This window comes from Dactylosporangium sp. NBC_01737 (genome assembly GCF_035963215.1).
GTDB lineage: Bacteria > Actinomycetota > Actinomycetes > Mycobacteriales > Micromonosporaceae > Dactylosporangium.
In genome coordinates, this window is record NZ_CP109153.1 from 4,339,004 (window position 1) to 4,452,061 (window position 113,058).

At 73.0% G+C, this 113,058-nt stretch carries 106 protein-coding genes, 2 tRNA genes and 5 pseudogenes (1 of these 113 running past the window's edge); 56 read left to right on the forward strand and 57 right to left on the reverse strand.

The window, feature by feature from the left end; genetic code table 11:
* Positions 1-161 precede the first annotated feature (161 nt).
* Both OHA72_RS19720 and OHA72_RS19725 read left to right on the forward strand, forming a co-directional pair.
* Entirely contained in the window at positions 162-1,001 is an 840-nt protein-coding gene (locus tag OHA72_RS19720) for a helix-turn-helix domain-containing protein (RefSeq protein WP_327009259.1), read from the forward strand.
* A gap of 66 nt (positions 1,002-1,067) precedes the next feature.
* The gene (locus OHA72_RS19725) at positions 1,068-1,649 is read left to right on the forward strand and encodes a dihydrofolate reductase family protein (protein WP_327009260.1); all 582 of its coding nucleotides are present in this window, start codon (positions 1,068-1,070) and stop codon (positions 1,647-1,649) included.
* A 72-nt stretch (positions 1,650-1,721) separates the two neighbouring features.
* On the opposite strand, the pseudogene OHA72_RS19730 reads toward OHA72_RS19725, so the two are convergent.
* Positions 1,722-1,826 (reverse strand): annotated as a pseudogene (locus tag OHA72_RS19730) (helix-turn-helix domain-containing protein); the annotation flags it as partial.
* 379 nt (positions 1,827-2,205) lie between these two features.
* Here OHA72_RS19730 and OHA72_RS19735 point away from each other — a divergent pair.
* On the forward strand, positions 2,206-2,652 hold the full coding sequence (locus OHA72_RS19735; RefSeq protein WP_327009261.1) for a hypothetical protein: 447 nt from the start codon (positions 2,206-2,208) through the stop codon (positions 2,650-2,652).
* Positions 2,653-2,738: 86 nt separating this feature from the next.
* The gene (locus OHA72_RS19740; protein ID WP_442788729.1) at positions 2,739-2,978 is read left to right on the forward strand and encodes an immunity protein Imm33 domain-containing protein; all 240 of its coding nucleotides are present in this window, start codon (positions 2,739-2,741) and stop codon (positions 2,976-2,978) included.
* Positions 2,979-2,981: 3 nt separating this feature from the next.
* On the opposite strand, the gene OHA72_RS19745 is transcribed toward OHA72_RS19740, so the two are convergent.
* The gene (locus tag OHA72_RS19745) at positions 2,982-3,557 is read right to left on the reverse strand and encodes a TetR/AcrR family transcriptional regulator (RefSeq protein WP_327009263.1); all 576 of its coding nucleotides are present in this window, start codon (positions 3,555-3,557) and stop codon (positions 2,982-2,984) included.
* Positions 3,554-3,874 carry a DMT family transporter gene (locus tag OHA72_RS19750; protein WP_327009264.1) on the reverse strand — a complete coding sequence of 107 codons (321 nt, stop codon included), beginning with the start codon at positions 3,872-3,874 and terminating at the stop codon, positions 3,554-3,556. Before OHA72_RS19750 ends, OHA72_RS19745 begins: the two co-directional genes overlap by 4 nt.
* Before the next feature lie 415 nt (positions 3,875-4,289).
* On the opposite strand from OHA72_RS19750, the gene OHA72_RS19755 reads away from it, so the two are divergent.
* From OHA72_RS19755 to OHA72_RS64710, 3 genes and pseudogenes are all read left to right on the forward strand, one after another.
* The gene (locus OHA72_RS19755) at positions 4,290-4,928 is read left to right on the forward strand and encodes a hypothetical protein (RefSeq protein WP_327009265.1); all 639 of its coding nucleotides are present in this window, start codon (positions 4,290-4,292) and stop codon (positions 4,926-4,928) included.
* A complete protein-coding gene (locus tag OHA72_RS19760; RefSeq protein ID WP_327009266.1) occupies positions 4,928-5,749 on the forward strand; it encodes a PP2C family protein-serine/threonine phosphatase in 822 nt (273 codons plus the stop codon). The genes OHA72_RS19755 and OHA72_RS19760 overlap by 1 nt, the downstream gene beginning before the upstream one ends.
* Positions 5,750-5,814: 65 nt before the next feature.
* Positions 5,815-6,708: pseudogene (locus OHA72_RS64710) on the forward strand (Hsp70 family protein); the annotation flags it as partial.
* Between the two features lie 221 nt (positions 6,709-6,929).
* On the opposite strand, the pseudogene OHA72_RS64715 reads toward OHA72_RS64710, so the two are convergent.
* From OHA72_RS64715 to OHA72_RS19775, 3 genes and pseudogenes are all read right to left on the reverse strand, one after another.
* A pseudogene (locus tag OHA72_RS64715) lies at positions 6,930-7,457 on the reverse strand (hypothetical protein); the annotation flags it as partial.
* 206 nt (positions 7,458-7,663) lie between these two features.
* On the reverse strand, positions 7,664-8,077 hold the full coding sequence (locus OHA72_RS19770; protein ID WP_327009268.1) for a GntR family transcriptional regulator: 414 nt from the start codon (positions 8,075-8,077) through the stop codon (positions 7,664-7,666).
* A 40-nt stretch (positions 8,078-8,117) separates the two neighbouring features.
* A complete protein-coding gene (locus OHA72_RS19775) occupies positions 8,118-8,726 on the reverse strand; it encodes a TetR/AcrR family transcriptional regulator (protein WP_327009269.1) in 609 nt (202 codons plus the stop codon).
* 85 nt (positions 8,727-8,811) lie between these two features.
* Between OHA72_RS19775 and OHA72_RS19780 the strand changes: the two genes are divergently transcribed.
* Both OHA72_RS19780 and OHA72_RS19785 read left to right on the forward strand, forming a co-directional pair.
* A complete protein-coding gene (locus tag OHA72_RS19780; protein ID WP_327009270.1) occupies positions 8,812-9,546 on the forward strand; it encodes a FadR/GntR family transcriptional regulator in 735 nt (244 codons plus the stop codon).
* A 28-nt stretch (positions 9,547-9,574) separates the two neighbouring features.
* Positions 9,575-10,195, forward strand: a complete 621-nt coding sequence (locus tag OHA72_RS19785) for a (2Fe-2S)-binding protein (RefSeq protein WP_327009271.1) — start codon at positions 9,575-9,577, stop codon at positions 10,193-10,195.
* Between the two features lie 149 nt (positions 10,196-10,344).
* Here the strand turns inward: OHA72_RS19785 and OHA72_RS19790 are convergent, their stop codons facing one another.
* The 5 genes from OHA72_RS19790 to OHA72_RS19810 all read right to left on the reverse strand — a co-directional run bounded on the left by OHA72_RS19790 (position 10,345) and on the right by OHA72_RS19810 (position 13,907).
* Positions 10,345-11,064, reverse strand: coding sequence for a zf-HC2 domain-containing protein (locus OHA72_RS19790; protein WP_327009272.1), 720 nt, complete (start codon positions 11,062-11,064; stop codon positions 10,345-10,347).
* 85 nt (positions 11,065-11,149) lie between these two features.
* Positions 11,150-11,659 carry a sigma-70 family RNA polymerase sigma factor gene (locus OHA72_RS19795; protein WP_327009273.1) on the reverse strand — a complete coding sequence of 170 codons (510 nt, stop codon included), beginning with the start codon at positions 11,657-11,659 and terminating at the stop codon, positions 11,150-11,152.
* 89 nt (positions 11,660-11,748) lie between these two features.
* Complete coding sequence (locus OHA72_RS19800) at positions 11,749-12,462, reverse strand: YcnI family protein (protein WP_327009274.1); 714 nt, start codon at positions 12,460-12,462, stop codon at positions 11,749-11,751.
* Positions 12,463-12,549: 87 nt separating this feature from the next.
* Entirely contained in the window at positions 12,550-13,026 is a 477-nt protein-coding gene (locus OHA72_RS19805; protein ID WP_327009275.1) for a vitamin K epoxide reductase family protein, read from the reverse strand.
* 11 nt (positions 13,027-13,037) lie between these two features.
* Positions 13,038-13,907 carry a DUF929 family protein gene (locus OHA72_RS19810; protein WP_327009276.1) on the reverse strand — a complete coding sequence of 290 codons (870 nt, stop codon included), beginning with the start codon at positions 13,905-13,907 and terminating at the stop codon, positions 13,038-13,040.
* A 305-nt stretch (positions 13,908-14,212) separates the two neighbouring features.
* On the opposite strand from OHA72_RS19810, the gene OHA72_RS19815 reads away from it, so the two are divergent.
* From OHA72_RS19815 to OHA72_RS19830, 4 genes are all read left to right on the forward strand, one after another.
* Positions 14,213-15,001 carry a cyclase family protein gene (locus tag OHA72_RS19815; RefSeq protein WP_327009277.1) on the forward strand — a complete coding sequence of 263 codons (789 nt, stop codon included), beginning with the start codon at positions 14,213-14,215 and terminating at the stop codon, positions 14,999-15,001.
* 38 nt (positions 15,002-15,039) lie between these two features.
* Entirely contained in the window at positions 15,040-15,570 is a 531-nt protein-coding gene (locus tag OHA72_RS19820) for a M15 family metallopeptidase (protein ID WP_327009278.1), read from the forward strand.
* Positions 15,571-15,598: 28 nt separating this feature from the next.
* A complete protein-coding gene (locus tag OHA72_RS19825; protein WP_327009279.1) occupies positions 15,599-16,051 on the forward strand; it encodes a hypothetical protein in 453 nt (150 codons plus the stop codon).
* Positions 16,052-16,129: 78 nt separating this feature from the next.
* Positions 16,130-16,882, forward strand: coding sequence for a ComEA family DNA-binding protein (locus OHA72_RS19830; RefSeq protein ID WP_327009280.1), 753 nt, complete (start codon positions 16,130-16,132; stop codon positions 16,880-16,882).
* Here OHA72_RS19830 and OHA72_RS19835 read toward each other — a convergent pair.
* From OHA72_RS19835 to OHA72_RS19850, 4 genes and pseudogenes are all read right to left on the reverse strand, one after another.
* Entirely contained in the window at positions 16,879-17,523 is a 645-nt protein-coding gene (locus OHA72_RS19835; RefSeq protein WP_327009281.1) for a LutC/YkgG family protein, read from the reverse strand. The genes OHA72_RS19830 and OHA72_RS19835 overlap by 4 nt on opposite strands.
* Before the next feature lie 160 nt (positions 17,524-17,683).
* Positions 17,684-19,137, reverse strand: a pseudogene (locus OHA72_RS19840) (LutB/LldF family L-lactate oxidation iron-sulfur protein); the annotation flags it as partial.
* The gene (locus OHA72_RS19845) at positions 19,134-19,886 is read right to left on the reverse strand and encodes a (Fe-S)-binding protein (protein WP_327009282.1); all 753 of its coding nucleotides are present in this window, start codon (positions 19,884-19,886) and stop codon (positions 19,134-19,136) included. The gene OHA72_RS19845 and the pseudogene OHA72_RS19840, both read right to left, overlap by 4 nt.
* A gap of 3 nt (positions 19,887-19,889) precedes the next feature.
* Positions 19,890-20,909, reverse strand: a complete 1,020-nt coding sequence (locus OHA72_RS19850; protein WP_327009283.1) for a LacI family DNA-binding transcriptional regulator — start codon at positions 20,907-20,909, stop codon at positions 19,890-19,892.
* 164 nt (positions 20,910-21,073) lie between these two features.
* Between OHA72_RS19850 and OHA72_RS19855 the strand changes: the two genes are divergently transcribed.
* The 8 genes from OHA72_RS19855 to OHA72_RS19890 all read left to right on the forward strand — a co-directional run bounded on the left by OHA72_RS19855 (position 21,074) and on the right by OHA72_RS19890 (position 30,664).
* Positions 21,074-22,561, forward strand: a complete 1,488-nt coding sequence (locus tag OHA72_RS19855) for a sugar ABC transporter ATP-binding protein (RefSeq protein WP_327009284.1) — start codon at positions 21,074-21,076, stop codon at positions 22,559-22,561.
* A complete protein-coding gene (locus OHA72_RS19860; protein ID WP_327009285.1) occupies positions 22,558-23,595 on the forward strand; it encodes an ABC transporter permease in 1,038 nt (345 codons plus the stop codon). The genes OHA72_RS19855 and OHA72_RS19860 overlap by 4 nt, the downstream gene beginning before the upstream one ends.
* Positions 23,588-24,625, forward strand: a complete 1,038-nt coding sequence (locus tag OHA72_RS19865) for an ABC transporter permease (protein WP_327009286.1) — start codon at positions 23,588-23,590, stop codon at positions 24,623-24,625. Before OHA72_RS19860 ends, OHA72_RS19865 begins: the two co-directional genes overlap by 8 nt.
* A gap of 66 nt (positions 24,626-24,691) precedes the next feature.
* Positions 24,692-25,741 (forward strand): rhamnose ABC transporter substrate-binding protein, encoded by a 1,050-nt coding sequence (rhaS, locus tag OHA72_RS19870; RefSeq protein ID WP_327009287.1) that lies wholly within the window; start codon positions 24,692-24,694, stop codon positions 25,739-25,741.
* A gap of 24 nt (positions 25,742-25,765) precedes the next feature.
* A complete protein-coding gene (locus OHA72_RS19875; RefSeq protein ID WP_327009288.1) occupies positions 25,766-26,089 on the forward strand; it encodes an L-rhamnose mutarotase in 324 nt (107 codons plus the stop codon).
* Positions 26,086-27,264 (forward strand): L-rhamnose isomerase, encoded by a 1,179-nt coding sequence (gene rhaI, locus OHA72_RS19880; RefSeq protein WP_327009289.1) that lies wholly within the window; start codon positions 26,086-26,088, stop codon positions 27,262-27,264. Before OHA72_RS19875 ends, rhaI begins: the two co-directional genes overlap by 4 nt.
* Entirely contained in the window at positions 27,261-29,246 is a 1,986-nt protein-coding gene (locus OHA72_RS19885; protein WP_327009290.1) for a bifunctional aldolase/short-chain dehydrogenase, read from the forward strand. Before rhaI ends, OHA72_RS19885 begins: the two co-directional genes overlap by 4 nt.
* Entirely contained in the window at positions 29,243-30,664 is a 1,422-nt protein-coding gene (locus tag OHA72_RS19890; RefSeq protein WP_327009291.1) for a rhamnulokinase, read from the forward strand. Before OHA72_RS19885 ends, OHA72_RS19890 begins: the two co-directional genes overlap by 4 nt.
* Positions 30,665-30,668: 4 nt before the next feature.
* On the opposite strand, the gene OHA72_RS19895 is transcribed toward OHA72_RS19890, so the two are convergent.
* The 4 genes from OHA72_RS19895 to OHA72_RS19910 all read right to left on the reverse strand — a co-directional run bounded on the left by OHA72_RS19895 (position 30,669) and on the right by OHA72_RS19910 (position 36,397).
* Positions 30,669-31,316 (reverse strand): 4'-phosphopantetheinyl transferase family protein, encoded by a 648-nt coding sequence (locus tag OHA72_RS19895; protein WP_327009292.1) that lies wholly within the window; start codon positions 31,314-31,316, stop codon positions 30,669-30,671.
* A 1,235-nt stretch (positions 31,317-32,551) separates the two neighbouring features.
* Complete coding sequence (locus tag OHA72_RS19900; RefSeq protein ID WP_327009293.1) at positions 32,552-33,586, reverse strand: hypothetical protein; 1,035 nt, start codon at positions 33,584-33,586, stop codon at positions 32,552-32,554.
* A gap of 79 nt (positions 33,587-33,665) precedes the next feature.
* Entirely contained in the window at positions 33,666-35,075 is a 1,410-nt protein-coding gene (locus tag OHA72_RS19905; RefSeq protein WP_327009294.1) for an FAD-dependent oxidoreductase, read from the reverse strand.
* 209 nt (positions 35,076-35,284) lie between these two features.
* Entirely contained in the window at positions 35,285-36,397 is a 1,113-nt protein-coding gene (locus OHA72_RS19910; RefSeq protein ID WP_327009295.1) for a polysaccharide pyruvyl transferase family protein, read from the reverse strand.
* A gap of 84 nt (positions 36,398-36,481) precedes the next feature.
* Between OHA72_RS19910 and OHA72_RS19915 the strand changes: the two genes are divergently transcribed.
* The 5 genes from OHA72_RS19915 (at position 36,482) to OHA72_RS19935 (ending at position 42,892) form a co-directional block, all read left to right on the forward strand.
* Positions 36,482-37,498 (forward strand): potassium channel family protein, encoded by a 1,017-nt coding sequence (locus tag OHA72_RS19915; RefSeq protein WP_327009296.1) that lies wholly within the window; start codon positions 36,482-36,484, stop codon positions 37,496-37,498.
* Between the two features lie 7 nt (positions 37,499-37,505).
* The gene (locus OHA72_RS19920; RefSeq protein WP_327009297.1) at positions 37,506-38,108 is read left to right on the forward strand and encodes a hypothetical protein; all 603 of its coding nucleotides are present in this window, start codon (positions 37,506-37,508) and stop codon (positions 38,106-38,108) included.
* Between the two features lie 72 nt (positions 38,109-38,180).
* Positions 38,181-38,744, forward strand: coding sequence for a sigma-70 family RNA polymerase sigma factor (locus tag OHA72_RS19925; protein WP_327009298.1), 564 nt, complete (start codon positions 38,181-38,183; stop codon positions 38,742-38,744).
* A gap of 50 nt (positions 38,745-38,794) precedes the next feature.
* The gene (locus OHA72_RS19930; protein WP_327009299.1) at positions 38,795-39,895 is read left to right on the forward strand and encodes a hypothetical protein; all 1,101 of its coding nucleotides are present in this window, start codon (positions 38,795-38,797) and stop codon (positions 39,893-39,895) included.
* 90 nt (positions 39,896-39,985) lie between these two features.
* Positions 39,986-42,892: an RICIN domain-containing protein gene (locus OHA72_RS19935; RefSeq protein ID WP_327009300.1), complete on the forward strand. Its 2,907-nt coding sequence runs from the start codon at positions 39,986-39,988 to the stop codon at positions 42,890-42,892.
* Here the strand turns inward: OHA72_RS19935 and OHA72_RS19940 are convergent.
* The gene (locus OHA72_RS19940) at positions 42,889-43,776 is read right to left on the reverse strand and encodes a pirin family protein (RefSeq protein WP_327009301.1); all 888 of its coding nucleotides are present in this window, start codon (positions 43,774-43,776) and stop codon (positions 42,889-42,891) included. The genes OHA72_RS19935 and OHA72_RS19940 overlap by 4 nt on opposite strands.
* Before the next feature lie 80 nt (positions 43,777-43,856).
* Between OHA72_RS19940 and OHA72_RS19945 the strand changes: the two genes are divergently transcribed.
* Positions 43,857-44,411: a hypothetical protein gene (locus OHA72_RS19945; protein WP_327009302.1), complete on the forward strand. Its 555-nt coding sequence runs from the start codon at positions 43,857-43,859 to the stop codon at positions 44,409-44,411.
* Between the two features lies 1 nt (position 44,412).
* On the opposite strand, the gene OHA72_RS19950 is transcribed toward OHA72_RS19945, so the two are convergent.
* On the reverse strand, positions 44,413-45,432 hold the full coding sequence (locus OHA72_RS19950; RefSeq protein ID WP_327009303.1) for an ROK family protein: 1,020 nt from the start codon (positions 45,430-45,432) through the stop codon (positions 44,413-44,415).
* A gap of 90 nt (positions 45,433-45,522) precedes the next feature.
* On the opposite strand from OHA72_RS19950, the gene OHA72_RS19955 reads away from it, so the two are divergent.
* Genes OHA72_RS19955 through OHA72_RS19975 form a run of 5 tightly spaced genes read left to right on the forward strand, consistent with a single transcriptional unit; the run spans position 45,523 to position 52,301 of the window.
* Complete coding sequence (locus tag OHA72_RS19955; RefSeq protein ID WP_327009304.1) at positions 45,523-46,836, forward strand: hypothetical protein; 1,314 nt, start codon at positions 45,523-45,525, stop codon at positions 46,834-46,836.
* 42 nt (positions 46,837-46,878) lie between these two features.
* On the forward strand, positions 46,879-49,245 hold the full coding sequence (locus OHA72_RS19960; protein WP_327009305.1) for a hypothetical protein: 2,367 nt from the start codon (positions 46,879-46,881) through the stop codon (positions 49,243-49,245).
* Between the two features lies 1 nt (position 49,246).
* Positions 49,247-50,362, forward strand: a complete 1,116-nt coding sequence (locus tag OHA72_RS19965; protein ID WP_327009306.1) for a DegT/DnrJ/EryC1/StrS family aminotransferase — start codon at positions 49,247-49,249, stop codon at positions 50,360-50,362.
* A 2-nt stretch (positions 50,363-50,364) separates the two neighbouring features.
* Positions 50,365-51,330 (forward strand): glycosyltransferase family 2 protein, encoded by a 966-nt coding sequence (locus OHA72_RS19970; RefSeq protein WP_327009307.1) that lies wholly within the window; start codon positions 50,365-50,367, stop codon positions 51,328-51,330.
* Positions 51,330-52,301, forward strand: coding sequence for a WxcM-like domain-containing protein (locus OHA72_RS19975; protein ID WP_327009308.1), 972 nt, complete (start codon positions 51,330-51,332; stop codon positions 52,299-52,301). The genes OHA72_RS19970 and OHA72_RS19975 overlap by 1 nt, the downstream gene beginning before the upstream one ends.
* Here OHA72_RS19975 and OHA72_RS19980 read toward each other — a convergent pair.
* Both OHA72_RS19980 and OHA72_RS19985 read right to left on the reverse strand, forming a co-directional pair.
* Complete coding sequence (locus OHA72_RS19980; RefSeq protein ID WP_327009309.1) at positions 52,269-52,910, reverse strand: response regulator transcription factor; 642 nt, start codon at positions 52,908-52,910, stop codon at positions 52,269-52,271. The genes OHA72_RS19975 and OHA72_RS19980 overlap by 33 nt on opposite strands.
* On the reverse strand, positions 52,874-54,700 hold the full coding sequence (locus tag OHA72_RS19985) for a histidine kinase (protein ID WP_327009310.1): 1,827 nt from the start codon (positions 54,698-54,700) through the stop codon (positions 52,874-52,876). The genes OHA72_RS19980 and OHA72_RS19985 overlap by 37 nt, the downstream gene beginning before the upstream one ends.
* Before the next feature lie 161 nt (positions 54,701-54,861).
* Here OHA72_RS19985 and alr point away from each other — a divergent pair, with 161 nt between their 5' ends.
* A complete protein-coding gene (gene alr / locus OHA72_RS19990; protein ID WP_327009311.1) occupies positions 54,862-55,986 on the forward strand; it encodes an alanine racemase in 1,125 nt (374 codons plus the stop codon).
* 11 nt (positions 55,987-55,997) lie between these two features.
* Positions 55,998-57,068, forward strand: coding sequence for a D-alanine--D-alanine ligase family protein (locus OHA72_RS19995; RefSeq protein WP_327009312.1), 1,071 nt, complete (start codon positions 55,998-56,000; stop codon positions 57,066-57,068).
* A gap of 124 nt (positions 57,069-57,192) precedes the next feature.
* Here the strand turns inward: OHA72_RS19995 and OHA72_RS20000 are convergent, their stop codons facing one another.
* Complete coding sequence (locus OHA72_RS20000; protein ID WP_327009313.1) at positions 57,193-59,214, reverse strand: FAD-dependent oxidoreductase; 2,022 nt, start codon at positions 59,212-59,214, stop codon at positions 57,193-57,195.
* 91 nt (positions 59,215-59,305) lie between these two features.
* Between OHA72_RS20000 and OHA72_RS20005 the strand changes: the two genes are divergently transcribed.
* Positions 59,306-60,136: a phosphoribosylaminoimidazolesuccinocarboxamide synthase gene (locus tag OHA72_RS20005; RefSeq protein ID WP_327009314.1), complete on the forward strand. Its 831-nt coding sequence runs from the start codon at positions 59,306-59,308 to the stop codon at positions 60,134-60,136.
* Between the two features lie 267 nt (positions 60,137-60,403).
* Here OHA72_RS20005 and OHA72_RS20010 read toward each other — a convergent pair whose 3' ends face one another.
* Together OHA72_RS20010 and OHA72_RS20015 are read right to left on the reverse strand one after the other, a co-directional pair.
* Positions 60,404-61,318, reverse strand: coding sequence for a proteasome assembly chaperone family protein (locus tag OHA72_RS20010; RefSeq protein ID WP_327009315.1), 915 nt, complete (start codon positions 61,316-61,318; stop codon positions 60,404-60,406).
* A 75-nt stretch (positions 61,319-61,393) separates the two neighbouring features.
* On the reverse strand, positions 61,394-62,008 hold the full coding sequence (locus OHA72_RS20015) for a TetR/AcrR family transcriptional regulator (RefSeq protein ID WP_327009316.1): 615 nt from the start codon (positions 62,006-62,008) through the stop codon (positions 61,394-61,396).
* A gap of 84 nt (positions 62,009-62,092) precedes the next feature.
* Between OHA72_RS20015 and OHA72_RS20020 the strand changes: the two genes are divergently transcribed.
* Positions 62,093-63,037, forward strand: a complete 945-nt coding sequence (locus OHA72_RS20020) for an SDR family oxidoreductase (protein WP_327009317.1) — start codon at positions 62,093-62,095, stop codon at positions 63,035-63,037.
* 373 nt (positions 63,038-63,410) lie between these two features.
* Here OHA72_RS20020 and OHA72_RS20025 read toward each other — a convergent pair whose 3' ends face one another.
* The 16 genes and pseudogenes from OHA72_RS20025 to OHA72_RS20105 form a co-directional block, all read right to left on the reverse strand.
* Positions 63,411-64,070 (reverse strand): response regulator, encoded by a 660-nt coding sequence (locus OHA72_RS20025; protein ID WP_327009318.1) that lies wholly within the window; start codon positions 64,068-64,070, stop codon positions 63,411-63,413.
* On the reverse strand, positions 64,058-65,359 hold the full coding sequence (locus tag OHA72_RS20030) for a histidine kinase (protein WP_327009319.1): 1,302 nt from the start codon (positions 65,357-65,359) through the stop codon (positions 64,058-64,060). Before OHA72_RS20030 ends, OHA72_RS20025 begins: the two co-directional genes overlap by 13 nt.
* Positions 65,356-66,036, reverse strand: a complete 681-nt coding sequence (locus OHA72_RS20035; RefSeq protein WP_327009320.1) for a YqeB family protein — start codon at positions 66,034-66,036, stop codon at positions 65,356-65,358. Before OHA72_RS20035 ends, OHA72_RS20030 begins: the two co-directional genes overlap by 4 nt.
* A gap of 65 nt (positions 66,037-66,101) precedes the next feature.
* Positions 66,102-67,358: a vWA domain-containing protein gene (locus OHA72_RS20040; protein WP_327009321.1), complete on the reverse strand. Its 1,257-nt coding sequence runs from the start codon at positions 67,356-67,358 to the stop codon at positions 66,102-66,104.
* Positions 67,355-68,541 (reverse strand): annotated as a pseudogene (locus tag OHA72_RS20050) (AAA family ATPase). Before OHA72_RS20050 ends, OHA72_RS20040 begins: the two are co-directional and overlap by 4 nt.
* Before the next feature lie 51 nt (positions 68,542-68,592).
* On the reverse strand, positions 68,593-68,961 hold the full coding sequence (locus tag OHA72_RS20055; protein ID WP_327009324.1) for an ankyrin repeat domain-containing protein: 369 nt from the start codon (positions 68,959-68,961) through the stop codon (positions 68,593-68,595).
* A 2,518-nt stretch (positions 68,962-71,479) separates the two neighbouring features.
* Positions 71,480-72,838 carry an ankyrin repeat domain-containing protein gene (locus tag OHA72_RS20060; protein WP_327009325.1) on the reverse strand — a complete coding sequence of 453 codons (1,359 nt, stop codon included), beginning with the start codon at positions 72,836-72,838 and terminating at the stop codon, positions 71,480-71,482.
* Positions 72,839-72,942: 104 nt separating this feature from the next.
* A complete protein-coding gene (locus OHA72_RS20065; protein WP_327009326.1) occupies positions 72,943-74,601 on the reverse strand; it encodes an ankyrin repeat domain-containing protein in 1,659 nt (552 codons plus the stop codon).
* Positions 74,598-75,728, reverse strand: a complete 1,131-nt coding sequence (locus OHA72_RS20070; protein WP_327009327.1) for a leucine-rich repeat domain-containing protein — start codon at positions 75,726-75,728, stop codon at positions 74,598-74,600. Before OHA72_RS20070 ends, OHA72_RS20065 begins: the two co-directional genes overlap by 4 nt.
* Complete coding sequence (locus OHA72_RS20075) at positions 75,722-77,017, reverse strand: SDR family NAD(P)-dependent oxidoreductase (protein WP_327009328.1); 1,296 nt, start codon at positions 77,015-77,017, stop codon at positions 75,722-75,724. The genes OHA72_RS20070 and OHA72_RS20075 overlap by 7 nt, the downstream gene beginning before the upstream one ends.
* A 43-nt stretch (positions 77,018-77,060) precedes the next feature.
* Positions 77,061-77,136 (reverse strand) — tRNA-Gly (locus OHA72_RS20080).
* 40 nt (positions 77,137-77,176) lie between these two features.
* Positions 77,177-77,249 (reverse strand) — tRNA-Ala (locus tag OHA72_RS20085).
* A complete protein-coding gene (locus OHA72_RS20090) occupies positions 77,240-77,647 on the reverse strand; it encodes a VOC family protein (RefSeq protein WP_327009329.1) in 408 nt (135 codons plus the stop codon). The genes OHA72_RS20085 and OHA72_RS20090 overlap by 10 nt, the downstream gene beginning before the upstream one ends.
* Positions 77,648-77,697: 50 nt before the next feature.
* On the reverse strand, positions 77,698-78,144 hold the full coding sequence (locus OHA72_RS20095; protein WP_327009330.1) for a hypothetical protein: 447 nt from the start codon (positions 78,142-78,144) through the stop codon (positions 77,698-77,700).
* 22 nt (positions 78,145-78,166) lie between these two features.
* Positions 78,167-78,742 (reverse strand): RNA polymerase sigma factor, encoded by a 576-nt coding sequence (locus OHA72_RS20100; RefSeq protein ID WP_327009331.1) that lies wholly within the window; start codon positions 78,740-78,742, stop codon positions 78,167-78,169.
* 131 nt (positions 78,743-78,873) lie between these two features.
* Positions 78,874-80,061, reverse strand: coding sequence for a S8 family peptidase (locus OHA72_RS20105; protein ID WP_327009332.1), 1,188 nt, complete (start codon positions 80,059-80,061; stop codon positions 78,874-78,876).
* Between the two features lie 119 nt (positions 80,062-80,180).
* On the opposite strand from OHA72_RS20105, the gene OHA72_RS20110 reads away from it, so the two are divergent.
* From OHA72_RS20110 to OHA72_RS20135, 6 genes are all read left to right on the forward strand, one after another.
* A complete protein-coding gene (locus tag OHA72_RS20110) occupies positions 80,181-82,871 on the forward strand; it encodes an FHA domain-containing protein (protein WP_327009333.1) in 2,691 nt (896 codons plus the stop codon).
* Between the two features lie 90 nt (positions 82,872-82,961).
* On the forward strand, positions 82,962-83,729 hold the full coding sequence (locus OHA72_RS20115; RefSeq protein ID WP_327009334.1) for a dienelactone hydrolase family protein: 768 nt from the start codon (positions 82,962-82,964) through the stop codon (positions 83,727-83,729).
* A gap of 44 nt (positions 83,730-83,773) precedes the next feature.
* Positions 83,774-84,052: a DUF6295 family protein gene (locus tag OHA72_RS20120; protein WP_327009335.1), complete on the forward strand. Its 279-nt coding sequence runs from the start codon at positions 83,774-83,776 to the stop codon at positions 84,050-84,052.
* Between the two features lie 39 nt (positions 84,053-84,091).
* The gene (locus OHA72_RS20125) at positions 84,092-85,987 is read left to right on the forward strand and encodes an AMP-binding protein (protein WP_327009336.1); all 1,896 of its coding nucleotides are present in this window, start codon (positions 84,092-84,094) and stop codon (positions 85,985-85,987) included.
* Between the two features lie 87 nt (positions 85,988-86,074).
* Positions 86,075-86,650, forward strand: a complete 576-nt coding sequence (locus tag OHA72_RS20130) for an ATP-dependent Clp protease proteolytic subunit (RefSeq protein WP_327009337.1) — start codon at positions 86,075-86,077, stop codon at positions 86,648-86,650.
* A gap of 22 nt (positions 86,651-86,672) precedes the next feature.
* The gene (locus tag OHA72_RS20135) at positions 86,673-87,914 is read left to right on the forward strand and encodes a serine hydrolase domain-containing protein (RefSeq protein WP_327009338.1); all 1,242 of its coding nucleotides are present in this window, start codon (positions 86,673-86,675) and stop codon (positions 87,912-87,914) included.
* Positions 87,915-87,921: 7 nt separating this feature from the next.
* On the opposite strand, the gene OHA72_RS20140 is transcribed toward OHA72_RS20135, so the two are convergent.
* Positions 87,922-88,641, reverse strand: a complete 720-nt coding sequence (locus OHA72_RS20140; RefSeq protein ID WP_327009339.1) for a DUF4097 family beta strand repeat-containing protein — start codon at positions 88,639-88,641, stop codon at positions 87,922-87,924.
* A gap of 79 nt (positions 88,642-88,720) precedes the next feature.
* On the opposite strand from OHA72_RS20140, the gene OHA72_RS20145 reads away from it, so the two are divergent.
* From OHA72_RS20145 to OHA72_RS20155, 3 genes are all read left to right on the forward strand, one after another.
* A complete protein-coding gene (locus OHA72_RS20145) occupies positions 88,721-89,275 on the forward strand; it encodes an O-methyltransferase (RefSeq protein WP_327009340.1) in 555 nt (184 codons plus the stop codon).
* 63 nt (positions 89,276-89,338) lie between these two features.
* Positions 89,339-89,839, forward strand: a complete 501-nt coding sequence (locus tag OHA72_RS20150) for a hemerythrin domain-containing protein (RefSeq protein WP_327009341.1) — start codon at positions 89,339-89,341, stop codon at positions 89,837-89,839.
* A gap of 90 nt (positions 89,840-89,929) precedes the next feature.
* Positions 89,930-90,382, forward strand: coding sequence for an STAS domain-containing protein (locus OHA72_RS20155; RefSeq protein WP_327009342.1), 453 nt, complete (start codon positions 89,930-89,932; stop codon positions 90,380-90,382).
* On the opposite strand, the gene OHA72_RS20160 is transcribed toward OHA72_RS20155, so the two are convergent.
* Entirely contained in the window at positions 90,327-90,995 is a 669-nt protein-coding gene (locus OHA72_RS20160; protein ID WP_327009343.1) for a pentapeptide repeat-containing protein, read from the reverse strand. The two genes, OHA72_RS20155 and OHA72_RS20160, sit on opposite strands and share 56 nt — an antisense overlap.
* Positions 90,996-91,069: 74 nt before the next feature.
* On the opposite strand from OHA72_RS20160, the gene OHA72_RS20165 reads away from it, so the two are divergent.
* The 4 genes from OHA72_RS20165 (at position 91,070) to OHA72_RS20180 (ending at position 94,467) form a co-directional block, all read left to right on the forward strand.
* The gene (locus tag OHA72_RS20165) at positions 91,070-91,729 is read left to right on the forward strand and encodes a TetR/AcrR family transcriptional regulator (protein ID WP_327009344.1); all 660 of its coding nucleotides are present in this window, start codon (positions 91,070-91,072) and stop codon (positions 91,727-91,729) included.
* A 106-nt stretch (positions 91,730-91,835) separates the two neighbouring features.
* The gene (locus tag OHA72_RS20170) at positions 91,836-92,693 is read left to right on the forward strand and encodes a CAP domain-containing protein (protein ID WP_327009345.1); all 858 of its coding nucleotides are present in this window, start codon (positions 91,836-91,838) and stop codon (positions 92,691-92,693) included.
* Between the two features lie 215 nt (positions 92,694-92,908).
* Positions 92,909-93,775, forward strand: a complete 867-nt coding sequence (locus OHA72_RS20175; protein ID WP_327009346.1) for a DUF4397 domain-containing protein — start codon at positions 92,909-92,911, stop codon at positions 93,773-93,775.
* A 35-nt stretch (positions 93,776-93,810) separates the two neighbouring features.
* Positions 93,811-94,467, forward strand: a complete 657-nt coding sequence (locus OHA72_RS20180; protein WP_327009347.1) for a class F sortase — start codon at positions 93,811-93,813, stop codon at positions 94,465-94,467.
* A gap of 221 nt (positions 94,468-94,688) precedes the next feature.
* Here the strand turns inward: OHA72_RS20180 and OHA72_RS20185 are convergent, their stop codons facing one another.
* Entirely contained in the window at positions 94,689-94,871 is a 183-nt protein-coding gene (locus OHA72_RS20185) for a hypothetical protein (RefSeq protein WP_327009348.1), read from the reverse strand.
* 33 nt (positions 94,872-94,904) lie between these two features.
* Complete coding sequence (locus OHA72_RS20190; RefSeq protein ID WP_327009349.1) at positions 94,905-95,834, reverse strand: AurF N-oxygenase family protein; 930 nt, start codon at positions 95,832-95,834, stop codon at positions 94,905-94,907.
* 46 nt (positions 95,835-95,880) lie between these two features.
* Between OHA72_RS20190 and OHA72_RS20195 the strand changes: the two genes are divergently transcribed.
* Positions 95,881-96,168 (forward strand): DUF4873 domain-containing protein, encoded by a 288-nt coding sequence (locus tag OHA72_RS20195; RefSeq protein ID WP_327009350.1) that lies wholly within the window; start codon positions 95,881-95,883, stop codon positions 96,166-96,168.
* Positions 96,169-96,295: 127 nt separating this feature from the next.
* On the opposite strand, the gene OHA72_RS20200 is transcribed toward OHA72_RS20195, so the two are convergent.
* Positions 96,296-96,727 (reverse strand): SsgA family sporulation/cell division regulator, encoded by a 432-nt coding sequence (locus OHA72_RS20200; RefSeq protein ID WP_033356715.1) that lies wholly within the window; start codon positions 96,725-96,727, stop codon positions 96,296-96,298.
* 458 nt (positions 96,728-97,185) lie between these two features.
* Here OHA72_RS20200 and OHA72_RS20205 point away from each other — a divergent pair, with 458 nt between their 5' ends.
* Positions 97,186-97,458, forward strand: coding sequence for a TIGR02611 family protein (locus OHA72_RS20205; RefSeq protein ID WP_327009351.1), 273 nt, complete (start codon positions 97,186-97,188; stop codon positions 97,456-97,458).
* A gap of 304 nt (positions 97,459-97,762) precedes the next feature.
* Positions 97,763-98,119: a histone-like nucleoid-structuring protein Lsr2 gene (locus OHA72_RS20210; RefSeq protein WP_203852988.1), complete on the forward strand. Its 357-nt coding sequence runs from the start codon at positions 97,763-97,765 to the stop codon at positions 98,117-98,119.
* 126 nt (positions 98,120-98,245) lie between these two features.
* On the opposite strand, the gene OHA72_RS20215 is transcribed toward OHA72_RS20210, so the two are convergent.
* From OHA72_RS20215 to OHA72_RS20255, 9 genes are all read right to left on the reverse strand, one after another.
* Complete coding sequence (locus OHA72_RS20215; RefSeq protein ID WP_327009352.1) at positions 98,246-99,274, reverse strand: LacI family DNA-binding transcriptional regulator; 1,029 nt, start codon at positions 99,272-99,274, stop codon at positions 98,246-98,248.
* A gap of 191 nt (positions 99,275-99,465) precedes the next feature.
* Positions 99,466-100,296 (reverse strand): carbohydrate ABC transporter permease, encoded by an 831-nt coding sequence (locus tag OHA72_RS20220; RefSeq protein ID WP_327009353.1) that lies wholly within the window; start codon positions 100,294-100,296, stop codon positions 99,466-99,468.
* Complete coding sequence (locus tag OHA72_RS20225) at positions 100,286-101,149, reverse strand: carbohydrate ABC transporter permease (RefSeq protein WP_327009354.1); 864 nt, start codon at positions 101,147-101,149, stop codon at positions 100,286-100,288. The genes OHA72_RS20220 and OHA72_RS20225 overlap by 11 nt, the downstream gene beginning before the upstream one ends.
* 17 nt (positions 101,150-101,166) lie before the next feature.
* On the reverse strand, positions 101,167-102,447 hold the full coding sequence (locus tag OHA72_RS20230) for an ABC transporter substrate-binding protein (RefSeq protein ID WP_327009355.1): 1,281 nt from the start codon (positions 102,445-102,447) through the stop codon (positions 101,167-101,169).
* Between the two features lie 29 nt (positions 102,448-102,476).
* Positions 102,477-104,096 (reverse strand): FAD-dependent oxidoreductase, encoded by a 1,620-nt coding sequence (locus tag OHA72_RS20235; protein WP_327009356.1) that lies wholly within the window; start codon positions 104,094-104,096, stop codon positions 102,477-102,479.
* Positions 104,093-105,100, reverse strand: a complete 1,008-nt coding sequence (locus OHA72_RS20240) for a LacI family DNA-binding transcriptional regulator (protein WP_327009357.1) — start codon at positions 105,098-105,100, stop codon at positions 104,093-104,095. Before OHA72_RS20240 ends, OHA72_RS20235 begins: the two co-directional genes overlap by 4 nt.
* Before the next feature lie 163 nt (positions 105,101-105,263).
* A complete protein-coding gene (locus tag OHA72_RS20245; protein ID WP_327009358.1) occupies positions 105,264-107,447 on the reverse strand; it encodes a xanthine dehydrogenase family protein molybdopterin-binding subunit in 2,184 nt (727 codons plus the stop codon).
* Positions 107,444-108,457 carry an FAD binding domain-containing protein gene (locus tag OHA72_RS20250; RefSeq protein ID WP_327009359.1) on the reverse strand — a complete coding sequence of 338 codons (1,014 nt, stop codon included), beginning with the start codon at positions 108,455-108,457 and terminating at the stop codon, positions 107,444-107,446. Before OHA72_RS20250 ends, OHA72_RS20245 begins: the two co-directional genes overlap by 4 nt.
* On the reverse strand, positions 108,454-108,963 hold the full coding sequence (locus tag OHA72_RS20255) for a (2Fe-2S)-binding protein (RefSeq protein ID WP_327011617.1): 510 nt from the start codon (positions 108,961-108,963) through the stop codon (positions 108,454-108,456). Before OHA72_RS20255 ends, OHA72_RS20250 begins: the two co-directional genes overlap by 4 nt.
* Positions 108,964-109,079: 116 nt before the next feature.
* Here OHA72_RS20255 and OHA72_RS20260 point away from each other — a divergent pair, with 116 nt between their 5' ends.
* Positions 109,080-109,754, forward strand: a complete 675-nt coding sequence (locus OHA72_RS20260) for a class I SAM-dependent methyltransferase (protein ID WP_327009360.1) — start codon at positions 109,080-109,082, stop codon at positions 109,752-109,754.
* 59 nt (positions 109,755-109,813) lie between these two features.
* Positions 109,814-110,776, forward strand: a complete 963-nt coding sequence (locus OHA72_RS20265) for a zinc-binding dehydrogenase (RefSeq protein WP_327009361.1) — start codon at positions 109,814-109,816, stop codon at positions 110,774-110,776.
* 5 nt (positions 110,777-110,781) lie between these two features.
* On the opposite strand, the gene OHA72_RS20270 is transcribed toward OHA72_RS20265, so the two are convergent.
* Positions 110,782-111,234: a rhodanese-like domain-containing protein gene (locus tag OHA72_RS20270; protein ID WP_327009362.1), complete on the reverse strand. Its 453-nt coding sequence runs from the start codon at positions 111,232-111,234 to the stop codon at positions 110,782-110,784.
* A 71-nt stretch (positions 111,235-111,305) separates the two neighbouring features.
* Between OHA72_RS20270 and OHA72_RS20275 the strand changes: the two genes are divergently transcribed.
* Entirely contained in the window at positions 111,306-112,301 is a 996-nt protein-coding gene (locus tag OHA72_RS20275) for a helix-turn-helix domain-containing protein (protein WP_327009363.1), read from the forward strand.
* Between the two features lie 47 nt (positions 112,302-112,348).
* Positions 112,349-113,058, forward strand: the 5' portion of a protein-coding gene (locus OHA72_RS20280; RefSeq protein WP_327009364.1) for an ABC transporter permease. It continues 85 nt past the right edge of the window; 710 of the gene's 795 nt are visible here — the first part of the coding sequence; it begins with the start codon at positions 112,349-112,351; the stop codon falls past the right edge of the window.

The window sequence follows — 113,058 nt, forward strand, 5'->3', positions numbered from 1 at the left end:
TTGGTTTCATGCTGCGGGACCTGTCTCACGCAGCAGGCGGATCCCACGCACGTGTCCGCGGACGGGCGCTCGTCCGGGATCGGTGCCGGCTCGGTGCCGGCGGCGGCGCGGCTGGGCCATCCCGGCGTGCGATGCCGGCGGGCGTCGGCGATGCTGTGGGCGTGGAGTACGTGTCCAGAGTGCCGCGACCGCCGCTGGACGGGCTGATCGACGACCTCTACTACCTGGAGGGCGCGCCGCCGTACGCCCGGCTGACGCTGCCGCCCGCGCCGTCGGCGTTGCTCATCGTCAACCTCGGGGCACCGTTCCGCATCCGCGGCAGCACCGACATCGAGACAGCCGAGTACGCCGACGGCTGCGTGGTCACCATGCCCACCCGCGCGTGGGAGTTCGGCTACCCATTGCCGACCCGGTCCGTCGGCGCGCACGTCAAACCGTGGGGGCTGGCGCCGTTCCTGCCGATGCCCGCGGCCGAGCTGTGTGACCGGCCGGTGACGGTGGAGCAGGTTTGGGGGCGGGTCGCCGTTGCCGAGTTGCGGGACCGGCTGGCCACGGCGGACGGACCGCACGAGATGCTGACGCTGCTCGAGGAGGAGCTGATGCGGCGGTTGTGCGAGACCGCCGGCCTGGGGCTGGTCCGCCATACGAGCAGCGTCATCGCGGCGACCAGCGGGGCGGTGGCGATCGGCGACCTGAGCGTGGCAGCCGGTGTCAGCAGCACGCATCTGGCACAGCGGTTCAAGGAGCTCATCGGCGTCACGCCCAAACGGCTGGCCCGCACCCACCGCTTCACCGCCACCGTGTTCGCGATCGACCCCGCCGGACCGGTCGACTGGGGCGAGCTCGCCGGTGGCGCGGGCTACTTCGACCAGGCCCACTTCGGCCACGAGTTCCGGGCGTTCACCGGGCTCACGCCGACCCGGTACGTCGAAGTCCGGCGGCAGTTCCTGCGCGAACATCCCGGTCACGCGATCGAGGGCTGGCCGCTGCCGGCCGATTGATTTCTTACAAGAGCGGCAGCTCACGACCCGCTAACTTGGGGGCATCCCGAAGCAGAGGAGAGCCCCGTGGGCAAGGTGGTCATGTACAGCACGGTGTCGGTGGACGGCTTCGTCGCGGACGAGAACGACCAGCCCGGACCGCTGTTCGACTGGTTGTCCAGCGGTGACGTCCCGTTGGACGACAGCGGCGTCTTGAAGGTGTCGCAGACGTCCTACGACTACACCCGGCCGTACTGGGACGCGATCGGGGTGACGATCGCCGGCCGGCACGTCTTCGACATGACGGACGGCTGGGACGGCAAGCCTCCGAGCGGGATCGACCACGTGGTCGTCGTGACGCACCGGCCGGCCCCCGAGGGCTGGGACCCCGGGGCGCCGTTCCACTTCGTCGCCGGCGTCGAGGCAGCCGTGGCCAAGGCGCAGGAGCTTGCGGGTGACCGCATCGTCGAGGTCGCCGCCGGCGACGTCGGTGGCCAGGTGCTTGCCGCGGGCCTGGTCGACGAGGTGCGCATGGACGTCGTACCCGTCGTGTTCGGGTCCGGCAAGCGCTTCTTCGGGTCTGTCCACGCGCAGCACCTGCTGGAGGATCCTGACGTGGTGCTTCAGGGCAACCGGGTGCTTCACCTGCGCTATCGGGTGCGCCGTTGACCGATCTGAGCGGGCACGCGAACAAGTCCACTGCGAACGGGGACGGCTGGATCTGTTCGCCAGCCCGTCCAAGCCTTCCCCCCGGTACCAACCGATCCAGCGATGCACCGCCTGCCGCGACACCCCGAACCGCTCGGCCACTTCGCTCAGCGGCAATCCGGCATCGACTTTCGGCACGGCGCGGTACCGCTGTTTCTGTCATGGTCAACTCCACCAGCACTCGGCGGAGTGTCACCCATGTCCTGATACCGATGGATCAGCGTCACGCGATGCGTGACAGCTCCGGCTAGGAAGATCTTGTCGGTCAGAGTAGCGGGGGCGTTGGAACTCGTGATGTTCCTGTTGGCCGAAGGCCGTCCTGGGCATGGCGGTCCTGGCTCGGGCCTAGCATGTGCGGGTGCCCGGTCGTTGGTCCGTTCCGCGCGCGGTCAACCGTGTCCATCGTGATGTCCTGGTCCCGCTTGGGTTCGACCGGCGGGGAAGCGTGTGTACGCGGTCGGACAACGGTCTGCTTCGGGAGATCTGGTTCTACTCGCCTCGCTGGGGCAGTCCAGAAATGAAGGGGATCCAGGTCTTCCTGATCGTCCGGATCGTCGGACTTCCGGATCCGGTGAGCGAGTTTCGGCGGGATGCGTTGTGGACGCACCTGGAGCCCGTGCGCGGCCTGTCGGAGTATCCGCGGCCTGTCGCCACCGATCCACCTCCGGCAGAGCTGATCGAAGATGTTGCTGGTCCAGGGGTGGACTTCCTCTGCCACGCGGCGGATCTGCTGGGCTTTGTCGCCATGGCCCGCGAGGTTCACGAACAGTCGGCCACCTGGGGGCCGTTCAAGCATGTGTACCCGCAGGGCACCGCGCCATTGCAGGCGGCTGCGTTTGCAGCGGCGTTGGCGGGCGATAGCGCACTGTGTGAGCAGATGGCGGCGGCAGTGCTGGCGGAGGAGCAGGACCGTCGGGAGGTACGTGACTTCAAGGCGGAGCTAGCACAAGTTCGGCCCGGCTAGCGCTGCTACCACGAGGTCCGGGTGGCAGCAGCGCGGGCGTTGGCGTTGCGCAGTCGAGGGGGCGGGATCTGCTGCCCCTGAACGCGATCCGGCATCCGGCGGTCGGGCGGACCAACGGGTGGTACGTGTGGCGGGGCGGGCCGATCCCGCGGGAGCAGGACGACTTCTTCGCGCCGAGCCACATCGAGCACATCCTGGACACCGCGCCCGAGCTGGTGCCGTATCTCGCGTTGCCGCCGGGCCGGGTGTCGTGCTCGCCCCGGGCTACGAGGACGTGTGGTTCGACGAGTCCTTCCTCGAGCAGTGAACGCTACGAGCAGCAGTGAACGCTACGAGGTGTGTGCCGGGATCTGCAGCAGGGCGGTGACGGCGGCCTTCAGGTGGTCGCGGTCGAGGGGGTCGCCGGTGACGAGGGACTGCACCATGGCGCCGTCGAGCAGGGTGGCGATCGCGCGGGCGGCCGGTGCCCCCGTGCGCGGGGTCAGCATCGCGTGCACCGTGTCGAGCCAGGTCCGGGCGAGGGGCCGAAGCAGCGGGTCGCGGGCGGCGGCGAGGTACACCTCGTACTCCAGCAGCGCCCGCTCGCGGTCGGCGAGATACTCCTCGACCAGCCCCGTCAGGACCGCGGGCAGGTCGGCGGCGCCGGCGATCGCGGTCTGCCAGCTGTCCAGCTGGGTGCGCAGGTCCGCCATGGCGAGCTCCATGCCGCCCGTGACCAGGTCGGCGAGGGTGGGGAAGTAGTAGGTCGTCGCGCCGAGGGGGACGCCGGCGCGGGCGGCGACCGCGCGGTGGGTGGTGCGGCCGACGCCGACCTCGGCGATGACCTCGCGGGCGGCGGCGGACAGGGCACGGCGGCGGCCCTCAGGATCCCGGCGGGCCGGCGGGCGGGCGGGCGGAGGGGTCAATGCGCACCGCCGAGGTTGAGCACGACGACGCCGGCGATGACCAGGGCGATGCCGGCGACCTTCGACACGCTGAGGGGCTCGCCGAGGAACAGCGCGGCGATGGCGACGATGGCGGCGGTGCCGATGCCGGACCACATCGCGTACGCCACGCCGATCGGCACGCTCTTCACGGCCTGGGAGAGGAGGACGAACGCGACGCCGTAGCCGAGCAGGACGCCGAGCGTGGGCCAGAGGCGGGTGAAGCCCTCCGACGACTTGAGCAGGCTGGTCGCGACCACCTCCGCCGCGATGGCGAGGAGCAGGAACACATAGGCCATAGTACAAACGTACATGTACGATCGTACTAAAGGGAGCGCGGCACCGTCAGGGTGATCAGGACGACGCACGCGGGGCAGCGCCAGACCGATCGGCCGGGACCGCGCGAACTCCAGGCTTTCCGCGGGCATGGCAGTCTACGAGGGTCGTACGCCCTCGGTGGTAGTCTCATCGGGCCGTTCTTCCGGTGCGATCCGGTGCCGGCCGGCGCCGCTCGCACCCTCGGCGGGCATCGACACGCCAGCCGGCGCACCTGGCAGACCGGGCCGACGCATCCAAAGGTGCTGACGTCTCGCGAAGCGCATGACTTTCGCGTCCCGGCCGCCGATCATGCAAGGGGTCGGCGCAGCGGCCCGCCCGATCGGGCTGCGACACGGCACGGCGAAGCGAGCATCTGAAGGAGGAGCGTTTCCGGCAATGGCCGACACCACGTTGTGCACGTTCGCGGAGCTCGAGTTCCTGCTCCGCTCCGCCGCCGGCCCGCACGGCGAGCGCACCGCCGGGATGGACGCCGTCCGGCGCCGGCTCGGCCTGCAACCGGAGACGGCCACCGACGTCGTCACCGCCGCCGGGGTCGCGTCGCTGCTCGCCCGGGGCCTGTGCACCGACGAGGGCGGCAACGTCGTGCCGGGCACCCTCGTGCTCGGCGCCGTCGCCGCGCTGTCGACCCTGCACACCACGACCGAGGCGGCCGGCTCCGCCGGTGACCGCACCCTGGCGATGTTCCTGTTCAGCGGCACCGCGGGGCGTCTGGCCGCGTATCCGGGCCCGTTCGGGCTCTACGGCGTCGAGGCCCTCGACGCGGCCGAGCCCCTGGCGGCGCCCCTCGCCCGGTTCGTCGACCGCTGCACCGCCGGCGACGGCGAGGCCGCCGTCGTGATCAGGTCCGGCGCCGGTGACGGACCCGAGACGGGGCTCGCGATTGCCCGGGCCGCCGACGGCACCTGGCTGGTGTCGGACGGGCAGTCGGCCACGCCGGGACTGCCGGCCGACCGGGACGACGTCGTCGCCGCTCTGGTCGAGCGCTTCGGCGCCCCCGTCGCGGCGGGTGCGTGATGGCGAGGGTCCGGGCGGGCGCCGCCAGCGACATCGGCCGGGTCCGCCGGCGCAACGAGGACAGCGCGCTCGTCGCCGACGGGGTCTTCGCCGTCGCCGACGGCATGGGCGGGCACGCCGCCGGTGACATTGCCAGCGACCTGGCCGTGCGGGCCCTGCGGCGGCTCGCCGACCGGCCCGACCGCACACCGCAGGACGTCCACGAGGAGATCGCCCGCGCCAACGGCGACATCCTGGCCTCCGCGGTCGAGCACCCGGTCCGCACCGGCATGGGCACCACCCTCACCGGCATCAGCCTCGTGCTCGACGGCGGCGCCGAGCGGTGGGCGGTGTTCAACGTCGGCGACTCCCGGGTGTACCGGTTCGCCGGTGGCGTCCTCACCCAGCTCACCGTCGATCACACCGCCCCGGAGAGCGTCACCCGCCGCCGTGGCGTGATCACCCGGGCGCTCGGCACCCGGCCCGCCCCGGACGCGGACCTGTGGGTCCTGCCGCCGGTGCCGGGGGAGCGGTTCGTCATCTGCTCCGACGGGCTGTCCCTGGAGCTCACCGACGAGGAGATCGCCGCCGTCCTGCGGGGCGAGCCGGCCGCGCAGGCCGCCGCGGAGCTGCTCGTGCGGCGGGCCGTGCTCGCCGGCGGGCGCGACAACGTCACCGCCGTCGTCGTGGACCACCTTACCACCGCCGGCACCGACACCGGCTCCTTCACCCGCGGCGCCCACGCCGCACCCGAGGACGAGGACACCGACCCCGGCATCGTCGACCACCGGGGCTACCAGGGCGTCGACACCGACCCGCTCGGCATCCCCACCGGCCCGTGACCGCCGCCCCCGGACGGCATCGGCCGGGGGCGCCGCGACGGCGGGCGACCTGACACCATCGTGCGATGCACCTCGGCATCGACTTCGGTACATCCAGCACGTCCGCGGTCCTCACCGGCGACGGCGGGGCGGTCACGCCGCTGCTGTTCGACGGCTCGCCGCTGCTGCCGTCGGCGGTCCACCTCGACGTCACCGCCGGTGTCCTCGCGGTCGGTGGCGACGCCGTGCGCGGCGGGGCCCTCGACCCGGAGCGCTACGAGCCCCACCCGAAGCTGCGTGCCGCCGACGCCACCGTCACGCTCGGCGGCACCGGCGTGCCCGTCGTGCACCTGTTCGCCGCGGTCCTGTGGGCCGTGCACGCCGAGGCGCTGCGGGTCACCGGCGGGGTCGCGCCCCTGGAGGTCGCGCTGACCCATCCCGGGTCGTGGGGCGCCCATCACCGCGGCGCGCTGCTGACCGCCGCGTCCATGGCCGGGCTGCCGGCCGCCAGGCTGGTGCCCTCACCGGTCGCGGTCGCCCGCACGCTGCTGGAGCGGCTGCGGGTGCCGTGCACCGCCGGGCAGTGCCTCGTCGTGTACGAACTGGGCGCCGGCACCTTCGAGGTCACCGTCCTGCGCCCCGCCGCCGGTGGCCCGCAGATCGTGGCCACCGCCGGGCTGGAGGGCACGGGCGGGCTCGACGTCGACGCGGCGATCGCGGCCCACCTCCTGGCCGTCACGCCCGGCGGCCCGATCGGCACCCGGCAGCGGCGGGTGCTGCTGGAGCAGGCCCGGCTGGCGAAGGAGCTGCTGTGCGTGGGGACGGCCACCGTCGTGCCCGTCGACGGCCGGGGCGAGGTGACGCTGACCCCCGACGACCTGGACCGGATCGCGACACCGCTGGTGCGCCCCACCGCGGAGCTGACGCTGCGCACCATGCGCGCGGGCGGCGTCGGTTCGTCGTCGGTCGCCGGGGTGTACCTGGCCGGCGGCGGCACCCGGATGCCGCTCGTCGCGACGCTCCTGCACCGTGTCGCCGGTGTCCTGCCGGTCGCCGTGGACCGCCCGGAGCTCGCCGCCGTCGAGGGCAGCGTCGCGGTCCTGACGGCGGCGCACCAACCCGCGGCGCCGCCACGGCCACGCACCGCGCCGGACCAGCCGTCGGCGCCGGACAGGGCAGCGCCGGACAGGGCAGCGCCGGACAGGGCAGCGCCGGACAGGGTAGCGCCGGACAGGGTAGCGCCGGACAGGAGGGCGGCCGGCCGGGCGGTGCGGGACGCGGCCGACGGGGACGGCGGGCCGCTGTGGAGCTGGCTGCCGGCGTCCGCCGGGCTGGTGCCGGGCGGGGCGTGGCGGGACGCGCCGTTCCACCCGCTGCAGCTCGGGCTGCCGTCCGGCAACGGCTGGACGATCCGGGCGCGGTTCATCGAACCCGACCAGACCGTGTTCCTCGGCCGGGGCGGCGGACCGCTGCTGTTCCACACCGTCGACGGGCTCGCCGCGTACCTGCTGCGCGACGGCGACCACGAGCTCGCCGCCCTCGACGGCTGGGACCAGGTCCGGGACCGGTTCGTGTCGCTCGTGCGCGACCCCGGCGACGAGGACCAGATCGACCTGGACCTGGTGCAGTACAACCTGGGCTTCCCGCCGCAGCGGTGGATGCCGGACCTGATCATCGCCGCCCGGGACGTCGCCGTCGAGCTGGCCGAGGCGTTCGACCTGCGCGACATCGGCCAGCTCCTCGCCGGGGGCGGCCTGCTCGACGAGGTCGACGAGCTGCTGCGCGACGCCGAGCGGACCCTCGTCGGCCGGTCCGCACGCCGCCGCCTGGACGCTCTGGACGCCGACGCGGTCCGCTGGACCTGGCACGCGATCGTCACCCGCCTCGACGGGATCGCCGCCTGGGCCGACTGAGCCACGGTCCCAGGCGACGGTCTCAGCTCCAGCGCAGGCCGAACCGGTCGGCGGGGTGCAGCTGCTCCCCGTCGCCGATGCGCACCACCAGGACCGGCACGCCCTCGGCGAGGTCGAAGCGCTCCCGCTCCCGCGGGGTCGGCATCCGCGCCGACACGACACCGCCGGGCGGGAGGGCGAGGACCTCGCCGGGGCCGCTCAGGGGGTGCCGGGTCGGCCGGGCCGCGACCGGGCCGACCCGGATCGACTTGTCGGGGGCGAGGAACAGCAGCCCCTCCCGGCGCAGCACGGCGATGCCCTTCAACGCCGTGTCGCGGCCGACATCGTGCTCGTGGGCGAGCGCGCCGGCGCTGGGCACCGTGGCCCCGGGCGGCAGCGTCCCGGCCATGATCTGGGCCCGGAGGGCGTCGGCGACCCGCTCGTAGCGTGGCGGCATCCGAGCACTGTAGCCACTAGGCCACAGGAGACGTCAAGGGTCAGACAGTGGCCGCGCCCAGGGCGCGAAACGCGAAGTCGGCGACCTGCTCGGCGGCCCGCACCGCCGAGTCGGCGCCGTCCGCCGGGCGCTGCGCCATCCGCTCCTGGAACGCCGCGGACAGCGCCGCCGTGATCGTCCGGGCGTCGGCGTCCGGGTCGGCCCACGGCAGCGTCCCGTCGGCGCGGCCCCGCTCCAGGATCGCCGCGATCGCCGCGTGGTGCGCGGCGGTCATCCGGGCCCGCTCCATGGCATAGCCGGCGGTGCTCATCAGCTCGCCGCACGACATCACCAGGACCCGCCGGCGGCGGTGGTTGTCAGCGGTCAGCGACAGGAACCCGAAGATCCACGCCCGCAGCGCCTCCGGCGGGGTCGGCGCGGCGTCGGCGGCCGCCGTCAGCTCGGCGTGGACCCGGTCGCTGTCGCGGCGGAACATCGCCAGCAGCAGCGCGTCCTTGGAGTCGAAGTGGCGGTAGAACGCCCTCGTGGAAAGGCCTGCGGCGTTGAGGACGCCGGTGACGGACAGGCCGCCGCCATTGGTGTCGACCAGGCAGCGGTATGCGGCCTCGATGATCCGCGAACGCTCGCCGGTGTCTGCGGTCACGGACATCAGCCCATGCTATCGCCTGCAACGGCGACGCAATCCGATCGCCGTATCATCCACGTTCGTCACATCGACCTATAGAGGAGCGTCCATGACGGAGACGGTGGAGCCCATCGGTCGCCCGGTCCGCACACCGAAGACGGCCGAGCTGATCGCCACCGACCTCCGCAACCGGATCGTGCGGGCCGAGCTGCGCCCCGGCGACGCCCTGCCGTCCGAGACGCTGCTGATGGCGCAGTTCGGGGTGTCCCGGCCGACGCTGCGGGAGGCGTTCCGGATCCTGGAGACCGAGTCGCTCATCGCGGTGCGCCGCGGCGTGCGGGGCGGCGCGCACGTGCTCGCGCCGGACCGCGCCGTCGCGTCGCGGTACGTGGGGCTGCTCCTGCAGATCCGCGGCACCACCATCGACGACGTGCACCAGGCGCGGGCGGTCCTGGAGGCGGCGTGCGCGGCCAGGCTGGCCCGGACCCGCACCCGGCAGGACCTGCTGGACCTGCGGGCGTGCGTCGATGACCTGCGGACCGCGGCGGACGCGGCGCTGTGGGCCCGGCACGCGGCCCGCTTCCACGACCTGGTGCTGCAGCGCTGCGGCAACCGGACCCTCGCCGTGCAGTGCGGCGTCCTGCAGGACATCGTGGCCACCCACACCGGTCGCGGGCCGGCCGGGGCCGCCCATGACGGCCGGCTGCTGCGCTCGTACGCGCGGCTCACCGACCTGGTGGAGGCCAAGGACGCCGACGGCGCGGAGCGGCACTGGCGCACGCACCTGGAGTTGCCCATCCGTGGGGCGCAGCGCTCCAAGGCGATCGTCGACTTGTTCCGCTGAGCCGGTGCACCGGGAATAGGCTGCGGCGGTGAATCCGTACTTCGTCTGGGAGGACCACGCACCGGACGCCGGGTGGCGCCCGTTCACGGACCTCCTCGACCCCGCCGTGGTCGCGGAGCGGGTCGCGGTGGCCCGGGACACCCTCGTCACGATGTTCGGGCTCGACCCGGCCACGGTGCCGGTGCGGGTGGTGGCGTCGGTGACGTTCCTCGGCGTCGCGTCGCGGCTCCTCGCGCCGCCGCTGATCACGCCGCGGTACCCGGCGCCGGAGCAGCTGTACTGGAGGCCGGTCCCCGGCGGGCCGTGGCCCATGGCGTGCGACGCGCCGGCGGCCGGCGGGCGCAGCACCGCCGCCCTCCACGAGCGGGTCCTGCTGGGACTGGTCGCGCCGCTGCTCGCCGTGTTCCAGGACGGGTTCCGGCTCTCCCCGAAGGTGCTGTGGGGCAACGTCAGCTCGGCCCTCGCCGGCGCCGCCGGCCAGCTCGACGACCCCGCCGCCTGGGCGACGGTCGCCGAGCTGCTCGACGTCGCGCCCCTGGCCGGCACGGCGGACCTGCACGGTCGGGCGCTGCGCCGCCGCAACTGCTGCCTGTACTACCGGATCCCCGGCGGCGGCACCTGCGGCGACTGCGTCCTCAGGCGATCTTGATGACGTGCCGGACGCCCTGGACGACCTCCCCGGTGGCCTGACCCGGCGCGGTGTCCTTGACCCGGCGGCGGCCAGCTGACCGCGCGCTGGTCGACGCAGGCGGACGTCGTCGCGGTGTCCTTGTCGAACATCCGTTCGTCGCCGGAGGCTCAGGCCTGCGCGGCCGTCCCCAGCAGGTGGCCGTCGTGGTCGGAGACGGTGACCTTGTCGACGTTCGGCAGCTGGATCGAGCTGGCCCCGGTCACCCGGGCCGAGGCGGACGTGGTCCGCCCCCAGCACGCCGCCTGCTCCTCCTGGCCGCCCCGCCCGACCACACGCAGCACGAACGGCCCCTCACCGGGCAGGCCGCTCACCTCCAGGGCCACCGACACCCCCCACTGCCGAGGGGTCAGCGTCGCCCGGCCCGACAGCGCGCTGCCCGCGGCGGCGACGAACTGCACGACCGTGCCGGCCGGGGCGCTCCCGCTGGGTTGCACCGTCTGCTGGGTCGGGCGCGGGGAGGCCTGCTGTACTGCGGCGGAGCGCGACCACACGACGGACCCGGCGACGAGCAGGGCGATGATCGCGGCGGCCGCCCCGGCGAGGATCCGGGTGCGGCGGCGGGACCGCGGCGCCGAACGCCTGGTCCGGCGCAGCAGCGCGTCCAGGCCCTCCCGGGTCGGCGCCTCAAGGGCCTCCACGGGACCGCGGGCGGGGCCGGCGGGCAGCCGCTGCAGCAGCTCCGGCACCGGCGAGAACCGGTCGACCTCGGCCCGGCAGGCGGTGCAGTCGCTCAGGTGCGCGTCGACCCGGAACCGGTCGGCCTCGTCCAGCCCGCCCAGGACGTACCCCCCGAGCAGCGGGCGCACCGCGTCATGTTCGACGGTCATGCCGTCACCTGCGCTTCGCTCCGGCGCCGCCCCGGCCTCAACCTGCAACGCTGATGAGCGGCCCCTTCGCTCCGCTGCGGGCCGCTCATCGCAGCACCCCCATCTCCTCGAACACCGCGCGCAGGGCCCGGACCGCGTAGTAGGCGCGGGACTTGACCGTGCCCTCCGGCACCGACAACCGGCGGGCGGTGTCGGCGACGGTACGCCCGTCGTAGTACACGGACTCCACGACCTGCCGGTGCTCCACCGACAACCGGTCCAGGGCGGCGCGGACCAGCCAGCCCTCGACCAGGTCGTCGACGTTGTCGGCGTCGGCGACCGCGGCGATCGCGTCCGGGTCGTCGACGAGCCGCGGCCGGCGCTGATCGGCCCGCCACGCGTTGCTGACCACGTTGCGCGCGATCGTCAGCAGGTACGAACGGGTGGTGTCACGGCTGACGTCGATCCGCCCGATGTGCTTCCAGGCCCGCAGCAGCGTCTCCTGGACGAGGTCCTCAGCGCGGTGCCGGTCACGTTCATACCGCGAGACGAAGCCGAGCAGCACACCGTAATGCTCGGTGTACAGCGCGGTCATCAACTCCTCGTCCCTGGTCAACCGGGTCTCCTCGTCTGGTCCGGCGTGCGGATCCTGCTGAGGTCTACACCACCAGACGGTTGCGGGTTCAACAACCGGGGACGGGGAGTTCAGGCGGCGGTACGCGCTCCCGCGCGGCGATAGGCGAGGACGCCGACAACCAGGCCGGCCAGCCCGAGGACGAGACCCGCGGCGCCGAGCCCGACGGCGGTGCCGTCACCCCCGTCGTCCTCGGCCTCGACCGCGGGCCCGCCCATGGCGGCGGCCGGCGGGGCGGACGGGTCGGCCTTCTTGGCGAGCTTCAGCACCGGGGCGGGGTGCTCCGCCTCCGCGCCGGCGGCGGGCTCGTCGATCCAGCGGACGATCTCACCGGTGGAGTACGTCTGCAGGGCCTTGAACACGATCTGGTCGGTGACCGGCAGCGGGCCGAGCGACACGTCGAACTCCTGGAACTGGTGCGGCTTGATCGCCGCGTCCGCCGCCGCCGTCCAGGTGATCTTCAGCACGGCGTCGGTGATCTCGCCGTCGGCGGTCTTGATCGGCGTGGCGAGCTTGCCGCTCTCGGCGACCGCGGTCCAGCCCTGGACGGGCTTGAGCGACACGGAGGCGATCGGCTTGTCGGCCGGCAGCGCGATCTCGACCTTGGTGGTGGAGGCGTCGTCGCGCTCGTTGGGCACCCGGAACGTCACCTTCGTGTAGCCGCCCTGCGTGGCGGTGTTCGGGTTGACGGTGACGTGGGCGGAGGCGGCGGCGGGGAAGGCGAGTGCAGCGGCGGCGGCCGCGGCGACGGCGACACCCGCGCGGACCACATGGGTCAGGCGCATGATGCGGGCTGTCCTCTCGGAGACTGGAAACTGGCACGGTCTGCGAGGTAGTCGCCGCGGCCCGCCGGAAAGTTCCCGGCCGTCCGCTCAGGTCAGGTCGGCCGGGTCCGCGTAGGCCGTGCCCAGGGCGGTGACCGCGAACAGGCCGACCGCCAGCACGTGCACGCCGGTGCACCACAGGCAGATCGCGTCGAGGGTGAACAGCTCGGCGTAGACCAGCCAGGCGACGAACAGCACCCCGACGCCCGCGAACGCGAGCCGACCCAGCCGGACCTCCGGGCGCGGCGAGCGCCACAGCAGCGACAGGCCCGTCATGACCGCGAAGTACAGCAGGCCCAGGACCGCGACCGGCACGCCGAAGAGCTTGGACTGCTCGCTGGTGGTGACCTTCAGGCAGTTCAACGCCCCGGTGTCCGGGCAGGCGAGGGTCGTCGAGGACGAGTAGTGCTCGATCGTCAGGTACACCGACACGGCCAGGCCGAGGACGGACAGCACCAGCGACACGGGCGGCACCCACCGCTGCACCAGCGGATCGGTCACCGGGCGGGCGACGGTCTCGGTCATCTGTCTCCTCCTCAGACCTTGCCCTGGAAGGCGGTCACAGCGGGCGTCGTGCAGACGTTCGCCGGTTTGCCTGCGGTGAGCTTGCACAGCACGGCGGTGATCGCGTTGGCGTTGCCGTTCACCGCCTTGGCGACGGGGCTGCCAGGGTCGGACAGTGCCGTCGCGACCTGCTGTGCGGTCATGCCGGCCAGCAGCTGCGGGCTGAAGGACGCCCCACCGGCGATGGCCTGGTTGGCGAAGTCGATGAACGGGATCGACCCGGCGGACTTCGCGTCGACGTACGGCGGGGCGTTGAACTTCTGCACCAGCTGCGCCTGCTGTGGCGTGAGCTGGTCCAGCGGCGTGTAGGAGCCGCCCTTGCGGGTGCGGCTGCTGGTCTCCACGCCCTGGAAGGTGAGCACGTCGCTGGTGTACGTGCTGCCGTGGAACGACACCGTCGGGGTGTTCGGATACACGTCGTCCGACGCCGACGCGGTGATCGTCAGGCCGCTGAACGTCCCGAAGCGCGACAGCGCCACCACCACCGGCCAGCGTTGCGCGGCGCAGAACGGGCAGTACTCGGCGCCGACATACAGCACCAGGGGCTTGCCGCCGTCGGTGAGCACCTGCTGGCCGGTGACCGGCTGCGGCAGGACCTCGGCGGAGCCGGTGCCGACCTGGTCGAGGACCGCCGGCGGCACCGACGTCAGGGTCGTGACGATCGCGGCGGCGGCGTCGCCGGTCGGGAACGGTGAGGCCTGCTCGCCACCGCCGCCCTCGCCCGCCCCGCCGAGCTTCGCCACGATCATGACGGCGAACACGACCAGGACCGCGGCGATCGCCGCATTCGCCCGGCGCATCCGGCCATGCCTGGCGGTCGCCCGCTCCTGGATCATCCGCATCCGTCGCGCATATTCGCGCGAGTCCCGCTGGCGCTTCGACACGCGCAACCCCCACTCGTCTGCCTGGTTAGTCGTACGGGAGCACCCACAGGTTCCCTGCGTCGCCGACTTTAGGCTGGAGGGTGGCCGTCGCCCTGGGTCGAAGGTCCCGCCACGCCGGGTACACCGGCAGATCTTGCGCGGGCCGGTGTCCCGGTGCAATGTGGCATGTCGGCACTTCGAGCACCGACCCAGAGCACGGACGCGAGGGGCGAACGCACATCATGCAGCGACGACACCTACTGACAGCGGCAGCGAGCGGTGCCGTGGCCGGCGCCGCGGGCCTGGCCGGCAGCGCGGCGGCCGCCGAGAGCGGGGGAGGCGGAGCGTTGAAGCCAGGCAAGACCCGGCTGATCAGCCTGTCCCACGTCAACGACCCGGCCAGGACCAACATCTACCCCGGCGACCCGGCCTTCGAGCTGGAGACCATCGCCACGATCGAAGAGGACGGCTACTACCTGCAGTTCGTCCGCGAGGGCGAGGCGACCGGCACCCACTGGGGCGCGCCCGGCCACTTCAACGCCGGCGAGCCCCTGGCCGACGACCTCGACCCCAACGACCTGTTCCTGCCCGCGGTCAAGATCGACGTGCGGGACAAGTGCGCCCGCAACGCCGACTACGCGCTGACCATCGACGACGTCAAGCAGTGGGAGCGCCGGCACGGCCGGATCCCGGACGAGTCGATGATCATCATGTGGACCGGCTGGGAGTACAAGTGGGGCACTGACGCCTTCCCGAACCTCGACGCCGACGGGGTCCTGCACCAGCCGGGCTTCGCGCCGCAGACGGTCCAGTGGTTCATCGACACCGGCCGGATCGGGCGCAACGGCGGCACCGGCATCGACACGTTCGGGCCCGACCTCGGCACCGACCCGGAGTTCCTGGCGTCGCTGCTGGTCTACCAGCGGCACCGGATCAGCCTGGAGATCCTCGCCAACCTCGCGAAGTTCCCGACGACCGGCGCGTCGATCCTGTGCGGCGGCTTCATCAACGCCAAGGGCTCCGGCTCCACGGCGCTCATCTACGGGGTGATCCCGCCCGGCGTGCACGTCTGAGCCAACTGCCTCAAGTCGCGGCTCCGGGTGCCGATGCGGTGCGTGTGGAAGGCATCACCGGCATCGCCACCCGGATGGCAGAGATCCGCTACCAGCTCGCCGCGTTCCGCCCGCCGGCCGCCGCGCCGGTCGAGGGCGCCGCGTTCGCCGGGGCGCTGAGCGCGGCCTCCGCGGCGACCGAGGCCACGCTCAAGGCCCGCTATGACAACGGGCGCATCCCGGCCGACGCCCTGACGCAGATCGGCTCGACCGGTCACCGCCTCGCCGCGCCGGCCGCGACCGCCATGGAGGGCCTGCTGCGCGCGGCGGGCCGCGACGGCGTCACGATCGGCATCACCGACTCGTACCGCAGCTACGACGAGCAGGTCGACCTCGCCCGCCGCAAGGGCCTCTACGCCCAGGGCGGCCTCGCCGCCGCGCCCGGCACCAGCGACCACGGCTGGGGCCTCGCCGTCGACCTCGACCTCGACGCGAAGGCGCAGGCGTGGATGCGGGCCAACGCGGGACGCTTCGGGTTCACCGAGAACACCCCGCGCGAGCCGTGGCACTGGAAGTTCACTGCCGGCTGAGCGGGACCCGGCCCGCTACGCTGCCGGGATGGTGCTGTCGTTGCTGCTCACCGCACACCTCGGCCTGGCCGCGATGTGGTGCGGGTCGATGGGGTACAGCCTCCTCGTCGTCCAGCCGAAGGTCGCCCGGTTCGGGTTCGACGACGAGCGCCTCGAGGAGTTCCTGACGCTGCTCGCCCAGGGCAACCGGTGGAAGGTCGTGCCGATCGTCGCGGCGCTCCTGGCGACCGGCGCCGGCGTCGCGGCCCTCACCGGTGGCGGCCCGCGGCTGGCGTTCCTCGGGGTGGTCCTGCTGTACTGCGCCGCCGCCGCCGTGTTCGCCGACGTGTCCTGGCGGCACTGGCCGGCGCGGGTGTTCGCGCTGCCCGAGGAGCGCCCGGCGCTGCGCCGCGGCCTGCGGCTGCGGGCGTGGACGATGCTGGTGCTCGTCGGCGCCGCGTTCGCCACCGCACTGCTGACCACGACGTTCACCGGGCAGTGACGACGCGGCGACGCTGCTAGGGTTCCCGGGCGACCCGCATCGACGCCTTGCCCCAGCCGCCGGCCACAGGAGGACCTGATGTATCCCGCACCCGCCCGCCCGGGGTTCGGCTGGAAGCTGCTGCAGAGCTGGTGGGTCCTCATCTCGATCCTCGGGTTCGGCTGCTTCAGCGGCGCCGGGCTCGTCCTGGTCGGCCTGCGCGCCCGCAAGCCGGTCTGGTGGGGCTGCGGCGTCGGGTACCTCCTGATCGACACCGGCCTCATCGTCGCGTTCGACAAGGTGTCCGACCCGACCGACACCTCCAGCGGCGGCGGCTTCGCCGTGCTGTGGCTGCTGGTGTGGATCGTGTGCATCGTGCACTCGTTCGTGCTCAACGTGTACTGGCTGCGCTGGCAGGAGCAGCGCCTCGCGGCGGCGGCGCCGGTGTCCGGCTACCCGCAGCAGGCGGCGTTCGGCTCACCCGTCGCGTTCGGCTCACCGGTCGGCCCGGCGTCCGCCGTGCCGTACTCGAGCGTGCCGTACGCGGCACAGGGCACCCCGCCGCACGGGTTCGCGCCGCCGCAGCAGGTCCCGTCGACGTCGAGCACGCCGTGGCCGGCCGCGACGCCGTGGACGCCGAGCGGGCCGGTCGACGTCAACACCGCCGACGCCGCGATGCTCAGCACCCTCGACGATTTCGACGCCGGCCGGGTCGCCTACGTGCTGTCCGAGCGGCAGCGCCGCGGCGGCTTCACCAGCCTCGCCGAGTTCGCCGCGACCGCGCAGCTGGCGCCGCACCAGTTCGAGCGGATCCAGCACCGGCTGACGCTGTCGCTGCCGCGCCGGTACTAGGGCGCGTCCCGCACCAGCAGGACCACCAGGGTGCGCGGGCCGTGGACGCCCTCGACGCGGTCGAGCTCGATGTCGCTGGTCGCCGACGGCCCGCTGATCAGCGTCAGGGGGCGGGTCGGGGTCAGCGCGGCGAGCAGATCCGGCACGGAGCGCACGACCTGGCCGGCGCGCACCACGCAGAAGTGCCGGTCCGGCACCAGCGTGATCGCCCGGCGGCCCTGGTCGGGGCCGCCGTCCAGGGCGATCGTGCCGGTCTCCGCGCACGCGGCCGCGCACGCCGTGACCACCCCCGCGAAGCCGTCGAGGTCGCGGGGGCCGAGCGTGCCGTCGTCGGTGACGACACCGTCGCCGGCGTCGGGGAGCCAGTCGCCGGGGAGCCCGTCCGGGACGATCAGGCGGCCGCCGGGCGGCATGGTGGCGTCCAGCGCGGCCCGCAGGTCGGCGGGCAGGTCCGCGGCGGTCGTGGTGATGACGGTCGCCTTGTAGTCGACGAGGCGGTCGACCAGCAGCTCCAGGAGCTCGGCGGCGCCGGTCGGGACGGCGCCGGAGCGACGGTAGTCGCGTGGCACCTCCGGCGCGACCGGGCCGGGTCCGAGCGCGGCACGGATCCGGGCCAGGACCGCCTCCCGGGCGTCGCTCATCGGTCCTCCCCAGCGGTGGCCGGACCGGCGGCGGCAGGACCAGTGGTGGCAGGGCCGGTGGTGGCCGGACCGGTGGTGGCAGGGCCGGTGGTGGCCGGACCGGTGGTGGCAGGGCCGGTGGTGGCAGGGCCGGCGGGGGCGCGGGCGGCGGCGGGGCGGGGCGGGTGCGCCACCACTCGCGGAACGTCTGCCCCGGGGGCGCGGCAGGTCGCGGCTCGCCGTCCACGCCGACAGCGGCGGCGGCAGCGTGGTGATCCGGTCGTCGCGCCGGCCGAGGACCCGCCCGAGCCGCATCAGCCGCTCCGCGCGGCGGAACCTCCCCGGTTTCGCCATCACCCACGCCATCGCGGCCATCGCGACCGCCTCCGCGGACGGCACGACCCGCTCGGAGCGCTCCTCGACGTGCCGGGCCCGCAGGTGGACGAGCATCGCAGGGATGTCGATCCGCACGGGGCACGCGTCGAAGCACGCGCCGCAGAGGCTGGACGCGTACGGCAGCGACGCGTTGTCCTCGACCCCGGTGAGCTGGGGGCTGAGCACGGCGCCGATCGGGCCCGGGTACACGGAGCCGTAGGCGTGCCCGCCGGTGCGCTCGTAGACGGGGCAGACGTTGAGGCAGGCGCTGCACCGGATGCAGTGCAGCGCGGCGCGGCCCAGCTCGTCGGAGAGCACGGCGGTGCGGCCGTTGTCGACGAGGACGAGGTGGAAGTCCTGCGGGCCGTCGCCGGGGGTGACGCCGGTCCACAGCGACGTGTACGGGTTCATCCGCTCGCCGGTCGAGGAGCGCGGCAGCAGCTGCAGGAACACCTCGAGATCGGTCCAGGACGGCACGACCTTCTCGATGCCCATCACGGTGATCAGGGTCTGCGGCAGGGTCAGGCACATCCGGCCGTTGCCCTCGGACTCGACCACGGCGAGGGTGCCGGTCTCGGCGACGGCGAAGTTGGCGCCGGACACCGCGACCCGGGCGGTCAGGAACTTCTCCCGCAGGTATGCCCGGGCGGCCATGGCCAGGTCGCGCGGCTCGTCCGACAGGCCGGCCGTGCCGGGCATGGTGCGGCGGAAGATGTCGCGGATCTCGGTGCGGTTGCGGTGGATCGCGGGGACCAGGATGTGCGAGGGCTTGTCGTCGCCGAGCTGCACGATGAGCTCCGCGAGGTCGGTCTCCCACGCGGTGACGCCGCCCTCGGCGAGGGCCTCGTTGAGCCCGATCTCCTGGGTCGCCATCGACTTGACCTTCACGACCTCGTCGGCGCCGGCGGCCCGGACCAGGCCGAGCACGACCGCGTTGGCCTCGGTCGCGTCGCGGGCCCAGTGCACGGTGCCGCCCCGGGCGGTGACCTGCTCCTCCAGCTGGATCAGCAGCTCCGGCAGGCGGGCCATGGTCGCGGCCTTGACCGCCTCACCGGCCAGCCGCAGCTCCTCCCAGTCGGGCAGCTCGGCGACCACGGCGGCGCGCTTGCCGCGGATGGTGCGGGTGGCGTGGCCGAGGTTGCGCCGCAGCTGGCCGTTGCCGAGCGCCGTGCGGGCCGCGTCCGGGAAGGACTCCTCGCCGCGCAGGGCTCCGACGCCGCGTGGTGCGTACACCGGCATGCCCAGAAACGTCTCGCTCATGTCGCCGCCAGGATCTCGGCGAGGTGCACGGGGCGCACGTCGGTGCCGTTCTCGGCGCCACTGGACACGCTGGACAGGCGGGACAGGCCGCCGCCCATGTGCATCAGGCAGGACGAGTCGCCGGCCGACACCACGTCGGCGCCGGTCGACAGGACGTTGCGGAGCTTGTCGCTGAGCATCGCCGCGGACGTGTCGGCGTTCTTCAACGCGAATGTGCCGCCGAAGCCGCAGCACTGGTCGGCCTCGGGCAGCTCGACCAGGTCGATGCCGCGCACCGCCCGCAGCAGCCGCAGCGGCCGGTCGGCGACCCGCAGCATGCGCAGCGAATGGCAGGTCGGGTGGTAGGTGACGCGGTGCGGGTAGTGCGCGCCGACGTCGGTGAGGCCCAGGACGTCGACGAGGAACTCCGACAGCTCGTAGGTGCGCTCGCCGAGCTCCTCGGCCCGGTGCGACAGGGCGACCCGCCCGGCACGGCGGGCGACGGCGGCGTGCTGGTGGCGGATCGAGCCGACGCACGACCCGGACGGCGCGACGATCGCCTCATACCCGGTGAACGTGTCGACCTGGTGCTCGACGAGTTTCACGGCCGCGCGCTGATAGCCGGTGTTGATGTGCATCTGGCCGCAGCAGGTCTGGGCCTCGGGGAAGACCACCTCGTGCCCGAGCCGCTCCAGCAGCTCGACCGTGGCCCGGCCGACCTGCGGGAACATGGCATCGGCGAGGCAGGTCACGAACAGTGCAACACGCATCGATCACCGCCCTTTCCGAGAGGGCCGGCGGGTGCGGGGCCGGCCACTCGACTCGCGGACGATCAGCTCCGGCTGGAACACCACATGGCGGTGCTCATGGCGGCCGTCGTCCTCGATCTCCTCGAGCAGCAGGGCCGTGGCGGTGCGACCGAGCTGTTCCCGAGGCTGTCGGACGGAGGATAGCGGCACCGCGGCCGCGGCGGCGAACTCGATGTCGTCGTATCCCACGATCGCCACGTCCTGGGGCACGCGGATGCCACGCTGGGTGAGTCCTTGCAGCACGCCGAGTGCGACGAGGTCGTTGGCGCAGAAGACGGCGGTGGCGTCGATCTCGGCAGCGGCGGCCCGGCCGGCCGCGACGGTCAGGTTGGGGGTGGTGACCACCGACAGCTCCGCCCTGCCCTCGACGGCCTCGGCGATGCCGGCGTGCCGGTCGCGGACCTGGGTGATGCTGGCGGGCCCGCCGACGAACGTGATCCGCTGGTGGCCCTGCTCCAGGAGGTGCTCGCCGGCGAGGCGCCCGCCGAGCAGGTCGTCGACGGCGACCGAGCAGCGGCTGTGCCGCCCCGAGCCGCGGTCGACGAGCACCACCGGGGTGCCGCGCTGGATGAGCAGCTCCAGGCGCGAGTTCGGCGACTCGTCGACGGGCGTGATGAGCACGCCGCGGACCCGCTGCTCCTCGAGCAGGTCGAGGTGACGGTGCTCCCGGCCGGCGTCCTCGCCGCTGTTGCAGACCACGACCATGACGCCGTGCTCCTCGGCGGCGGCCTCCGCGCCGCGGACCACGTCGGTGAAGAACGGGTTGGTCACGTCGAGCACGACGAGGGCGATCTGCCGGCTGTGCCCGGCCCGCAGCTGCCGCGCCGAGTCGTTGCGCACGTAACCCAGCTCGGTGATGGCGTCCAGGACCCGCTGCCGGGTCGACGAGGCGACCAGCTCGGGCCGGTTGAGCACATTGCTGACGGTGCCGATGGAGACGCCCGCACGGCGGGCCACCTCCTTGATGCCGGTCGTGTTGGACATCGATCTCCCGAGATGTTCTGAAACGTGTCAACCCGAAGGCGGCCGGATCACATGTATCAAACCGGTAACGCGATGGAAACCCTTGACGCCGTCGCGGGTTCCCTTCTACCGTCACTGTAGTCACTGCATGAAACGTTTCACAAGAGCTGTTCAGGGAGGGTCGGTTGCTGGTTCTCGAAGGCGTCAGCAAGTCGTTCGGCGCCGTCGCCGCGCTGCGTGACGTGCGCCTGGAGCTGCGCGGCGGCGAGGCGCACGCCCTCGTCGGCGAGAACGGCGCCGGCAAGTCGACCCTGGTGAAGATCCTCGCCGGGGCGCACGCCCCGGACGCCGGGACGATCACCCTGGACGGGCAGCCGCTGCGGCTCGGCGGCCCCGCCGACGCCCGCGACGCCGGCATCGCCGTCATCTACCAGGAGCCGACGCTGTTCCCGGACCTCACCGTCGCGGAGAACATCTTCATCGGCCGCCAGCCGCTGCGCTCGATGCGCCGCGTCGACACCGCCGCGATGCGGGCGCGGGCCGCCGAGCTCTTCGACCGCCTCGGCGTGCACATCGACCCGGACCGGCCGGCCCGCGGCCTGTCGATCGCCGACCAGCAGCTGGTCGAGATCGCCAAGGCGCTGTCGTTCGACGCCCGGATACTGGTCATGGACGAGCCGACCGCCGCGCTGTCCGGCGTCGAGGTCGAGCGGCTCTTCGCCGTGGCCCGCGCGCTGCGCGACGGCGGCGCCGCGGTGCTGTTCATCTCCCACCGCTTCGACGAGGTCTTCGCCCTCTGTCAGCGCATCACGGTCATGCGCGACGGGCGCTGGGTGTCCACCGACGCCGCCGACGCGCTCACCGTCGAGCAGGTCGTGCGGCGCATGGTGGGCCGCGAGGTCTCCTCGATGTATCCGCAGCGCAGCGCCAGCCCCGGCGCGGCCCGGCTCGAGGTCGACGGCCTGACCCGCGCGGGCGCCTTCACCGATGTCAGCTTCACCGTCCACGGCGGCGAGATCGTCGCCCTCGCGGGGCTGGTCGGCGCCGGGCGCTCCGAGGTCATCCGTGCCGTCTTCGGCGTGGACCGCTACGACGCCGGCGAGGTCCGCGTCGACGGCAGACCCCTCGCCAAGGGCAGCGCGGCCGCGGCGATCGCCGCCGGCCTCGCGCTGGTGCCCGAGGACCGCCGCCAGCAGGGCCTGGTCATGGAGCTCTCGGTGGAGCGCAACGCCACGCTGCCACGGCGCTGGTCGCTGAGCCGCCTCGGGCTGCTCTTCGGCCCGTCGGAGCGCCGCGACGCGCGCACCTGGACCGAGCGGCTGCAGGTGAAGGCGGCCCGCCTCAGCGACCCCGTCGCGACCCTGTCCGGCGGCAACCAGCAGAAGGTCGTCCTGGCCAAGTGGCTGTCGACGTCGCCCCGGGTGCTCATCGTCGACGAGCCCACCCGCGGCATCGACGTCGGCACCAAGGCCGAGGTGCACCGGCTGCTGAGCAGCCTCGCCGACGACGGCGTCGCCGTGCTCATGGTCTCCAGCGAGCTGCCCGAGGTCCTCGGCATGGCGGACCGGGTCCTCGTCATGCACGAAGGGCGGCTCGCCGCCGACATCCCCCGCACCCGAGCCGACGAGGAGTCCGTGATGCTGGCCGCAACCGGGCAGGCGGTCGCGAAGTGACCGCCGTCGACACGGCGCCGGCCGCCCCGCCCCGCGCCGGGGCCGGCGCGAAGCTGACCCACCGGGTGTTCCTGGTGCGGGAGCTGGGCATCCTGGTCGCCCTGGTGCTGCTCATCGGCGGCACCGCGATCAGCAACCCGCGGTTCCTGTCCGCGCAGAGCGTCAAGGACCTGCTGCTCGGCTCCACCATCCTGGCGATCCTCGCCACCGGCCAGGCGATCGTGGTCATCACCCGCAACGTCGACCTGTCCGTCGGCTCGGTGCTCGGCCTGTCGGCGTTCGCGACCGGCACCCTGTTCCTGGACCACCCCGGGATCCCGATCCCGGCGGTGGTCGTGGCCGGCGCGGCACTCGGGGCGGTGTGCGGTGCGGTCAACGGTGCCCTGATCGCCGCGGCCCGGGTGCCGGCGCTGGTCGTCACGCTCGGCACGCTGTACGTCTTCCGCGGCATCGACTACCGCTGGGCGACCGGCAAGCAGATCAACGCCGCCGACATCCCGCACGGGTTCCTGCGCATGGGCACCGCCACCGTCCTCGGCGTGCCGGTGCTGACCCTGTTCGCGCTCGTCGTGGTGGTCTGCGCCGGGTACTACCTGCGCTCCTACCGCAGCGGCCGTGAGCTGTACGCGATCGGCTCCGACCCGGCCGCCGCCCGGCTGTCCGGCATCCAGGTCGGCCGGCGGGTCTTCGCCGCGTTCGTCGCCAGCGGCGCCCTCGCCGGGCTGGCGGGCGTGCTGTACGTCGCCCGGTTCGGCACCCTGGACGCCAACGCCGGCCTCGGCCAGGAGCTCAACGTCGTCGCCGCGGTCGTCGTCGGCGGGGTCGCCATCTTCGGCGGCAGCGGCTCGGTCTACGGCGCCGCCCTCGGCGCGGTGCTGCTCACCACGATCGCCAGCGCGCTGCCGGTGCTCGGCATCAACCCTTTCTGGCAGCGGGCCGCCATCGGCGCGCTGATCCTGGCCGCGATCGGCCTGGACCGGATCCTGTCGCTGCGGGTCGCACGCAGCCTGCAGCAAGGAGGCGGCAATGGTTGAGCTGAGCACCGCACAACAGACGGTGCCGGTCGCCCCGAAGCGGCGGATCCTGCCCGCGGTCGGGTCCTGGGACGTCGTCGTGCTCCTCGCGCTGGTCCTCGTCGCCGTGATCGGCGCGGCGAGCATCGACGGCGTCGCCAGCCCCCGGTTCTGGCGGTTCGTGACCCTGGAGGTCGTGCCGATCGCGGTCATCGCCCTGCCGATGACCCTGGTCGTCATCACCGGCGAGATCGACCTGTCCGTCGCCAGCACCCTCGGTCTCACCTGCGCCGTCATGGGCGACCTGTGGGCGCACGGGGTCACGTCGCTGCCGCTGCTCATCGCGCTGTGCCTGCTGCTCGGCGCCGTCCTCGGCGCGGTCAACGGCCTGTTCATCACGGTGTTCGGGCTGCCGTCCCTGGCCGTCACCATCGGCACCCTGGCGTTGTACCGGGGCCTGGCCTACGTGGTGCTCGGCGACAAGGCCGTCGCCGACTACCCGGTCTCCTGGACCGACGCCGCGATCAGCCCCATCCCCGGCCTCACCATCCCGTGGGTGATCATCGTCGTCGCGGTCCTCGCGGTGCTCTTCGGCGTGGTGCTGCACGCCACCCCCGTCGGCCGCGGGCTGTACGCCATGGGCAACAACGCCGAGGCCGCCAGGTTCGCCGGGATCGCGGTCGCCCGCACCAAGTTCTGGCTCTTCGTCGCCACCGGCATGATGGCGTCCCTCGCCGGGGTCTTCTGGACGTTCCGCTTCGCCAGCGCCCGTGCCGACAACGGCACCGGCCTGGAGCTCGCGGTCGTCGCCGCGGTCCTGCTCGGCGGCGTCTCCATCTTCGGCGGGCGCGGCGGCATGATCGGCGTCATCGGCGCGGTCCTGCTGCTCAGCACGCTGCGCAACGCGTTGCAGCTGGCGTACGTGCCGGCCAACACGCTCACCATCATCACCGGCTCACTGCTCATCGCCTCGGTCGTCGGACCGAACGTCGTCGGCATGGCGCGCGAGCGCCTGCGCCGGCGGCGCACCACCGAACAGCGCACCACCTGACTGGATTCCGCCCCGTCCGTGCCCACACCCCATCCTGTGCGTCCCCCGCTGAAAGGATTCAATCCCATGAGAGCTGGCAAGCTCATCGCGGTCGCGGTAGCCGCCGCGCTCGCGTTCAGCACCACCGCCTGCGCCGAGGACTCCGACCCCGGCACCGGTGACAACGGCACCGCCACCTCCGACAGCATCAAGAGCGGCCTGAAGGTCGCGTTCCTGCCCAAGCAGGTCAACAACCCGTACTTCGACACCTCCGACAACAAGGGCGGCAAGGTCGCCGTCGAGGAGTTCAAGGGCGTCTACAGCGAGACCGGCCCGTCCGAGGCGAGCCCGTCGGCGCAGGTCAGCTACATCAACACCCTGTCGCAGCAGGGCACCAACGTGATCGCGGTGTCCGCCAACGACAAGGACGCCATCTGCGGCGCCCTCAACGAGGCCCGCAAGGCCGGCGCGAAGGTCGTCACGTACGACTCCGACACCAAGCCGGAGTGCCGCGACCTGTTCATCAACCAGGCGACCTCCGAGGGCATCGCGAAGGTCCAGATCAAGCTCATCTCCGAGGCCATCGGCGCCGAGGGAGGCGAGATCGCGATCCTGTCGGCGACGGCGAACGCCACGAACCAGAACGCCTGGATCGAGATGATGAAGACCGAGCTGGCGAAGCCGGAGTACAGCAAGCTCAAGCTCGTCGACACCGTCTACGGCGACGACGACGACCAGAAGTCCTTCCAGGAGGCGCAGGGGCTGCTCGCCAAGCACCCCAACCTGAAGGGCATCATCTCGCCGACCACCGTCGGTGTCGCCGCCGCCGGCCGGTACCTGTCCGGCTCCACCTACAAGGGCAAGGTCCAGCTCACCGGCCTCGGCACCCCGAACCAGATGAAGGCCTACGTCAAGGACGGCACGGTCAAGGCGTTCGCGCTGTGGAACCCGGCCGACCTGGGCTACCTGGCCGCCTACGCGGGCGCCTCGCTCGCCTCCGGCGTCATCAAGGGCAAGGAAGGCGACAAGTTCAAGGCCGGCAAGCTCGGCGAGTTCACCGTCGGCAAGGACGGCACCATCCTGCTCGGCGACCCGTTCACGTTCAACGCGACCAACGTCGACCAGTTCAACTTCTGATTGCCGTTTCTCAGGGGGTACGGCGTGCGCCGGGTTTGCTTCACCCTTCAGGTCAAGCCTGACCGGCTGGACGAATACCGGCGCCGCCACGCCCACGTCTGGCCCGACATGCTCGCCGCGCTGCGCGACGCGGGCTGGCACGACTACTCGCTCTTCCTGCGTGACGACGGCCTGCTCGTCGGCTACCTCCTCACCGAGGACTTCGCCGCCGCGCAGGCCGCCATGGACGCCACCGACGTCGACCGGCGCTGGCAGGCGGAGATGGCGCAGTTCTTCATCAACGGTCGGCACTTCGTCGTCCTCGACGAGGTGTTCAACCTCGAACACCAGCTTGGAGCGTTGCAATGACTGAGCTCGCCCCGGAGACGCGCACGCGTGTCGCGGCACGACTGCGCGACCAGCGGATCGAGACGGCGTCCTGGGCATACGGCAACTCGGGCACCCGGTTCAAGGTGTTCCCGCAGGAGGGCGTGCCCCGGGACCCGTATGAGAAGCTCGCCGACGCGGCGACCGTGCACCGGTTCACCGGCGTCGCGCCGACCGTGGCGCTGCACATCCCGTGGGACCTCGTCGAGGACTACACCGACCTGGCCCGGCACGCGAAGGACCTCGGCGTCGCGCTCGGCACCATCAACAGCAACGTGTTCCAGGACAACGACTACAAGCTCGGCAGTGTCACCAACCCGGACCCCGGCATCCGCCGCAAGGCGATCGGGCACCTCCTGGAGTGCGTCGACGTGATGGACCGCACCGGCTCGCGGGACCTGAAGCTGTGGTTCTCCGACGGCACCAACTACCCCGGCCAGGACGACGTGCGCACCCGGCAGGACCGCCTCGCCGTGGCTCTCGCCGAGACCTACGACCGGCTCGGCCCCGACCAGCGGATGCTGCTGGAGTACAAGCTGTTCGAGCCGGCCTTCTACATGACCGACGTGCCCGACTGGGGCACCGCGTACGCCCACTGCGTGACCCTGGGGGAGCGGGCCCAGGTCGTCATCGACACCGGCCACCACGCGCCCGGCACCAACATCGAGTTCATCGTCGCGGTCCTGCTGCGCGCCGGGAAGCTCGGCGGCTTCGACTTCAACTCCCGCTTCTACGCCGACGACGACCTCATGGTCGGCGCCGCCGACCCGTTCCAGCTGTTCCGGATCCTGCACGAGATCGTGCTCGCCGACGCACTCACCAGTAAGGGCATCGCTTTCATGCTCGACCAGTGCCACAACCTCGAACCGAAGATCCAGGCGGTCATCCGCTCGGTGCTCAACGTGCAGGAGGCGACGGCGAAGGCGCTGCTCGTCGACCACGCCGCATTGAAGGCCGCGCAGGACGCAGGCGACGTCCTCGGCGCGAACGAGGTCCTCATGGACGCCTACAACACCGACGTGCGGCCGCTGCTGCGCTCCGTGCGGGAGGACATGGGCATCGACCCCGACCCGATCGGCGCCTACAAGCGGTCCGGCTACCTGGAGAAGGTCCGCGCCGAGCGCGTCGGCGGCACGCAGGCGGGGTGGGGCGCGTGAACGAGCTCATCGAACGGTCCCGGCGGCTCGGCGCCGACCCCCGCAACACCAACTACGCCGGCGGCAACACCTCCGCGGTGGGCACCGCGGTCGACCCCGTCACCGGCGGCGACGTGGAACTGCTGTGGGTCAAGGGCTCCGGCGGTGACCTCGGCACCCTCACCGAGGCCGGGCTCGCGGTGCTGCGCCTGGACCGGCTCCGCGCGCTCGTCGACGTCTACCCGGGCGTCGAACGCGAGGACGAGATGGTCGCCGCGTTCGACTACTGCCTGCACGGCCGCGGCGGCGCCGCACCGTCGATCGACACCGCGATGCACGGTCTCGTCGCCGCACCGCACGTCGACCACCTGCACCCCGACGCCGGCATCGCCATCGCCACCGCGGCCGACGGCCCGGCGCTGACGAAGGAGTGCTTCGGCGACCGGGTCCTGTGGGTGCCGTGGCGGCGCCCCGGCTTCCAGCTCGGCCTGGACATCGCCGCCGTGCACCGGGCCAACCCGCAGGCGATCGGCGTCATCCTCGGCGGGCACGGCATCACCGCGTGGGGCGCCACCTCCGCCGAGTGCGAGGCCAACTCCCTGGAGATCATCCGCACCGCGACGGAGTTCCTCGCCGCACGCGGGCGTCCCGAGCCGTTCGGCGCCGTCGTACACCCGCCGCTGCCGACGCACGAGCGACTGTTGCGGGCCGCGGCGCTGATGCCGGTGCTGCGTGGGCTCGCATCCACCGACCGGCCGCAGGTGGGACACTTCACGGACTCCCCGGAGGTCCTCGACTTCGTGTCGCGCGCCGCGCTGGAGGAGCTCGCGTCCCGGGGGACCTCATGCCCGGACCACTTCCTGCGCACCAAGGTCCGGCCGCTCGTGCTGTCCCCGGCGGACGTCGCCGGGCAGTTCGCCGCCTACCGCTCGGACTACGCGGCCTACTACCAGCGCCACGCCACCCCCGACTCGCCGGCGATGCGCGGCGCGGACCCCGCGATCGTGCTCGTCCCCGGCGTCGGCATGTTCAGCTTCGGCGCCGACAAGCAGACCGCCCGCGTCGCGGGGGAGTTCTACGTCAATGCGATCAACGTCATGCGCGGCGCCGAGTCCGTGTCCACCTACGCGCCGATCTCCGAGTCGGAGAAGTTCCGGATCGAGTACTGGGCCCTGGAGGAGGCGAAACTCGCCCGCCGACCGGCGCCCCGCCCGCTGGCGTCGCGGGTCGCGTTCGTGACGGGCGGCGGCTCCGGGATCGGGCGGGCCATCGCGCTGCGGCTGGCCGCGGAGGGCGCCTGCGTCGTCATCGCCGACCGGTCCGCTGACTCGGCCGCTTTGGTTGCGGCGGAGATCGGCTCCTCGGACGTCGCCGTTGCCGTCACCGCCGACGTCACCTCTGAAGAAGCGATCAAGGCGGCGTTCGACGCGGCCGTTCTGGCGTTCGGCGGGGTGGACCTGGTGGTCAACAACGCCGGCCTGTCCATCTCGAAACCGCTGCTGGACACCACCGCCGCCGACTGGGACCTGCAGCACGACGTCATGGCCCGCGGCTCGTTCCTCGTCGCCCGCGAGGCCGCCCGCGTCATGATCGACCAGGGCATGGGCGGCGACATCGTGTACATCGCCAGCAAGAACGCGGTCTTCGCCGGCCCCAACAACGTCGCGTACGGCGCGACCAAGGCCGACCAGGCGCACCAGGTCCGGCTCCTCGCCGCCGAGCTCGGCGGCCACGGCATCCGGGTCAACGGCGTCAACCCCGACGGCGTCGTGCGCGGCTCCGGCATCTTCGCCTCCGGCTGGGGCGCGCAACGCGCCGCCGTCTACGGCGTGCCGGAGTCCGAACTCGGCGCGTTCTACGCCCAGCGCACGCTGTTGAAGCGCGAGGTGCTGCCGTCACACGTGGCGGACGCCGTCTTCGCCCTCGTCGGCGGCGAACTGTCGCTCACCACCGGCCTGCACGTCCCCGTCGACGCGGGCGTGGCCGCGGCCTTCCTGCGATGACCGGCCGCTTCGCCGCCGTGGACCTCGGCGCGTCGTCGGGCCGGGTGATGGTCGGCGACGTCGCCGACGGCCGGGTCCGGCTCGCCGAGGTCGCGCGCTTCGCCAACCACCCCGTCCGCGTCCAGGGCACCCTGCACTGGGACATCCTCGCCCTGTACCAGGGAATCCTCGACGGCCTGCGAGCCGCCGGGCGCGACGGCGCCGTCGACTCCGTCGGCGTCGACTCGTGGGCCGTCGACTACGGCCTGCTCGACGGCGACAACCGGCTCCTCGGCAACCCCGTGCACTACCGCGACGCCCGCACCGCCTCGGTGGTGTCCCCGGTCCCGGCCGCCGCCCTGTACGCGGCGACCGGGATCGCGACCCAGCCGTTCAACACCGTCTACCAGCTGCTCGCGGCGGCCGGCACCGCGCAGCTCGCCGCCGCCCGCACGCTGCTGCTCATCCCGGACCTCATCACGTACTGGCTGAGCGGCACCACCGGCGCCGAACGCACCAACGCCTCCACGACCGGCCTGCTCACCGCCGGCGGTGCCGGCTGGGACCTGCCCCTCGTCGCGCGCCTGGGCATCCACGCGTCGCTGCTGCCGCCGCTGCGCGACCCGGGCAGCGTCGCCGGCCCCCTGCTCCCCGACGTCGTCGCCACCACCGGACTCACCCCCGACACCCTGGTCACCTCGGTCGCCTCCCACGACACCGCCTCCGCCGTCGCCGGCATCCCGGCACGGACCAGGGACTTCGCGTACATCTCCTGCGGCACCTGGTCCCTCGTCGGCGTCGAACTCCCGTCCCCGGTCGTCACCACCGACAGCTACGAGGCCGGCTTCACCAACGAGATCGGCGTCGACGGCACCGTGCGCTACCTGCGCAACGTCATGGGCCTGTGGCTGCTGCAGGAGTGCATGCGCGACTGGGGGTCCTCCTCGCTGCCCGCGCTGCTCGCCGGCGCCGCCGCCGCACCGGCGCTGCGCAGCGTCGTGGACGCCACCGACCCGCGCTTCCTCGCACCGGGCGACATGCCCGCCCGCATCGGCGCCGCGCTGCGCGAGACGGGCCAGCCGGTGCCCGCCGACCCGGCCGCGATGACCCGCTGCATCCTGGACAGCCTCGCCCTGGCGTACCGGCGGGCCGTCCACGACGCCCAGCGCCTCACCGGCCGGCACGTCGACGTCGTGCACCTCGTCGGCGGCGGCGCCCAGAACGCCCTGCTCTGCCAGCTCACCGCCGACGCCTGCGAACTGCCCGTCGAGGCCGGCCCGGTCGAGGCCGGCGCCCTCGGCAACGTCCTGGTCCAGGCCCGCGCCCTCGGTCTCGTCGCCCCCGACCTGCCGTCGATGCGCGCCCTGATCCACGCGTCCCGCACGTATCAGCCCCGCCCCGGCTCCGGTCCCGACTGGGCCGCCGCGGACCGGCGCTAGCGCGTCACCTCTGGACGTATCCCGCGGTGCGGATCAGGTCCGCCTCGGCGACGAACCGCCCCCGGAACACCTTCGGCGCGCCCGGCGACTCGTCGAGCTTCTCCTGCAGGATCGCGGCCTCGAACGTCCCCGCCGCCACGTCGATGGTCAGCCTGGCATCGTGGAAGTCGAGCCACGTCCCCATGATCGGCGACCACATCTTGTACACCGTCTCCTTGGCGCTGAAGTGCACCGCCGACCACCACGGCTCCTCCGGCCGCTGCGCACACCAGGCGATCTCCTCCGGCAGGCAGATCGCCGGCACGATGTTCGCCGGCAGCACGGTGCGCCGCTCCGCGTCGATCCCGACGGCCCGCAGGTCCGTCACCGCCCCGACGGCAACCGCGCAATACCCCTTGGTGTGCGTGATGCTCCCGACCGTCCCCGCCGGCCAGACCGGCGCCCGGCTCGGCGCCGACAGCACCGGCTCACCGTGGATCCCGACCTTCTCCAACGCCCGCCGCGCACACACGCGCCCCGCGGTGAACTCGCGCCGCCGCCCCTCAACCGCCCGCGGCGACAGGTGCACGGCCTCATCGGGCAGCAACGCCCCGGTCCAGTCCTCGTCGGCCGCAACCTCGACCACGACGAACTCGGGCAACAGGTCACGCACGAGCCGGAACTCTACCGCACCCCACCCCCTGCACCCCGCCCACAATCGACCCCCGCAAATCCCCACCTCCCCGAACAACCACACCCGCCGTCGTTATCCCTGCACTTCGACGACCCCCAGCCCTCGTGAAGTTCCGTGATCACCAAAGTGGCCGAGGTGGATGACTGGACCGGAAAGGCCCTGCGCGCGGACGGCCGTTGGGCGACTTCGATCACGGGTGGCCAGATCGAATCTGGGCGAACGGGTTGAGCGTCGAGACGGCGCTTGCCCGTCTCCGTGATCGCGGAACCCTTGACGGCGCCCCAGCCCTCGTGAAGTTCCGTGATCACGAGAGGTGTCCGGTGTCGATGCATGGACCGGGAAGGCCATGCGTGCACGCCAGGGCCCCTGCACTGCGATGGCGCACGCCTGTCTGCCAATGTCCGGCTTGGGCTCTTTGCTGGGTTGCCCCGCCCTGGTGGTGGACCTTGCGGTCGATCGAAGTCGCGGAATGGTCGCGTGGGCGGCCACCGGATGACTTCGATCACGGGCGGCAAGATCGAACGTGGGTGAACGGGCCGAGTTCTGGGATGGCGCATGCCCGTCTCCGTGATCGCGGAACCTCGGTGGCGCCTCGGCCCAGCGAGTTCCGTGATCACGAGTGGCCAGCGTTGATGACTGGGCCGTCTGTCGATGTCCAGGGTTGCCCGGCCCTGGGAAGGGATCTTGCGGCTGATCGAAGTCGCCCGGCGGCCGTCCACGCGACCAGCCCCCGACTTCGATCAATGCGGCAAGACTGCATCTGGGTGAACGGGGTTGAATCCTGGGACGGCGCATGCCCAAGAGTGACCCAGGTCGATGACTAGACCGGGTGGTACCACGCGCGGGACGGCGATCTTCGACCCCGGCCGGTGATCGAAGGACGGCCGTGGTCGTCCGAACGGTCATTCCGGTCCTTCGATCATGCGCGCGGATGAGTGGATCTCGGCGCGGGCGAAGCCGGCGCTGCGATATGGGCGATGTGTTCGTGTCTTTGAACCAGCGACGGTGTTGCAGCACCGAATGATGCGCCCGACGGCGCTGGACCATGTGAGCGCGGACCTGGCTTGGCATCACCCAGGCACGGCACGGGCGGCGACCCCGCTACCCGTTCGCGCCGCCGAAGGCTGCGCGGAACCACCAAGGCCGCAGCCGTGCTGGATTTTCTATTACGGGCATGACGAACCCGGACGCAAGGCAACCAGCGCACCGGCGGATCAGTCCAGCGAAGCCGGCCGGTGAGCAGGCAGGGCACCGAGGACAGCGCCCGCCAGGCTGGTCAGGACGATGACCCCGGCCCAGAGCTCCTCCGACCACGCCACCCCCAGCGACGCCTGCACGCCGATCAGATGTGTGGTCCAGATGAGCAGCGGCGTCAGGGCGCCGACCGCGACCGGGACCCGCTGCGGGCGCCGGACGGCGACCCACTGCACGGCCACGTCGGCGATGGCGGCGCCGGCGAGCGGCCACAACTGGGAGGCGAGGTTCTCGAAGTCGTTGAAGACGCCGTTGGGGACCGAGGCCGCGGCGACCACGAGCGTGAGCAGGCCGGCCGGGACGCGGCCGAGGCGGGTCCAGACGAACAGGGTCGCGGCGACCACGAGCGTGGTGAAGGTCAGGTACTGCGCGATCCCGAACGCCTGGCCGTTGCCGTAGCCGTCGAAGGCGGCCGGCGCGTCGATGAACGGCGACAGGTAGTCGAGGAAGAACGCGGCGATGCCGACCGCGCTCAGCATGCACAGCAGGACCGGCAGGTCACCGCCGAAGGAGGCAGGACGCCGCGTGGTGGCGCGGCGGGCCGCGGCGGCGCGGACCGGGGTGCTGATCATCAGCATGCCGGAGGTCAGCAGCAGCAGGTGCGGGGGGCTGAGGAGAGCCTCGATGCCGACCTCGATGCCGAGCAGGGTGTGCCAGGTCATGTCGATGGCGCCGCCGACGGCGAAGAGGATCGCGCCGAGCAGGCCGGGGCCGTAGCCGGCGGGGACCCAGTCGCGGACGGGGCCGTCGGGGCGGCCGCGCCACAGGCGCGCCGGGACGAGGGCGAGGGCCAGTGCCGCGTAGCCGCTGTAGAGCACGCCGTGCCACGGGGTGAAGAACGTCTCCAGCTCGGGCACGTGCGAGTGCGCCCAGCCGTCCAGGTACAGCCCGGAGGTGAGCCAGAGGGTGGCGAGCGCGACGACCAGGTCCCGCCGCGGAGTGGACACCGGACGGCCGGGGTCGAACGTCACGTGCGAAGCGGTGGTGGTCGCCATGGATCGATCCTGACGTATCGACGGGTCGGAGGCGACCCCGTTGGATGGAAATGCACGCAGCGTACGAAGAGGGACACGTTCAGTCGGGGAGGCTCGCGCCCTGGGCGCGCAGGACCCGCTGGACGTGCGCCACGGGGATCTCGCGCGGCGGCTTGCCGGCGCGGGACGCGAGGGCCGCGCACACGCCCGCGGCCTGGCCGGTGGCCATCGAGATCGGCATGATGCGGTAGGAGCTGTGCGCCACGTGGTCGCCGGAGATGCAGCGCCCCGCGACCAGCAGCCGGTCCACGTCGCGGGGCAGCAGCGTCCGCAGCGGGATGTCGTACGAGGTGCCCTGCGGCAGGCGGCGCAGGATCGTACCGGGACCGTTCGGGTTGTGGATGTCGACCGGATATGCGCCGCGCGCCACCACGTCGGGGAACTTCCGCGCGTCGAGGACGTCCTGGCCGGTGAGCTGGTAGTCGCCGAGGACCCGGCGGGTCTCCCGGACGCCGACCTGCACGCCGCTCTGGATGACGTACGAGGACTCGAAGCCCGGCACCCGGGTCTTCAGGAACCGGGAGATGCTGGCCAGCTGGCGGTGCATCGTCAGCTCCGCCCGGGTCAGGTCCCACACGCTGACGCCGAGGCCGCCGAAGCGGGTCGAGTTCACCGACACCTCGCGGTCGTGCGGCGTGGCGAAGAACAGGATGTCCTCCCGCGGCAGGTCCAGCTCACCCGCGTCACGGGCGGCCCGGATCAGGTCCCACAGGCCGTGCACGCCCTTCCACTGGTCGGGGTGCTCGCGGACGTAGCCGGCGAAACCCTCGCGGTCCAGGTTGCCGATGCGGAACATCAGCGTCATCGGCTGGGTCAGCCCGTCCTCGGGGCGGCCGACCTCGTACGGCGCGCCCGCCGATGCCGCCAGGTCGCCGTCGCCGGTGCAGTCCACGACGACGTCGGCGTCGATCACGACGGGGCCGGACTTCGTCTCGAACACCACACGGGAGGAGTCCGGCAGCGTGATGAGGTCGGAGGCGAACGCGTGCAGCAGCAGCTTCACGCCGGAGCCGCCGAGCATGTCGTACGTGACGAGCTTGAACACCTCAGGGTCGAACGGCACCGTGTAACCGGTCTCCTTCGCCGGCGTGATCGCCCCGCCGGCGCGGACCAGGCGGTCCAGCAGCATCCACAGCACCCCGGCGACGACCGGCTCGCCCTCGCCGTGGTCGGTGGGCAGCAGCCGGCTGTCGTCGCCGCCGACGGCCTGCTTGATCTCGTTGTGGAAGCTCATGAGCGGCATGACGAGGGCCGCGGTGGCGTTGCCGCCGAGGAACCCGTACCGCTCGACCAGCACCACGTCGGCGCCGGCGGCGGCGGCGCCCATCGCCGCACCGAACCCGGCCGGGCCGCCGCCGACGACCAGGACCTCGGTGTGCCCCCCGTACTCGGCGGTTCTCGGCGGCAGGTGTACCCGTTGCGCGCCGTCGGGTCTGTCCAATGCGCTCACGCCGTCACCTCCGCTTCGCTCCGGCGCCGGCCTGAGCCAACACTGCGCCCCTGGTTCGCGGCTCCTCCGCTGCGCTGCGGACCGCTCACGCCGTCACCTCCGCTTCGCTCCGGCGCCGGCCTGAGCCAACACTGCGCCCCTGGTTCGCGGCTCCTCCGCTGCGCTGCGGACCGCTCACGCCGGCTCCTCCGCTGCGCTCCGGACCGCGCTCATGCGGCCACCTTCGTCCGCTCCAGCTGCGCGCCGAGGCGGCGTCCGGTCTCCGTGGCCCGCTGCTTGAGGGCCGCGACCCGCGACGCGGTCTCCTCCAGACGCTGCGGCCGCTCGTCCCACAGCCGGTCGACCTGGGCCAGCAGCGGCCCCGCCGCCTCCCGGACCACGCCGCGCGGCACCGGCGCGCCGATGCGCTGCGCGAAGTCGAAGACCTTCCCGGCGTACGGCAGCGCCAGCAATGGCACCCCGGCGAGCGCGGCGAACATCAGGAAGTGCAGCCGCATGCCGACGGCCAGGTCCAGGTGCTTCATCAGGTCCAGGATCTGCCCTGGCCGGTATTCGCCGTGCAGGACCCGGCAGTGCTCCGCGGCCGTCATCCGGGACAGGACGGCGTGGGCGTGACGGATGTCGGAGCGTTCCATGGGTACGAACAGCAGCGCCGCGTCGAGGCGGTGCACGATGAAGTCGCCGACGTGGGCGAGCAGCTGGTGGTACCCGTCGGCGTCGAGGTGCTGCGCGGCGCGGCCCGGCTCGCGGACGCTCATGCCGACGACCCGCCGGTCGGGCGGCAGTGAGTCACGCAGCAAACCGGCGTCGAACTCCTCCGGGGTCAGCAGCAGCGCCGGGTCGGCGGTGACGGAGACCCGGCAGGTCACCCCCGCCTCCTCGAGCGCGACCTTGGACTCCTCGTCGCGGACGGTCACCTCGACGGCCTGGGCCAGGACGTCACGCGCCATCGCGCAGTCGGTCTCCTCCGTCAGCGGGCCGGCGCCCAGCGCGTAGGTGAACACGGGCACCTGATGCTGCTGCGCGGTGCGCACCACGCGGAGATACCGGCGCGCCTCCGTGTCGTACAGGATGCCGCCCCCGCCGAGCACCAGCAGGTCCAGGCGCTGCAGCTCCGCCGCGGTGCGGTCCCGGCTGACCCCCTCCCACGGCGCGACCTCGACGTCCGGGTGCGCCGCGGCCGTGTGCCCGGGCTCGCGCGAGAACACCAGGACGTCGACGTCCGGCCGGCGGGCCCGCAGGTCGGCGAGGATGCTCGTAAGGATCGCCTCGTCACCAAGATTGCAGCCGCCGTACGAGCCGAGCACGCCCACTCTTGTCATGGGCGCCCGCTACCCAGCGGGCGTCGTGTCATACCTGGCCCGTATGGTGGGTTTCGACTATTCAGCAATCCGTGGGCGGGGCACGTGATCCAGTTTCCGGCTGTGCGGCGTGGCCCGCTGCGGGCGATCAGCGCGCGGCTGGGTTTCGCGGTCCTGCTCGTCTCCGTGATCGTCGCCGTCATCTTCGTCGACCGGGACGGCTACCGGGACGTCAACGACGACGGGCTCACCCTCCTCGACTGCTTCTACTATGCGGTTGTCACCCTGTCGACGACCGGTTACGGCGACATCACGCCGGTGTCGGATTCGGCCCGCCTCGCCAACATCCTGATCATCACCCCGGCCCGCGTGCTGTTCCTGATCATCCTGGTCGGCACCACCCTGGAAGTCCTGACCGAGCAGTACCGCACCAACCTCAGGTTGCAGCGGTGGAGGAAGCGCGTGAAGAACCACGTCATCGTCTGCGGCTACGGCACCAAGGGCCGGGCGGCCGTCAGCACCCTGCTGGAGAACGGGCTGGACAAGTCCCAGGTGGTCGTGGTGGAGAGCAGCTCCGCCGCCGTGCGCCAGGCCCAGTCCGACGGCCTCGTCGTCGTCGAGGGCTCCGCGACCCGCTCGACCGTGCTCAAGGAGGCCCGGGTCGAGGACGCCAAGGCGATCATCATCGCGACCGACAGCGACGACGCGTCGGTCCTGGTCACGCTCACCGTGCGGCAGCTGACCGCCGGCAAGGTCTCCATCATCGCCGCGGCCCGCGAGGCGGAGAACGCGCCGCTGCTGCGCCAGTCCGGCGCCCACCACGTGATCGTCTCCTCCGCCACCGCCGGCCGGCTGCTGGGCCTGTCGACCACCGCGCCGCCGCTCATCGAAGTCGTCGAGGACCTGCTCACCCCCGGCCAGGGCATGGCCCTCGCGATGCGCTCGGCCCGCCGCGACGAGGTCGGCTCGGCGCCGCGGGAGCTGACGGAGCTGGTCATCGCCCTGTTCCGGCGCGGCAAGGTCCTGGCCCTCACCGACCCCGAGGGCACCACGATCCAGACCGGCGACATGGTCGTCTACGTCCGCGACGACCGACCGCAGGCCGCCCCGGCGATGCCGTGAGCAGGCCGTGAGACGGTTCGCCGTCATCGCGCTGGTACTCCTGGCGGCGGTGCTGGGCCAGGCTTCGCCCGCGGCCGCGCACGGTGGTGCCTCGGTCACGATCCACTCCGACGGCCGCGGCTCGGTGTGGATCACCGCGCAGTGGCAGGACGGCCACCCGATCAACGAGCCGACCCCGGTGACGCTGACCGCCACGCCGGCGGAACCGGCCGCGGGCTCCCCGATCGCGGGGTCGAAGCTGACGCAGACCGGGGACGAGCGCGGCACGCAGACGTGGAGCGGCGTGCTGCCGCCCGGCTCGTGGCGCGTCGCGATCGACCTCGGCGCCCCCGTCGAGGGCCACTGCCAGGCGCTCGTCCCGTCCGCGCCCGGCGGCACCGGCGCGGCAGGCACGACCGGCGGCGCCAGTGGTGCGGCCGGCAGCCCGCAGCCGGTCGAGGTCGCGTGCCTGATCCCGGCGACGGGCGCGACCGGCCCGGCCGGGGACGCGCCGGGAGCGGCGGGCAGCCTCGCGCCGCTCTGGGTCACCCTCGGGGCCCTGCTCGTCGCAGGCCTGATCGTCGCCGAGGTGGTGCGCCGCCGGCGCCACGGCGGGCCGCCGCAGACGTAGACGGTGGTCACTGTGTGGGACGTCTGGCGAGGCGCCCGCCCGGTTCGCAGGAACGGGCGCTACGCTTCCCGCGTGACTGGTGAGGCCGGCGGGGGAGCAGCGGACCCGACCCGTGACCCTGCCACGGTCGCGCTGCTGGCGGCGCGTGACGGTGACCGGGCCGCGGCCGCGGTGTTCGTCCGGGCGACGCAGCCCGAGGTGTGGCGGTTCGTCGCCGCGCTCGTCGGCCCGCACCACGCCGACGACGTGACCCAGGACACCTATCTGCGGGCGTTCCGGGCGCTGCCGGAGTTCGCCGGCCGCTCGTCCGGGCGGACCTGGGTCCTCGCGATCGCCCGGCGCGCCTGCGCCGACCACGTCCGCGCGGCGGTGCGCGGGCGGCGGCTCGAGGCGCGGGTCGCCGCGGAGCCCGAGGAGCTCGCCGGCGCCGACCACGCGGGCCTGCACGCCGCCGCCGACCTGGTCGCGGCGCTGCCGGCGGAGCGGCGGGTCGCGTTCGTGCTGACCCAGGTGCTGGGCCTGTCGTATGCGGAGGCCGCCGAGATCGAGGACGTCCCCGTCGGCACGATCCGCTCCCGGGTCGCCCGCGCCCGTGCCGACCTCGTCGCCGCGATCGCCGCCGCCAGAGCCGGATGACCCGCACGCGACCACCCACCGCGGTTCCGCCGCGGGTCCCGCCCCAGGTCTTGCTGCGGTTCCTGCCGCGGTTCCTGCCGCGCAGAGCGCTGCGCGTGGCGCTGCTCGGGATGCTGCTCGGGGTGCTCGCCGCGCTCGGGTACGTCACCCCGGCCGCGGCGCACGGCGCCGACGCGCCCGCCGCCGTCGACTACGTGGTGCGCGTCGACTCGGTGTCGGTGCCCGGCGTCGCCGTCCGCGCCGTGGAGGGCGGTGCCCGCCTCGAACTGCGCAGCACCACCGACCGGACCGTCGTCGTGCTCGGCCTGCAGGGTGAGCCGTTCCTGCGGATCGGCCCGGACGGCGTCGCCGGGAACCACCGCTCCCCGACGTGGGCCGCCAGCCGCTCCGTGACGGGCCGGGCCGACCGGACCGCCGGGCAGGCGGGCGAGCCGGACTGGCGGCGGATGTCCACGCAGCGCACCGTCCGCTGGCACGACGAACGCGCCCGGGAGCTGCCCGCCCGCGCCTGGAGCGTCCCCCTCGAAATGGACGGCACCACACCCGGGATCATCCGCGGCACCGTGCGCCGCGCCGACCCGCCGCAGACCGGCTGGTGGTGGTCGGGCGCCCTCCTGGCGGCGGTCGCGATCGGCGCCCTCGCCCTGGCGAGCCCCGTCCCCAGCCGCAGCCCCTGCCGCAGCCCCGGCCCTGGCCCCGGCCGCGACGTCGGCCGCTGGGCCCTGGCGGCGATCGCCGTTGTTGCGGGCGGGGTGACCGTCGCCTGGATCGTGGCGGGCGCCGACCTGGCCACGTCGCCGGCGGAGAGCCTTGCCACCCAGCTCCTCGCCAGGCTGTGGCCACTGCTCACCGGCGTGGGCGTCCTTGCCGCCGCCGTCCTGCAGGTGCTGCGTCGCCCGGTGGCGGACATCGTCACGGCCATCGCCGGGGCGTGCCTGGCGGTGATGACGGGCTTCGCCGACGCGGCCGTGTTCAGCAACGGCAGCCTCGCCGGCCCCGGCTGGTCCCGGTGGGCGGTCGCGACCGCCCTCGCCGGCGGCCTCGGCCTCCTCGCGGCCGGCGGCATCCGCTGGTACCGCGCCGCGCCGACCACCGCGCCGACCACCGCGCCGGCCGATGCCGTGGACCACACACTCGCGCAGGATAAGTGAACAAAATCCAACGGGTTCTTTCATAAAAGCGCGCTTCTGCGCATAATCGGGCATCGATGTTCCCCGCCAGGAGCAAAGGAGTCCGGTCTCATGGACCGCAGAACGTTCGTCGCGAGCGGTGTCGCCCTCACCAGCGGCGCGATCGCCCTGTCCACCGCCGTCGCCAGCCCCGCGGGCGCCGCCGTCCGCACCGCGAAGACCGTCACGCCGGGCGCCAGGGGCGGTCACTACCAGCCGAACCTCGCCCCGCTGAAGGCCACCGCGTTCCTGAAACTCCCGCCGGGCGCGGTCCAGCCCCGGGGCTGGCTTCGCACACAGCTCAACATCGAGGCCGACGGGCTCTGCGGCCGGATGCCCGAGGTGTCCGACTACCTGCAGCTGAACAACTGCGGCTGGGTCGACAAGACCAAGGGTGCCTGGGAGGAGCTGCCGTACTGGCTGCGCGGCTTCGGCGACCTCGGCTACGTCACCGGCAACGCCCGGATCCTGACCCTGGCCCGCCAGTGGATCGATGGCATCATCAACAACCAGGGCACCGACGGCTTCTTCGGGCCGAACGCCCTGCGCACGAGCCTGGAGGGCGGCCCGGACTTCTGGCCGCACATGCCGCTGCTGGACGCGATCCGCTCACACGCCGAGTACAACGAGCGCAACGGCACTCCTGACGCCAGGGTCGTGCCGTTCATGCGCAGGTACTTCCAGTTCCAGAACGCGCAGCCCGCCGCCGTGTTCAACCGCAGCTGGGCGGCGCTGCGCTGGGGCGACAACATCGACAGCGTGTACTGGCTGTTCAACCGCACCGGCGAGGCCTGGCTCCTGGACCTGGTGCGGAAGATCCACGCGGGGTCCGCGGACTACACCAACGGCATCCCGAACTGGCACAACGTGAACCTCGCCCAGGGCTTCCGGGAGCCGGCGCAGTTCGGCCTGCTCGACCCGGACCCGAAGTTCCCCGCCGCCACCTACCGCGACTACGACACCGTCATGGGCCTCTACGGCAACTTCCCCGGCGGCGGCTTCGCCGGCGACGAGAACTGCCGCCCCGGCTACACCGACCCGCGGCAGGGCTTCGAGACCTGCGGCATCGTCGAGTTCATGCACAGCCACCAGCTCCTGGCGCGGATGACCGGCGACTCGATCTGGCTGGACCGCTGCGAGGACCTCGCCTTCAACCTGCTGCCCGCCTCGCTCGACCCGGCGCAGCAGGGCATCCACTACATCACCTGCGCCAACAGCATCGGCCTGAGCAACGCCACGCTCACCCAGGGTCAGTTCCAGAACGGCTTCCCGATGCTCGCGTACATGCTGGGCATCCACAACTACCGCTGCTGCCCGCACAACTACGGCATGGGCTGGCCGTACTACGCGCAGGAGCTGTGGTTCGCGACCTGGGACAAGGGCCTGTGCGCGGCGATGTACGGCAACTCGCAGGTGACGGCGAAGGTCGGCGCCGGCGCCACCACGGTCACCGTCACCGAGGACACGGACTACCCGTTCAGCGACACGATCACGCTGACCATGGGCACCCCGGGTGCCGTGGCGTTCCCCCTGTACCTGCGGATCCCCAAGTGGAGCACCGGGGCGGTCGTGCGGGTCAACGGCACCGTCGTCACGGGCACCGTGGAGGCCGGCTCGTTCGTGATCGTCGACCAGACCTGGAACAACGGCGACAAGGTCACCGTCACGCTGCCGATGCGCACCACCGTGCGGACCTGGGCGAAGAACGGCAACGCGATCAGCGTCGACAACGGGCCGCTGACGTTCTCGCTGTCGATCGCGGAGCGCTGGCAGCGCATCGGCGGCACCGACGCGTGGCCGACGAACGAGGTGTACGCCAACTCGCCGTGGAACTACGGCCTGCTCATCGACCCGGCCAACCCGCAGGCGACGGTGACCCGCAAACCGGGCGCCCTGGCGGCGAACCCGTTCACCCGCGACGGCGCCCCGGTCTCGCTGAGCGTCACCGCCCGGAAGATCCCCAACTGGCAGGCCGACGCCGAGGGGGTCGTGCGGACGCTGCAGCAGAGCCCGGCCCGCTCCACCCAGCCCGACGAGACCGTGCAGCTGCTGCCGATGGGCGCGCAGCGGGTCAGAATCACCACGTTCCCGCGGGTCAGCGACGGCGCCGACGCCGTCGACTGGGTCATCCCTGCGACCGCGTCGGCGTCGCACTGCTGGAGCGGCGACTCGGTCGCGGCGATCAACGACGGCAAGGTGCCCAGCAGCTCCGCCGACCAGACGATCCCGCGGATGACGTTCTGGGACCACCTCGGCACCAGCGAATGGGTGCAGCTGACCTACCCCAGCGCGATCACCACCGGCGCGGTGTCGGTCTACTGGTTCGACGACACCGGCACCGGGCAGTGCCGCACCCCGCAGTCGTGGCAGGTCCAGTACCGCAACGCCAGCGGCGCGTGGGTGCCGGTCAGCGGGGCGTCGGCGGCCGGCACCGCCACGAACACCTTCAACCGGGTCACGTTCACGGCCGTGAGCACCACCGCGCTGCGCCTGGCGATCCAGCTCAAGGCCGGCGTCTCGGCCGGGATCCTGGAGTGGCGGGTCGAGGGCACGACCACCCCGGTCGCCTGGAAACGGATCCAGAACAGGAACAGCCTCAAGGTCCTCGGCGTCGACGGGATGTCCACCGCCAACAGCGCCAACGTCGTGCAGTACGACGACAACGGCACCGCCGATCACAACTGGCGCCTCGTGGACGCCGGCGGTGGCTGGTACAAGATCCAGAACCAGAACAGCGGCAAGATGCTGGCGGTGCAGAACATGTCGACGGCCAACTCGGCGCTCGTCCAGCAGTTCGACGACAACGGCTCCGCCGATCACCTGTGGCGCCTCGTCGACAACGGCGACGGCTGGTACCGCATCCAGGTGCAGCACAGCATGAAGGTGCTCGGCGTGTCCGGCATGTCGACGGCGAACTCCGCGCAGGTCGTGCAGTACGACGACAACGGCACCGCCGACCACCTGTGGCGGCTGCTCTAACGAAATCGAGGCCGGGGCAGCAGCCTGGTGGTGGGAAGGGCGGGGGCCGGCAACGGCTCCTGCCCGCCCGGCACCACGGCGAACCGGGACGACCCGGCCTCCCACTCGTCGCGCGCCGCCACGATCTCCTCGTGGGAGCGCGCGACGAAGTTCCACCACATGACCAGGTCCTCGTCGAGGGGTACCCCACCGATCAGGAACAGCCGGGCGGAGCCTTCGAAGCGCAGTGACGCGCGGCCCTCGGGCAGGTGCAGCAGCGAGCCGGGCGGCACGTCGAGCCCGTCGACCCGCGCGGCGCCGTCGGTGACCACCACGCCGTGCTCGAAAGCCGGATCGATCGCGATGTCCGCCGGTGTACGGGCGTCGACGGCCAGTTCGGCGCCGACGAGCGCGCTGTGCATCACGGCCGGCGACGTCACCCCGCCCAGCGACCCGACCGCGACGGTCATCCGGACCCCGGGGACCTCGGCCCGGGGCAGGTCCGCGAGGTGCTCGAACCGCGGCTCCTGCCACCGGGCGGCGTCCGGCAGCGCCACCCACAGCTGCAGCCCGTGCAGCAGCGGCGGCTTCTCGCCGGGGGAGTCCTCGGAGTGCGCGATCCCGCGCCCCGACGTCATGATGTTGAGCTGGCCGGGGCGGATCAGCTCGTCGGAGCCGAGGCTGTCGCGGTGCCGGATCTCCCCGTCGAACAGCCAGCTGACCGTCTGCAGCCCGATGTGCGGGTGCGGCGGGACCCGCATCCCCGGCTTGCCGGTGACCTCCTCGGGCCCGAAGTGGTCGAGGAAGCACCACGCGCCGACGGTCCGCCGGACCTTGTTCGGCAGCGTCCGGCGCACCACCGAGTAGCGGCCCAGCGGCACGTCCCGGCCTTCGAGGAGTTCCATCGTCCGATTCTCCCTCGGCTTCTCCCTCTGTGGCCCGGCGGCAACCAGCGGCGGGTAATTTGTCCGATATGATGGCATTGGTGGTGGCGGCGCTCGCGATGCTCGTCGCCGGTGCCGCCGCGTTCCTCGGGTTCCAGGCGCTGCGCGGCGTCCAGCGCGCCGCGGCCGCCGCCGCCGGTCTGCTCGCCGCGTATCAGCTCGCCGAGTCCCGCGCCGACGCCGAACGGGTCTGCGCGTGGGCGGTCAGCGAACGCGAGACGTTCGAGAAGATCATCACCCGGGGCGTGGTCGGCGCCGCCGTCCGCAACGCCGGGCAGACCCCCGTCTACGACCTGGAGATCGTGTTCCGGGACCCGCCGGCCGCGTGGACCGCGATCCGCCGGGTCCGCATCGTGCCGCCGTCGGAGCAGCCCGAGGTGTACGCGGGCTTCGACGAGGAGAACACCGACGGGCCGGTGGAGCGGGGCCGGATCAACGAGGACGGCACGATCCGGCTCGCCCCGTCCGCCGACATGCACGTCGAGGTGCGCTTCACCGACAGCCGCGGGCGCCGCTGGCAGCGCGACGACCACGGCATCCTCGCCCAGGTCGGCGAGAACGTGGCCCGCGCCCCGGCGCCGGTCGAGCAGGCGTGAGCTACAGGCTGTCGGCGGCCGCGATCGCGGCGCCCCGGGCGCCTGCCATGTCGCGGTCCGGGACCAGGGCGAACGTGGCGACCGCCGCCTGCTCCTCGCGCAGCAGCGTGTGCTCGCGCACCTTGGCCAGGAACCACTCGCGGAAGTGCGGCGCCGCCTCGACGACCCCGCCGCCGACGAAGTAGCAGTCGGGGTCGGTGAAGTTCGCCGAGATCGTGAACAGCCGGCCCAGGCCCATCGCCTGCTGCTCGAAGATCCGCAATGCCAGCTCGTCGCCCTGCTCGGCGAAGGACCGGACCTGCTTCGCCGCGGCCCGGATCGTGTCGGCGTGGTGCAGCGGGTGGTCCGGGAACCGGGTCAGCCAGTACGGCAGCAGGTTGCGCACGATGCCGGTGAGGGAGCTGACGCTCTCCACGTCGCCGAGGAAGCCGCAGCCGCACGACGGCAGCGGCTGCCCCTCCTCCAGCAGGCCGTGCATCGGGATGTGGACGTGGCCGAGCTCCCCGGCCATCCCGGCGGCACCCTTGATGACCTTGCCCTGCTCGATGACGCCGCCGCCGAGGCCGGTGCCGACGATCGCGGAGATCGAGGAGCGCCCGGCCGCGTCGGCGCCGAAGTGGACGTGGTGGGCGTACAGGGCGGCGGCGTTGCCGTCGTTGTTGTAGACGACGGGCAGGCCCAGGCGCTGCTCGAGGGCGCCGCGGAAGTCGAAACCCCACCAGGCCGGCTGGGAGAAGTTCGTCGAACCCTTCGAGGAGATGACCCCGTCGGCGCTGGCCGGGCCAGGGGTGTCCAGGCCGACGGCGGCGACCCGCTCCCGGTCGATCTTGGTCACGGCGAGGATGTTGTCGAACGCGCCGGCGAGGGCCTCGACCGCGATCGCCGGCCCCTCCAGGACCCGGCTGGGCACCTCGACGAGGCCGTCGACGAGGAACGCCCCGTCGTGGGAGAGCACCGTGGCGTTGTTGGCGGTGCCGCCGTTGTCCAGGCCGACCACGACCCGGTCCTGCGCGATCCCCATCGGTCCTGCTCCTCGGTGACGACGAAGGTGAGCGGCGAACACGGTACCGCACGGCGTACCCGGTCGGCCTCCGCGATCGTTAGGAACCTCATGGCGGTGCGGGAGCGGCAGCGGCACCGGACCACCTGGTGGGCGGGGCTCGGCCCGCCGGCGGCACTGTTCGCGGCCACCGTCGCGCAGGGACCCTCCGGCGGGTTCGTCTACGACGCCGCCCGCTACTTCAACGGCTCCCTGGCGCTGTTCACGCACGCCGACGCGGCCCGCGAGGGCGACCTGGACTTCCGCGGCGCGCTGACGCCGGTCGTCTACGCGCCCGCCGCCCTCGCCGAGCACCTGGTCACCGGCGCCGGCCGGTACGGGGTCCTGGTGCAGAACGCGCTGCTCGTCGCGGTCATCGGGGCGGTGCTGCTGCCCGGCGTCGCCGGTCGCCGCGGCCCGGCCGCCGTGTGGCTGTGCGCCGCATTGACGTGGCTCGCCGCGGCGAGGTTCGCCCCGTACCCGCTGATGGACCTGCCCGCCGTCGCCGGGTTCCTGGCCGCCGCCCGGCTGGCGCTGGGCGAGCGGACCCGCTGGGCGCTGCTGACCGCGGGCGTCGCGGCGGGCGTGACGCTCAACCTGCGGCCCGCGTACCTGCTGCCGCTCGCCGCGCTCGGCGGCCTCGTGGCCGTGACCCGGCGGTGGCCGGCGATCTGGTTCGCGGCGGGGGTCGTGGCCGGGTCGCTGCCGCAGCTGGCGCTCAACCTGGCGCGCGGCCACCCGCCGGGCCTGACACCACCCGGCACGGCGGGGCTCGCCGGGTTCCAGGCCGGGTACGCCTCCTACGTGGTGCGCTACGACACCGTCACCACCGGCGGGCCGCCGCAGCAGTTCTACTGCGACCCGTCGATGGCCACGGCGGTCGCCGGGCACCCGGTCGAGTCCACCGGCGGCCTGGCCGGGGCCCTCGCCGGCAACCTGCCGGGCTCGGCGCTGTTCCTCCTCGACAAGGTCGCCGCCGCGCTCGCCTGGTCGTTCTCGACCCCGTACAGCACGGCCGCGACCGCCGAACGGTACGAGCTCGCCGTCCCGGTCGTGCTCATCGTCGCCGCCGGGATCGGCGGGTTGTGCCGCACGCCCGGCGCGCGCGCCCCGGCCGTGCTCGCCGCCGGCGTCTGCGGCTCGCTGATGACGTCGGCCACCGAGACCCGCTTCGCGCTGCCCCTCGTCCTGCTCGCCGTCGCCGGCTGCGCGCTGCTCACCCCGCCTGCGTGGCTGCCGTCGCTGACGTGGCGGCGGGTGCCGCTGCTGTTCACCGCGGCGGTGCTGGCAGCCGCCGCCGTGCTGTTCGCCGCCGCGTCGGCGGGCGTCGCGCATCCGCTGCCGCCGGGCCCGGCGACCGCGGCCGCCTGTGCCGCGAACGGGTGATCCGGCGCGACCCACCCGGCATCCGCCGCGTTGGGCGGTGCAGTGAGCACGACACTGGACGCGACACGTGACCCCGCCGCAGGTCCGGGCGAGCCACCGGTGACCACCGGCCGCCGCCGGGAACGCGGCGTCGCACCCGCACCCCTGGTGCCGCTCGCCGCAGGGCTCACCGGGATCGCGTTCACGCTGCGCTTCTACGGGGTGTCGCTGCCCACGACCCTCGCGTTCGCCGGCTGGCTCACCGCCGGGGTCGTGCTGCCGGGGCTGCTGCTGTGGCGCACGCTGCGGGGCCGCTCCGGCTGGCTCGTCGCCGACGTCGTCGCCGGCGCGGCCGTGGGCTACGTCGTGGAGGTCCTCGCGTACGTCGCCGCCCGCGCCGCCGGCGTCCCGCTGCTGGTGCTCGCCTGGCCCGCCGCGATGATCGGCGCGTGCCTGGTCGTGCCGCGGCTGCGCAAGGCCTGGCGGGGACCGGCGGACCCGGCCCGCACCCCCGCGCTGTGGGCCTGGTCGATGCTGCTGGTCGTCGGCGTGCTCGTCCTGCGCAGCGTCCGCATGTTCCGCTCGCACGGCCTCGGCTGGCCCGTCACCGGCCCGTCGGACGCCGACACCCCGTTCCACCTCGCGCTGATCGCCGAGGCGCGGCAGCACATGCCGATGCAGGCGCCCTGGGTGTCCGGCGAACCGCTCGTCTACCACTGGTTCGTCTACCCGGAGATGGCCGCGACCAGCTGGGTCACCGGCATCGACCCGCTGACGCTGCTGGTCAGGCTCACGCCCCTGCCGATGCTCGCCGGGACGCTGCTGCTCGTCGCGGTCCTCGCCCGGCGCCTCACCGGCGGCTGGTGGACCGGCCCCGCCGCCGCCGCCGTGACGCTGCTCGTCCTCGCCCCCGACCCGTACGGCTGGCCGCACTACGACGGCTGGTTCGGCTTCGGCGCGTACGAGGACGGCTCCATGTTCCGGATGGTCGCCTGGACCAGCCCGACCCAGACGTTCGGCGCCCTGCTGTTCGCCGCCGTCGTCCTGGTGCTGCTCACCACGTTCGACGGCCACGTGTCCAAGGGCACCTGGGTGCTGCTGACGCTGCTGCTCGCCGGGCTGGCCGGGGCGAAGTCGCCGTACCTGCCGCTGCTCACCGGAGCCCTCGTCCTCATGGTGCTCGTCCGGCTCGCCGCCCGCCGCGGCCTGCACCGCCCGGCGCTGCTCGCGGCCGCGCTCACCGCCGCGTGCGCCGCCGCCGCGCAGGTCGTCCTCTACGACGGCGGCGCCAACCAGGGCCTCGTCGTGCGCCCCCTCGCCACCATGGACGGGTTCGTCACCGTCGCCGCCACGTGGACCGGGTACACCGGTGCGGGCACCCCCGCCGGGCACGCCCGGGTCGCCGCCGGGCTCACCGTGCTGTGCTGGCTGTTCATGTGGGCCGGGGTCCTCGCCCTCGGCCGGTCGGCGCTGGAACCGCCGGTGCTGCTGCTCCTCGCGATCGGCGCCGGCGGGATGGCCGGGGTGCTGCTGTTCGGCCACCCCGGCGGGTCGCAGTCGTACCTGATCGTGTCGGCCCGGCCGTACCTCGCCCTCGCGTCGGTGGCCGGGCTGGCCGCCGTGGCGGGCGCCATGACCCGGGCCCGCGGCGGCGTCCTCGCCCTCGCCGCGACCGCCGGTGCCACCGCGGTGCTGCTGCTGCGGCGGCACGACACCGTCCAGCCGGCGGGGCCGGGGCTCGGGTGGGAGCTGGCCCGGCCGTACCTCGTCCTCGCGGGACTGACGGCCCTTGTCGCCGTGGCGGGACTGGTCCGCCGCGACCGGCGCGCCGTCGCGGTGGTCGTCGCGCTGTGCGCCGGGTTCGGCTGCCGGCCGCCTACGACCAGACCGCCGTCGTCGTCACCGACACCGCCGCCGGCGGCTGGCGCGCCGTGCCCGTCACCGACCAGGTCGCCCTCGACGGCCGGACCAGCGCCATCGACCGCGACACCTGGACCGCCGGGCGCTGGCTGCGGGCGCACACCGCACCCGGTGACCTCCTGGCCACCAACGCGCACTGCTTCGGGGCCCGCCCCGCCGGCGCCGGTGACAGCGCCGGTGACAAGGGGCCGTGCGACAACCGGCGCTTCGCGCTCGCCGCCGCCAGCGGCCGCCGGGTCCTCGTGGAGGGCTGGGGCTTCACCAACACCACCTACGAACGCGCCGCCGCCGACGGGGTCCCGCCGTGGTTCGCCGACTTCTGGGACCCCGACCGGCTCGCCGCGAACGACGCCGCGTTCACCGACCCGAACCTGTCGACGGTCGGCGTGCTGCGCGAGCGGTACCACGTCCGCTGGCTCGTCGCCGACCCCACCGCCGGCCCGGTCGGTGACCTCGGGACCGTCGCGGTGCCGCGGTTCACCGCCGGTCCGCTCACCGTCTATGAGGTGACATGAACGATCTCGTGGCGCTGCACGCCCCGCTGTCCGACGCGTTGACGGCGGCCGTGCGGCGGGTCGTGGACAGCGGCTGGTACATCCTCGGCCCGGAGGTCGCCGCCTTCGAGGAGGCGTTCGCCGCGTACTGCGGCGCCGGCTACCGTGCCGCCGGGCCCGGCGGGCTGCACGCCGTCGGCGTCGGCAACGGCACCGACGCGATCGAGCTGGCCCTGGCCGGCGTCGGCGCGGGCCGCGGCAGCCGGATCGCCCTGGCCGCGAACGCGGGCGGCTACGGCACCACCGCCGTGCTCGCCCTCGGCGCGGAACCCGTCCACGTCGACGTCGACGAGGACACCGCCACCCTCGACCCGGCGCTGCTGGAGCGTGCCGGCCGCGAGACGGGGTTCGACGCGGTCCTCGTCACGCACCTGTACGGCCGGCTCGCCGACATGCCGGCGCTGCGCGCCGTCGCGGACGCCCACGGGGCGAAGGTGGTCGAGGACTGCGCGCAGGCGCACGGCGCCGCCCACGGTGGCCGGCGCGCGGGCGCGTGGGGCGACGCGGCGGCGTTCAGCTTCTACCCGACGAAGAACCTCGGCGCGCTCGGCGACGCCGGCGCCGTCGTCACCGCCGACCCGGACGTCGCCGAGCGGGTCCGGCGGCTGCGGCAGTACGGCTGGGACCGCAAGTACCACCAGGTCGACGGCCCGGCCCGCAACAGCCGCATGGACGAGCTGCAGGCCGCCGTGCTGGGCGTGAAACTGCCGCACCTGGACGCGTGGAACGCCCGCCGGGTCGCGGTCGCCGCCCGCTACGCCGCCACGATCCGGCACCCGAAGCTGACCCTGCCCGACGTCACCGCACCGTCGCACGCCGGGCACCTGTACGTGCTGCGCACCACCGACCGCGACGCCCTGTCGGCGCACCTGCGCGCCCACGGCGTCCCGCACGACGTGCACTACCCGGTGCCCGACCACCGCCAGCCGGTGCACGGCGACCGGTTCGCCTGCCTCGACCTGCCGGTCACCGAACGGTGGTGCGCCGAGGCGCTGAGCCTGCCGTGCCACCCCGGGCTGGACCCCGCCGAGGTGGACAGGATCGCCGCCGTCCTCAACGTGTTCGGAGCCTGAGCGTGTTCTCCCTGATCGTCCCCGTGTACCGCAACGAGGCGTCGATCCCCGACCTGCTCGACGCGATCGACGAGCTGCACGACGCCCTCGACGGGCGCCTGGAGGCGGTGTTCGTCGTCGACGGCAGCCCCGACCGGTCCGCGGACCTGCTGCAGGCGCTGCTGCCGGCGCGGCGGTTCCCCGCGCGGCTGGTGCTGCTGTCACGCAACTTCGGCTCGTTCGCTGCGATCCGCGTCGGCCTGCAGCACGCCACCGGCGAGCACTTCGCCGTCATGGCCGCCGACCTGCAGGAGCCGCCGGAGCTGGCCCTGGAGTTCTTCCGTACCCTCGCCGCCGACGAGTACGACGTGGTCGTCGGCACCCGCGAGGGCCGCGCCGACCCGCTCGGCAGCCGGCTGGCCGCCGGGGTGTTCTGGGGCGTGTACCGCCGCCTCGTGGTGCGGGACATGCCGTCGGGCGGCGTCGACATCTTCGGCTGCAACCGGGCGTTCCGTGACTGCCTCCTGGAGTGCGGGGAGGCCAACACGTCCCTCGTCGCGCTGCTGTTCTGGCTCGGGTTCCGCCGCAAACAGGTCGCGTACACGCGCCGGGCCAGGGTCCACGGCGGCTCCGGCTGGACGCTGCGCAAGAAGGTCACGTACCTGATGGACAGCGTCTTCGCGTTCACCGACCTGCCGGTGCGGGTGCTGATGACGTTCGGGCTCACCGGGCTGCTCGTGTCGGCGACGCTCGGCGTGGCCGTGCTGTCCGCGCGCCTCGCCGGGCTGTTCGACGTGCCCGGCTACGCCGCGACGATCCTGGTCGTGCTGTTCTTCGGCGGCATCAACGCCCTCGGCCTCGGCGTCGTCGGCTCCTACGCGTGGCGCGGCTACGAGAACACCAAACGCCGCCCTCTCGCCGTCGCCGCGCGGGAACTGACGTACGCGGGCAGCCACAAGGTGACCGTCCTGCAGGGAAGGCAGCGCTGATGTCGTACTTCACCCACCCGAACGCCCTGTGCGAGAGCACCGCTGTCGGCGCGGGGACCCGGATCTGGGCGTTCGCACACGTGCTGCCCGGCGCCCGCATCGGCGCCGACTGCAACGTCTGCGACGGGGTGTTCGTCGAGAACGACGTCGTCGTCGGCGACCGGGTCACGGTCAAGTGCGGGGTGCAGCTGTGGGACGGCGTGACCCTGGAGGACGACGTGTTCGTCGGGCCCAACGTCACGTTCACCAACGACCGGATGCCGCGCAGCCGCCAGTACCCGCAGGCGTTCGCCCGCACGACCGTCGCGGCCGGGGCGTCCATCGGCGCGAACGCCACGATCCTGCCCGGCGTCACCGTCGGCCGGCACGCCATGGTCGGTGCGGGCGCCGTCGTGACCCGCTCGGTGCCGCCGTACGCCATCGTCGTGGGCAACCCGGCGCGGCTCACCGGCTACGTCGACGCCGCCCAGCCGGTCCCCGCGCAGCACGGTCCACATGAGACACCGCTGGGGGAGCGGGTCAACGCCACCTTGGTCCGCGGGGTCACGGTGCACCGGCTCGACTACGTGCGGGACCTGCGCGGCGACCTGTCCGTCGGGGAGTTCGAGCGGGACATCCCGTTTCCGGTCCGGCGCTACTTCATCGTCTTCGACGTGCCGGACGAGAAGGTCCGCGGCCAGCACGCGCACCGCGAATGCCACCAGTTCCTGATCTGCGTCAAGGGCCGCTGCAGCGTGGTCGCCGACGACGGCGTGTCCCGGCAGGAGTTCCTCCTGGACAGTCCCGCGACCGGGCTGTACCTGCCGCCGATGACGTGGGCGACGCAGTACCGCTACTCACCCGACGCGACCCTGCTGGTCTTCGCGTCGCACTACTACGACGCCGCCGACTACATCCGCGACCACGCCGAGTTCGTGTCGGCCGCTTCGGGCGCCGCCTCAGGTGCCTTGCAGGTGCGCCAGCACGGCTAGGACCCGCCGGTTGTCGTCATCGGACACGGGCAGGTCGAGCTTGCCGAAGATGCTGGCGATGTGCTTGCCGACGGCGCTGTCGCTGAGGAACAACTGCTTGCCGATCGCGGCGTTGGAACGGCCCTCCGCCATCAGCGTCAGCACCTCCCGCTCCCGCGGCGTCAGCGTGCCCGTCGTCGCCGACGGTTTCGCGACGAGCTTCGCGATGACCGTCGGGTCCATCACGGTGCCGCCGCCGGCGACCCGGCGGACCGCGTCGACGAACTGGTCGGCGTTGAACACCCGGTCCTTCAGCAGGTACCCGACGGCGCCGGTGCCGTCGGCGAGCAGCTCCCGCGCGTACAGCTGCTCGACGTGCTGCGACAGCACCAGGACCGGCAGGCCCGGCACCTCCCGCCGGGCCGCCAGGGCCGCCTGCAGACCCTCGTCGGTGAAGCTCGGCGGCAGCCGCACGTCGACGACCGCGACGTCCGGGCGGTGCTCGAGCAGCGCCGCGAGCAGCGCCGGCCCGGTGTCGACGGCGGCGACGACCTCGAAGCCGTGGCTGCGCAGCAGCAGGACCATGCCGTCCCTCAGGAGGTAGAGGTCTTCGGCGAGGACAACACGCACGGCAGCTCCAGCGTCGCGACGGTCGGCCCGCCCGGCGGGCTGCTCAGGGTCAGGGTCCCGTCGAAGGTACCCAACCGCCGTTCGATGCCGCGCAGGCCGGTGCCCCGCGACGGGTCGGCGCCGCCGCGGCCGTCATCGTAGACCGTGACCCGCAGCAGCCCGTTCTCATGGCGCAGGTCGATCGTCACCTTCCCGGCGCCGCCGTGCCTCGTCGCGTTCGCGATCAGCTCGCTGACCGCGAAGTAGGCGGCCGACTCGACCGGCGCCGGTGGCCTGCCGGCCAGCCGCCCGGTGACGGTGACGTCGGCGGTGACGTCGTCGAGGTCCAGGGCGAGCGCGCGGATCGCGTCGGCCAGGCCCCGCTCGGACAGCACCGGCGGGTGGATGCCGCGGACCAGGTCCCGCAGCTCCCGCAGGGCCGCCTCCGCGGTCTCCTTCGTCTGCGCGACGAGCTTGCGCGCCGCGGCCGGGTCGGTGTCCATGAGCCGTTCGATCGCGCCGAGGGTCAGGCCGACCGCGATCAGCCTCGCCTGCGCGCCGTCGTGCAGGTCCCGTTCGATCCGGCGGACCTCCGCGGCCTGCGCGTCGACCGCGTCGGCGCGGCTGCGGGTGAGCTGCTCCACCCGCAGCCGCAGCGCCGCCTCCCGGGTCGGGCGCAGCAGCAGCGACGTCCACCAGGCGTGCGCGATGAGCTGTGACCTGGCCAGGAGGAGACCGGCCGCGACGAGCGCGACGCCGAGGACCAGGCCGGCGGTGCGGTTGCCGGCGGCGGCGCCGTACCAGGCGGACCAGTCGGCACCGAACGCCGTCGTCCACACCCACGGCAGGACCAGCCCGAACGCGCCGTAGACGGCGGCGGCGACCGGCGGACCGAGCAGCGCGACCGTGACGACCGGATCGGCGGCCAGCCACACCAGGTCCCGCCACGACGCGACGTCGTGCCAGGTCCACAGCCAGCGGGCGTTGAACGTGGCCCACGCCTCGGTCTTGTACAGGGTGTTGCGGACCTGCAGCAGCCCGTCGGGACGCCGCTGCGGCACCAGCTCGGGGGTGTACGGCCGCTCGATCCGCGCCCCGGCCCATCCGGCGGCGTGCCGGCGCAGGTCGGCCAGCCAGCGGTAGTGCATCACGGCGAGCGGGATGAGGAAGACGAGGCCGAGCCCGAAGCCGAGGCTGAAGCAGGCCATGCTGAACGCCAGCAGCAGCACCTCCAGGGGTGCGCAGCACAGCAGCAGCGCCGCCCGTCCCCAGTCCAGCAGCACCCGCTGGGTGCGCTCGCCGCGCCGCTGCCGGCGGGCCGCCCGCGCCGGGTCCATCGGGGCGAGCATCCACGCCGACCAGCTGGCGACGAGCCGGACCGTCCACGGCGCCACGACCAGCCCGACCGGCACCAACGCGAGTACGACGACGGGGAACCACAGCTGCCACGTCAGGTCCCGTTTCGTCGCCGGGTCCTTCATCACCCAGTCGAGCCGGTGGAAGAACGCGGGGAAGCGCGGCGACTTGTAGAGGGTGGTGTCGTGGCGGTACAGGCCGTCCGCGTCCGGCTGCGGCGGCGCCGGCGGCGGCTGGTACGGCTCCGGCACCGCCCGGCCCGTCCACGCTGCGAACATCGCCCGCCACCGGTTCGTCAGCCGCCGCCCGTGCTGGATCGGCGGCGGGATCAGGAAGACCAGGCCCAGCAGGACGCCGGGACCCATCATCACCACGGTCAGCGCGAACTGCACGAGCACGACGACGGCGACGCCCAGCAGGACGGCGCTTCGCTGTACACCCCTCAACCAGGTCATGCGTCCAAGTCTCTTGTCACGGTGCGGCCCGCACATCGGCCCTGACCGCCGTCTGGGGGTGCACCTAACCCCACCCCCCCGGCTCCCGGCCCATTGTGCCGTTAGCCGACACGGCTGTGACACACCGTGACCACTATGATCGGCGGACAAGGGGGTGGCTCATGGGGGCAGTGGCAGAGGCGGTCGTCGATCTCGATGCCGTGGCGCACAACACCCGGCTCCTGGCGGATCTCGCGGCGCCCGGCGCGGCGACCCTTGCCGTCGTCAAGGCCAACGGGTTCGGTCACGGAGTGTTACCGGTTGCGCGCACCGTCCTGGCCAGCGGGGCCACCTGGCTCGGCGTCACCTCGATCGCCGAGGCGCGGCAGGTGCGCGACGGGGGGATCGACGCGCCGATGCTCGCCTGGCTGTACGGCACCGACGACGACTTCGCGTGGGCGGTGCGCCACGACGTCGACCTGTCCGTGTCGACGCCGGAGCACCTCGACGCGATGCCGCCGGGCGCCGCCGTGCACCTCAAGGTCGACACCGGGCTGACCCGCAACGGCGTCGCCTGGGCCGACTGGCCGGACCTCGTGCGCCGGGCCGCCGACCTGGAGCGGCGCGGCACGCTGCGGGTCCGCGGGATCTGGTCGCACCTCGCGTCCGCGGACGACCCCGGCAACCCGTCGGTGGCGCTGCAGCTGGAACGCTTCGAGGAGGCCCTCGCCGTGGCCGGCAAGGCGGGGCTGTCGCCGCAGGTGCGGCACCTGGCCAACTCCGCCGGGATCGTCGACGTGCCCGCCGCCCACTACGACCTGGTCCGGGCCGGGCTCGCGCTCTACGGCGTCGAGCCGATCGACGGGGTCGTCGCCGGGCTGCGGCGGGCGATGACGCTGCGCGCCCGCGCTGTCAACGTCAAACGCGTCCCGCCCGGGACCGGCGTGTCCTACCTGCACCAGTACGTGACGGACCGTGACACCACCATGGTCCTGGTCCCCGCCGGATACGCCGACGGGGTGCCCCGCCTGCTGAGCAACCGGGGCGCGGTCGCGATCGGCGGGGTGCGCTGCCCGATCGCCGGGCGCGTCGCCATGGACCAGTTCGTCGTCGACGCCGGTGACCTGACCGTGGCGCTCGGTGACGAGATCGTGCTGTTCGGACCGGGCGACGGCGCCGAGCCGACCGTGGAAGAGTGGGCGGCCTGGGCGCAGACCAACCCGCACGAGATCCTGACGGGCATCGGCGCCCGGGTACCGCGAACGTACGTGAGCGCGTCGGAACCCGGTCGCGTCGGCACACAGTAAGGAGCAACCGCATGACTGGACGTCGCATCCGCGTCGCCGTCGTCTTCGGAGGGCGTAGCGGCGAGCACGAGGTCTCGTGCAAGTCGGCGCTGAGCATCGTGCGGTTCCTCGACCGCGGCCGCTACGACGTCGTGCCGGTGCGCATCACGCCCAGCGGCACCTGGGTCTTCGGCCGCGACGCCGAGTCGCCCGAGGCCCTGGACCTCGAAGGGCTCCTCGCCCTGACGAAGGAGACCGAGGCTCCCGCACTCGCCAGCCTCGCCGACGCGATCGGCACGATGCGCGAGTGCGACGTGGTGTTCCCCGCCATCCACGGCCCCTACGGCGAGGACGGCACGATCCAGTCGGTCCTGGAGATGGTCCGCCTGCCGTATGTCGGCAGCGGCGTGTTCGCCAGCGCCGCCGGCATGGACAAGGAGTTCACCAAGCGGATCCTCGTCGCCGACGGCCTGCCCGTCGCCGACGGCGTCGTCCTGCGCGGCGGCACCGGCACCGTGACACCGCAGGAGCGTGACCGGCTCGGCCTGCCCGTGTTCGTGAAGCCGTCCCGGGCCGGCTCCAGCCTCGGCGTGTCCAAGGTCGACGACTGGGCCGAGCTCGACGACGCCCTCGCCGAGGCCCGCGACAGCGACGCGAAGGTCCTCGTCGAGGAGATGGTGCACGGCCGCGAGGTCGACCTCGGCGTCCTGGAGCACCCCGACGGCTCGCTGCAGGTCGGCCCGCCACTGGAGATCAGCTTCCCGGACAAGCACGAGTTCTTCGACTACGAGGCGAAGTACCTCGACCCGACGACCATCTTCGACATCCCGGCGAAGCTGGAACCGGCGATCATCGAGCGGCTGCAGGATCTCGCGGTGCGCACGTTCCGCGCCCTGGAGTGCCGGGGCCTGCTGCGGGTCGACTTCTTCCTGCGCTTCGGCACCGAGCCCGTCATCAACGAGGTCAACACCTTCCCCGGGTTCACCGCCGTGTCGCAGTATCCGCAGATGTTCCGGGTGGCGGGGCTGGACTATCCGGCGCTGCTGGACGTGCTGATCGCGACCGCCCTGGCCCGCCGCCCGAATCCCGCGCTCGGCGCCTGATCGCCGGTTCGGGCCCGTTTCCGGTTTGGGCCCGCTCCGGGCTTTTTGAGCGCCGGTTTGGGCCCGCTCCGGTTTGGGGCCCGCTCCGGGGCCTTTTGAGTGCCGGTTCGGGCCTGCTCCCGGTTCAGGCGCGCACGAACCTTGCGGCGTCGGCGATCACGTAGCCGTCGGTCTGCTCGGTGCGGATCAGCACGCTGCCGGCGCTGCCGGCGGTGAACTGGAACGTGCCGAGCGGCACCCACTGCCCGCCGGAGGAGCGCTGGTCCACGCTGTGCGTGCTCAGCCCGCCCGCGTGCACGACGTCGACCGGCACGTTGCTGGCGCGGTTGGCGTGCGCCGTCCACCGCAGCTGCACCGTCCACGTACCCGCGGCGGGCAGCGCCGGGGTGTACCGCAGCCGGTTCACCCCCTTGGCGGTGTTGCCGTCGTGCTCGTAGTCGCTGCCGTAGTAGCCGCCGATCGACGTGCTCGACAGCCACGTCCCGGCCCGCGTCACCCCGCTCCCCGCGCGGCTGTCAAGAACGATTTCCGAATTGCCCGAAATGTCAATTCGCTGGCCGAGGGTGCGCAGCTGCGCCTGCAGCGTGGCGACGTTCACCTGCTGCACCGGCACAGTGTTGCCGATCGCGAGCCGGGCCGCGACCGCCGCCGACTGGCCCAGCACCATGAACACCGGCTCCATCCGGATCGACCCGTACGCGATGTGGCTCGCCGACAGGCACACCGGCACGAGCAGGTTCGCGCACTGCGCCTCGACCGGGACGATCGAGCGGTAGCTGACCTGGTACGGGCCGGGCACGCCGACCTGCACGTCACCCTCGTTCTTCGCCACGCCCCCGACGACGAGCCGCTGGCAGTTGTGCGAGTCCATCGTGTAGCTGGCCAGGCCGACGGAGTCCGCGACCGTCGCGGCGCCGCGGCAGTTGTGCTCCGTCATCACGTACGCCGACACCATCCGCCGGGCCTCCCGCACGTACAGCATCGGCGGCCAGTGACCGGTCGCGGTGAACTCGTCCGGGGCGAGCCCCCAGGCTGCGGTGGCGGAGCGGATCGCGGCGGGCACCCTGGCGTCGTTGCTCAGGAACCACATGAGCCCCTGCTGGTACGTGCGGTGCTCGGCGACGATCGTGTCGCGCGCCGCGAACGACGCGGCCGGGTAGGCGGCGTTCATGCCGATGTCGTCGGTGGAGAACGCGCCGTCGTTGTTCGAGTCGGTCTTGCCGCCGCCGACGCTCACGGCGTTGAAGAACGGCCCGGTGTAGCCGGCCTCGATGTAGCGCAGCAGCAGCGCGTACCTGCCCGCGTCGTAGCCGGCCGGCTGGGGGAACGGGACCCGGTCGGCGGCCTTGGTCAGGCACATGCGGAAGTTGTACGCCTGGATCCTGCCGTCCGCGGTGCCGTTCGGCGCGAGGACCGCGGCGGAGACGCCGGGCAGCAGCCCGCTCGCCGGGTTCCCGGGCGTCACGTACGGGTCGACCGGCCTCGTGAACTGGTGCTTGTCGCGCAGCTGGACGCCGTTGATGCTCTCGCCGTAGGTGGTGTTGCCCTCGCGGCCCACGGTGCTGGCCACCCCGGCCTTGTCGAGGAGGTCGCCTTCGTAGCTGGCGTCCACGTACATCAGCCCCCGGTACACCTGACCGTCCTCCGTGGACAGTTCCGTGATCCGGTTGCCGGCCTTGGTGACCGTGGCGAGCCGCCGTCCCGTGTGGACGGTCACCCCGGCCTCGGCGAGCAGGTCGGCGAAGACCGCGGCGGCGACGTGCGGCTCGAACGTGAACCGGGCCGGCGACGTGGCGGTGACCGGGGTGCCGTTGTACTTGCCGTAGACGCGCCGGTAGAACTCGTGCGACAGGCCGCCGATCGCGGCCGTGTTCCCGGTGTCGGTCGCGCCGAGCCCGGCGGTGGTCATCCCGCCGACGTGGGTGCCCGGCTCCACGACGACCGCGGAGCCACCGGAGCGGCGGAACTGGATCGCGGCCGCGAGCCCGCCGGGCGTTGCCCCGTACACCACCAGATCGACGCTGACCACAGGACCTGCCGCGGTGACGGCCTGCGCGCGGGCGCCGGGGGACAGGATGACCGCGCCTGTGCCGAGGAGGGTTGCCTGGAGTCCGGTGCGGATGAGCTGACGGCGGGTGTGCGGCATGCTGCTGGCTCCCTTGCCTGTGCCGATGGTGGCTGCACGGGGTCGCCGCACCCCTGAGATTGAAGGGAGTCTAAACGTTAGGCTGGCGGGCGTGAAGCTGCTGCATTCGGGCAAGGTCCGCGACGTCTACCTCGACGGCGACGACCTGATCCTCGTCGCGTCGGACCGCATCTCCGTCTACGACGTGGTGCTGCCCACCCCGATCCCGGACAAGGGCGCGGTCCTCACCCGGTTGTCGCTGTGGTGGTTCGAGCAGCTCGCCGACCTGGTGCCCAACCACGTCCTGTCCGCCACGGACGTGCCCGCCGAGTTCGCCGGCCGCGCCATCCGCTGCCGTCGCCTCGACATGGTGCAGGTCGAGTGCATCGCCCGGGGATACCTCACCGGCCTGGGCCTGACCGAGTATCGCCGCGACGGCGCCGTCAGCGGCATCACCCTCCCGCCGGGCCTGGTCGAGGCCGACCGCCTGGACGAGCCGATCTTCACCCCGACGACGAAGGCCGCCGTCGGCGAGCACGACGAGTTCGTCACGTTCGACGACGTCGTCGCCCAGGTCGGCAAGGAACTCGCCGAGGAGCTGCGGGATCTGACGCTGCGCGTCTACGCCCGCGGCCGGGACATCGCCGCGGAGCGGGGCATCATCGTCGCGGACACCAAGCTCGAGTTCGGCCGCACCCCGGACGGCACGCTGGTCCTCGCCGACGAGGTGCTCACCCCGGACTCGTCACGCTTCTGGCCCCTGGACGAGTGGGAGCCGGGCCGCACCCAGCACTCCTTCGACAAGCAGTCCGTGCGGGACTGGTCGAGCGGCACCGGCTGGGACCGGACCGCGCCGGGCCCCGAGATCCCGTCCGACGTCGTGGAGCGCACCCGGTCGCGCTACGTCGAGGTCTACGAACGCCTGACGGGCCAGCCGTTCTGACCCCCACCGGTCCGGCCTCGCCGTTCTGACCCCCACCGGTCCGGTCTCGCCGGTCGGGCCTTGCCGGTCGGGCCTCGCCGGTCCGACCGGTCTGACCTCGCCGTTCTGACCACGCCGGTCCTACCGGTCTGGCCACAGGGGTCTGACGATGCCCGCGACCGTTCTCACGTCCTGGACCATGCCGGCCGACCGTTCCCACGCCACGGTACCGCGGGCCAGCAAATTGATCTCCGGGCTCATCACGCTTCGTGATGGTGCCTGTGTCGCCTACGGGTTCTCGTCGTTGCGGGTCTGCTCGGCGAGGAACCGCTCCAGCTCCGCGCCGATCTCGTCGGCCGTCGGCAGCGGCGCCGGCGAGTCGGCCAGGAGGTTGTTGCCCTGCCTGCCGCGGGTGTAGGCATCGTACTGCTCCTCCAGAGCCCGCACCAACGCCGCCGCCTCGTCGGCCTGGGCGATCTGCACGTCGATCTCGGCCCGCACCGACTCCGCGGCCGCGTGCAGCTCCTCCGTCGGCAGCTGCAGCCCGGTCGCCTCCGACACGCAGCCGAGCAGCTTCTCCGCCGCCGACGGGAACTCCGCCTGCGCCACGTAGTGCGGCACGTGCACGGCGAAGCCGAACGCGTCGCGGTCCTGCTGGCCGATCCGGAACTCCAGGAGGTTGCCGACGCTGCCCGGCACCTGGACGCGCTGCAGCCACGGCTCGAACCCGGCGATCAGGTCACGGCTCGTGCCGTGCGCGGTCACCCCGGTCGGCCTGGTGTGCGGCACCGCCATCGGGATCGCGGTCAGCCCGACCGTCGCCCGCACGTCGAACCGCTCGATCAGCTCGATGACCGCCGCCGTGAACCGCTCCCACTGCAGGTCCGGCTCCGGCCCGTCCAGCAGCAGGAACTCGGTGCCGGTCGCGTCGCGCAGGACCCGCAGCAGCAGTCGTGGCTGCTCGTAGTGCTCCCAGTGGTCCTCGACGAACAGCATCGCCGGGCGCCGGCTGCGGTAGTCGTAGAGCTGGTCGAGGTCGAACGTCGCCAGGGTGCGCGGTGAGCCGACCGTCAGCAGGTGCTCGCGTGCGAGGCGGCTCGCGTTGCCGGCGTCGACGAAGCCCGTCAGCGCATGCACGAGCACCGGCCGGTCGACGGCCGGCAGGTCCTCGGTGAGCGTGTAGAGCTCGCTGGGGTTGAGCACCGGAACGCAGCCTCCTTGTGGGTCGTGGGTCTGGTCGGGTTGCCCTTTGTCGCTGCAACCCGGCGACCGCCACGATCATTCCATCCCTGCGGACCAGGGATTCGTGAGGATCGCGTAGACCAGTTCGTCGACGGCGGTGGCCAGGGAGGTGAACGACGCCCCCGCGCCGGTGTACGGGTCGGAGACCTGCAGCATCATCTCGTGCACCCCTCCCACCAGGGCGATCGCCAGCAGCTGCGACAGCTTCGGGATGGCCGGGTCCGCGGCGCGGGCCGCATCGACCACCTCCACCAGCGTATCCGCGAACCGGCGCTGCATCTGCTGGCGCAGCCGGTACGCCTTCGGGCCGGCCGCCTGGATCTCCACCAGCAGCGTGCGGGTCACCGCGGGCATGCTCTCCAGGGCGTTGAGGTAGGCGGTCACCCCATCGTTGATCATGCTCTTCCAGGTGCCGCCGCCGGTCGCGGCGCTCTTCACGACGGCGAGCAGGTAGACGCACCCCTGCTCGTACAACGCCATGAGGCACGCCTCCTTGTCGGTGAAGTGCTCGTAGAACGTGCGCTTCGACACCCGCGCGTGCATGACCACGTCGGCGATGGTGGTCGCCGCGTAGCCCTTGTCGGCGATCGCCGCCGCCAGTCCGCCGGTGAGCGCCTCCCGGACCTCCTCGGCGGTTCTCGTGCTCGTCATGCGCGTGCCTTGGCCTTTCGCCAGAATGTCCGTGGGTGTTAGTTTGCCTGGTACTGAACGGTACCGCCGACGGGAGGCCTCACGGTGCAGCAGAGCTTGTCCGGCCAGGTGGTGCTCGTCACCGGAGCCGCGCGGGGCATCGGGGAACACACCGCCCGCCTCGCCGCGGCCCGCGGCGCCAAGGTCGTCCTCACCGGCCTCGAACCCGAACGCCTCGCCGCCCTCGCGGCCGAGCTCGATTCGGTCTTCTTCTCGTGCGACGTCACCGACCAGACCAGTCTCGCAGCCGCCGTCGAGGGCGCCGTCGCCGCCCACGGCCGTATCGACGCGGTCGTCGCCAACGCGGGCGTGGCCAGCCGCGGCACCGTGGCCACCGGCGACGTCGAGGCCCTCGTGCGCACCGTCGAGGTCAACCTGATCGGCGTCATGCGCACCGCCGCCGCCGTCATGCCGCACCTCATCGCGTCGCGCGGCTACCTGCTCATCGTCGCGTCCGCGGCGTCGTTCGCCGCGCTGCCCGGCATGGCGCCGTACTGCGCCTCGAAGGCCGGCGTCGAACACTTCGGCAACGCCCTGCGCCTGGAGGTCGCCCACCACGGTGTCCGCGTCGGCACCGCCCACCCGTCGTGGATCGACACCGATCTCGTCCGCGACGCGCAGGACGACATGCCCACCTTCCGCGAGACGCTGCGCAAGCTGCCACCCCCGCTGGGCTCGACGACGTCGGTGCAGCGCTGCGCGGCCGCGTTCGTCGACGCCCTCGCCCGCCGGCGCCGCAAGGTCTTCGTGCCGCGCACGGTCGCCGTCGTGTACTGGCTGCGCACGATGGTCAACAGCCGCCTGGCCGAACGCGTGATCGAACGGCAGGCACGCACCAGCGTCCCCGCCATGGAGGAGCAGGTCCGCTCCCTGCGGCGCGGCTTCGGCGCCCACACCGCCCCCGCCCTGCCCGCCCCCGCGCCCGCATCTTCAGCCGCACTCGCCGAGCAGGCGACCCCCGGCTTCATCGCCGACCGCTACCACCGCTAACCGCCGGCTCCCGGCCGCGCAGGCGTGCGAATCGGGTGCGTGGGCCGGGCGTGCGGGCCGGGCGTGCGGGCCGGGCGTGCGGGCCGGGCGTGCGGGCCGAGTGCGTGGGCTGGGCGTGCGGGCCGAGTGCGTGGGCCGGGCGTGCGGCTGTGTGCGAGTCGGCTGCGTGGGCCGACGTGCGCGAGCTGTGTGCGAGTCGGGCGTGCGGGCTGGGCATGCGGCCGAGTGCGTGGGTGGGCCTGCGTGCGGCTGTGGGTGTGGGCCGGGTGCCTGGGCTGGGCGTGCGAGTCGGGTGCGTGGCCGGGGGTGCGGCTGTGTGCGGGCCGGGTGCGTGGGCTGGGCGTGCGGGCTGGATGTGTGGGCGGGGTGCGGATCAGCCGTTGCGGCTCTCGTGGACGAGGATCGCGACCTGGACGCGGTTGGCGCAGCCGAGCTTGGCGAGGATGCGGGACACGTAGGTCTTCACGGTCGCCACGCTCATCAGCAGCGCGGCGCTGATGTCGGCGTTGGAGCGGCCCTCGGCGACGGCCTCGGCGACCTTCAGCTCGGCCGGGGTGAGCGACTCCAGTGCCCGCCCGGCCGCGGCCCGGCGGGCGGCGGTGTCGTCGCGGACCACGTGCTCGACGAGGCGCCGCACCACCGACGGCGACAGCATCTGCTCGCCGGCCGCGACCCTGCGGACCGCGTCGAGGATGGCGAGGGGCGGGGTGTCCTTGAGCAGGAAGCCGTGCGCCCCGAGGCGCAACGCCCGCAGCACGTGCTCATCGGTGTCGAACGTGGTCAGCACGACCACGGCCCCCGGCAGCCCTTCGGCCCGCAGCGCTTCGAGGGCGGCGAGCCCGTCCATCCGCGGCATCCGGATGTCCATCAGCACCACGTCGGGCCGGTTGGCACGCACGACCCGGACCGCCTCTGCGCCGTCCCCGGCCTCACCGACCAGCTCCAGGTCGGCGTTGCCGCCGAGGACCATGGCCAGTCCCGCCCGGACCAGCGCATCGTCGTCGACGACCACGACCCGGATCACGCCCGCCACGGCAACCACGCCTCCAGGTGAAAGCCGACCTCGCCGGGCTGCGCCGGCTGAGCGGGCTGAATGGACTGCGCCGGATGAGCGGACTGAGCCGGCTGAGCGGACTGAGCCGGATGAGCGGGCTGCGCCGGCTGGGGGCGCGGCTCGGCGTGGCGGGGGCCGTGTTGCAGGCGGCCGCCGGCCAGGGTGACGCGCTCGGCGAGGCCGACCAGGCCCGACCGGGAGCCGGGCAGCGCGGGGCGCACCGGCACGGCCGGCAGGGGGTTGCGCAGCCACACGTGCAACTCGCCGCTGCTGGTCCGGTCGAGGCGGACCGCGACCTCGGCGCCGGGGGCGTGCTTCCGCGCGTTGGTCAGGCCCTCCTGCACGAGGCGGAACGCGGTCCGGTTGACCGCGGCCGGCAGCGTCTCCGGGGCGGCGTCGCCGTCGACGGTGAGCCGGTTGTCGAGGTGGACCGGGGTGCCGGCGCGGCGGACCTCCTCGATCAGGTCGTCGAGGTCGGCGAGGTCCTGCCGGGGGCGCAGCTCGTCGTCGTCGCTGGTGCGCAGGACACCGAGGATCTCGCGCAGCTCCTCCATCGCCTGGTGCGCGCTGGCCCGGATGGTGCCGCCGGTCTCCGCGACCTGCTCGCGGGTCAGGTCGCGGCGGATCTCCAGCGCGCCGGCGTGCAGGCTGATGAGGGAGATCCGGTGCGCGAGGACGTCGTGCATCTCGCGGGCGATCCGCTCCCGCTCCAGGCCGCGCAGCAGGTCGGCGCGCTGGGCGGCCTCGGCCTCGGCGCGCACCGCCCGCACCCGCAGCGACGCGATCAGCTCCCGCCTGGCGCGGACCGTCACGCCCCACGCGACGACGATCGCGAGGATCGCGACGGCCGCGGTGCTGGCGCCGACGACCTGCAGGTCCGGGTCCGGATATCGCAGCGTGAGCGGGATCGGCACCAGGAAGTGCGCGACGGCGACGGCGAGCGCCACCCGGAACGGCCGGTGCACCGCCACGGTGAACACCGCGATCGCGGTGGCCCCGCCGACGAAGTCGGTCAGCGCCGCCGGGATCAGCAGCAGCAGCGCCACCTGCACCGGCCACCGTCGCCGCCAGAACAGCAGCACCAGCGCCGGCAGGGTCACGGCGGTCGACAGCAGCAGCCGCTGGTCGCTGAGCGTGCCGTTGTCCAGGCCCGAGCTCGCCGCGACCACCATCGTCATCGCCGAGATCACGAACACGCTGACGTCGACCAGGACGTTGCGCGTCCGGCGGCCCGGCACCGCGCCGGCGGTCGCGTCGGCGGCGCTCACGAGCGCACCAGGGGGCGCCAGTGCTGCGTGGTGCCGTCGTCGCGGACCGTGTAGCCCAGCTTCTGCACCTCGTCGCGCAGCTCCGCGGCGTCGGTGACGCTCTTGTTGGTCAGGGCGACCGCCCGTGCGGCGAGGACCGCGTTGACGGAGCCCGGCAGGTCCGGCAGGTCCGGCACCCAGCGGCGGAACAGCGCCGCATACGGGTCGTCCTTCTGCCACGGATAGCCGTGTGCCTGGAACGCGGCGGCCACGCGCGTCCCGCCGGCGCCCTCCAGGCGCTCCCGCACCACCTGGCGCGACTCCCGGTCGAGCACCACCAGGTGCCGCCCGTCGACGAACACGGCCGAGACCTCACCGCGCGGCACCGTGCGGGCGGTGTCACCGAGCCGCAGCCGCAACTCGGCGTCCGCGACGGTCACCCGCAGCGTCTCGTGCACGGCGACGAACGCGAAGACCAGGCCGAGCAGCAACCCCGCACCGATCAGCGCGGCCCGGCCGAACCCGGAGTCCAGGGCTGCGACGAGCCGCAGCGGCCCGCCGAACGGCACCCACGGCAGGCTCAGCAGCCACCGCGCCAGCACCGGCAGCACCCACCCCACGGCGAGGCCGGCCACCGGGAACCCGGCCCAGATCAGCCACCGGTCGCTGCGGGACAGCCCCAGCTCGTGTTCTGCCATACGCATCACGGTAGGCAGCCGGGCGGTCCCCGGACAGTCTCCGAAAGTCGTCGCGTCCATCGCGCTCAGCCGCCCGCCGTGCCGGCGGCCGGGCTGCCGGTCGGGGTGATGTGCACCGACTCGACCCACGCGGGCGGCAGCGGCGGGTTTGCGCCGATCAGCCCGGCGATCAGCCGGCAGGCGGTCGGCTCGTCCGGCCACGGGGTGCCGCCGTCGGTGAGGACGACCACGATCTGCGGCCGGTCCGGCGAGCGCAGCGCCGCGGCGATCCCGACCCGCATGTCGGTGCCGCCGCCACCGCCGAGCTCGACCTGCTCCGTCTTCACCACGCGGGTCACGGCGTGCACGTCGGCGTCGCAGGCCACGACGGTCACCCGGTTGCCGCGGATGCCGACGGTCCGCAGCACGCCGGTCACCTCGCTCAACGCCGCGGCCAGGTCGTCGGTGCCCATCGAGCCGGACGTGTCGACGACGATCGCGACCCGCGGCAGCGGGCGGCGCAGGCTCGGCAGCACCACGCCGCGCATGGCGCCGGTGCGCCGGCCGGGCCGCGCATACGTGTAGTCGACCGCGCCGCTGGCCCATGCGACCGCCTGGCGCAGCGCGCCGGTCAGCAGCCGCCGCCAGTCGACGACCGGCTCGGCGATCTCGTCGGCCCAGCGCTGCCAGCCGCCGGGCACCGTGCCCCGGGACCGCACGTGCGCGCGGATCGCGTCGGCGGTCTGCCGGCGGATCGCGACCGCCTCGACGTCGCGGACACCGGGCCCGGTGCCGATCGCGTCGTCGAGCTCGCCGCGGACGGGGATGCCGTGCGCGCCCGACCCGCACTGCACCAGGTGCTCGTGCGTGTGCGGGATGCCGGCCAGATACTCCTCGAACAGCCGCCCCTCCGGCAGCCCGAACGTCGAGGGCTCCACCCGCGACGCCGGCAGCGCCAGCCGGTCGGCGACCAGGTCGTCGTTGATCTCGCAGTCCTGGGCGAGGTTGACCCGCAGGTGGTCGGCGCGGTCCGCGGCGGGCAGCCGGTCCGCGCGGCCGTGGTGGTCGCGCAGCAGGTGCGCCACCTCGTGCACCCACACCCCGGCGAGCTCCTCGACGCTGTGCCCGTCGATGAACTCGGGCGACACATACAGCCGCCACCGCCGGTCGACACCCATCGTCGCCAGGTGCCGGCTCGGCACGACCGACAGCGCATACAGCGCCGTGGCCAGATACGGCCGCAGCATCGCCGCCTTGTAGCGCGCAGCGAGCAGCTTCGTGCGGTCCAGCGCCCGCGCCGCGGGCACGAGCGCGGGCGCGCCGGGCACGGGCGTGGGAGTCATCGCAGGGCGCCGGACAGGCTCAGGATGTCGATGAAGGCGTCGATCGTCGCCGGCACCGGCCACGCCGCCTGGCGCATCGCGGCGAGGTCGGCGGCGGCGCGGGCCGCCACGTCGGGCACCCCCGCGTCGACGGCCTTGCCCAGCACCGTCCAGCCGGCCTCCCACCGCTCGCGGGTCGTGTTGCTCTGCACGGCGGACACGACCGCCGTCAGGAACGCCAGCTGCCGGTCGCCGCGGGTGGGCAACTGGAACGCGTCAGGGTTGGCCAGGACCCGGTTCGGGTCCGGCAGGTCGAGCTCGTCGAGGTAGTTGACCAGCTCCAGCCCGGCGCCGTCGCCGATCGCGCCGATCAGCGCCGTGGACAGCGCGGCCCGCGACGTGTCGCTGGCCATGCCGAACGTGAGCAGCCGCAGCGCCATCTCCCAGGTGCGCGGCGACGGCCACGCCCCGCCGCGGGCCTCGGCGTCGGCGGGCAGGTGATGGGCCAGGCCCGGCCGCGCGGTGAGGAACCCCGACAGCGTGCCCCGCGCCCGGGCGAGCGCCGAGGCCCCGCGCTTCGGGTCGACGGGGGGATGTCGGCGGTCGGCCAGGTGCCGGCGAGGCCGCGGGCCACGACCGCCGGGTCGTGCGTCCAGTGCAGGTGGACGAACCGGTTCGCCAGGGGCGGGCTGAGGTGCCAGCCGTCGGCGGCGCTCGCGGGCGGGTTGGCCGCGGCGACGACCCGCACCGCGGGCGGCAGCTCGAGGCTGCCGACGCGCCGCTCCAGGACGACCCGCAGCAGCGCCGCCTGCACGGCCGGCGGTGCCGAGGACAGCTCGTCGAAGAAGATCAGCCCATAGCCGCGCTTCGCGAGCCGCACCGCCCAGTCGGGCGGCGCCATCGGCACACCCTGCGTGGCCGGGTCGTCGCCGACGACGGGCAGCCCGGCGAAGTCCGACGGCTCGTGGATGCTGGCGATGACCGTCTCCATCGGCACCTCGAGGCGGTCGGACAGCTGCTGCAGCGCGGAGGACTTGCCGATGCCGGGCTCGCCCCACAGCAGCACCGGCAGGTTGGCGGAGACGGCGAGTGCCAGCGCCTCCAGCTGCGTGTTGTCGCGGCGCTCCACACGGGTCGAACGGGTCGCGGCGAGCAGCTCGTCGGCCGCCGCGAGCAGGCTGAGCGCCGTGGGTTCTGCTGTCATGCGCGACACGGTAGCCGCCGGGTACGACATTTCCCGACCGTATTCCCACGCTCACAGTTCGACCAGGAACCACAGCTGCGAAAGGCGTCCCGCGGCACGTGCCAGGTCGGCCCAGCCCGCGCCGCTGAACGTGACAGCGCTCACGTCCGCGCCCATCGTGACGAGTGCCCGCACCGTCGTGACCGTCCCGCCGTTGGCGACCGCGTACAGCAGCGGCGTCAGACCCTCACGGTCCCGCGCCTCAAGGTCCAGCCCCGCGGCGAGCAGGTCCAGCAGCAGCGTCTCGACCCCGTCGTCCCGCAGATAGGCCAGGAAATGCAGCATCGTGCGCCGCGCGGGATCGCGGAGGTGCGGGTCGCCGCCGGCCGCCAGCCACGCCGCCAGCGCCGGGGTGTCGCCGTGCCGCGCCAGCCGCACCACCGTGTCCCGCCGCAGCCGCAGCGCCTTCGGCAGCGAGGCCAGGGGTCGTACCAGCCGAGATCACCCGGATCCGCGAACCGCCACGCACCGTCGTCGCGGCGGACCCGCACCGGTCCCGTCCCCGGCGACGGCGCGGGCGGCATCGTGGCAAGGCCGGGGAACAGCGCCGCGCCGACGAGCGGGTGCAGCGCCGAGGCCGGCAGCATCCCGAGCCGCACCAGGTCGGCGTCGACGGGCCGCTCGACCAGCGGCGCCGGCAGCCGCGGCAGCGCACCGGCCGCGGACGTGGCAGCGGACGTGGCAGCGGACGTGGCGTCCCCGCGCACCGTGCCCGCCGAGACCACGGTGGTGTACGCCCCGTCCACGTGATCCAGCAGCGCCTCCGGCGCGCCCACGACCCGCAGCGCCGCCCGCAGCCCGGTCAGGTCCAGCCGCCACACCCTGCGGGCGGATCCCCGGGACCGCAGGTCCGCCCGGCGCCCCAGCAGCGCGCTCAGGTCGAACCCGGCGAGCCGCCACGCCCCGATCCAGTCCCCGGCGTCCTGCAGCGTGATGACGTGCTCGGCGAGCCCCCACCGCTCCGGCGGCAGCCGCGACCCGTCGGCGTCCAGGAACGGCACCCGCGAGACCGCCCCGCCGCACCGCTCGCCGAGCGCGGCCGTGTGCCTGCTGTCCCAGTGTTCGCGGGTGTACAGCAGGCACCCCCGCCACGAGTCGGGCGGCACCGCGCCGTAGCGCAGGGCCAGCCGTTCGGGCTCACGCCGCACCACGAACAGCGCCCGGTCGCCGTACTCGTCGAGGACCGTGACGGGCAGCGCCGGGTCGAGGTGCCAGCGCAGGAGGTCCGGTACCAGATGCCGCAGGTCGTCCTCGACCCGCGCCGCGACCGCGCCGCCGTCGCCACGGGCGATCGCCGACGGATCCAGCTCGACGTCGACGTGCGCCGCCGCGCAGGCACCCCGCCAGTCCCCGGCGCGCCGCCGCGCCGTGGCCGCGGTGATCATCCACGCGGGCACCCCGAGCCGCCGCGTCCACCGCGCCGCCGCGAGCTCACGCCGCCACATCACGCAACCCCGGGCGTGGCCGCCTGCAGTGCCGCGAGCACGGACGGTTGCGCGTCGTGGTCCCGGGCGTGCTGCAGCGGTGTCCGTCCATTGTGGTCGGTGGCGGCCGGGTCGAGCCCGGCGGCGAGCAGCCGCGGCAGCAGCGCCGCCGACGGCAACCAGGTCAGCATGTGCAGCAGGGTACGTCCGTCGCCGTCGCGCAGGTGCGGGTCCAGACCCGCGTCGAGCCAGGCGGCGATCCCCGGCTCGTCGCCGAACCGCGCCTGCAGCACGACCAGCGAGCGCCGCGCCCGCAGCGCCTTCGGCAGCCGGCCCGCCGGCCGCCGCCGCCCCGTCGGCCGCCGCGACGCGGGGTGCGCCAGGCGTGCCGGACGGCGAAGCAGCCGTGCGGGCGCCGCCGAGCGCCAGGAGGGTCTCCTCGCGCCGGAACTCCTCGGCCGTGTGCGGGAAGCCGGTGTGCCACGCGCCCATGCAGCGCACCCGCACCGGCGCGGCGTCCGGGACCGGCACGGGCGGGCACGCGCGGCCGGCGTACCCGGGGAACATCGCCGCCGCGACCGCCGGGTGCAGGTCGCCGACCGCGACGGCCCCGGCGCGCACCAGGTCGGCGTCGACGGGCCGGTCCCGCTCCGGCGCCGACAGCACCGGCAGCCACCGGTCGGAGGCCCACACCTGCTCGACCCGCAGCGTCGCGGCGTCGACGCGCACCTGGCGGTTCCCGGTCAGCGGGACCACGGCCGCCGGCTGCCCGGCCCGCGCTGCGGCGGCCCGGACCGTGGCGGGCAGCGCGGCGAGGTCGACCGGCTGCGAGGCGAGCGCCGCCAGATAGGCGCCGCGCAGGTGCGGGTACTGCGGGTTCAGGGACGTGAGCAGCGGCTCCAGGTCGAACCCGGCGAGCCGCCACGCCGCCAGGGCCTCGTCGGGTCCCTGCTCCTGGAGGGTGACGAGCCGCTCGGCGACGCCGAACGCGGACGGCGGCAGCGGCACGCCGGCCGGGGTCAGGAACGGCGCACCGGCGGGCGCGAGCCGCCCGGCGGCCCGGGCGTCCCACCGGGACCCGGGCAGCCAGGGCGGCGTGTCCTCGGCGACGTGCAGCACCGGGCGCTGGTGGTGCGGGGCGGCCCGGGTCGTGACGAGCAGCGCGTGCCGCTCGTACCGGCGCAGCGTCAGCGTCCCGCCGAGGAACGTGCCGCCCCGGTCCAGGTCGCGCGGCAGGTGCCAGCGCAGCAGGTCCGGCGCCAGGTGCCGCAGGTCGTCCTCGACCGCCCGGGCGACGGCCGCACCGGCGTCGCGGGCGACCCGGCGCAGGCCGAACCCGACCTCGACGTCCGCCGCGGCGCACGCACCGGCCCAGTCGCCGGCGAGCCGCGCCCGCGTCGCCCGTTCGATCATCCAGCCGGGCACGGCGTACCGCCGGATCCGCTGCCAGGCGGCGACCTGCGCCCGGCCCGTCCTCACCTGAGGTCCTCCGGGTCGGCGCCCAGGTCCAGCAGCGCCCGGATCGCCTGCGGGGTGCCGCCCATCGTGACGGCGTGCCGCAGCGGGCTCAGCCCGAGCCGGTCACGGGCCCGGGGGTCGAGCCCGGCGTGGCGCAGCCGCGCCACCACCGGCCCCGGCTCCGGCAGCCACGCGAGCAGGTGCAGCAGGGTCCGGCCGAGATGGTCGCGCAGGTGCGGGTCGAGCCCGGCGTCGAGCCACGCGGCGATCGCCGGCCCGTCGCCGTTGACCGCGTGCAGGATGACCTGCTGGCGGCGCAGCCGCAGCGCCTTCGGTGTCCACGTGTCGGGGTCGTGCCATCCGGCCCGTGCCGCGAAGCACCCGCGCAGCGGCGCACCGCCGAGCGCCCGCAGCGCCAGCTCGCGGCGCATCTCCTCCGCCGTGTGGTGCCCGTCGCCGAGCACGTGCCACACGCCCTGGCAGCGGACCCGCACCGGCGTCACGTCGGGGACCGGGTCCGGCGGCCCGTCGAAGAGCCCGGCCAGCCCGGGGAAGAGCGCGTCACCGACCAGCGGGTGCAGCTCCTCCAGGGGCAGCAGCCCGTGCCGGACGAGGTCGAAGTCCACCGGCCGCTCACCGCGGACCGCGGGCACCTCGGGCGGCGGGATCGGCGCGCTGACGTACTGGACCCGCAGGTCCGCCCCGACCGTCAGCGGGAGGCTGACATGGGCGCCGAGCGGGACCCGGACCGGCCCGCCGCGCTCCTGCACGGCGGCGCGCACCTGGGCGAGGTCGTGCCGGGCGTCGCGCAGGTACGCCGTGATCCAGTGCCCCGCACCGATCATCGTCCGCAGCGGCTCGACGTCGAAGCCGGCCAGGGTCCACGCGGCGGCCCAGTCGCCGGCGTCCTGCGCCGCGATCACCCGCTCCGGGCCGGTCCACGACGCCTCGGGCAGGCGGTCACCGGTCGCGGTGAAGAACGGCAGGTGCCCGTCATAGCCGCCGCACCGGGTCAGCAGTCCGCCGGTGTACCGGGTGTCCCACCGCTCCCGGGCGTGCTCCATGCGGTGCCGGCCCGGGTGCGCCGCGCCGTCCGGTTCGCTCAGCACGAGTTCGAGCCGCTGGCTGGGTGTGCGCGGATGCCGGGGGCGGACGGTGAGCTCCAGCCGCCCGTACACCGCCAGCGGCACGGCGACCGGCAGCAGCGTCGTGGCGGGCAGGTCCCGGAACAGGTGCCAGCGCAGCAGGTCCGGGGCGAGGTGCCGCAGGTCGTCCTCGACCGCCTCGGCGACGGCGGCGCCGTGCTCGCGCCGGATCAGGACCGGGTCGAGGGCCACGTCGACGCCCGCCGCGTAGCAGGCGCCGCCGCCAGTCACCGGCGAGCCGCGCCGCCGTGGCCCGCTCGATCATCCAGCGCGGCACGGCGAGCCGCCGCACCCGGCGCCACACGCGCAGCTCGCGGCTCACCGGCACGGCCGCGTCACTCCCGCTGTGCTTGCAGGAACTCGAGCTCCGGCCGGCCGAAGCGGTCCAGGGTGTCGGCGAGGGAGACGCCGTTGTCGTCGACGGGCTCGGGGTCGGCGCCGGCGTCCAGCAGGGCACGGACCAGCTGCGCGGAGCCGGTGTCGTACACCGCCGTCTGCAGCGGGGTCATGCCGCGCCGGTCCCGGGCGTCGAGGTCCAGGCCGGCGGCGACGAGCCGGTGGAGCAGCGCCAGGTCACCGGGCCCGGCCATCAGCCCGCTGATGTGGTGCAGCAGCGTGCGGCCGTGCGGGTCGCGGGCGTGCGGGTCGACGCCGGCGTCCAGCAGCTCCAGGACACCGGGCAGGTCGCCGTGCTGGGCCCGCAGCATCAGGTCGCGGCGCAGCTCGTGCAGGGCGCGGGGGAGCGTCGAACCCGGTTCGCGCCAGGCCCGTTCGGCGGCGACACAGCCGTACACCTGACCGCCGAGTGCCAGCAGTGCCTGTTCGCGGCGGCGTTCCTCGTCGTCGTGCGGGATGTCGAAGCGTCCGCCGGTCATCCGCACGTGATGCCACGCACCGTCACGGCACCGCAACCGGGTGCCGCCGGCGGGTGCCGCCGATGCCGCTGTCACCGCCGGCGCGACCGGTGGCACGAGCGGCTCGGCCTCGGGGAAGAACGCCGCGTGCACGAGCGGGTGCAGCGACGGTACGGCCAGCACGCCGGCGCGGATCAGCTCGCCGTCGATCGGCCGCTCGTAGGACTCCGGGTCGAGGTGCCAGTCGGCGTTGCGGTCCCGGTAGCCGGTCTCCAGCCACTCGCCGGTCAGCTGCGGGCCCTCGAACCCGGTCAGCCTGACCAGGTGGCTCCAGCCGAACGGGATGCCGACCTGCCCGGTGCCGGTCCGATGGGCGCTGTCGCGGGCGGCGCCGACGACCGTTGCGTGGTCGGCGAGGAAGCCCTGCCAGTGCTGCTGCAGGATCCGGTTGCTCCAGCGGCTGGTGGGCTGCGGCGCCTCGGGGATGTCGGCGCCGGCCGCCTGCCACGCCTCGCGGAAGCGCCCGGCGTCGTGCAGCGTCAGGATCCGTTCGGTGAGCCCCCATGCCCGCTCCGGCAGCGGGTTGCCGGCCGGGTCGAAGAACGGCAGGTGCGTCCAGCCGCAGCCGGCCAGCAGCTTCCCGGACTCGCGGGCGTCCCACAGGTGGCGCCGGGCGCGGTAGTCGTGCAGCGCGTGGAACGGTCGCGGGCCGTCGTCCCACTCCCAGTCGTCCCACACGTCCGGGTCCAGCGGCTCCGCGGTGACGAACAGGCGCAGCCGCTGGGAGCCGAAGCCGAGACGGGTGCCGCCGGCGTACAGCGCGGGCCCGTCGCCCTTGCCGCTGCCGCCGGCGAGCTGCACGACCTGCCGGGCGTCGAGGTGGGTGTCGCCGCGGCCAGGTTTGCGCGGCAGGTGCCAGCGCAGCAGGTCGGGCGCGAAGTGGGCCAGGTCGTCCTCGAACGGCGCGTAGTCGCCCGCCGCGACGGCCGAGTCGGGCACGTCGACGTTCGCGGCGGCGCAGGCGGCCCGCCAGTCACCGGCGAGGCGGGCGGCGGTCGCGGCCCGGATCATCGACGGGGGCGTCGCCCAGCGCCGGATCCGGCCCCAGTTTCCGGCGCCGGCACGGGTCAGGATCGTCACCGGTACACGCTCACGATCTCGCTGCCGCCGCCGGCGTTCGGCTCTGCCGGCGGGAGCAGCGCGGTGATGGCCCGTTTCACGCGGCGCGGGACGTCCGGGCCGAGCGCGAGACGGGTGAGGTCGGTGGAGGGCAGCGCCGCGAGGAGCGCCTTGGCGCCCCGGCCGCCGACGCCGGTGTGGCGCAGGTCGAGCCGGCGCAGCGGGGTGCCGGGCAGCGCCGCGGCGAGCAGCGCGGCACCGTCGTCGCCGACCACGTTGTCGGCGGCGCCGAGCACCCGCAGCGACTGCGGCCGGCTCAGGTCGAGACTGTCCAACATGGACAACCGGTCGGCGATCCCGGCCACCGCGGCGGGGGACAGCCCGTTGCCGCCGAGCCCGAGCGTGCTGCCGGCGCTGGTGACGGCGTCGAGGACCGGGCGTGTCCCGTCGTCGCCGAGCCGGTTGGCGGCCAGGAACAGGCCGCGGACCCCGGCCTCGCGCAGCAGCCGCGCCAGCAGCGGCCCGGCGGACGGGCCGAGGCCGTTGCCGCCGAGGAACACCCGGGTCACCGGGGCCGGGCGGGCGACGAGCGCGTCGACGAGCGTTTCGAGCCCGGCGGTCGTCAGCCCCGTGTTGACCAGGTCGACGGTGTCGATGGTGGTGTTGCGCCGCAGCGTCGCGGCGAGCGCGGCGACCCCCTCGTCGCCGAGCGGGTTGCGCTTGAGCCACAGCGCCCGCACCCGGTCGTCGGCGGCGAGCCGCTCGAACAGTGGTGCCGCGCCGGCCGCGTCGATGGCGTTGCAGCCGAGGTACAGCGTCTCCACCCGATGCCCGGTGGGCAGCCCCTCGGCGAGGGCGGCGGTGCCGGTGGCGCCGAGGCCGTTGGTGCCCAGCAGCAGGTGCACGGCGTGCGGCGAGCCGACGACCCGGTCCAGGACCTGCGTCACGCCGGCCGCGCCGAGGCCCTGCTTGCACAGGTCGACCCGGCCGTCGGGCTGCAGCGTGCCGAGCGGGAAGCGTTCGGTGCCGTTGACGGGTGCCGGGTCGGCGAGCCGCCGCAGCAGCGGCGACAGGTCCGCGAGGTCGGCCTGCGGCACGGCCGGCACCGCGATGACCGGGCACGCGATCTCGGGGCTGCGCTCTACCATTGCACCACCTGGTAGTCCTTCAGGAAGACGCCGGAGATCCGGTCGCCGTGCACGCCGCGGACGATCGGGTCGTAGACCCGGGCGGCGCCGTCGACGACGTCGAGCGGCACCCGGAACCCGGCCTCGTGGAAGGCCTCCTTCGTGCCCTGCGGCCGCTCGTCGGTGACCCAGCCGGTGTCGACGCTGGTGACGTGGATGCCGTCGCGGGCGTAGTCCGCGGCGACGGTCCGGGTCAGCATGTTCAGGCCGGCCTTGGCCATGTTCGTGTGCGGGTGCCGGCTCGTCTTGTTGCGGCGGCTGAAGCTGCCCTCCATCGCCGAGACGTTGACGACGTACCGGTCGGGGTGCGGCGAGGCGAGCATCAGCGGGCGCAGCCGGGCGGTGAGCAGGAACGGCACGAACGCGTTGACGACCTGCACCTCCATCCACTCCCGGGGGCTGACCTCGTGCAGGTGCAGCACCCAGCTGTTGACGGGGCGCAGGTCGAGCGGCTCGCCGGTCTCGTCGACCGCGCCGAGCGGGAAGTAGTCCACTGTGGAGCGCAGCGCCGGCACCTGCGTCGCGGGCACGACGGGGACCGGCGGCGGTCCGCCCGGCTGGGTGCCCTCGATCGCGGCGGTTTCCGCGGCGCGCAGCGAGCGGTGGTATTCGAACGGGCGGGAGATGGTCTGCGCCGCGTTGTTGACGAGGATGTCGAGGTGCCCCCAGCGGGCGGTGACCGCGTCGACGAGCCCGACGACCGCGGGCAGGTCCAGGAAGTCCACGCCGTGCACCCGCAGCCGGTCCTGCCAGTCGCCGAAGTCGGCCTCGGCGGCGAACCGCCGCGCCGCGTCGTGCGGGAAGCGGGTGGTGACGATGACGTCGGCGCCGTCGCGCAGCAGCTTCAGCGCGGTCTGGAAACCGATCTTGATCCGGCCGCCGGTGACGAGCGCGCGCCGGCCGCGCAGGTCGCAGCGGGCGGTGCGCCGGGCCGTGTTGCCGGTCGAGCAGGGCCGGCACATCAGCGGGTACGCCCGGTTGACCGTGCGGTAGTGCTTCTTGCAGACGTAGCAGCGCCGGGCCCGCAGCAGCGCCGCGTCGTCCTCGGCGTGCTCGGGGCCGGTCAGCAGGCGGAGGTCGTGCGCGCCGGTGGCGGAGCGCCTGGCGGTCTTCTGCTGCTTCTTGCGGCTCTTGTACGCGCTGACGACCGCCTCGCGCACCGCGGGCGCTGACGGGTCGTCGTCCGCGCCCTTGAGTGCGGCGAGCACACGCAGGCACGCCGCGACGTCGGAGGGGTCCAGACGAGGCACCGGCAGAGCCTAGCCCCTGAGCGCAAGCGGCGAACGCGGGTATTGGGTGGACCGGCCGGAATCGAACCGGCGTCCTCCGCTCTGGCAAAGCGGTGCGTCGACCTCTGCGCTACGGCCCACCGCGGTCGAGCATAGACGCGCGGGCACAGCGTTTCGGGGCAGAGCCGGTCGGAATCGAACCGACGTCCTCCAGCGTGCTGTGCCGGCGCGACGACCTCTGCGCTACGACCCTGCCGGCGGGAAGCTTAGTACCCTCGTGCGAGGTTGGTAGAGCTGGTGTAGCACGAAGGTGTTGCCGTCGGGGTCGGAGAAGCTCGTGACCCGCGAGAACGGCCCCTCCTCGATCGGTCCGTCGAAGATGATGCCCCGCTCGGACAGCTCCTCGAAGGTCTTCTCGATGTCGTCGGTGTCCAGCACGATGCCGCGCAGGGAACCCGCGGGCATGGTCTCGAACCAGGTGACGAGGGTGAACGCGGTCTGGCCGTGCTTCGGCGCCACCTCGACCCACCGGCGGTCGCCGGAGTCGTTGTCGCTGACCAGCTCCCAGTCCAGCGCGTTGACGTAGAAGTCGCGTGCCCGGTCCTGGTCGCTCACCGGGATGGACACGATCTGCACGTGATCGATCGGCATGCTTTGCAGGGTACCGTCGGAAGTGTCCGTCTCGTGGCGAATTGCACCTCTTAGAGCAGCACCCATTCGGTGTGGACCGGCGCACCCTCGGCGGGCTCGCACCGCAGCCGCACCGACCCGGCCACGACACCCTGGAACCGGAACCGGCCCTCGTCGTCGACGTCGGTCTCGTGATTGCCCGAGGGGGACTCCAGCACCACCCGCGCAGGCACCGCCGGCGACACCTCACCGACCATCTCGACCGCGCCCTCACGGATCGTGGCCTGCACGTCGATCGTCAGTGAACCGCCGAAGAAGGACAGCAGCCGCGGCGAGCCGCCACCGCGGACCGCGACCAGCCGGGACGCCGCGGAGTCGGCGGTGAGCCGCGCCAGGGCCGCGTCCGGGTCGCGCCAGGCGATGCTGGCCCGCGCCGCGGACAGGACGTGGTCCGGCACCGGGTCGCGCCGGCCGGCGATGTCGCGCAATGCCCTCAGCACCTCTTCCTCCCCGATCATCGGGTCGGTCCTGCCCAGTACGTCATGTCGAACCCAATCTGCGTCGCAGCGTGCCGAGGCAGCGCTGCCGGGTCGGTCCGATGCTGCCGACCGGCACGTCGAGGGCGGCCGACACCTCGGCGTAGCTCGGCGGGGGATCGGCGATGAGCACCCGCAGCAGCTGCTGGCAGGGCTCCGACAGCGTGCGGAACTCGTGCCACAGCGCCGCGTCCCGCTCGTCGCGCAGCACGCCCGCGTCGGGCTCCTCGTCCTCGCCGGCGGTGCCGCCGGTGAGCGTGCCGCCGATGATCCCGACGAAGTCGGTGGCGGCGCCGGCCGGCACGTCCCGCCCGCCGCGGCGCAGCAGTGCCAGGGCCTCCCGCCGCGCGGTGGTCGCCAGCCACGAGCCGAGCTTGTCCGCGTCGCGAACGTCGTCGATGTGCTCGATCAGGCGCAGCCAGGTGGCCTGGCTGATGTCGGCGGCGTCGGAGGTGCCGAGCTGGAAGCTGCGCGCGACCGACCAGACAAGGTTGGCATATCTGTCCACGATGGACTCCCAAGCCTTCTGGTCGCCGGCGGCGGCCGCCCTCAGGACCGCGGCGTTTTCAGGCTCAGCCATGGTCTCGAAGGCTATCATCGCGCCCCCGGGGTGACGGGACGCGGCGACCTGCGTGCCGCACCCCGTCACCCCCCTCCCCCTGGTGTGGCTGCCGTGTCTGTGGTGTGCGCTGTGCCTGCCGTGGACGAGGATCACGCCAGCCCCGCATATCGGCCGTATCTGCGGGCCGCGCCCGCGATGACCGCCTCCGCCGCCAGCCGGGCCGAACCGGCCCCGGGCAGCGCGTCGGCGATCGCCGCGGCGACGAACGGCGCCGCGAACGACGTGCCGCTCCACGTGGCCCAGCCGTCGTCGAACCCCTCGTGGTTGACGAAGGTGCTCGTGACGTCGGCGCCCGGCGCCGCGAGCGTGATCCACGTGCCGGTGTTGCTCCAGTCGCTGATCCGCCGGCCGTCGTGCGCCGCGACGGCGATGACCCGCCGCCGCCACGACACGCTGGTGCCGGCGTAGGCCGCGGGCCAGAACGGCCGGTCGTGCTGCCCGTCGTTGCCGGCGGCGGCGACGACCACGCGGTCGCCGCTGCCCAGCAGCCGTGCCAGGGCCGCGGTCAGCAGCAGGGGCGGCCGGTCGTCGAGCGTGTAACCGCCCAGCGACAGGTTGATGATCTGATGGTCGTACGCCTGCCCGAGACCGGCGATCAGGTCGCTCTCACGGCAAACCCCGAACGTGTCGACGATCTTCATCACCCGTGGCCGCACCCGCTCGGACCTGGTGAGCAGCACCCCGGCGACGAAGTTGGCGTGCCCGACGTCACCGTCGCGCACCCCGTCCCCGCCGGCGTCCGTGCCGTCGCTCAGGTCGGACTCGAAGTCGTCGGTGACATACCGGTCCTTGGGCAGCGGGCTGTTCAGCCACACCCCGGTGTCCAGCACGAGCACCTCGACCTCCGGCACCTCATGGTCACGGACCGTGAGGTGGCCTGGTGCCGTCGGTCGCGGCGGGCCATACGGCCCGGCGTGCTCGAACGGCGTCGATACGAACACGTGATTGGGTCCGGCGGCCACCCTGGTGTCACCGGCCGCCTCGGCCTGGACCCGCACCCGCCTCGCGGCGCGCGCGACGTCCAGGCCAGGCAGCCGCACCCGCCGGAACCCGTCCGGGACATCCCCCTCCTCCACGATGTCCCCGACGATGAAGCCCTGCTCCACGAACGCCTGACGAGCGGTGGCGAAGTGGTCGTCGAGCACCAGGAGCTCATCCGCGACGAACCGCACCGGGGTGCCGTCCGCCCGGTCCTCGCGACGCACCCACCCCAGCCCGGCGAGCCGGCGGGCGCGTCGCGACCGCCACTGCTCCGAACGGGCGTCCGCTGGTGCCATGGCTCCTCCTCACGTGGTCTGCAGAGAAGAGGAGGCCCGTCGGGTTCCTGATACAAAAAACCTTGCCGACGTGTTCCCCCCGCTGTTTTCTGTCGTACGCGGGCGGCATGATGATGCCCGTGGCGAGCAATGACCAGCAGACCGTGACCCGTGAACTCACCGTCCTCGAAGTGACCGTCGCCGGTGCTTCCGGGCAGGCGCGCTCGCTGGTGCGCCCCGACGACACCGTGACCATCGGCCGCGACGCCGCCAACGACCTGGTGGTCGAGGGCACGCTGATCTCCCGCAGGCACGCCGAGGTGATCTGGAACGACGACAGCTGGTTCCTGCGCGACCTCGGCAGCCGCAACGGCACCTACGTGGCCGGCGAGAAGGCCGCGTTCGTCGCCGCCGTCGACGGGGGAGTGGTGCACCTCGGTGCCGCCGACGGCCCCGCCGTCTCGTTCAAGGTCGTCACGATCACCGAGCAGGTGCCGGTCCAGCCGCCGGTCCCGCAGCAGCCGGGTCACCAGCAGCCGGGGCATCAGCAGGCCGGTCACCAGCCGCCGGCGCAGCAGCGGGAGACGGCGCTGCACAACGCGGGCGCGCTGATCCGGCTCGGGCGCGGACCCGACAACGACATCGTGCTCAGCGACCTGCGCACCTCACGCAACCACGCCGAGCTGCGCCGCACCCCGACCGGCTACGAGGTCGTCGACCTCGGCAGCCGCAACGGCACGTTCCACAACGGCAAGCAGGTCACCCGCCAGGCGATGCAGCCCGGCGACATGATCTCGATCGGCAAGCACGAGTTCATCTTCGACGGGATGCGGCTGCACGAGTTCGAGGACGCCGGGCCGTCCTCGCTCATCGCCGACGACCTCACCGTGCGGATCAAGGACGCGATCCTGCTCGACGACGTCAGCTTCGCGCTGACCGAGGGCAGCCTCCTGGCCGTCATCGGCCCGTCCGGCTGCGGCAAGTCGACCCTGGTCAAGGCCGTCGCCGGGCTGCGGCCAGCGACCCAGGGCACGGTGCGCTATGACGGCCGTGACCTCTACGCCGACTACGCGGAGCTGCGGTATCGCATCGGCATGGTCCCGCAGGACGACGTGCTGCACCGCCAGCTCACGGTGCGCCGGGCGCTGCGCTTCGCCGCCGCGCTGCGCTTCGCCGACGACGTGCCGCGCAAGGAGCGCCGGGTCCGTGTCGCCGAGGTGCTGCGCACGCTCAACCTCACCGAGCGCGCCAAGATGCGCATCGACAAGCTGTCCGGCGGCCAGCGCAAGCGTGTCTCCGTGGCCCTCGAGCTGCTGACCGAGCCGTCGCTGCTGTTCCTGGACGAGCCGACCTCCGGGCTGGACCCCGCCCTGGACAAGGAGGTCATGGAGGAGCTGCGCGACCTGGCCGACAAGGGCCGCACCGTGGCCGTCGTGACCCACAACGTGATGCACCTCGACCTGTGCGACCGGGTCCTGGTCCTCACCGTCGGCGGCCGGATGGGCTACTTCGGCCCGCCCGCCGACCTGCTGTCCTTCTTCGGCGCCGAGGACTACGCCGAGGTGTTCCGCGAGGTCACGAAGAACGCGGAGCACTGGACCCGCACGTATCGCAGCTCCGAGCTCTACACGCAGTATGTGACGGCCCAGATCGCCGAGGCCCCGCTGCCGAAGCCGGCCGTGGTCGAGCGCGTCACCGTCCCGCTGCCCCGCGACCCGGCCGACGCCGCGATCGCCGCCGCCGCGGCTTCCGATGCCGCGACGCCAGGTGCCACGACGCCAGGTGCCGCGACGCCCGCCGCGGCGACCACGGCGCTGCCGGCCGGCGACCCGGCCGCGCTCGAGTCACCGACGGCCGAGCAGGCGATGCCCAAGCGCCCGGCAGGTCCCGCCGGTGCGGATCCCGGCGCCGGGTCGGCTCCGGGGTCGGCGCCCGGCGGGAAGCCGGCGCGGGCGGTCGGGCGGGCGCGGGTCAAGCTCGGCGGGGCGTCGCTGCGCAGCCGGGCGCTGCACCCGGCGGCGCCGATCCGGCAGTTCCTCACCCTGTGCCTGCGCATGTTCTGGGTCATCGGCGCCGACCGCGGGCTCGCCCTGTTCACCGTCGGGCTGCCCCTCGCGCTGGCGTTGCTGACCCGCACCGTCCCCGGTGAGAACGGGCTGGCGCCCGGGCTGACGAAGTTCAGCCTGGAGGCGCAGCGGCTGCTGGTCGTGCTCGCCGTCGGCGCCGCGTTCCTCGGCACCGCCGCCGCGATCCGCGAGATCGTCAACGAGGCGACCATCTACAAGCGGGAACGGGCCGTCGGGCTGTCCGCCGGGGCGTATCTGGCGTCGAAGGTCTTCGTGTTCTCGATCATCATCGTCGGGCAGACGGCGCTGTTCACCTGGCTCGCGCTGCTGGGCAAGAACCCGCCGAAGGACCCGCTGATCTTCCAGGACCACTGGCTGCTGGAGATCGGCATCCCGGTCGCGCTGGTCGCGCTCGCGTCGATGGCGTTCGGCCTGCTGGTCAGCGCCCTGGCGAAGACGACCGAGCAGACGACCCCGGTGCTCGTCGTGGTCGTGATGGCGCAGCTGGTGCTGTCCGGCGGCCTGTTCGAGCTGGAGGGGCAGAACGTCCTGCAGCAGATCGCGTGGCTGTTCCCGACCCGCTGGGGCCTGGGCGCCGGCGCCTCCACGGTCGACCTGCAGTCGATGATCCCGTTCAAGGACTCCCTGTGGGAGCACACCACCGGCGCGTGGTGGCGCTCCGTGCTCATCCTGGTGCTGCAGATCGCCGCCCTGATCGGCCTGGCCCGCCTGGCCCTGCGCCGCCTGGAGCCCGGCCGGCAGTGACCCGGGCGGGCAGTGACCCGGGCGGGCAGCGATCCGGGCGGGCAGCGATCCGCGCCGGCGGTGATCCACAGTGGCAGTAGGTTTGCAGGCATGTCTGATGCGATCCGCGCCGGGACGGTGCACGTCGGGGACGAGAAGATCCAGGCCTACCAGGCGGTGCCGCTGGGCGCCGGGCCGTTCCCCGGCGTGGTGGTGATCCACCACCTGCCCGGCTACGACGAGTCGACGAAGGAGATGGTGCGGCGCTTCGCCGCGGGCGGCTACCTCGCGATCTGCCCCAACCTGTTCTGGCGGGAGGCGCCCGGCGCGTCCCCGGACGACGCGTCGGCGTTCGTGCGGGGGCAGGGCGGCATCCCCGACGAGCAGATCATCCGCGACGTGCGGACCGCGGCCGACGCGCTGCGCGGCATGACGGGTGAGGACGGCACGCCCGCCCACAACGGCAAGGTCGGCGTCATCGGGCACTGCTCGGGCGGGCGGCAGGCGCTGCTCGTCGCGACCGCGCTGCCGCTCGACGCCGCCGTCGACTGCTACGGGGCGTTCGCGCTGGAGCCGCCGCCGGCGTCGACCGGGCTGAAGATGACCTCGATCAAGGACCGGCTCGGCGACCTGAGCTGCCCGGTGCTCGGCCTGTTCGGCGACGACGACAAGAACCCGTCGCCGGCCGAGGTCGACCGGCTCGCCGGGATCCTCGCCGGGCACGGCAAGCAGTTCGAGCGGCACAGCTACGAGGGCGCCGGCCACGGCTTCTTCGCCCCGGACCGGCCCGGCTACCGGCCGCAGGCCGCCGTCGACGGCTGGCAGCGGATCTTCGCGTTCTTCGACCGCCACCTCGGCGGCAAGCGCCTCGAAGTCTGAGCAGGGAAGTCTGAGCAGGGAAGTCCGAGCAGGAAGGTCCGACCATGTGCACGTACGACACCGAGACCGTCGAGCTGGAGGGCAGCGCCAAGGGGCCGGCCGGCTGGTTCCCGGTCACCCGGGCCGCGGTCTACGTCGACCACCCGCACCACGCGCCGTTCGGTCACACCCTCAACATCGACTTCGCCGACCCGGCGCAGGGGCCGTCGGCGCGGGTCGCGGTCGAGCTGACCGAGGAGGCGGCCCGCGCGCTGATCGCCGCGATCACGGCCGCCCTGGACAACGCGCCCGCGGGGCTGGCCAGCGCGAGCGCCAGCGGGTAGGCCTGGCCAGCGGGGTGAACGCGGTGTAGACATCGAGGGATGGGCGCTTATCGCGACACGTACAAGCGCAGTCTCGCCGACCCCGACCTGTTCTGGCGCGACGCCGCCGCCGGCGTCGACTGGGAGCGCATGCCGATCCGGGTGCTGGACGGCGACCGCCCGCCGTTCTACCGCTGGTTCCCCGACGCGGAGCTCAACACCTGCCACAACGCCGTCGACCGGCACGTCGCCGCCGGGCGCGGCGAGGACACGGCACTCATCTACGACAGTCCCGTCACGGGGACCCTGCGGACGTACACCTTCCGCAGGCTGCGGGACGAGGTCGCCACGTGCGCCGGGGCGCTGCAACGCCTCGGCGTCGGCAAGGGGGACCGGGTCGTCGTCTACATGGCGATGGTGCCGGAGGCGATCATCACGATGCTCGCCTGCGCCCGGCTCGGCGCCGTGCACTCCGTCGTCTTCGGCGGGTTCGGGCCGAAGGAGCTCGCGGCCCGCATCGACGACGCCCGGCCCAAGGTCGTCGTCGCCACGTCGTGCGGGATCGAGGGCAGCCGCGTCGTGGCCTACAAGCCGCTGCTGGACGCAGCGCTCGCCGAGGCCACGCACCAGCCCGCGCACCGCGTGATCCTGCAACGCGAGCAGGCACCCGGGCAGCTGCGCCCGGGCGACCTGACGTGGGACGACGCGCTCGCCGGAGCGCCGGCCGCCGCGTGTGTACCGGTCGCCGCCACCGACCCGCTGTACATCCTGTACACCTCGGGCACCACCGGCCGGCCGAAGGGCATCGTGCGCGACAACGGCGGCCACGCCGTCGCCCTGACCTGGTCGATGGCCAACGTCTACGCGACCGGGCCGGGGGACGTGTTCTGGGCCGCGTCGGACGTCGGGTGGGTCGTCGGCCACTCCTACATCGTCTACGGGCCGCTGCTCGTCGGCGCCACGACCGTGCTGTACGAGGGCAAGCCCGTCGGCACCCCGGACGCCGGCGCGTTCTTCCGGGTCGTCGAGCAGCACGGGGTGACGGCGCTGTTCACGGCGCCGACCGCGATCCGCGCCATCCGCAAGGAGGACCCGGACGGCAAGCTCATCGCGAAGTACCGGACCGGCACGCTGCGGACGCTGTTCCTCGCCGGTGAGCGGCTCGACCCGCAGACCTACGAGTGGGCGGGGCAGACCCTCGGCGTGCCCGTCGTCGACCACTGGTGGCAGACGGAGACAGGCTGGCCCGTCGCGGCGAACCTGCGCGGCCTGGAGCCGATGCCGACGAGGCCCGGCTCGCCGTCGGTGCCGGTGCCGGGGTTCGACGTGCGGGTCCTGCAGCCCGACGGCACGCCCGCGCCGCCCGGCGTCGACGGCGCGATCGTCATCGGCCTGCCGCTGCCGCCCGGCTGCCTGCCGACGCTGTGGCAGGACGACGAGCGGTTCGTCGCGTCGTACCTGTCGGCGTTCCCGGACACCTATCTGACCGGCGACGGCGGCCGGTTCGACGACGACGGCTACCTGTACGTGATGGGCCGCACCGACGACGTCATCAACGTCGCCGGTCACCGCCTGTCCACGGGCTCCATGGAGGAGGTCCTCGCCGCCCACCCCGCCGTCGCCGAGTGCGCGGTGATCGGGGTCGACGACGAGCTCAAGGGGCAGGTGCCGCGCGGGTTCGTGGTGCTGAAAGCGGGGGTGGACACCGGACCCGGCTTCGACGAGGAGGAGCTCGAGCGGGAGCTCGTCGCACTGGTACGCGGCCGCATCGGCGCCGTCGCGTCGCTGCGCCGGGTGCAGGTCGTGCCGGCGCTGCCCAAGACCCGCTCCGGCAAGATCCTGCGCAAGACCATGCGCGGCATCGCCGACGGCGGCGACCCGGCGGTCCCGTCCACGATCGAGGACGCGTCGGTCCTGGACGCGCTGCGGCCCATCCTGCGCGCACCCCGGCCGTGAGCACAGTGAGGGTGAACACGCTCACAGCGAACACGCTGTGAGCGAACCGGTGGTCCGTTCCCGCGGCGCTGTGCATACCGTCGGGTCATGGCTGACACAGAGATCCCCTTCGACAGCGCCGTCTTCGACAGGCTGCTCACCAAGCGCATCATCGTTCTCGGCACCGAGGTCAACGACGAGAGCGCCAACCGCATCTGCGGCCAGCTGATCCTGCTCGCCGCCGAGGACAGCGAGAAGGACATCAGCCTCTGGATCAACTCCCCGGGCGGCGTCATCAGCGCCGGCCTGGCCATCTACGACACGATGCGGTTCGTGCCCAATGACGTGTCGACGGTCGTGATGGGCATGGCGGCCTCGATGGGGCAGTTCCTGCTCAGCGCCGGCACCCCCGGCAAGCGTTATGCCCTGCCGCACTCGCGGGTGATGATGCACCAGCCGTCCGGCGGCATCGGCGGCACCGCGGCCGACATCGCGATCCAGGCCGAGCAGATGCTGTTCACGAAGAGGACCATGCAGCGGCTCATCGCCGAGCACACCGGGCAGACGAGCGAGCAGATCGAGGAGGACTCCGACCGGGACCGCTGGTTCACCGCGCAGGAGGCCGTCGACTACGGCTTCGTCGACCGGGTCGTCGCCGGCGCGGAGCAGCTGGCCGTTTCCTGATCGCGCGTTTAGGCTGCCGGGCGTGAGCATCGAACGTGAGGTCGCGCCCGAGCAGGTCGGCTTCGACGCGAAACGGCTGGCCGCGCTGGACACCCACTTCGCGCGCTATGTCGAGGACGGCAGGCTCGCCGGCTGGCAGCTCGTGATCAGCCGGGACGGCCGGGTCGCGCACGCCTCGACCTGCGGGCGGCGCGACCTGGAGGCCGGCCTGCCGGTCGAGCCGGACACCCTGTGGCGCGTCTATTCGATGTCGAAGCCGATCACGTCGGTGGCGGCGATGATGCTCTGGGAGGAGGGCCGCTTCGAGCTGACCGACCCGATCAGCCGGTGGCTGCCCGAGTTCGCCGCGCCGCAGGTCTACGACCGTGGCTCCGCCGGCGCGCCGTTCACCGTGCCGGCGGCCGAGCCGATCCGCGTCTGGCACCTGCTGACCCACACGTCGGGCCTCACGTACGGGTTCCTGCAGACGTCGGTCGTCGACGCGCTGTACCGCAAGGCCGGCTACGACCTCCTGCCGAAGGCCGGCATCGACCTGGCCCAGGCGTGCCGCGACTGGGCGGCGCTGCCGCTGCTCTTCCAGCCCGGCACCGGCTGGGGCTACGGCGTGTCCACCGACGTCCTCGGCCGGCTCGTCGAGGTGGTGTCCGGGCAGTCGCTCGGCGACTTCATGCGCACCCGGATCTTCGAGCCGCTCGGCATGACCGACACCCGCTGGTGGGTCGACCCGGGCGGCGACGAGGCGAAACGGCTCGCCGCGCTGTACGTGCCGGGCCCGGCGGACGGCAGGGCGGTCCGGTTCGACCCGATCGGCCAGCACGCACTGCAGGAGCCGGCCCTGCAGTCCGGCGGCGGCGGGCTGATCTCCACCGCCGCGGACTACCACCGGTTCACCTCGATGCTGCTGCGCAACGGCACCGGCCCGGAGGGCGAGCGCCTGCTCAGCAGCCGGACGGTGCGGTTCATGACCCGCAACCACCTGCCCGGCGGCGTCGACCTGGACCGGCTGCAGACCGGCGGGTTCGCCGAGACCACGTTCGAGGGCATCGGCTTCGGCCTCGGCTTCGCCGTGGTCCGCGACCCGGTGCCGGCGCGCACGCCGAGCACGCCCGGCACGTACTACTGGGGCGGCGCGGCCAGCACCGCCTTCTGGATCGACCCGGCCGAGCGGCTCACGGTCGCGTTCTACGCGCAGCTGCTGCCGTCCAGCACCCACCCGATCCGGCCGCAGCTACGCCAGCTGATCTACTCGGCACTCACCGACTGAAACGTGCTCACTGGCCGAAGGTCAGGTTGCCGCCGCTGGTGACCACGTGGACCTTGTGCAGCGAGGCGGCCTCGGACTTCACGGTGCCGGTCTGCTGGCCGCCGTCGAGCTCGACGTCGAGGGCGTAGCCGTCCTTCGTGAGCTTCAGCGACACGTTGCCGCCGCCGCTGTCGACGTCGACCCGGTCCGGGGCCTGCGTCACCGCGAGCTCGACGGCGCCGCCGCCGGTGCGGGCGGTCAGCTCCGGCGGGGCGAGGCCGTCGCCGGTCAGCGCGCCGCCGTCGGAGGACACGTCGATGATGCCGGTCAGCCCGGACAGCTTGATCGCGCCGCCTGCGCTGTCCAGGCGCACGCTCAGCGTGGAGGGGATCTCCACCGTGTACGCGATCGAGCAGTCACCGCTCGCGCAGCCCGTCGAGGCCAGCACCAGCTCACCGCCGTCGACGCTCTGCTTGCGGCCCGGCTTGTCGGTCTTGAACGTCGACGTCTCGGTCACCTTGATCGTCGGGCCGGCGCCGACCTTCACCGTGATCGCGCCGCCGACGCTGTCGATGTCGACCACGCTGACGTCGTCCTTGACCTCGAACGTGTTGGTGGCCGTCTGCGAGCTGCCGTCCTTCGCGCGGTCATTGCCCGTCGACGGGGTGTCGGAGCCGCAGCCGGCGAGGACCGGTGATGCCGCGAGGGCCAGCAGGGCGGCGAGCGTCAGGATCCGCGGTGACTTCACGGAGGTCAGCTTCGCACGCGCCACAGGGCTCCCTTGCGTAGGGTCGGTGCGGTTCGAACCGCCTCGATAGGGTCGGTGCATGGATCTCGTCGATGCCGCCTACGCCCGCGCCGAGAGCAGCGGCTTCCCCATGTCCTGCGAGCGTCCCGTCGGTCAGCTCCTCGCGGCCCTCGCGGCGGGCGTGCGGCCGGGCGGGCACATCCTCGAGCTGGGCACCGGTGCCGGGGTCGGGGTCGCCTGGCTGGTCCGCGGGCTCGGCGAGCGCACCGACGTGACCGTCACCTCGGTCGAGCTCGACCCGCGCACGGCCGCGGTCGCCGCGACGCAGGCGTGGCCGTCCTTTGTGGACCTGCGGGTCGCCGACGCGTGTGTGTTCCTGCCCACCGCGGCCGGCGCGTTCGACCTGATCTTCGCCGACGCGCCGGGCGGCAAGACCGAGGGGCTCGACCTGACGATCGCCGCGCTGCGGCCACGGGGCATCCTCGCCGTCGACGACATGCGGCCCGCCGCGGACTGGCCCGAGGACTTCACGGCACGGCAGGACGGCGTGCGCCGCACCCTCGTCGAGCACCCGCACCTCGTCTCCGTCGAGCTCGACCACGGCTCGGGCATGGTGCTGAGCACCCGGCGGTGACTGTTTGCCCTGCTGGCGGGCGGGTACTGGGGAGCTGTCAAGCCCCGCCCGTGAGGAGACCCGATGTCCACCGACGCCATTGTCGTGCTGAAGGAAGACCACAAGACCGTCAAACGGCTGTTCAAGGAGTTCCAGGCGGCGCAGGACGGGCCGGCGGCGACGAAGGCACGCATCGTCAAGCAGATCCTGAGCGAGCTGACCGTGCACACGTACCTGGAGAACGAGGTCATGTACCCGGAGGTCCGCCGCCTCCTGCCCGACCTCGACGAGGACATCCTCGAGTCGTACGAGGAGCATCACGTCGCCGACGTGCTGTGCATGGAGCTGTTCACGATGACGCCGGACGACGAGCACTTCGACGCGAAGGTCACCGTCCTCATCGAAAGTGTCACGCACCACATCGACGAGGAGGAGCAGGACTGGTTCCCGAAGGTCCGCGAGGGCCTCGGCCGCAACCAGCTGCAGGAGATCGGCGCCCGGATGCAGCAGCTGCGCCCCGACGCGCCGACGACCCCCGCCGAGCCGAAAGCACTGAAGAAGGCGCTCGACGCCATCCGCGCCTGATGGTGGTGCGCGCCTGAACCAACGGCCCTCGCGGGGTCATCCGACCGAACGAGGCGCTGGGGTCGGGGTGTGCCGGTACCGTCGAAGCCGATGAACGCCGTGGTGCTTGCCCTGCACGGGTTGCTCGTGGAAGGGACCGTCGAGACCGTGGAACCGGTCCTCGCCGGTTGTCTCGTGGCGGCCGAGCCGCGCCTGGTCCTGGACGTCTCCCAGGTCACGGTCTGCGACACCGCCGGCGCGGCCCTGCTGGTCAGGGTCGCCGAACTCGCCTGGCAGCGGGGCGGTGAGCTGCGGCTCGCCGCCCCGTCGCCGGCGATCCGGTCGTGGGCCCAGGTCGCGGCCGGGATGGACGGGATCGCCGCCTTCGCCTCCGTGGAGGGGGCGGTCGAGGCGGACCCGCGCGACCTGATCTTGGCGGGCCCGGCGATGAGCGCCGCGTGCATCGACGAGCCCGCCTACCCTGCCCGCCGCCGTCCCCGCTGGCGGGTCAACCCTTCGGCCCGCGGACGATCACGCCGAGGTCCCGCATCACCGCGTCGGTGAGCCCCGGCAGCTGCGCCGGCTCGATGGTCACGCCGCGCAGGCTGCTCACGCCGCTGACCTCCGACAGCTGGTTGCCGCGCAGGTCGGCGCCGCGCAGGTCGCAGCTCTCGAACGACATCTGCCGCAACCGGCACCCGGACATCGCCGCCTGGGGCAGGACGCAGTCCCGGAAGACGGTGTTGACCAGGACACAGCCGACGAAACCGGTCGGGCCGATCGTGGAGATGTCGTCGAGGGTGGCGGCGTCCAGGCGGCACCCCTCGAAGAGCACGTCACCGAGACGGGACTCGGCCAGATGCGCCCAGGTGAGCTTGCAGTTGACGAAGTGGACCCGCTCGAAGGTCAGGCCGGTGAGCCGCGCCGCGGTGAAGTCGACCTTCTCGAAGCGGCAGCCGGTGACCGTCACGTCCTCCCACACGACCCCGTTGAGGTCGAGGTTCTCCAGGTGGGAGCGCCGCAAGCGGGCGTCGATGAGGGTGGTGCGGATGGCGCGGCCGGTCTGCACGTGCGCGTCGTTGAGGTTGCCGCCCCACGGCGCGCTGACCGGCTCGAGCTCACCCTGGTCGATGACGGGGAGATCGATGTCGAGTTCATGCACGGTGCGCAGTGCCACGCAGCTCACCGTACACACGTAGGCTGATGCGTCATGAACAGTGCACGTCATGAACGGTGCCCGTGGGGCTTGGCATGAGTGAGGCAGCAGTCGGGCAGCGGCGGATCGACGGGCGCACGCTGCGGGCCGAGCGGACCCGGCGCGCCATCGTCGACGCCCACCTCGCGCTGCTGGAGGAGGGTGACCTCAAACCGACGGCCGAGCGGATCGCGGAGCGCGCCGGGGTCTCCCTGCGGGCGCTGTGGACGAACTTCAAGGACATGGAGCGGCTCTTCGCCGCCGCCGGTGCACGGCTGATGGAGCGTCAGCTCGCCGAGCACCGCCCCGTCCCGCAGGAGCTGCCCCTGCCGCAGCGCATCCAGGTGTACTGCGAGCAGCGCGCCCGGCTGCTCGAACTCATCGCCCCGGCGGCACGGGCGGCCCGCCTGCGGGAGCCGTTCTCCGCCGCGCTGCGGCACAACCGGACCTGGTACGTGACGAACGCCCGCGAGGAGCTGGAGAAGCTCTTCGCCGACGAGCTGGACCGCGTGGGCGGCAACACTGCCGGCGGCGGTGCGAACGCCCGCGAGGAGTCCCTGCACGCGCTGACGGTGGCCACGACGTTCGCGTCGTGGTCGATGCTGCGCGACGAGCTGCACCTCGACGTCGACGCCGCGACCGCCGTGCTGCGCCGCGCGGTGACCGCGTTGCTACAACCCGGCACGGCGGACGGCACACCGGACGCCGAGGCATAAGTTTCGCTTAGATCGTCGTGAAATCGGCGCCCTTGGTTGGGAAAGGCGGCGGCCGGGCTCATAGGCTCGGTGCGGTGGTAGTCGTCTGTGCCTCAGGAGGCAGCTGGTGTCCGCGTACGGCCCGTACGACGACGCGTATCGCGAAGAGCCGGTCTACGGTGCAGGACCCGCCTACGGCGCAGGACCGGCCTACGGCGCAGGACCGGCCTACGGTGAGCAGCCCGCCTTCGGCGAGGAGCCGGACACCGAGGGGCACGCGCCCCGCCACCGCCGGGGCACCCGGCTCGCCGTGATCGTCGGGGTCGGCGTCGCCGCCCTGCTCGTCGTCGGTGCGACCGCGTTCGGCGGTGCCGTGCTGCTCGGCAACGACGGCGACGCCGCGCGCACGTCCGTCGCGGGCGACACGACCGGCGAACCGGCGAACGCCGGCGACCCGGCCGCCGGTGACCCGTCCGCCGCGGGCGGGGTCGAGGGCGCCTCCGCCGAGCCGAGCACCGCCGCCCCGACCAGCGCGACGCCGACGAAGGCGCAGACCACGCCGCCCGCGAAGCCGAAGACGACCGCCCCGGCCGCCGGCAACCTCTCCTACGAGCAGCAGGTCCTCGTGATCGTCAACACCGAGCGGGCGAAGGCGGGCTGCAAGCCGCTGGCGTACAACGCGAAGCTGACCACCGCGGCGCGCAAGCACTCGCAGGACATGGCGACCAACGACTACTTCTCACACACGTCGCTGGACGGCACCAGCTTCGCCACCCGCATCACGAACGCCGGGTACAAGTGGTCCGGCGCGGCGGAGAACATCGCGAAGGGGCAGCGCACGCCGGCGGACGTCATGAAGGCATGGATGAACAGCTCCGGGCACCGCGCCAACATCCTCAACTGCGGGTTGAAGGACCTCGGCGTCGGCCTGGCGTACCAGGGCAAGACCCCGATCTGGACCCAGGACTTCGGCAGCCCGCGGTAACCCGGCGGCAGGGCCGCGTGCAGTGATCACTACCGATCGGTATACCGCTCGGTAGTGGAAAAAGACCGTCCAGCGGTTGCGTTTCGGCGCGCCATTCGGCATCGTGCACATCGGTCAGTGCTTATGGTGCCCGGGCGGATTACTCAATTTTGCCCTTCGCGCGGGTGCGCACCACCCGCATCTCGAACCTGCCTTTCGAGCAAGGGACTACCAACGTGATCGCTGCCTCCCTTCGACGAGCCGGGGTGCTCGCCGCTGCGACGCTGCTGGGCCTCGGCGTGTCGCTCGTCGGCGCGTCCCCGGCCGCCGCGGCCGGGGTCGGCTACGTCCGCCTCGCCCACCTCTCGCCCGACACCCCTGCCGTCGACGTCTACCTGAGCTCGGTCAGCGGCTCGATGGCGACGCAGAAGTTCGACGCGGTCGGCTACGGCGTGGTGTCGAAGTACCTGCCCCTGGCGCCCGGCACCTACGCGGTCGCGATGCGGCTGCCCGGCGCGGCCGCCGACAGCCCGCCGGTGCTGAGCACCCAGGCGACGGTCGTGGAGGGCAAGGCATACACGGTTGCCGGCGTCGGCAAGTTCACCGACCTCGGCCTGCGGGTCATCCCGGACGACCTGGCGCTGCCGGACCCGAGCAAGGCCAAGGTCCGCGTGGTGCAGGCGTCGGTGAAGCAGCCGACCCTGGACGTCTCGATCGCCAACGGCGCGAAGATCGCCGGTAACGTCCAGTTCGCCACGACCACCGACTACCAGCTGGTCGACCCGGGCAAGTGGACGCTGCGGCTCACGCCGCCGAGCGTCACCACCGCCGCGACCACGGTCACCGCGCCGCTCAAGGCCGGCAGCGTGTACTCGCTGATCGTCCTGGACGGCAAGAGCGGCCTCACCGCCCAGCTGCGCACCGACGCGACCAGCAACGGCGTGCCCGCCGGTGGCGTCGACACCGGTGGCGGCGGCACCGCGGACCTGGACGGTGCCGGCTTCGGCGTCTGGCAGGGCGCCGCGGTCGCCGCCGGGCTGCTGGTGCTCCTGGCCGCCGGTGGTGTGCTGCTCGTGCGCCGCAGGCAGGTCATCGCAGGCTGAACACCCGTGCGCTGAACAACTCGTAGGCTGAGAGCATGGTCAGGTCCGCCGATCAGGTCGTCAGGCATCGCGCGTTGCGCCTGAGCCCTGGCCGGCGGCGGACGCTGACCCTGATCGCGTGCGTCCTTGCCCTCGCCGCGCCGGTCTACATCGGCGCGGCGACGCTCGTCGGCCGCCGCGTCGACATCGACGCCGGCGAGTCGACCTGGATCGTCCCGCACCGCATCGACCTGAACTTCGGCGTGGAGTCCGCCGACGCCCCGCCGACGCGGCTGCGGATCGCGTCGCTGGGGGTCGACACCGGCCTGGAGTCGCTCACGACCGACGCGGCCGGGCAGTTGCAGAGCCCCAAGGTCTACGAGGAGGCCGGCTGGTTCGCCGCCGGCACCGCACCCGGCGACCCGGGCCCGGCGGTCCTGGCCGGGCACGTCGACTCCCGCACCGGCCCGGCGGTCTTCTACAAGCTGCACGAGCTGAAGGCGGGGGACCGGGTCGAGGTGCAGCGCGGCGGCGCGTGGCTCACCTTCACGGTGACGGCCCGGGAGCACTACGCGAAGGCGAAGTTTCCGAGCGAGAAGGTCTACGGCCCGACGCCGCTGCCGGAGCTGCGGCTGATCACCTGCGGCGGTGACTTCGACGCGGCCCGCCACTCCTACCGCGACAACGTCGTGGTCTACGCGGTGCTGAGCTGAACGGGTCTGAGCTGAACGGGTCTGGGCTGCGTGCAACCCAGAGAAGTTAAGGTCGGTGTGCCAGGTCGCCTCGCGGCGATAGGCGCATCACGGCTCCAGCCGAACGGTATTCCGTGAAGGCAGTGTGGTGAGGCCCGGGGACACACAGCACACCGACTCACTCGACAGTAGCGCGCCCGGCACGCATCGTCCCGTGATCTGGATCTCCCAACCCGTGCGTGTCAGCGCTTGCGCACGCCCCGCAGGAACAGCACCGCACCGACGATCGCGGTGATCGGGCCGATGACCGCCCACATCTTGTTGCCGCTCATCGAGCTGCCGCCGACCATGTCGAGCCCCTGGAGCGTCCAGACCACGCCCGAGAGGATCAGCAGCGCGCCGACGATCACCAATACCCACTTCATGGCGCTCACAGTAGCGCCGCGGCATCTGCTGGCCTAGATCAGTGCCGATGCCCGCCAGAGCCGCCTGGCCGGGCCCTCGACGAGGCCGAGCTCCTGCAGGTATGCCGTGACCCGCTCCGCCGACCAGCGCAGCGTCTCGCGGAACACCGGGTTGCGCCAGGCTGCGGCCCGCGCCTGGACCGGGTCGAGGCCGACCGCCGCATACGCGCCCGGGTGGATCAGGGAGTGGGTGACCGTCCACGCGGCCCGGCCGATCATGAGCCGCGAGTACGCCAGGGACGCCCGGCCGGCCCAGCCGCGCCGGCTCGCCGCGACCTGGCGGGCCAGCTCGTCGCGGGCGAAGCGGATGTGCCTGGCCTCTTCCACGACGTGGATCCGTGACACCATCCGGACCAGCGGCTGGAGGCTGTCGTCGGCCATCGCCTCGCGCTGCAGGGCGTCGAGGATCTCCTCGGCGATGAGGGCCGCGGCGAACGTCTGCACCCCGCCGGCGGTCGCGCCGAGGTACTTGCCGAGCGCGCGTTCCACGGGCGCCGGCCGGTACGCGGGCGCGCCGAACGCCTCGATCATCCTCGCGAACATGATGGAGTGGCGGCATTCGTCGCCGACCTCGGTCAGCGCGTACTGCACGTGGCCGGTGCGCGGGTCCTGGTCGCTGACGTGCCGCAGCAGCAGCCGCATGAGCAGCATCTCGAACCAGATGCCGATGCTGGCGATGCTGGCCACCTCGTGCTTGGACAGCTCGATGCGCTGCTGCGGGGTGAGCCCGTCCCACAGGGCCGTGCCGTACAGCGACAGCCGGTGCTCGGGCGCGAACATGCGCTCCGGGTCCAGCGGCGCCCGCCAGTCGATGTCGACGTCGGGGTCGTAGGAGTTGCCGGCGGAGATCTTCAGCAGCCGCGCGGCGGTGGCCTCGCGCTGTGGCGTCTGTGCTGCGGCGGTGGCTGCGGACACGGTCGGCATCGCTGCTCCTTGACGGCTCCGGCAGGACTTGGTACTCATCAGTACCATGCCTGAGGAACCGCAACCGGTCAAGGCCGAGCTGCTCGTCGACGGCGCCGCCCACGCCGTCGAGCTGCACCTGACCGGGCACTTCCAGCCGCTGGACGGCCGGTACCACTGGGGCGGCCGGATGCGCGGCGACGCGGCGGTGGCCGCACTGGTGCGGGCGGGGCGCCGCGACGTGCGACTGCGCTGCGCCCCGGCGGAGCCGGTGCCGGCGCGCCTGCTGGAGGTCGACCCGTGGGGCAACGTCAGGTTCTGCGGCACCGGCGCCCCGCCGCACGGTGCGCCGTGAGAAACGTCGGGCGCCACCCTCCGACCGTGCCCTCGGCAGCTGGCGGGCTGCTCGCGGAGGGTGGTCGTCGGTGTGGCGCCCGGTTGACGCGGTCCCGGTGGTGCTGACTCCTCGGTGCCGGACGCGGTCAGCGGCCGGCGAGGAGCCTGTTCACCGCGTTGTCGACGTCCAGGTGGTCGGTCTCGTGCCCGCGCGGCACGACGCTGTACGTCCGGCGCAGGAAGCGCACCAGCACGCTGCGTGGAACCTCGAACAGCGCGTTGCCGTCCGGTGAGGACAGGGCCAGCGCGACGAAGTCGCCGCGTGGTCCGTTCCACGGCCAGACCCGCACGTCGCCGATGCCCGCGGGCTCGTCCAGGCCGGTGAACAGCAGCTCACGGGCGAAGGACCAGCTGACCGGCTCGCCCCCTGCCGATTCGGCGTGGAAGAGGACGTGGACCGCGTACGGGTCGTTCGGGTCGTATCGCAAGCTGGCTCGCACCGGCAATGCAGTCGCGTCGGGCGCGACGAGTCGTAGGGATGTCTCGACCTCGACGGTCGATGGTCGGATAGCGCTCATGTCGTACTCCCCCCGGCACCGCTGCGGAGCATGCCGTGCCCCGCCTCTCTTATGTTGAGGCGATTCCCAGTGTTACGCGTAGTGATTCTGCGATCTCACTCTGTAGTGTTTCTGGGCCCGATTTGCCGTCAACCGAACAACCTGCGCGCGATGTCCGGTTTTCAGAGCGTGACCGGGGTCCTTGACGTGACGTGTGGGTCGTACGTCAATTCATTCGGGTAACGTCCAGTGGTTCGTGGGAGTGACGGGTTATCCAGTGATGGGAACGGAAATTGCGCGACAGTGAGGCGGACGGGTCGGGCGTTACGCCTGATTCCGGACCGCTTGGCTCCCCACCGGGTGACTTCCGGCGTGTCGCTGCGCCGGAGCAGGGCTCCGGGACGGGTATTGGGACCCGGCTGCTGCGCTGGCGCGAGCGGCTCTACGCGACCAGGGCCGGCCGGTTCGGGGTGAAGCTCGTGGTGGCGCTCGTGGGCACCCTGGTCATCGCGGTCGGCGTGGTGCTGCTGCCGCTGCCGGGCCCCGGCTGGGTCATCATTCTCGGCGGCCTGGCGATCCTGGCCATGGAGTTCCACTGGGCCCGGCGGCTGCTGGCGTTCACCCGCCGGCAGTTGCTGCGCTGGACCCGTCTGGTGCGTGACGGCTCCTGGCTGGTGCGGATCGTCTCCGTCGGCGGTGTGCTTCTCGTCGTCGGTGCGGCGTTGCTGCTCTCGCTGCGGATGCTCGCCTGACTTCACGACAGCGATCATGCTGCGGTCGAGGATGAGCCAAGGACATCCGGGCCGGGTGATCGGTGCCGGCCGTGATCTGCGTGCCGGATCCGCGTTGCCGACTTAACCGATTGTGCGCGTTTCATGTTGTCTGCGTTTCGTGACGCGGTGATTCAGCGGCAGGTGGGCGAGAACGGTACGGTGGGAGTAATCTCGCCCGGTATCAGGGCGTAGTATCCCGCTGAGTATCTTGGTTCGTGTCCGAATGATGCGACGCCGTGTCGATGATGCGGCGCATTGGCAGCACCTGAAAGAAAGGCCACTCATGGCAAAGCGCGTCATCCACGAGCTGATCGACGACATCGACGGCAAGCCCGCTGCCGAGAGCATCGTGTTCGCGCTCGACGGCGTGCAGTACGAGATCGACCTGTCCGCGTCCAACGCGGCGAAGCTGCGCGACGCCGTCGCTCCCTTCGTCGCCGCCGCGACGAAGATCGGGCGTGGTGGCGTGGTCAGCACCGTGCGCGGTCGCGACGTGCGCGGCCGGGGCGTCACCCGTGGCGACCGCGACCAGAACCGTGCCATTCGGGAATGGGCGCAGGCCAAGGGGATCGACGTTTCCGACCGGGGCCGGATCAAGCAGGACGTGGTGGACCGCTACCACGCCGAGGCCGGCCGCTAAACACCGGCGGCCTGCCCGCCGGGCCGCACCGAATTACCACGAGTTGAGAAACCGGTCGATGCAGTGTCGCATTCCGGCGGAAACGAGATCGAGCCGCGGCCCGGCAGGGCCGCGGCTCGATCGCAATCACGACCGGGAAACGAGGGTGGCGCCGGCGTGGATAGCGCAGGGCAGCAGTCGCTGCGCAACCGCACTGCCTGCCGCACCGCCGCCGGCGGCCGCCGTAATGGCAGCGGTCAACTGCTCCACCGCCTGCCAGCCCATCTCGCGGCGCGGGATCCGCAGCCTCGTGACCGCCTCGTCGAGGGGGCCGGCGCCGCTCGGCTCGCCGAGCGCCACCACCGACAGGTCGCCGGGCACCGACCATCCCCGGGCGCGGGCCGCCTCGATCAGCGCCGCCGCGTCGGCGTACTCCTCCAGGAACACCGCCGTGAGGTGCTCCCGCTCGATCGCGTCCAGCCAGCCGCGCTGCGGCGGGCGCAGGTGCACGGCGCCGCCCGCCGCCTGGAAGCCGCGGAGCCGGTCGGCGTGTGACTCGGCGGGGCCGCCGGTGCCCAGGTATCCGACGCGGGTGTGCCCGAGCCCGCCCGCCCGCTGCAGCAGCGCCGTGACCGCGGCCGGGTAGTCGGCGCCGACGTAGGGGACCGGGCCGCCGGCGTCGTCGCGCCGGCCGACGGACACGAACGCGTGCCCCTCCCCGACGAGCCGGACCAGGTCGTCGCGGTCGACGCGGCGGCCGAGCAGGATCGTGCCGTCCGCGATCCCGATCCTGCTGTCCGCGTGGAAGATCTTGCGCCCGCCGCCGCCGGCCCCTGACGCCTGCGAGCTCGACGTGAACAGCAGCAGGTCGCAGCCCAGCTGCTCGGCCCGCTGTTCGATGCCGACCAGGAACGGGTGGTAGAAGTCGGCCGCGGTGCTGGGGAACACCGGCTCATACGTGAACACGCCCAGGATCCGGTTGCGCCCCGACACGAGCCGCCGGGCGACGGGGTCGGCGACGTAGCCGGTGGCGCGGATCGCGTCGAGCACCCGCTGCCGGGTCTCGGGCGCGATCCGCACCTCGTCACCGGTGCGGTTGTTGAGCACCAGCGACACGGTCGCCTGGCTCACCCCCGTCATCCGCGCGATGTCCCGCTGGGTGACCCGTCTGCTCATGCCGCCACCTCCGCTGCGCTCCGGCGTCGGCCTGAGCCACTTCTGCAACGCCGGTTCGCGGCCACTCCGCTGCGCTCCGGTCCGCTCACGCCGCCACCTCCGCTGCGCTCCGGCGTCGGCCTGAGCCACTTCTGCAACGCCGGTTCGCGGCCACTCCGCTGCGCTCCGGTCCGCTCACGATCGAAGGTGTATCACCCTTTGAGCCCCGTGTGGGCGAGCCCTTCCACGAACTGGCGCTGCGCGATGACGAAGACGACGAGCACGGGCAGCGCGGTCAGCGACGCGGCCGACAGCTGCACGTCCCACATCGGGCCGCCGTACGCGTCGACGTACTGCGTCAGCGCCTGCGGCAGCGTGAACTTGTCCTTGCTCGACAGGTACACCACCGGCTCCAGGAACAGGTTCCAGCTGTTGAGGAACGTGAAGATGCCGACCGCGCCGAGCGCCGGGCGGGCCAGGGGCAGGGCGATGCGCCGGAACGTGGCGAACCGGCCGAGCCCGTCGACGCGGGCCGCCTCCTCCAGCTCCTTCGGCAGGGTCACGAAGAACTGCCGCATGATGAACGTCGCCAGGACGCTCGGCGCACCGAAGATCGGCACCAGGATCAGCGGCCAGTGCGTGTCGATCATCCCGAACCGGTTGAACAGCTGGAACAGCGGCACGATCGTCACCTCGCTCGGGATGAGCAGGCCGGTGAGCACCACCACGAACAGCACGTTCTGCCCGGGGAAGCGGATCCTGGCGAACGCATACCCGGCCAGGGACGCGACCGCCATGGTGCCGACGGTGACGATGGCGGCGATGTACAGGCTGTTCCAGTACTGCTCCGCGAACGGCTGCAGCCGGAACACCTCCCGGTAGGCGCCGAAGTGCCACTCGGAGGGCAGCAGCCGCGGCGGGTACGCGAAGATCTCGCTGGTCGGCTTGAACGACGAGGTCACCATCCACCACGTCGGGAACACGAACGGGATGCAGAGCACCGAGAGCAGCCCGTACACGAGGACCTTGGCTCTACTGCTCATGGACGACCCACTTCCGGCGCAGCTGCCACTGCACGAGCGTCAGGGCGAGCACGATGACGAACAGCAGGATGGCCAGGGTCGAGCCGTAGCCGAAGTGATGGAACTGGAACGCCTGCTGGTAGAGGTAGTAGACGAGCACCGTGGTCGAGGTGCCGGGGCCGCCCTGGGTGAGCACGGCGATCTGCGCGAACACCTGCAGCGAGCCGACCACCGTGATGATCGACGTGAGCAGGATCGTGGGGCTGATCATCGGTACGGTGATGCGCCGGAACCGGGTCCACGCCGACGCGCCGTCCAGCTGGGCCGCCTCGTACAGCTCACCGGGTACCCCCTGCAACGCGGCGAGGAACAGCACCATGTTGAGCCCGACGTTCTTGAACACCTGCACCGCGATCACCGACACCATCGCGGTCGGGCCGGTCCGCAGCCAGTTCGGTCCCTCGACGCCGATCGTGTCGAGCAGGCCGTTGACGCCGCCGTTGGACTGCAGCAGGAACCCCCACACGATCGTCCAGGCGACCAGCGACACGACGACCGGGGAGAAGAACAGCGTCCGGTACACCGCCAGCCCCCGCAGCCGCTGGTTGAGCAGCACCGCGAGCAGCAGCGCCAGGCTGAGGTTGAACACGACCAGCCCGACGGAGAAGATCCCGGTCGCCCGCAGCACCGACGGCAGCGACGGGTCGTCCAGCAGCGCCTGGTAGTTGTCGGCGCCGACGAACTCGAAGCTGTCGGCGAGGACGTTCCACTCGTGCAGGCTGTACCAGAGCACCATGCACAGCGGTGCGAAGACGAAGACGGCCGAGCCGGCCAGCTGGGGGGCGATGAACAGCCACCCGGCCAGCCGGTCCACCGTTTGTGACCTGAGCCTCACTGCTTCGCCAGTTGCGGGGCGATCTTCGCGCACACGCCGGACAGCACCGCCTTGACGTCGGCCTGCGGCTGCCACAGCGGGTCGAGGCTGGCGCGGACGGTCTGCGACAGCTCCGCGAACCCGGCGTGGCTGGGGCCGACCGCGCCCTTGGCGATCCCGTCGACGACGACCTTCTGCAGCTGGTCGGGCTTGAGCAGCGGGTTGGTCTTCGCGAGGGTCTCCGCGGTCTGCTGCGAGGTGCGCGGCGGCGGGAAGTACGCGGCGAGCTTCGCGGAGTTCGCGGGGCTGGTCATGAACGCGAGGAACTCCTGCGCGGCGTCGGCGTGCCTGCTCTTCTTGAACACCCCGATGCCGGCCTGGCCGAAGACCGCGTAGTCGCCGACCTTGCCCTTCGGCAGCGGCACCAGGTCCCAGCCGAACTGGTTCTTCAGCAGCGACGCCCGGCTGATCTGGGTGATCGTCATGGCGGCGTCGCCGGCGAAGAAGTCGGCGCTGACGCCGGGGCCCGGCAGGGCCTTGTCGGTGAAGATCGCCTTGTGCAGCGTGGTCATCGCCTCGACCATCTCCGGTTTGTCGAACCCGCAGGTCTTGCCGTCGGTGCTCCACGCCTGCGCGCCCCAGCCGCCCCAGAAGCTGGCCAGGTTCTGCCACGACTTGTAGTCGAAGTCCCGCACGACCAGGCCGCCCTTGCCCGTCGCCGCGTTGACGGCGGACGCGGTCTGCAGCGCGGTGTCCCAGGTCCAGTTCCCGGCCGCGATGAGCTCCGCGGGGGTGGGCTTACCGGCCTTCTTCACCAGGTCATTGTTGACGAACACGCCGAACGGCGAGGTCGAGAACGGGTACGCGTACAGCTTGCCCTGCTGCTGCCAGAGCTTCATCGGGCTGGCGCCGAGGTCCTCGAACTGGTACCCGGGCGTCTTCTTCAGCGTGTCGTCGAGCGGTACCAGCGCGCCGGAGGAGACGAAGTCGGGCGCGGAGTTCTCCAGGATCCAGGCGAGGTCGGGCTGGTTCCCGCCGGCGATCTGCGTGGTGAGCGCGGTGGTGTAGGTGTCGAACGGCAGCGAGTCGAACTTGATCTCGGTGACGTTCGGGTGGGCCGCCTTGTACTCGCCGGCGATCTCGTTGAACAGCTTCAGGTGGGCCTCGTTGGCGGTCCAGATCGTCATGCGCAGCGAGACCGGTCCGGTGTCCTTCGGCGCCTTGTCGTCGCCCGAGCCGCACGCGGTCAGGCCGAGCAGCGCGACGGTGGCGATCGCTAGCGCTGGTTTCAGTCGCATCGGATTCTCCTGGGGTGTCGGGGGGTGTGTCAGTAGCCGGTGACGTCGGGCCAGGCGAGCTCGACGCCGCCTGCGGTCAGGCGGGACTGGAACGCGGCGAGCCGGGCGGGGTCGTCGCGGACGGCGCGGGGGGTGGTGCGCCGGCCGCGGTCGGTCTCGTCCAGGCAGAACGCCGCCAGGGCGCCGGCGGCCTCGCCGATGTTCCACTCGACGGGGTGCAGCCGGTAGCAGCCGTTGGTGATGTGGGTGGTGCCGAGGTTCTTCGCCGCCGGCAGGAGGTTCTCGACCCGGCGGGGCAGCAGCGCGCCGAGCGGGATCTGGAACGGGCTGCTCGGCACGTCGATGTACGTGTCGCCGCCCGTGGACGGGTGCAGGTCGATGCGGTACATGCCGACGCCGACGGAGTCGGGGTAGGCGACGCTGCCCTTGTCGCCGCGCACCGCGTAGGACAGGTCCTGCTCCACGACGGTGTAGTCGGCGAGGATGCGCCGTGACTCGCGGATGTACGGCGCCTGCGCCAGCCCGTCACGCGACCCGGTCACGTCGCCCCGCAGCCGCAGCCCCGGGAAGCCGGTGCCGCCGTCGGGGCGGGGCGCCTCGGTCTGCAGCCAGTACAGCACCGACATGGACAGCTCCCGGGCCCGCGCCAGGTGCTCGGCGGCGTCGGGCACGTCGATGACCGGCGACTCGAAGTAGTCGATCATCGGCCAGTTGACGAGCGTGATGTCGCTGGCGTACGCGCCGGGCGTGAACAGGTTCCTGGCCGCGATCCGCCGGAACGTCCACAGGTTCGCGTCGCCCGGGTCGAGCCGCTGGTCCGCGACGACACCGACCGGGTCGTCGTCGGGGTTCGGGGTGAAGCTGCGCTCCGAGATCTCCAGGGTCCGCGGGTGCGGCGACCGCCACGACAGCAGCGGGCCGCCCCAGAACGGCGGTGCGTACGCCCGCCAGAACCCGTACGCGTCGGGCCGGTCGATCGTGTGGTCGCCGTCGACGTGGTCGATCGCGAAGCACACCGAGACGGCCTGCATGTTGCCCGGCTGCGCGACCGGCGGGGCGCTGGGCTCGCCGGTGTCGTCCTGCGACTCGAACCCGGTCACGTACTCGGTGCCGGTCAGCGGCAGCAGCTCGCCGGTCTCGGTCGCGTCCAGCACGTACCGCGCGGTGACCGTGGTCTGCTCGTGGCTGTCGCGGTGCCTGCCGGTCACGGCGGTGACCCGGTCGCCGTCGGTCTCGGCACCCGTCGCCGTCCAAGGCTGCAGCACGGTGAGCCGGCCGCCGCCGCGGTACGGCTGCAGCATCGCCTCCAGGACGGCCTTCGCGACCGCGGGCTCGTGGCACAGCCGGCTGACGCCACCGGCGCCCGGGTTCAGGTGCGTCCAGCGCCGGGCCGCGTCGGTGAGCGGGTAGTAGCGCCGGTAGTAGTCGCGGATCCCGTCGCGCAGCGCCCGGTAGCTCGCGGTCACCCCGAACTGTTCGACCCAGCTGTGCTCGTCCGGCGGGACCGCCTGGCTGGTGAGCTGCCCGCCGAGCCAGTCGTACTCCTCGGTGAGCACGACCGTCCGCCCGGCCCGCAGCGCGGCCAGTGCCGCCGCCACCCCGCCGAGCCCGCCGCCCACGACGAGGACGTCCGCCGCCAATTCCTTCACGTGCTCTCCTTGCTTGCGCTTGCGCTTTTCAGGGTTTCACCGGGTACGAGCTCGCAGGCGAGCAACGTCTGCCTGGATGCCGTGTCACTGCCGCTGCCGCCGCCGACGATCTCGGTGAGGCGGTCGACCGCCTGCCAGCCCATCTCGCGGCGCGGGGTGCGGAACCGGGTCACGTCGAACGGCGGGGGAGTGGCGCCCGCCCGGGTCGGCTCGCCGAGCACCACAACCGACACGTCGCCGGGGACGTCCCGGCCGTGCCCGGCCAGCGCCGCGATCAGCTCGGCCGCGTCGGCGGGCTCCTCGAGGAAGATCCCGGTGACACCGGCGGCGAGGACCCGGCGGACCGCGTCGGTGAGGGTGTCGTCCCTGCGCGGCTCGTGGGTCGCGAACACGCCGGCGGCCAGGCACGCGTCGGCGAAGCCACGCAGCCGGTCCAGGTGCGACTCGGCGGGCCCGCCGGTGCCCACGTACGCGAGGCGCCGGTGCCCCAGCCCGACCGCCGACGCGACCAGGGCGGCGGTCGCGGCACCGTAGTCGGCGCCGACGTACGGCACGTCGGGGGAGTCGCGCCGGCCGACGCTGACGAACGGGTGGTGCTCGGCGACCAGCCGTGCCAGCTCGTCCCGGCCGATCGAGCGGCCCAGGACGATGCAGCCGTCGGCGAGGCGCATCCGGTGCGGGCCGGACGTGAACAGCAGCAGGTCGCAGCCGAGCTGCTCGGCCCGCTGCTCGATGCCGACCAGGAACGGGTGGTAGAAGTCGGCGGTCGCGCTGGGAAACACCGGCTCGTAGGTGAACACGCCGAGGATCCGGTTGCTGCGGTCGGCGAGGCGCCGCCCGACGACGTCGGCGACGTAGCCGGTGGCGCGGATCGCGTCGAGCACCCGCTGGCGCGTCTCCGGCGCGATGCGCACCGTGCCGGTCTCGTTCAGCACGACGGAGACGGTCGCCTGGCTGACGCCGGTCATCCGCGCGATGTCGCGCTGCGTGACTCGACGTCCCACGGGAATCTCCTTGGCTAATGCGTATCAGCAAGCTCTGGGCACGAATCGTGCGCCGGAGCCCGCTGGCCCGTCAAGCCGTGGGAGGGGTTTCGTTACCCGTTCGCGTCAGATACTAATACGCATTAGCCCCTGCTTCTCGTCGCTTCCCGTCGCGTTCCCCGGGTCAGGCGTCGCTCCTGGTGATCATCTCTGCCAGGCCGATCGGGAGCTCGCGGACGCGGACGCCGGTCGCGTGGTGGACCGCGTTCGCGACGGCGGCCGCCGTGCCGACGATGCCGATCTCGCCGATGCCCTTCACGCCCATCGGGTTGAGGTGCGGGTCGTGCTCGTCCAGCCACGCGACCTCGATCCGCGGCACGTCGGCGTTGACCGCCACGTGGTACGCCGCGAGGTCGCCGGTCACGAAGTCGCCGGTGCGCGGATCGAGCACGGACTGCTCCAGCAGCGCCCCCGACAGGCCCATCGTCATCCCGCCGAGCAGCTGCGACCGGGCCGTCGTCGGGTTCACGATCCGCCCGGCGGCGAACACACCCAGCAGGCGGTCCACCCGGACCTCACCCGTCACCGTCGACACGCGCACCTGGCAGAACTGGGCGCCGTACGCGTGCCGCGCGAACTCCTGCCGGTCGCGGATCTCCAGCGTCGTGTCGGCGCGCACGGCGACGCCGCCGGCGGGCACGTGACCGCCGTGGTCGCGTTCGATGCGCTCCCGCAGCAGCCGGCACGCCTTCGTCACCGCCCAGCCCCACGACGCGGTCCCCATCGAACCGCCCGCGACGGTGGCCGGGCCGATCGCCGAGTCGCCGACGGTGATCTCCACGCAGTGGATCGGCACGTCGAGGGCGTCCGCCGCGATCTGGCGCAGGACGGTGCGGGCGCCGGTACCGATGTCGGCGGCGTTGACCTCCACGTCGAACCGCTGGTCGGCCGTCGCCCGGGCCAGGGCCGTCGACGGCCACGTCAGCGCCGGGTACGTCGAGGCCGCCACCCCGGTGCCGACCAGCCACTCCCCGTCGCGGCGCACCGCCGGTCGCGGGTCCCGCACGACGCGGCCGGAGGCATCCGTCCAGCCGAACCGTTCCGCGCCGTCACGCAGGCACTCGACCAGGTGCCGGCTGGAGAACGGGATCTGCTCCTCCGGGTGTACCGGCGGCTCGTTGTCGATGCGCAGCCGCACCGGATCCCAGTTGCCGGCGAACGCCAGCTCGTCGATCGCGGACTCCAGGGCGAACGCCCCCGGGCACTCCCCGGGCGCCCGCATCCACACCGGCGTCGGCACGTCGAGGGCCACGACCCGGTGCGTCGTGAGGCGGTGCGGCGCGGCGTACATGTGCCGGGACAGCACCGCGCTCTGCTCGACGAACTCGCTCAGCTGCGACGTCTGGCTGACCGCCTCATGCCCGATCGCGAGGAGCCTGCCGTCCGCGGTCGCGCCGAGCCGGATCCGCTGGATCGTCGGCGTGCGGTACCCGGCGATCGCGAACAGCTGCTGCCGGGTGAGCGCCAGCTTCACCGGCCGGCCGACGAGGCGCGCCGCCATCGCCGCGAGGACCACGTTCGCCCTGGGTGAGGCCTTGCTGCCGAACCCGCCGCCGATGTGCTCGTTGACGACCCGCACCGACTGGGGCGGCAGCTCGAACAGGCCGGCGAGCGCTTCGTGCACCGCCGTCGAGGACTGCGTGCCGTCGAACACGACCAGGCAGCCACGCTCCCAGAACGCGGTCGTCGCGTGCGGCTCCATCGCGCAGTGGTGCTCCGCCGGCGTGCGGTACGTCGCGTCGATGCGCACCGCGGCGGCGGCGAACCCGGCGTCGACGTCGCCGATCGCGGAACGCGCCGGGTAGCCGGCGTTGACCTGCACCGGCTGGTACAGCGCGGGATGGTCGATCCGCAGGACGGTGTCCGGTTTCGTGCCGTCCTCCCGGACCCGCACCAGGTCGGCGCCGGCCCGCGCGGCCTCCGGCGACGTCGCCACGACCACCGCGACGACCTGCCCCCGGTACGCGATCCGCGGCGACTGCAGCACCATCAGCTCGGGTTCGCCGATCGGCTCGAGGCGCGGCGCGTTGCCGTGCCAGAGCACCCCGAGGACGCCGTCCTCCGCGAGGGCGCGCGACGTGTCGACGTCGACGACCACCCCGCGGGCCACCGTCGACTGGACGACCCACGCGTACGCGGCACCGGGCACCGGGTGGTCGACCGCGTACGGCGCCCGGCCCGTCACCTTCTCCCACGCCTCGAGCCGCGGGCCCGCGGCCCCGATGCTGCGCCGCGCCGCCTCCGGGCGGGCCTGCGGCTGGGTCTGTGGCTGGGTCTGTGGCTGGGTCTGTGCGCGTGTGCTGGTCACCAGCTGGCCTCCGTCATCCCCCGCAGGACGCCGACCGTCAGGTTGCGGATCAGCGGCACCTTGTACGCGTTGTCCCGCAACGGTCTCGCCGCGGCGAGCTCCTCGTCGGCGGCCCGCTCGAAGCTGTCGACCGTCGCCGCCTGCCCCCGCAGCAGCCGCTCCGCCGCGTACGCCCGCCACGGCCGGTGCGCCACCGCGCCGTACGCCAGCCGCACGTCCCGCACGATCCCGTCGCGCACGTCGAGGGCGGCCGCGACCGACCCCGCCGCGAACGCGAACGACGAACGGTCCCGCACCTTGCGGTACGTCGACATCCGCGCGATCGGGGTCGCCGGCAGCACCACGGCGGTGATCAACGCACCCGGCGGCAGGTTCGTGTCGCGCTCGGGGCGGTCGCCGGGCAGCCGGAAGAACTCGTGCACGCTCATGGTCGCGGGCCCGTTCGCGGTCAGCAGCTCGATCTGCGCGTCCACCAGGGCGAGCGCGACCGCCAGGTCCGACGGGTTCGTCGCGATGCACAGCGGCTGCCGCGCCGGCCTGTCGGTGCCGTTCCCCGCGCCCATGATCGCCAGGTCGCGGTGCTCGCCGTCGAGGGCCGCGCAGCCGGCGCCCGGCTGCCGCTTGTTGCACGGCTTCGTGACGTCGACGAAGTACCGGCACCGGGTGCGCTGCATCAGGTTCCCGCCGACCGTGGCGCGGTTGCGCAGCTGCGCCGACGCCCCGGACAGCAGCGCGAGCGCCACCGCAGGGAACCTGGTCCGCAGCACCGGATCGATGGCGAGATCACAGTTCGCGGTGAGTGCCCCGACCCGCATCCCGCCGTCCGGCAGCGCCTCGATGTCCCGCAGCGGCAGCCCGGTCACGTCGATCAGCAGGTCGGGGGCGGTGACGCCGAGCTTCATCAGGTCGACGATGTTCGTCCCGCCGGCCAGGAACGCGGCACCGGCACGCGCGACCGTGGCGACCGCCGAGTCCGCCGCCTCGGCCCGCTGATACGCGAACGGCTTCACGGCGCGGCCACCTCCTGCGCCGCCACCTGCTGGACGGCCGCGACGATGTTCACGTACGCGCCGCAGCGGCACAGGTTGCCAGACATGCGCTCGCGGATCTCGTGCTCGTCGAGCGCGACGTCCTCCGCCGCCGCCTCGTCCAGCATGCCGACGGCGGAGCAGATCTGGCCCGGCGTGCAGAAGCCGCACTGCAACGCGTCGTGGGCGACGAACGCCTCCTGCATCGGGTGCAGCGGCGGCCGTTCGTGCGGCGGCGTGGCCATCTGGGTCGTCGTGCGGCTGCTGAGTCCCTCGACGGTCGTGACCGCGGCGTCGTGGCAGGTGACCGCGAGGACGAGGCAGCTGTTCACCCGCCGGCCGTCCAGCAGGACCGTGCACGCGCCGCACTGCCCGTGGTCACAGCCCTTCTTGGTGCCCGGCAGCGCCAGCTGTTCGCGCAGCACGTCGAGCAGGGTCGCCCGGTTGTCGACGCGCAGTTCGTGCGTGTGACCGTTGACGCAGAACATGAGATCGCTCGTGTGCTGTCTTTCCACGGTCTTCGTCCTGCCCCACGGCGCCGCGCCCATGCGTGCGCGGCGCCGCCCGCCCCACGAAGTCACCCGGACTGTGGGACCGTAACCACGTGGACGGTGCGGTGACCCGGGACGGCTGCCCCGTCGACCTGTACGCGCTGCTCCCGGCCACCGGAGAGCCCGCGCTCATCCACGCGGCGGTCCCGCCCGGCGCGGAGATCCTCGACCTGGGCTGCGGCGCCGGCCGGCTCACCCACCCGCTCATCGAGCTCGGTCATCCGGTCACCGCCGTCGACAACTCCGCCGGCATGCTCGCCCACGTGCGCGGCCCGGCCGCCGTCCTCACCACCGTCCTCGCCGACATCGAGACCCTCGACCTCGACCGGCGGTTCCCGGCGGTCCTGCTGGCCAGCCACCTCCTCAACACCCCCGACGACCGGCTGCGCGGGCGGCTGCTCGCCGCGTGCCGCCGGCACCTCGCCGCCGACGGCCGGGTGCTGATCCAGTGGCTGCCGCCGGCCTGGTTCGACCGGGTGTTCGCCGACATGCGTGCCGTCACCGGTCGCATCGGCGGCATCGAGGTGACCGACACCCCGCTGTCCCACGACGGCACCGTGCTGCAGGCGGTCTGCACGTACCGCGCCGAGGACGGCGGGGCCTGGTCGCACCGGTTCGCGACCCGCCGGCTGAGCCGCGCCGACCTGCACGCCGCCCTCGCGGGCGCGGGCCTGCGCTTCGAGCGCCACCTCGACGCCGGCCGCCACTGGCTCACCGCCACCGTCTGAACGGCGCTGCCCGGACAGCACTTGACCTCAACCGTGCTTGAGGTTTCAAGCTGGAGCGCATGAAGGCGATCGAGGTGGCCCGCTTCGGCGGTCCGGAGGTCCTGCAACCCGTCGAAGTCCCCGATCCGGACCCCGGCACCGGGACGGACATGGTCGTCGTCGACGTGGACGCGGCGGACACGCTGTGGCTGGAGACGATGGTCCGCTCCGGCGGCGGTGGCGCGTACTTCCCCGTCACGCCGCCGTACCGTCCCGGCGTCGGTGTCGCCGGCGTCGTGTCCGGCCCGTCCGGCTCATCCGGGCGGCGGGTGGTGGCGCGGCTCGGGCACGCCGGCGGCGGGTACGCCACCCGCGTCGCCGTCCCCGCGGACGCCCTCGTCGACATCCCCGACGGTGTCGACGCGCGCGCCGCGGCCGCGGTCCTGCACGACGGCGTCACCGCGCTCGCCCTCATGGACGTCGTGAAGGTCGTCGCCGGCGACCGCGTCCTGGTCACCGCCGCCGCGGGCGGCATGGGCGCGCTGCTCGTCCAGGCCGCGAAGGCCGCCGGGGCGACCGTCGTGGCCGCTGCCCGCGGCGCCGCCAAGCTCGGCGCGCTGCGCTCCCTGGGCCCGGCGCACGTCGTGGACTACGGCGGCGCCGACTGGACCGACACGGTGTGGGATGCGACCGGCGGCGTCGACGTGGTCCTCGACGGCGCCGGCGGCGACTACGGCCGCGCCGCGTTCGACCTCGTCGTCGAAGGCGGCCGGTTCTCCGCGCACGGCACCCCGGCGGGCGGGTTCGCCACCGCCGACCCCGTGCTCGCCCGGTCCCGTGGCATCACCGCGACCGGCCTGGAATCCGTGCAGCTGGCCCCCGACCGGTTCCGTGCGTACCTGATCCGCGCGCTGCACGACGTCGCCGCGGGCCGGTTCACGCCGCTGATCGGGCAGACGTTCCCGCTGGAGCGCGCCGCCGACGCCCACGCCGCGATCGAGTCCCGCACCGCGATCGGCAAGACGGTTCTTACAGTCACATGACTGGGCTAACAGTCACATGAAACGGCCCAGCGTGGCGCGGTGAGCTCGTCGGCCGGGCGGCGGTCCGGCCCGGCCGGCGTCTGGAACGTGAAGCCCTCGCGGACCCAGTACTCGTATCCGCCGAGCATCTCCTTGACCTGGTAGCCGAGCTTCGCGAACTCGAGCGCCGCCCGTGTCGCGCCGTTGCAGCCCGGCCCCCAGCAGTACGTGACGACCTGCACCCCGTCGCCCGCGGGGACCACCTCGGCGGCGCGCGCGGCGATCTGCGCCGTCGGCAGGTGCACCGCGCCCGGCAGGTGCCCCTGCGCCCACGCCTGCGCGCCGCGCGAGTCGACGACGACGTAGCCGGGCGTGCCCGCTTCGAGGGCCGCGTGCACGTCACTGACATCCGTCTCGAACCGCAGCCGCTCCTCGAAGTGACTGACCGCGGCGCTGTTGCGGGTTGCTGTGTTTGGCATGGATGCATCGTGCGGCAGCGGGCACGGCGCCGAATAGTGGCGCGAATGCCACTGTTCGCTAAGATACCGCCATGGCTGGGACGGAAGCTGAGATGACGGTGTCCGTGCTCGTGTTCCCGGGCATGTCGGCGTTCGAGACCGGCATCGTCACCGAGGTGTTCGGGCTGCCGCGCCCCGAGTTCGACCGCCCCTGGTACCGGCTGGCCGTCTGCGCGCCGAGCGACGCGCCGGTGCCGATGATCGGCGGGGCGACCCTCACCACGCCGTTCGGGCTCGACGACTTCGCGGCCGCCGGCACCGTCATCGTCCCCGGCGTTGCGAACGTCCACGCCGACCCGCCGCCGGCGGTGCTCGACGCGCTGCGCACCGCGCACACCCGCGGCGCCCGCATCCTGTCGATCTGCTCCGGCGCCTTCGCGCTCGCCGCCGCCGGGCTGCTCGACGGCCGGCGCGCCACGACCCACTGGCGCTACGCGGAGCTGCTGCAGCGCCGGTTCCCCGCCGTGCACGTGGATCCCGGCGTCCTCTACCTCGCCGAAGGCGACGTGTGGACCAGCGCGGGCAGCGCCGCCGGCCTGGACCTGTGCCTGCACGTCATCCGCGCCGACCACGGCGCCACGATCGCCAACGCGGTCGCCCGCCGGCTCGTCGTGCAGCCCCACCGCGACGGCGGCCAGGCCCAGTTCATCGAGGCGCCGATGCCCGCCGGCACCGGATCCGGCGGTGACGGCGACGAGCGCATCGCCCGCAGCGTCGACTGGGCGCTCGAGCACCTCGCCGAGCCGCTCACCGTGGACGTGCTCGCCCGGCAGGCGCACATGTCGCCGCGCACCTACCTGCGGCACTTCACGCGCACGACCGGCACGAGCCCGATCCGCTGGCTGATCCGCCAGCGCGTGCAGGCGAGCCTGGCGCTGCTGGAGTCCACCGGCTCCCCGATCGAGCAGATCGCGACGGCCGTCGGGTTCGACACGCCGGTCACGTACCGGCACCACTTCGCGACCATGATGCGCACGTCGCCGTCCGCGTACCGCCAGGCGTTCCGCACCCGGACCCACGACCGGTAGCGGGGCACACCCCCGTCGCGGCGCGATCCGGGATAGCGTTACGCGTCGTGCGCCTCTGGTTGACGCTCGTCGGCATCGGGTTCCGGCGATGGTCGACCTACCGCCTCGCGGCATTCGCGGGCGCGTTCACCAACAGCGTGTTCGGCCTGATCCGGGCCGGTGTCATCACCGCGACCGTGGCCGCCGCCGGTGGCACGCTCGGCGGCTACGACGCGCTGACCGGCGTCACCTACGTGTGGCTCGGGCAGGCCCTCATCGGCCCCGTGTTCTTCTTCGCGTGGAACGAGCTGGCGCAGCGGATCCGCACCGGCGACGTCGCCGTCGACCTGGCCCGGCCCGTCGACCCGATGCTCGCGTACCTCGCCGCCGACCTCGGGCGGGCCGCGTTCGTGTTCCTGCCCCGCGGGCTGCCGCCGCTCGCCGTCGGCGCCGCCGTGACCGGGCTCGCCCTGCCCGGCGACCCGGCCGCGTACGTCCTCGGCCTGCTCAGCGTCGCGTTCGCGGTCGTCGTGTCGTTCGCGTGCCGGTGGCTGGTGAACCTGACCGCGTTCTGGCTGCTGGACCTGCGCGGCCCGATGACGCTGTACCTGCTGGTCACCAACATCCTGTGCGGCCTCGCCGTACCGGTGCGGTGGTTCCCGGAGTGGCTGGCGACGCTCGCCGCCGCGACGCCGTTCCCGTCGATGCTGCAGACCCCGATCGACGTGCTCATGGGCCACGCCGCCGGCTGGGAGGCGGTCCGGCTGCTCGCCGTGCA

What these genes read in the sequence shown, in the direction of transcription:
- OHA72_RS19810 (WP_327009276.1), bottom strand. Translation starts at nt 13,907, where the DNA reads ATGCGGATGATCCAGGAGCGGGCGACCGCCAGGCATGGCCGGATGCGC.
- OHA72_RS19825 (WP_327009279.1), top strand. Translation starts at nt 15,599, where the DNA reads ATGGTGCTGTCGTTGCTGCTCACCGCACACCTCGGCCTGGCCGCGATG.
- OHA72_RS19955 (WP_327009304.1), top strand. Translation starts at nt 45,523, where the DNA reads ATGGCGGTGCGGGAGCGGCAGCGGCACCGGACCACCTGGTGGGCGGGG.
- OHA72_RS20090 (WP_327009329.1), bottom strand. Translation starts at nt 77,647, where the DNA reads ATGCCGATCGATCACGTGCAGATCGTGTCCATCCCGGTGAGCGACCAG.
- OHA72_RS19985 (WP_327009310.1), bottom strand. Translation starts at nt 54,700, where the DNA reads ATGACCTGGTTGAGGGGTGTACAGCGAAGCGCCGTCCTGCTGGGCGTC.
- OHA72_RS20265 (WP_327009361.1), top strand. Translation starts at nt 109,814, where the DNA reads ATGAAGGCGATCGAGGTGGCCCGCTTCGGCGGTCCGGAGGTCCTGCAA.
- OHA72_RS19965 (WP_327009306.1), top strand. Translation starts at nt 49,247, where the DNA reads ATGAACGATCTCGTGGCGCTGCACGCCCCGCTGTCCGACGCGTTGACG.
- OHA72_RS19750 (WP_327009264.1), bottom strand. Translation starts at nt 3,874, where the DNA reads ATGGCCTATGTGTTCCTGCTCCTCGCCATCGCGGCGGAGGTGGTCGCG.
- OHA72_RS20070 (WP_327009327.1), bottom strand. Translation starts at nt 75,728, where the DNA reads ATGGTAGAGCGCAGCCCCGAGATCGCGTGCCCGGTCATCGCGGTGCCG.
- OHA72_RS20155 (WP_327009342.1), top strand. Translation starts at nt 89,930, where the DNA reads ATGAACGCCGTGGTGCTTGCCCTGCACGGGTTGCTCGTGGAAGGGACC.
- OHA72_RS19760 (WP_327009266.1), top strand. Translation starts at nt 4,928, where the DNA reads ATGGCGAGGGTCCGGGCGGGCGCCGCCAGCGACATCGGCCGGGTCCGC.
- OHA72_RS19850 (WP_327009283.1), bottom strand. Translation starts at nt 20,909, where the DNA reads ATGTCCAACACGACCGGCATCAAGGAGGTGGCCCGCCGTGCGGGCGTC.
- OHA72_RS20180 (WP_327009347.1), top strand. Translation starts at nt 93,811, where the DNA reads ATGGTCAGGTCCGCCGATCAGGTCGTCAGGCATCGCGCGTTGCGCCTG.
- OHA72_RS20185 (WP_327009348.1), bottom strand. Translation starts at nt 94,871, where the DNA reads ATGAAGTGGGTATTGGTGATCGTCGGCGCGCTGCTGATCCTCTCGGGC.
- OHA72_RS19865 (WP_327009286.1), top strand. Translation starts at nt 23,588, where the DNA reads ATGGTTGAGCTGAGCACCGCACAACAGACGGTGCCGGTCGCCCCGAAG.
- OHA72_RS19940 (WP_327009301.1), bottom strand. Translation starts at nt 43,776, where the DNA reads ATGGAACTCCTCGAAGGCCGGGACGTGCCGCTGGGCCGCTACTCGGTG.
- rhaI (WP_327009289.1), top strand. Translation starts at nt 26,086, where the DNA reads ATGACTGAGCTCGCCCCGGAGACGCGCACGCGTGTCGCGGCACGACTG.
- OHA72_RS20150 (WP_327009341.1), top strand. Translation starts at nt 89,339, where the DNA reads ATGTCCACCGACGCCATTGTCGTGCTGAAGGAAGACCACAAGACCGTC.
- OHA72_RS19835 (WP_327009281.1), bottom strand. Translation starts at nt 17,523, where the DNA reads ATGAGCGACGCCCGGGAGGCGGTCCTGGCCCGGATCCGTGCCGCGCTC.
- OHA72_RS20220 (WP_327009353.1), bottom strand. Translation starts at nt 100,296, where the DNA reads ATGAGCAGTAGAGCCAAGGTCCTCGTGTACGGGCTGCTCTCGGTGCTC.
- OHA72_RS19770 (WP_327009268.1), bottom strand. Translation starts at nt 8,077, where the DNA reads ATGCCGCCACGCTACGAGCGGGTCGCCGACGCCCTCCGGGCCCAGATC.
- OHA72_RS20035 (WP_327009320.1), bottom strand. Translation starts at nt 66,036, where the DNA reads ATGGCAGAACACGAGCTGGGGCTGTCCCGCAGCGACCGGTGGCTGATC.
- OHA72_RS20145 (WP_327009340.1), top strand. Translation starts at nt 88,721, where the DNA reads ATGGATCTCGTCGATGCCGCCTACGCCCGCGCCGAGAGCAGCGGCTTC.
- OHA72_RS19800 (WP_327009274.1), bottom strand. Translation starts at nt 12,462, where the DNA reads ATGCGCCTGACCCATGTGGTCCGCGCGGGTGTCGCCGTCGCCGCGGCC.
- OHA72_RS19910 (WP_327009295.1), bottom strand. Translation starts at nt 36,397, where the DNA reads ATGACAAGAGTGGGCGTGCTCGGCTCGTACGGCGGCTGCAATCTTGGT.
- OHA72_RS19900 (WP_327009293.1), bottom strand. Translation starts at nt 33,586, where the DNA reads ATGGCGACCACCACCGCTTCGCACGTGACGTTCGACCCCGGCCGTCCG.
- OHA72_RS19805 (WP_327009275.1), bottom strand. Translation starts at nt 13,026, where the DNA reads ATGACCGAGACCGTCGCCCGCCCGGTGACCGATCCGCTGGTGCAGCGG.
- OHA72_RS19755 (WP_327009265.1), top strand. Translation starts at nt 4,290, where the DNA reads ATGGCCGACACCACGTTGTGCACGTTCGCGGAGCTCGAGTTCCTGCTC.
- OHA72_RS20105 (WP_327009332.1), bottom strand. Translation starts at nt 80,061, where the DNA reads ATGGCACCAGCGGACGCCCGTTCGGAGCAGTGGCGGTCGCGACGCGCC.
- OHA72_RS20000 (WP_327009313.1), bottom strand. Translation starts at nt 59,214, where the DNA reads ATGCCGCACACCCGCCGTCAGCTCATCCGCACCGGACTCCAGGCAACC.
- OHA72_RS20015 (WP_327009316.1), bottom strand. Translation starts at nt 62,008, where the DNA reads ATGACGAGCACGAGAACCGCCGAGGAGGTCCGGGAGGCGCTCACCGGC.
- OHA72_RS20125 (WP_327009336.1), top strand. Translation starts at nt 84,092, where the DNA reads ATGGGCGCTTATCGCGACACGTACAAGCGCAGTCTCGCCGACCCCGAC.
- OHA72_RS19775 (WP_327009269.1), bottom strand. Translation starts at nt 8,726, where the DNA reads ATGTCCGTGACCGCAGACACCGGCGAGCGTTCGCGGATCATCGAGGCC.
- OHA72_RS20255 (WP_327011617.1), bottom strand. Translation starts at nt 108,963, where the DNA reads ATGTTCTGCGTCAACGGTCACACGCACGAACTGCGCGTCGACAACCGG.
- OHA72_RS19735 (WP_327009261.1), top strand. Translation starts at nt 2,206, where the DNA reads ATGAAGGGGATCCAGGTCTTCCTGATCGTCCGGATCGTCGGACTTCCG.
- OHA72_RS19780 (WP_327009270.1), top strand. Translation starts at nt 8,812, where the DNA reads ATGACGGAGACGGTGGAGCCCATCGGTCGCCCGGTCCGCACACCGAAG.
- OHA72_RS19790 (WP_327009272.1), bottom strand. Translation starts at nt 11,064, where the DNA reads ATGACCGTCGAACATGACGCGGTGCGCCCGCTGCTCGGGGGGTACGTC.
- OHA72_RS20230 (WP_327009355.1), bottom strand. Translation starts at nt 102,447, where the DNA reads ATGCGACTGAAACCAGCGCTAGCGATCGCCACCGTCGCGCTGCTCGGC.
- OHA72_RS19890 (WP_327009291.1), top strand. Translation starts at nt 29,243, where the DNA reads ATGACCGGCCGCTTCGCCGCCGTGGACCTCGGCGCGTCGTCGGGCCGG.
- OHA72_RS20275 (WP_327009363.1), top strand. Translation starts at nt 111,306, where the DNA reads ATGGCTGGGACGGAAGCTGAGATGACGGTGTCCGTGCTCGTGTTCCCG.
- OHA72_RS20095 (WP_327009330.1), bottom strand. Translation starts at nt 78,144, where the DNA reads ATGATCGGGGAGGAAGAGGTGCTGAGGGCATTGCGCGACATCGCCGGC.
- OHA72_RS19935 (WP_327009300.1), top strand. Translation starts at nt 39,986, where the DNA reads ATGGACCGCAGAACGTTCGTCGCGAGCGGTGTCGCCCTCACCAGCGGC.
- OHA72_RS20040 (WP_327009321.1), bottom strand. Translation starts at nt 67,358, where the DNA reads ATGACTCCCACGCCCGTGCCCGGCGCGCCCGCGCTCGTGCCCGCGGCG.
- OHA72_RS19975 (WP_327009308.1), top strand. Translation starts at nt 51,330, where the DNA reads ATGTCGTACTTCACCCACCCGAACGCCCTGTGCGAGAGCACCGCTGTC.
- rhaS (WP_327009287.1), top strand. Translation starts at nt 24,692, where the DNA reads ATGAGAGCTGGCAAGCTCATCGCGGTCGCGGTAGCCGCCGCGCTCGCG.
- OHA72_RS20195 (WP_327009350.1), top strand. Translation starts at nt 95,881, where the DNA reads ATGCCTGAGGAACCGCAACCGGTCAAGGCCGAGCTGCTCGTCGACGGC.
- OHA72_RS20210 (WP_203852988.1), top strand. Translation starts at nt 97,763, where the DNA reads ATGGCAAAGCGCGTCATCCACGAGCTGATCGACGACATCGACGGCAAG.
- OHA72_RS20200 (WP_033356715.1), bottom strand. Translation starts at nt 96,727, where the DNA reads ATGAGCGCTATCCGACCATCGACCGTCGAGGTCGAGACATCCCTACGA.
- OHA72_RS20270 (WP_327009362.1), bottom strand. Translation starts at nt 111,234, where the DNA reads ATGCCAAACACAGCAACCCGCAACAGCGCCGCGGTCAGTCACTTCGAG.
- OHA72_RS20115 (WP_327009334.1), top strand. Translation starts at nt 82,962, where the DNA reads ATGTCTGATGCGATCCGCGCCGGGACGGTGCACGTCGGGGACGAGAAG.
- OHA72_RS19845 (WP_327009282.1), bottom strand. Translation starts at nt 19,886, where the DNA reads ATGCGTGTTGCACTGTTCGTGACCTGCCTCGCCGATGCCATGTTCCCG.
- OHA72_RS19830 (WP_327009280.1), top strand. Translation starts at nt 16,130, where the DNA reads ATGTATCCCGCACCCGCCCGCCCGGGGTTCGGCTGGAAGCTGCTGCAG.
- OHA72_RS20130 (WP_327009337.1), top strand. Translation starts at nt 86,075, where the DNA reads ATGGCTGACACAGAGATCCCCTTCGACAGCGCCGTCTTCGACAGGCTG.
- OHA72_RS20120 (WP_327009335.1), top strand. Translation starts at nt 83,774, where the DNA reads ATGTGCACGTACGACACCGAGACCGTCGAGCTGGAGGGCAGCGCCAAG.
- alr (WP_327009311.1), top strand. Translation starts at nt 54,862, where the DNA reads ATGGGGGCAGTGGCAGAGGCGGTCGTCGATCTCGATGCCGTGGCGCAC.
- OHA72_RS20190 (WP_327009349.1), bottom strand. Translation starts at nt 95,834, where the DNA reads ATGCCGACCGTGTCCGCAGCCACCGCCGCAGCACAGACGCCACAGCGC.
- OHA72_RS19995 (WP_327009312.1), top strand. Translation starts at nt 55,998, where the DNA reads ATGACTGGACGTCGCATCCGCGTCGCCGTCGTCTTCGGAGGGCGTAGC.
- OHA72_RS20165 (WP_327009344.1), top strand. Translation starts at nt 91,070, where the DNA reads ATGAGTGAGGCAGCAGTCGGGCAGCGGCGGATCGACGGGCGCACGCTG.
- OHA72_RS20100 (WP_327009331.1), bottom strand. Translation starts at nt 78,742, where the DNA reads ATGGCTGAGCCTGAAAACGCCGCGGTCCTGAGGGCGGCCGCCGCCGGC.
- OHA72_RS20215 (WP_327009352.1), bottom strand. Translation starts at nt 99,274, where the DNA reads ATGAGCAGACGGGTCACCCAGCGGGACATCGCGCGGATGACGGGGGTG.
- OHA72_RS19950 (WP_327009303.1), bottom strand. Translation starts at nt 45,432, where the DNA reads ATGGGGATCGCGCAGGACCGGGTCGTGGTCGGCCTGGACAACGGCGGC.